Source organism: Lactiplantibacillus sp. 30.2.29 (genome assembly GCF_018991255.1).
Taxonomy (GTDB): Bacteria; Bacillota; Bacilli; order Lactobacillales; family Lactobacillaceae; genus Lactiplantibacillus; species Lactiplantibacillus pentosus.
On the sequence record NZ_JAGYGU010000014.1, the window covers coordinates 1 to 102,449 of the forward strand.

The following is a 102,449-nucleotide window of genomic DNA, read 5'->3' on the forward strand; positions in this document are numbered from 1 at the left end:
CTTACTAATATACCAACTGGAACTAAAAGTGTCAACACTTTTTCTGATTTTTTTGTAAGTCCGCGTAAGTCGTAGTCAAACCAACCGTTTTTATCTATACTATAACTATCAAAAGGAGCGAGGATAATATGCTAGCTTGGATACCTTTCATCATCATCTCATTGCTATTCATTGTACTACTATATGCCTGTGCTAAATCCGCAGGCTCTAACTTACAACGCGTTAAACAACTCAGTTTAATCGGTTTTCTCTGGGTACTGACCGCTTTCTGCTATACGCCCACTAGTTACAACTTTGGAACACAGCTAGTTCTCCATTATATTCAATGGGGACCGGTCAAGTTGAATATCATTCCATTTCAACAACTCAGTATCGAGTTTTGGCTCAACGTGTTACTCACGGTGCCGTTGGGTGGCCTAATCGCTTGGAACTTTATGGACTTGCCTTGGCGTCGATTTATCTGGCTCGGCTTTTTGACTGGATTAACGCTGGAACTCGGACAGTTCGTTCTCGACTGGCTCGTCAATATTGATCGGTGGGTCGACATTGACGACCTCATCACCAACTGGGTCGGTTTCATCATTGGTGCGATTGGTTATAAAATCGCCAAGCGGCTACCTGGACTTCAATGGTTACAAAGATGACCTATAAATGACGTATATATAGAAGCAACGATTCATCAGACAAAATATGAGGCCTAATCATCCGACCTCGTTCGTGACACGGATTCAACTCATTAACGCGCAAGCATCACATGAGCAGTCTAAAAAGCCGGCGCAAGAAAAAAATTCTTGCGCCGGCTTTTTAGACTCAGTTATTAATATCGTTGCACTAAATAGTCCCTACCGTTTATCACTGTCATAGGCAATACGCTTAGTTCCCTAGTCAGCTTCGAAGAATAAATCGAAGACGTGTTGCCGATCTTGGTTCCACACTTGGTTATCACTTGTTGGGTAAACGCGATTCGTCAAGACGACCAGGCCAACTTGCCGGTCTAAATCAAACGCAATCGCTGGTCCGGTAAAACCAGTATGGAAATATTGATGCTGACCGTTATGCCGTTCCCAACCGAGTGTCCGACCATGTTCATCATATTCGCCTAACCAGTCGAAGACATTTTCATCCAGCACCCGTTTGCCTTGATACTCACCGAAATTCAGCATCATTTCAACGAAGACCGATAAGTCCGTTAATGTCGAGAAGAGTCCGGCATGCCCGCTTTCACCATTGAGCAAGAAGGCTTTGTAATCGTGCACCTGCCCCTGAATCTGTCCCCGTAGTGAATCAAACTCAGTTGGGACGAACCGCACTTTAGGCCGATTCAAATTATAACCAGTGTTGGTCATTGCCAGTGGATACAACACGTGGTCTTGAATACTACGTGCTAATGAGCCATCGACCGCCCGAATGATCCAGCCTAGTAAAATGAATCCTAAGTCTGAATAAACGTAAGTCGTTCCCGGAGTGGCAATCAGTGGCGCATCATAGACCGCCTTAATGAGATCTTCACGTTGCATCTTGTCAAGGTGGTCAATGTCAGCCGGCAAGCCACTATTATGAAGCAACAGGTTTTGAATCGTAATCTCTGGGTGAGTGAACCCTGGGAGGAACCGGGCAACCGAATCCGTCAGATGAATCGTATGGTCTGACAACAGTTGAAAAATCCGCGTCGTCGTTCCCACGACCTTAGTCACCGACGCGAGATCGTAAATCATCGCTGGATCCAAGCCGATTGCAAACTCATCTCGGCCTTGAGTGCCGTGATAGTACTGATTGATTCCTTGAGGAGTGATCAGGCTAAATGAAGCACCATAGATATCGCCCGCTTCAATACACTTGTCGATATATTCTTCGATTTTTTTGAGCATCCGCATTACGCCCACCTTTCTTCACGCACATTGATTCATTTTATTTGTCTCCTTTATGATAACGGACTTCCCCATAAAATCAACGGCAAACGCTTTGTTCACACACAACATGCCATCTCACTTTTTATTAACTAACTAGTTAAAAGCTTGTTACATAATGGACAATATTCCACTTCTATATCAAAATACGGGCGGATATTCCAAAAAAATTAAATATAATTAAGTGAATTACCTTTGTGCACAATTCTTACAAAACGCTGTTATATCAGCACTTTTACCAGGATCAAAGCCAACGTGTTACAAAAAAATGACCGAAAAGTGAAATAAATCACCTGAAAACGGTTACAAATCTGCCAAAAAATGTTATGATTCAAATATAGAATTTTATCAATCATTTGATTGGATTCAAATTATGGAGGCGAGAAAATGATTACATCAGAAAAGACAACAAAGCCAGCAGCTTGGAAAGGTTTCAAAGGCGGCCACTGGCAGGAAGAAATCAACATTCGTGATTTTATTCAAAATAACTTCACCCAATACAATGGTGACGAAAGCTTCCTAGCCGGCCCAACTGCCGCTACTAAGACTTTGAATGACAAAGTTTTGGCATTAAAGAAAGAAGAACGGGCAGCTGGTGGTGTTCTTGACGCTGATACTAAAGTAGTTTCAACGATCACGTCACACGGCCCTGGTTATATTCAGAAAGATCTCGAAAAGATTGTTGGTCTCCAAACCGACAAACCTTTGAAGCGGGCCTTCATGCCATTTGGTGGTATTCGGATGGCTGACGATGCTTTGAAAGCATACGGTTACACGCCTGACAAGGAAAACGACAAGATCTTCAATGAATATCGTAAGACACATAACCAAGGGGTCTTCGATGTTTACACTCCTGACATGCGGAAAGCACGTCACTACAAGATTATCACTGGTTTACCAGATGCATATGCACGTGGCCGGATCATTCCTGACTTACCACGGGTTGCTGTCTATGGGATCGACCGTTTGATGGAAGACAAGGCCAATGACTTTGCTCACATCGGCGACGGTGAATTAACTGATGACGTTATCCGCCTCCGTGAAGAAGTTCAAGACCAATATCGGGCACTCGATGACATGAAGAAGATGGCTGCTAGCTACGGCTACGACATTAGCAAACCTGCCACCACTGCTCAAGAAGCCGTACAATGGATGTACTTCGCTTACTTAGCCGCAATCAAGACCCAAAACGGTGCCGCAATGTCCGTTGGTCGGATCGATACGACGATGGATATCTACATCCAACGTGACCTTGAAAATGGTGTCATTGACGAAAGCCAAGCCCAAGAAATCATCGACCAAGTTGTCATGAAATTACGGTTAGTTCGGTTCATTCGTACCGAAGATTACAACTCACTCTTCTCTGGTGACCCAATCTGGGCAACCTTATCAATGTGTGGGTTAGGTCTCGATGGTCAACACCACGTTACTAAGACCGCTTTCCGGATTTTAAAGACTTTGGACAACATGGGTGCTGCCCCAGAACCAAACATCACCATTCTCTGGTCAGAACGGTTACCTGAAGACTTCAAACGTTACGCTACTGAAGTATCTATCGACAGTTCGACCATTCAATACGAAAACGATGACTTAATGCGGGTACAATGGGGTACCGACTACTACGGCATTGCTTGCTGTGTTTCTGCACAACCAATTGCTGATGGGATTCAGTACTTCGGTGCTCGGGCTAACTTAGCCAAAGCAATCCTCTACGCCATCAATGGTGGCCGTGACGAAATTGCTGGTGACCAAGTTGGGCCTGCTTACGAACCAATCTCCTCAGAATACATCGACTACGATGAATTCATGAAGAAGTTCGACAAGCAAATGGACTGGTTAGCTGACACCTACGTTAACTCACTGAACGCTATTCACTACATGCATGACAAGTATTACTATGAAGCCGCAGAATTAGCATTGAAGAACACCGACCTTGATCGGACCTTCGCTACTGGGATTTCTGGTTTATCACATGCCGCTGACTCCATCTCAGCAATCAAGTATGGTCATGTTAAGGTTATCCGTGACGAACGTGGCATTGCCGTTGACTTCAAGGCCGACAATGATTACCCACGCTACGGGAACAATGATGACCGCGTAGATGACATCGCTAAGTGGTTAGTCAAGGAATTATACAGCAAGATGAACACCCATCATCTCTATCGTGGGGCCAAACTTTCAACTTCTGTCTTGACCATCACTTCAAACGTTGTTTATGGTAAGAACACGGGTACCACACCAAACGGCCGTCAAAAAGGCGAACCATTCTCACCAGGTGCTAACCCAGCATACGGCGCTGAAAAGAGCGGTGCTTTAGCTTCACTCCTCTCAACGGCCAAATTACCATACCGTTATGCAACTGACGGGATTTCTAACACGTTCGGCGTTACCCCTAACACGTTAGGCCACGACCTCGAATCACGGAAAGACACGTTAGTCAACATGTTAGACGGTTATATGAAGAACGATGGGATGCATTTGAACATCAATGTCTTCAATAAAGACACTTTAATTGATGCTCAGAAGCACCCAGAAGAATACCCAACATTGACGGTTCGGGTTTCTGGTTACTGTGTCTACTTCGCAGATTTGACCAAGGAACAACAAGATGACGTTATTTCACGGACATTCTTCGAATCAATGTAACATTTAATCTTTAATAGTTAAGAAGGCGAAAGGCTCATGGACAACAAACAAGTTTCAACAACGCAAGCGGCGGCAAAGGAGCCTTTGATAGGCTACGTTCACTCCATCGAAACATTTGGCTCCGTTGACGGACCTGGCATCCGTTACGTGGCGTTCCTACAAGGGTGCCATATGCGGTGTCAGTACTGTCACAACCCTGATACTTGGAAACTCAACGTCGGCGATCAAATGACGGCTGACGAAATTCTGGAAGACGCGGTCAAATACCGGGCTTTCTGGGGCAAGACTGGGGGAATCACGGTCAGCGGTGGTGAATCACTGGTACAAATCGACTTCATCTTAGACTTATTCGAAAAAGCCAAGGCGATGAATATCAGCACTTGTCTGGATACTTCCGGACAGCCTTTCACCCGAGAACAACCTTTCTTTGACAAGTTCGAACGCTTGATGAAAGTCACTGACATCTCATTGGTCGACATCAAACACATCGATTCTGCCAAACACAAGCAATTAACTCAGTACGGTAACGAGAACATTCTGGACATGATCCAGTACATGGCCCAACACCACGACGATATGTGGATTCGCCACGTGCTCGTCCCACAACGGACCGATTACGATGAAGATTTGAAGAAGCTCGGCGACTATATCGCAAAGATTCCAAACGACGTCGTTCAAAAAGTTGAAGTCCTCCCTTACCACACACTGGGGGTCAAAAAGTATCACGAAATGAAGATCAAGTACCGGCTAGAAGGTATCGAATCACCTACTCAAGACCGGGTCGCTAACGCTGAAAAGCTGTTACACACCGCGGACTACAATGGGTACAAGACTTGGATGCCACTACCTAAACTCTAGACCATCATTTCTACACCACGAAGAACGCCAGTGGCAATGCCGATTGATTCGGCACTGTCGCTGGCGTTTTTCGTGTGCTTCAGGGCGAATTGCGTAGTGGACTGCCCGGATTGGATGATTCAGCACGCATGGCGAGATCATAAGCCTCGCGACAATGAAATCGAGCGCTTCGTCAAGTGACATTGTCGGAATTCCCTGTATCTAAAGAGTCTAGGTGCCTGTAACCAAGGCGAGCTGTGGCCATTAGCACACGCTGCCACATTCAGAGCCTCCCCACAACTAACGACTTATCCCACCGGTTAAAATCACCTAAAACCGGTCTAGTATGCGTTGTCAGCCTCACTGCCTAGGACAAAGTAAACTTACCTAGCATCTGAATACTTGTGAGCCACGGGCGCTTTAGCGCATTTCTCAATAGCTGAAGATTGATACCATCTAAAAAAAACCGGGCATTCACGTAAGCAGGCCATCGACGAAAACGATGGACGACTCGGCTCGTGCAACCCGGTTTGGTTTCCTATTCTGAATTGTTTCGTATTTTAAAAGTGAGCAACCACTACTGATTGTTTCTCAACATCCGTGGCTTATGAATGAATTCCTAACTCCATACGAGCTGCTCGCGACATCATGCTCTCATTCCAGGCTGGTTCCCAGACGATTTCGATCTCAATACTTTTGACCTCAGGTAACTTGATCAATTCATCGTGAATATCCTTGGCCAGCCACTCCGTCAATGGCCATCCGGCAATCGTTAGCGTCATGGTAATCTCAGCAACGCCCTCATCCGTCAGCTGGGCATCATAAATCAAACCGAGGTTCACCAAATCAATTCCTAATTCAGGATCAATGACGTGTCCTAGCGCGTCAAAAGCCCGTTCTTTAAACGTTGTTGCCATTATTACTCGCTCCCCTTCGTCTGCTCGTGCAGTCGACTAATCACCTATCCGTGACTAGCCAATTCATTGTCTTAGAAAACGTTTCCATCCTCATCTTTATTGTACCTTACAGCCATTAAGAATCAATGAATAATCGCGATTTAACGCGGTTATTTTAGTTGTTGTCCAAACAGCCGGTAGCGGAACAGAATTCTTGATTCAGCGGATTGCTAGGCACCCCTCTGCCCCACCACTATCGTCAAATTACGGGTGATTTAGCCTCGTCAAATAAGCACCTTTATTTATCCCGACGACCAAGTTTGCGTTTGGCTAATTTAACAGTCTGAATTAGGCAATTATCGTCGATTGTTATAGTCGTCAAAGCCGCGCCATTACTGGGTTTATCCGACCATCAAAAATTATTTTAGAATTGGCGGTGGTTTTCGTTGCAAGCGCTTACAGTTCGTGTTAGTATACTAAGTGAGGAAAGGTATTAAGCCTCGATTAGCAAAGCTTCTCAAAAGAGTTTTGGCTGTCGTTGTAAAAGCTAGACAGCTAGTATCACAGTTTGGGTCGTTATCGAAACCGTTTTAAGCGTCGTCAAGCGTTATCGGTCTAACGAGTGTCGTGAGATTTGCGTTGGATGGCTGAACGTTGACCCTTAGATAAACGATAACCGTTAAAGAATTAATTGGCATTAGATCGACGATCAGATTTTAACTAGATTTAGTTGGAAACAGGTGTCTCCGATGACCAGTTGTTAGTTCCACTTTACCAGTTCCATTTGTAGACTCAGGTATCACAAACCTTAAACGGAGGTGCATGTCTGTTACGAAGACATTCCAAAGTTTTAAGCGCGAGTTTGACTTTCGTTAAAACCCGTTGATCGAGTCGCAATCAAGTAACAAACTTACTTTAGATCGACTACAGCAGATAGTTACAGTAAATACGGGTTAGTCCGTTAGAAGTTGGACACGCGTAAAATTGAATAGCATGAAGGTGTATCGTATTAACACTGAACAAATGATCATGTTAATCGAGATTATTCCTCATAAGTAGAACTCAAGTAGAGAAGCCTTGGGTTCTATTTTTTTGGCTCAAAACGCGCGATTCAGGGTTAGCCTGGCGTTAAGTGGCGATCCTCCACTTAGCATTCTGGCGCCGCTAACCAGGAGTCCCTGTCTGGTCTGAATACGTTTCGGCAATATCCCCTCGAACTGAACTGCCAATGATTCCTCATGTTGAGGCCAATTTTAAGCCCAAAAGACAAAACAAATGAGATAAGAAATCAAAATTCGGTCTCGTATCTCATTCGTTCATGTAGCGCTAATCATGTCACGGGCCTCTTCCTTCACCAAATGAAAAACAATCAATCTCCTTTTACCTAGCAATGACATCTTCTTCAGTTTTACTTTTTAGTATTCGAATAACCGCTACTAACGAAATCAACGCGAGCGTTATTCCACTCCCTAAGAAAATCCAGGTACCAGAAATAAGATCGAATAGGACACCATAAATGACAGTCCCGATTGGAATTAATAGTGAGGTAATTGTGGCTTGAATAGAAAACACTCGTCCTTGATAGTCTGCTGGAACTTCAGTCTGAAAATAGGCAATTAATGGTGTATTAATAAATATCACCAGGCACCCCAGCACGAGGTTTGCAAAACAATAAAAAATAGTTGTCGCAGATGATCCGATATTATAAAAGATAGGGACACCCAAAGAACTAAGAATAACGGCAAACATAATCATAAAGGAAAAGGCATTTGGCACTGAAAACTGTCTTTTAAACAGCTGGAAAATAATCCCACCAAGAACCATGCCAACGGCGACTGATGATTCCGTCAAACCATACTGCTGTGTAGAAAGTTTCAAAACATGAATTTGTAAGTAAGGCAGTCCGACGTTCATCGCTGCCATAAAGAAATTGAGACCTGCAATAAACAGTGATACAACGAGAATCATTGAATTCTTTCTCATGAATTGTAAGCCGCTGATGAATGATTCACCAATATGCCCAGAAACACCCCTACTCTGTTGCGTCCCAAATTTGACTAAAAGAATCAAGTACAACGTCACAATTTCTGAAATAACTTCAAAAAAAGCAAAATAGCCAAACGGAATAATTGAAAATAGTACCGCACCAACCAATGGACTCACTACAGTTGCTAAAGAATTAGAGGATTGCACCATTGAATTCAATTGTTGAAAATTTTCTTTTGGCACCAATTGTGTGACGCTTGACTGTAAAGTGTTTTGCAAAAAGCTATCTGCAATCTTCAAAAAGACTAACAGGACAATTAATTCAACGAAGTAATACTTAGCAAATTTGATTAATAGAAAGCCGAAGATAATCAATGCTACTATTGTGCCCAATTGCGAGAAAACAAGAATTTTCTTGTGATTGAATGAATCGACGACATAACCAATATATGGTGTCATTAATAAAGTAACAATCGGACTAATAATCAATGTAAACCCCATTCCTAATGCTGATCCGGTCCGCTGTAGGATGTATAAGCTCGTTGCAAAAGAAAAAACTGAACTTCCAAAGTTCCCAAAAAATATTGCTCCCATGATCTGAAATACTTGCTTTCTTACATTCATTATTCACACCACTTTTCCGCTGTCTTAATAAAAATCATCGCTTTAGGTCGTGTCATTTTTCCAACTTCTCTCGGCCTTCAACAATCAATTTCATGATAAAATAATAACAAAAAAATGAGTTAAAAATGAGAAAAATGTCATATAATAAAATTACCTGTAAAAAAAGGGGGTATCAGTATGAAAAATTTGGGTTCTGTAATACGAGAAGTACGTCAATCAAAAGCATTAACACTAAAACAAGTAGCCGGTTCAGAATTATCTGTTGCCTTCTTATCAAAAGTCGAAAGAGGTAACTCTGACATCTCCTTGAATAATTTTCTGATTGTTTTGAAAGCCCTAAATATTTCTTGGGATGAATTTTTTTATGTTGCACGCGGTTATCAGGTCGGTAACGGGTTAAAATTCATGGAAAAAATTAAAAAATATATGCTTGAAGATAATGTCTATGGACTTCAACGGTTACAATCTATAGAAGCGACAATGTGTAATGATGATAGTAACTATCATCATTTCAACGTTATTATTATTGATTTAATAATTTCACAAATACAACACACGCAATTCAAAAAGGAATCCGTTACCGAACTCCAAACTTATTTACTAAACGTGGAGAATTGGGGTATATATGAACTAACACTGTTTAACAACGTTATGTTTTGTTTTCCCACTCCAGTCTTGAGCCTCCTACTAGACAACGCAATGAAAAAAGCAATTGCTTACAGGCATCTACCTCAATATGAAGAATTGTTAATGATCATTATCTGCAATAACTTGGAGATTACACTGCAACAAAAGGATATCGTTCAAGCTGAAAAAATCGTAGCGCAATCTACAGAAATCTATCGAAATAAACGCATATCATTAAGTAACATGAAGTTTAAATTTCTACAAGGAATATTGATGATGTACACAGGCAATGTTGATTCAGGAAAAAAGTTAGTCGTTGGCGTTATTGATGCCTGTTATGTGTTGGGAGACGATGAGCAAGCCTATTCCTTCGAAAAATATCTTAATGAATCCACAAATTTCGAAATATGACAATTTCAACACACTCAATGATAAACACGTATCCCTTGTGTCGTAAGTTAATTGGGCGCGCAATTGATTTTTCATAATTCTATTAATATTGGAGGAACTCATTATGCAAATTTCTGAAAAGACGTGCCGAAGCCTCTGAAAAAACTGGTATCCCAGGGAGCGGCCCCAAGACACCAGCTTTTTAACGATGACTCATATTTTCATTGCCATATTTAACGGCCACGAAGCCAGTTGGCCATAACCAACCTGACAGACCACCTAAATCAGTTCACAACCGCCCTACTTATCTGTCACTTGATACTTAAAGACGAAGCGGTACAGCACAAAGTTGACCAAGCCTAATACCAGCACTAATCCAAACGCCAGCTGACTCCCCATCGCCGTTTCACGCGCAGCGGATAACTGTCCCGATTTGACCGAAGACATGAGTGCAGCCAAAATCGTGGTACCAAGGGATCCGGCGAACTGCTGGCCAGTATTATAAATGGCATTGGCATCCGCGCGCTCGGTCATCGTGACTTCTTTGAGTCCGTTAGTCATCGTATTACTGAACGCCATCGAACGACCAATACTGAAGACGATGTACAGCATTAAAATAACGATGATACTCAGATGCTGCCCTAAAACCGTGAATCCCAGTGCCGCCAAGACAAAGAGACCGTTTCCCATCAAAATCGGTAGCCGTGCGCCATGGGCATCTAGCAAGTGACCGAACCACGGCTGGCAGATTGCCGTAATCAAGCTTCCTGGTAGGAGCATCAGACCCCCAATCAGTGAACCGGCGCCAACCACGATTTGCGCGTAGTTTGGTAGCGCAAAGTTGATTCCAATATTACAAAATTGCAGGATAACGTAGGCAAAGAAGCTGAAGGCAAAAACGGGATTTTTGAAAATGGCTAAGTTAAGCAGTGGCGTCGCCGAATGTTTAGATAGCCGTAAATAACCTAAAATGGCTACAATTGCGAGGCCCAGGCCGCCGAGAAACTGCCAGCTGAGCCATCCAGCAGTACTCATGCTGTTGACACCCAGCGTACAGCTAATGAAGGCTACTGCTAATAACCCGAACTGGGACCAATCAAAGTGAATCCGTTTGACCTCACTGACCTGCCGAATCGCACCATAACCTAAGAGCAGAATGATAGCCTCTACTGGCAGCGTTGACCAGAAAATCCAGCGCCAACTTCCGAGGGCGACCATCACCCCACCAAACGTCGGGCCACTCGCGGGTGCAATCATTAAAATCAAACCGGCCAGTCCCATGTAAAATCCCAGTCGTGCACGCGGCACTGTCTCCAAAATGACATTAAACATCAGTGGAATCGCCAAACCGGCACAGCCTGCTTGGACGACCCGGCCAAATAAGAGCACCCAGAAATTTGGTGCCAGCGCACAGATCAAGTCACCAAGAATAAATAATGACGCGCCGACCGCGAATAGCTGCCGGTTTTTGAAACGTTGATGTAAGAATGCCGACGTCAGCATTAACAAGGCCACGGTCAGTAAATAGCCGGTGGTAATCCACTGAACTAAATCGAGTGAAACGTGCATCGTCTTCATTAGGGTCGGAAACGTCACGTTCATCGAAGTTTCCACTAGAATCCCCACGAAGGCCATCAAAGCCACGGCAAAAATCGCCACTAATTCTTGACGGGTCACTTTAGTTGAATCAGACAAAACAAGTCGCTTCCTTCTTCATTAATTTGGCACGACTGGTCCAGCACCGATTGACAACCAGGACCATGACCACCCGGTTCCAGCCGCAATCGACGCAAAATCGTGCACAGTGTTAGGCCATTCATCACGACCTAAAATCTGCGATGAATGACCTGCTATTAACTATTCTATCTATAGACTATCATACGCAAAATGACGGCCGCCGTCATGTCATTAGTTTAATGAAATCTGCGTGAACCAGCGTTTCCCTGGTGATTGGTCAGCACGATAAACTAGGCCGTTTCGTATCCGCAACCGTTTACACATTTTCTCTGAAACCGTATACTGAACATAACTTAGCAATCATCCTGAGGAGGGATTTTATTTTGAAAACAATCGATTTAGGTTACAGTCACCTACCCGTATCGAATGTCGCACTGGGCATCATGCGGATGGATGCACTGGATGTGGCACAAGCAACCAAGGTGCTCGACACCGCTGCTGATTTAGGTATCAATTATATTGATTCCGCGGACATCTATGGTGGGGGCCAATCATCCACCATTTTTGGTCAAGCACTCAAGCAGGCACACGTCTCACGTGACCAACTTTATATTCAATCCAAGGGCGGCATCGTTCCTGGCAAACGCTACGATTTCTCAAAAGCACATCTGATCGAAGCGGTCGACGGTGAACTTCAGCGCTTGGGGGTCGACTACCTGGACACCTTTCTACTCCACCGCCCCGACGCCTTGATGGAACCAGCGGAAGTCGCAGCTGCCTTTGATGAACTTCAAACGAGTGGCAAAGTCCGGCACTTTGGGGTCTCCAATTTCAATCCGATGCAAGTAGACCTGCTGCAAGCGGCGTTAAATCAACGACTGATCATTAATCAGTTACAATTCGGCATCATGCATACTGGTGCGATCGACTTTGGCCTACACACTAACATGCAAGACGAACGTAGCCTCAACCATGACGGCGAAATCATTGAATATTCTCGGCTGCATAAGATGACGATTCAAGCATGGTCTCCTTATCAGTACGGCAACTTCGCTGGTGTTTTCCTAGATAATCCAAAATTCCCAGAACTCAACAACGCGATGCAACAACTCGCAGACGACAAGCATGCCACTAAATCAGCAATCGCGACGGCTTGGATTCTCCGACACCCGGCTCATTTCCAAGTGATCTTAGGGACGATGAATCCTGAACACTTGACGCAAAATGCCGCTGGTGCGGATGTCGACCTGACTCGCCAAGAGTGGTACGACATCTACTTTGCAGCTGGTAACGATTTGCCATAATGCTGACTTGATTGGCATTGCCCAATCACCAAGATAGTCGCTGGCTGAGTCCTTTAATTGGGGGACGAGTTCAAGATCAACGCCGCATTTTAATAGACTGTCTAATAGACTGCTCAGTTGCCAGTTCAGCTTGAGCAGTCTATTTTGACATTCACTATCGGCCACGCCCATTCATCAATCTTAGGAGATGATTTTTTTGCCAACCCATTGCACGATTTATGAACGTATCAAATTGATTCAGCAGCATCAAAACCCCTACTTTGTACGCGAGCTGACCACTGGCTACGTTGTATTAGCAGATAGTCAGTATTTCGAAGGGTACACGCTTTTCTTAGCCAAATCACACGTCACTGAGTTACATCACTTAGCGGCTCACGACCAGTTACTATTCCTCGAAGAGATGAGTCTCGTTCAAGAAGCCTGCGCACAGGCCTTCCATGCCGACAAAATGAACATTGAGCTACTCGGCAACGGGGACGCGCATGTGCATTGGCACCTGTTTCCACGCCACACCGGCGATACTGCGCAACCGGGCCCCATCTGGTGGACCCCGCTTGAGACCATCTATGGTGACGATGTCCAACAAGACCAACTCCGGCTCACCCGCTTAAAACGCACGCTCAACACCGCCCTCGACTTGGTACTACAACGTCGGCAAGTCGAACATCACACCGTGCAGCATTTGACACTACCAGCAGCTGAAACTGATTAACCGCAATTCAGACAGCCTTAGCTATTTGCGCGCATTCAAAAAGCCGAGCCCCATATCTGGAACCCAGCTTTTCGCATACTAATCGGAACCTGTTTATTTATCTGGACGGCTGTCATAGGCGCGTTTGGATTTATAACCGGCACGAAAGACGGTCTTCATGACGTCAATGTGGCGCTGCTTGGTCGCTTCGGCCTTGGTGTCAAAAATGAACCGGGCCCACTCACGCTGGTAACCGGGTGTTAATGCGGTGAAGAACGCCGCCATATCGGCATCTTCTGCCAACAAGGCGGCAACTGCTGGAATGTCTTTTTCGAATGAACTAAGGGGTGCGGTACTCATGTGAAGTCCTCCATTGGGTTGATTGCTTTAAATTTCATGTAAGAAGGGGAAAATTACTTACAATTTAAGCTTTTATATTTCGATTTTTTATACAATTGCGCTATCATTATAGTATAAGTATTAACATTCGACCAATATAATTAACGATAACCAACCATACTGCTATCACCAAGGGGAGCCCTGCTATGCCAAAATTTGATATTACCCTCATCAGTCCTGAACGCGCCAAGGCCATGCTGACCGAGTATAAGGAGCAACGTAAGAATTCCGTTCCGCACCTCGAGCATCCTGGCCGCTACATCTTACCAGATTACAAATTAACGCGGCGGCGTGCTGCTTTTAAAATCGTTAAGCACACCTTCTTGACGCCCCATTACAAGTCATATGTCGCCATGGATTCCGACAACGGCCACACCCTCTGGTTTCACAACTTCGGCTCATTAACTGAAGCCCTATTCTGGCTGGAGACTGGTCTCAAAATGAGTGATACTGACTCACATTCCAACTACAAGGAATGGATGGTCAAGCACACGGCCGAAATTGAGACGTTCAAGGACTTGTTACGTGAACGTAAGCATAAGCCCGGCGCTAAGGCTAAGAAAAAAGCAAAGTAATTGAAAGTCGCTCGATTCTAAAGTGGAATCGAGCGACTTTTTTGCTGGCCCATAACGAATTGATGAATCGTCATACCTCATACGGCCTAAAAGTGGCTGTCTAAGAAGGCCTGAACCTTATGTGCGATCACCTGGTGCCCAGCGTTATTCGGATGCAGCGTATCGACGGAATAAATCGCGGCCTGGGCCGGAATGGCAAACGTGATGCCGGCATCATGATACAAGCTGAGATGCGGCACACTATAATCCGCAGTCACTTGTTCAATTGCGGCTTCATAATCAGCCTGCCGATAACCAAGGCCATTGGTCGTTGCACTAAAGCTACCACCAAAGTCAGAACCAATGTGAATCGCCGAAATAAACAGTTTGGGAACGGTCGGCCAAGTCGTCTGTAGCCCCGTCAATAATATGGTCAGCGCACCATAAAAAGTCGTGATGGTCGTATCCCCATACTGTCCTAACGGTTGATTGCGGCCGTAATCGTTGACGCCACCAAAGACCGCAATAAAATCAGCATCCGCCGGAATCGACTGATAGCGTGCAGCCATGGCATCGTAGCGACTTCCGACCGTCGATCCCGAGATTCCTAAATTGTCACTCCGTTCAGCGTGCCAATTAGCGGCTAAAATATCATGATAATGAACACTTGCCAGACCATTATTGGCCGTAATAGAATCACCAAGCCACGCTGGTCGTTGAAATGTCACGTGCTTGGTCAACTGCGTCTCATCGAGCATCGAATTCCTCCTCTTGCATACTAACTATCGATTAAACGTTGTACGCATTGTGTTAGTTGATTTGTCATGAATCATGCTTAAATCATACCAATTGTTTGGCTTACTGGTCGTCAGCCAGTGAGCGTCTTAGTCCGACTTCCGGGGCCGGCTGACAACGCTGGAACAGGGCGGACATCGATTTGAACTCACGCAGAAACCCACTGCGCAATTTCAAATACGAGTCTTCTTCTAGCCCGGGAAATTCACCCGGACAAGAAGAATTTCGCCCTTGAGCATTGTCAGCCAGTCCCTCCAGTCGGGAACCCGCTCGAATGGCGGATGAACGGCCACCTATCTAGGTACAATTGGCCATTGAATATTAGGAGACAGGTCCTTTGGGCAAACTTTTAAATCAGTATTGATGATGTTTTAGGGCATTTTAGTACTGAGAAGATTACTGAATATGATTCACTAATTTCAACGGTCAATAGTCTTGAACTTAGTCGATAAAATTACCTTCGTTTATAATCCAAGACTTGGTTATCTTAGACTACCAGAGAAGATTCTGACAGTCGAATGTCAAAATTACCGTGTGCTAAGAACCAACGACTAATCCAAAAAAAGTTGGGTCCGCACATGTCCGCCTTTCGAATACCATCCCGGCTGGAAGGTATTCTGGGCAAGGCCAAGTGGTGAAATTCCACTTAGCAAGCGTCCTTTGCTTGGTTAGTGGAAGACCAGTATTTAAGACGTGGGTTGTCGGCTTAAATCTGTGTCCACCACGTTCCGGCCATTGACCAGAATGCCTAGAAGTCGGTATAGGACGACCCTGCCACAGCAAGTTTACGGTAACTCGCACTGTTTCCAGCGGGTCTCAGCTGGCAGCTCTTGAACTTAGAAAATAGCATGATTTAATCATCTTTAATAACCAGCACAGCGCGTTTCATTGTCTTTATTTAACCGCGCATCCCAGCATAACTGCAACTAAAGTGCCCGGTTTGTGGATTTAATTAAGCTGATAGTGATTCGTCAGTCGGTACTGGTCAACGTCTACATTAAAAAGCTGCCAGCACCATTTTGCGTGCGGTTAAGCCAACACGCCTTCCCGTGGTGCTAAAACAGTGGCCTGCGATTGCAAGCTCCGAATACCCCACGCTAACCCTTAACAACCAAAAAGCAGTCACTTCAGAACTGGATCCGCAAATCCTAATTCTGAAGTGACTGCTTGATTTATTCAATGAACCTGTCACCAACTAGTGGCTGACAGACCTACATCTGATTTTTATTAACGCTAATTACCTTTAATCTGCTTCCGTCTCACGTTTCCGTGCTGCTCGCCGTTCACGCGCATAATCGGTATTCGTGGTAATCTCAACATCCCGCGCCAACCGTTTCCGCCGTGCCAATTCGGCTGCCTTGGCGTTGGCCTTGGCTGCTTCCTTGACGGGATCGGTCGTTAAATCGTGGTGAATCGAGTAGAGCAAGACTAAGGCGACAATCGTCAATGGGAAGCCTGACATCGCACAAATTGATTGAATCGATTCAAAGCCCCCGACCGTCACTAATCCTAACGAGAAGACTAGGAAGATAACGACCCAGCTCATCCGGTTGAACCGACTTGGTTGTTCACCCACGGCCAACTTTTTGCTGGTGAATGATGAGGTAATGAAGGCAAATGAGGAGACCGTCGTTGCCAAGAAAATGAAGCAAGATAGGCAGTACAGTGCTAACATGATCATCTTTAATGGCAAGGTCGATAAGACGGCTGCAATCACCGCGGCTTGGCCTTGCGTGTTTAAGATATGAACTAAGTTAACAATACCCATCCGTTGTAAGTACAAGGCGTACCCACCGAGGATGGCGTAAAAGCTGACACAGCCTAACGAGCCCCATAGCAACATGCCACCGAGTACCTGCCGAATCGTCCGACCACGTGAGATACGGGCGATGAACAAGCCCATGACTGGCATAAATGATAACCACCAGCCCCAGTAGAAGATCGTCTGACGCTGCATTGCCGTTGCGTGACCATTAGGGGCAGTGTTCGTACTCAAACTAATAAATTTATTGATAAATAGACCAATACTGTTGGTTTCTGAGTTCAAAATATACAAAGTTGGCCCAACGATCAAAACGACGATCAAAAAGCCAATCGCTAGCCACACATGGGCGGCACTTAACCGGCCAATCCCTTTCTTTAGACCATTGAAGACAGCCAAAGCAAAGATGACGAATAGTAAGGCGAACAAGCCTAACTTAAGGGTCATCGTATCGGCAATGCCCGTGACGGCACTTAAAACTTTAGAAATAACGGGGATTTCCATCCCGACCGAGGTCCCGACACCACCCATGATGCCAATAATGACAAGAAAGTCAATCGTGTTACGGGCAATCTGCTTACCCTTACCAGGGCCTTGCAAGACTGAAATGGCGGCACTGAGCCGTTGTACCTTGACGTGCTTAACATACATCGCATAGGCAATCGCAATCGTGGCCGGCGCAAACATCATCCACGCCATTGGTCCCCAGTTAAATTGTCCTAGCATGTGCGCATAATTATATGCAGAAGTTGAAAACGGCTTAACACCGAATGATGGGCTCTGTAGGTACCGCAATGGGTCGACCATACTCAACATTAAAATGCTGGCATCGATCCCAGTTGCGTAGACCATACTGCCCCAGTGATACGTTGAAAATTCTGGTTTATCATCAGGGTCACCAAGCTTGGTCTTCCCTAACTTACTAAACGCTAAGTAAATGAAAAAGATAAAAGTGATCACATATACCGACATGTAGAGCCAACTCATATTGTTCGTCAACCAATTAAGGATGCCGCTCAAACTCGTCTCAAGCGAATGACCCCCAATCAATAAAATAACCGAAGCCACCGCGAAGAGCCCAATCGTTGGTAAATAGACCCACCAATCAATATTCTTACTTTTTAAAATAATAAACCTGCTACTGAGCATATACTCTCTATATTTAGATCAAATTCGTGGTTCTTCCTACCGTTACAGGTAGTCCCCACGCGTAAATTTCCGACTAGCAATCGGTACACCCCTCCGAGTCAATTCTCGAAGCACTCAGTACCCTGACTTGATCAGGTTTGACCGGCTTTGTCATCCGCATTCTGTTTATGCTATCTCAAAATCAGTAGCAGAATTTCCTTCTTTCCGTTGGTTGAATCCGGACAACGCCATACTGACAAATGATTTTTAATTGCTTAATCGACGTTGGTGTTCATCTTGTTTAGCTAGTGTCTCAATACCATCGTGCTTAACGCACACGACCGTCGTCACACCACGTAACGATTAATGGTTACACTGCTCTTGCTAATAGATAACCCCCTTGAATCACCAGATAAGCCCATCACACAATTGCTTGATTAATTGCTGATGCACCAAAAAAGCGCTTAGTACCGGGTAACGAGTTACCACCTGCACAGCGCACGTCGGCTTATACAAATGCTGATTTCAGTATTTTCTGATATCTGATGTTCATGTATAAGTATACTAGTATTAAATCAGAAGTAAAATCAGCCGTTTGGCGGCCGTCAAGCCCGGCATTTTAAGGCTCACGGCTATTTTGCCGCGATAATTTTCTGAAACTAGTCAAAAGTTTTCGTAACAATTAGTTTCTAGTTTAGAATCGTTCTTATCTGTTTCAATTAATCCGGTTTCATGTTATTCTTGTAACAAGTAAATAATAGTTGAATATCAAAAGGAGGGGAACTGCATGCGACACTACTATAAACTGATTCTGACGGTTAGTATCGGCGTTGTTGCAGTTATTTTAGAATTTGGGTTGCACGCGCAACTGGCGGCTCAAATCATTATTACGTTAACGGGGGCGTTAATGGCACTCTCGATGCTGGTCGAGATGATCAAAACACTGCGTTCAGGGAAATACGGTGTTGACTTACTGGCCATCACGGCAATCGTCGCTACCTTAGCCGTGGGGGAATACTGGGCAAGTCTGGTCGTGCTCATCATGCTCACCGGGGGCGACTCCCTCGAAGACTACGCCGCCAAACGGGCCAATACGGAATTGAAAGCTTTGCTCGATAATTCACCACGAGTCGCTCACCGGTCCGTCGCCGGAAAATTGACCGACATTGACGTCGATGATGTTCAAATTGGGGACCAACTAGTGGTTAAGCCAGGTGAACTAGTCCCGGTTGACGGTCACCTCATTCAAGGAACCGCCCTCTTTGACGAATCGTCACTGACCGGTGAATCTAAGCCAGTTGACAAGCAGGTCGGCGACGATATCATGTCAGGGGCGGTCAATGGTGACAGCGCCGTTACCATGGCCGTTGACAAACTCGCCAGCGATAGTCAGTATCAACAATTGGTCAAGTTAGTCAAAGAATCTGAATCCCGACCAGCGAAGTTCGTGCGCCTGGCCGACCGGTACGCGGTGCCCTTTACACTCGTCGCCTACGTCATTGCTGGTATCGCCTGGGCCTTCAGTGGCGATCCACACCGGTTTGCAGAGGTGCTAGTCGTGGCCTCGCCTTGTCCCTTGATCCTGGCCGCTCCAGTCGCGCTGGTCTCAGGCATGAGTCGAACGAGCCGTAATGGGATCGTCGTCAAGACTGGCGATATGCTCGAAAAGTTATCCACGGCCAAAGCGGCCGCGTTTGATAAAACTGGGACGATTACCAGTGGCCAGCTGACGGTCAACCAAATCGTACCACAGCCTGGTTTTACTGCCGAACAGATTTGTCACCTGGCCGCCAGCGCTGAACAGACCTCCAGCCATATTCTGGCACGGTCACTGGTGAAATACGTCAGCGGCACGGAGTTAAGTCCGACTAGTCACCTCGAAGAAGTCACGGGTAACGGGGTGACCGCTACGATTGACGACCACCAAGTCAAGGTCGGCAAGCTCAAATTCGTCGCGCCGACCACGACTGAACAGCCCTTAGCCACGACCGCTATCTACGTCGCTATCGACGGCCAGTACGTCGGTTATATCACGTTCATCGATAACGTCCGGCCAGAAGCGGCCACAACGCTCAAGGCCCTCCACGCTGAAGGCGTTCGCAACGTCATGATGCTGACTGGCGACCAACAAGCGATCGCGGAACGTATCGCCACGGACGTTGGTATCGATACGGTGGCCGCCGACCTCCTTCCCGCAGATAAAATCTCCCATTTAAAAGCCGTCCCAGCAACTGAACGCCCCGTCATTATGGTCGGCGACGGGGTCAACGATGCCCCCTCACTAGCAGTTGCCGATGTCGGTATCGCCATGGGTGCACACGGATCAACCGCCGCTAGCGAATCCGCGGATGTCGTGATTTTAAAAGACGACCTGAGTCGCGTCGTTACCGCGATTCAGATTGCTAAGGATACGATGCAGGTTGCCAAACAAGCCGTGTGGATCGGTATCGCCATCTGTACGATTCTGATGCTGATTGCCAGCACCGGTACTATTCCCGCCCTATTTGGTGCCATGCTACAAGAAGTCGTCGACACCGTCTCAATTCTCTGGGCGCTACGGGCATTACGCGACCGTCCACAGTCAACGACAAAGGATGTGAATTAACCCATGCCAGAATGGCTCTTACGCTGGTCACAATCAGCGCTGACCTTCGTTATCGTCTTAACCGTCGTCTCGGCCGGCCTCCTTGGCGTTCCACTCAAGGAAGCGATTCTAGTCGACTTCGCCTACATGCTCATCACCTTCTTAATCGCTTGGCGTCGAAAAGACCGTCAGCAGCATTTTTAACCTACGAATGGCGAGTCGCGATGCGGCTTAAGCACTGAAATTTTACCATCTATATCAAGCCAGTTATTCTGAATTAAACAGGATAACTGGCTTTTTTGATCCCGCTTTGACGCCCTATCGTGTTCGTCAATTTGTTACGAATTGTGATTGAAACTCACCCAGTTGTTGGCTTACTGTTCGTCAGCTGGTCGGCGTCCTAATCCGACTTCCGGGGCTGGCTGCTTTTAAGCTTAGAAAACAACTCGTTTCAATCATCTTAAATACGATCACTAGCCCAACGCATCGGTATGATTAATACCGATCAAAGATTGAAAATGCTGGATCAAACCGTTATTATGAGATAAAGATTAGAATAATTATCTTTTTTTAACGATAAATCGTTTATCAACTCGTTTCACTCAATTTTCAGTACGTAATCTAAACCATTTCGACGCGTTCAATTCGAAATTTCAAGGGAGATAAGTTAATGACAAGTGAGAAGCACCTATATGCAATTCCCACCAATCGGGACGCTAGTAAGAGTATCAAAAGTTTGGCCAATGATATTGCAGTCGCAATCGACGAGCACGTCTTACTACCAGAGCAACTGATATTCGTCCTGCTAGATTCAAGCACGCAAGCAACTTTCGACCGTAACCATGCCCAACTGAAAGCTTCATTTAAAGCACTGAAGATTACCTGCCTGCATATTCCAGTATCGGCCTTTGATGCGCTATTGAATCAAGTCTTAGACCCCAAATTGGCAGCGTTAGTCGTCGGCAGTGGGTTTTCATACGGTAAAATGGTCAATAAAATTTCGATCATTGCTCATCTGCTAGGGGCCCACTATATTCATCGGCGAGATTCAGACGTTTATCTACAAGCCAACAATACACAGATAACACCCCTCATCGCGGAGATGCGCGCGTTTAACGAAAATGACCAGTTCTTGCTAGTTGGTAGTAGTTATTTGGGCGCCTGGGGCATCGATTATTCAGATGTTGCGGACGACCTACCAACACTGCGAAAATTATTCTCACTATCAAAGCCTACCTATAGTCCAAGCCAATTAGACGATTATATTAATAATAAGTACGTCCAGGGTTCGACCGAGACCTTCCCAGGTAACTTAGCCTTCTCAGAACAAAAATCAAACTACATCGATGCTGGTAATTTTGCTTTAAAAGAGGTCTTCTTGAAGATTCCAGTCTCCCCGGCCAACGTCACTTCGGGTACCGACTATCTTTACCACACTTTAGTCGGGAAATCAGGCTGGCGGATGGTCTACCATAATGACCGCGTTGTTCATCAATATAACGAAAATCGCTATGACCAAATCGATCACCTGACTTATGGTCATTCAAAGCTACTGTCCAGATTAATGACTACCGTGACGAATAACGCCCTCGCTGACGTCTCCCTTTCAGACGATTTTAATGACATGGCCCAACAGGTCGCAGCGGCCTATTTATCGACAGTCGATTCAGCCGAATTGTTAGCCAAATTAAAAACGACGATTCAAAGATTTGTCGCGGTCTATGCTTCGATTGACTTACCGCACTATCAAGCCATCGCAACCAATGTCGCACAGCAACCCGACGCTTATCTTGAGAAAACCATTACTGACGTCCATCACTTTATCGATTTGATTCAAAATTGGCCCGCTATCCTGAAAAACACGCAAGCACTTGAACTCGCGCCATTTTCAATCTCAGCAGATAACTCACGATAACGAGTACACAACTGACGCACGGTTTTTCCGCAAGCCTAGCCGATGATTCTGTTCTAAGCGGCCCCATTGTGGAACCTAACGTGATCGTCTTGAGCGTTTCTTGTCTAGATAGTTTCATGGCGTATCGGAACCTGCCGATACGCCTTTTTTAACTCAAAAAGCTGAGCAACGCGAACCAATTTTGATTCCCGCTACTCAGCTTTTCAGTTATCATCTATCGTTCATTATCCACTGGCCCATCCAGATATCGTTATCTGACGGCACAGCCTTTATCGCGAAGTTGCGAGCGATTCAGTGGTTGCGGCCGTCGCGACCGGAATAAAATCGAATGAATCGTAATCAAACAGGCCGCGCGCCGTCAGCTTCAGCGTTGGAATCACGGGTAGTGTCAAAAACGAAAGCGTGATGAACGGATCAAAGCTGAGGGGTTGCTCACTGATGACTTCGTACGCTTGCTTGAGACCATCCAGTTGAGCCGCCGCGACTTGATAAGCGCTCGTGGATAGTAGGCCGCCGATTGCTAAGGGCATCGTGGCTAAAACTTGGTGCTCATCACCGACTGCGATGCCGCCGTTATCCTGCGTAATCTGGGTGATGACACGCATGATAGCTTCATCCGAGGTCCCGACAGCAACGATATTATGCGCATCATGTGCCACAGTACCAGCAATCGCGCCGTGTTTCAGACCGAAGCCGTGCACCAAACCAACGCCGACTTTGCCAGTGTTATGATGGCGTTCGACAACTACCATCTTTAAGATATCCTGATCAATATCCGCTTCAAAGTTCTCAGTAGGTGCGACCGTCATCGTCAAATGGTCCGTTTCGATATGGTTCGGCTGAACGCCAATCACATTTGCGGCGCCAGTTGTTAATGGCAATTTAAAATCAGCGAGTTGGGCGTGCTGCTGAACGTGGGTCGCCGTAAAGGTTAACGGTTGGGTCGCCGTCGTTTCAGTGACCCACTGGCCATTCTTCATCGTCTTAGCCACTTTTACAGCAGTCACATCGTCTAATACGACTAGGTCAGCAAGCTGTCCCGCTGACAACCGGCCGCGGTCCGTTAAGCGGTGAGCAACAGTGCCGTTATAGCTGGCCAGCGTGTACGCCAGTGCTGGTCGCATCCCACTTTGAATCGCCAAACGCACGTTGTAGTCGATCGACCCTTCCGTCATCAAATCACTGATGGTCTTGTCATCCGTACAGAATGCAAAACGGCCAGCGTTTGCTTCCGTGACCGCACCAATCGTCGCTAATACATCGCGTTCGACGGTCCCTTCACGCAAAAAGACGGTCATGCCAGCTTTGACGCGGTCGCGGGCCTCTTCAACGGTCATACATTCGTGGTCGGTATCCAGTCCGGCGTTGCGCATCACATTCAGTTGATGGGCATCCAGACCAGCCGCGTGCCCATCTGCATGGTAGCCCCGCGCGTACGCATCATGGATTTTGGCCATTGTATCTTCACCACCGCGGGCCACCGCACCGTAATCCATGACTTCGGCCAAACCGCGGACTTCTGGCTCTTGATATAGCGGCCGTAAATCAGCTGCGTGTAAGGTCGCCCCATTATCATCAAAAGGAACGCATGGCACGGATGACGGCAACATGAAGCACACGTCTAAGGGCGTCTGGCGAGCATCCGCAATCAAATATTCGATACCAGCAGTTCCAGCCACGTTTGCGAGTTCATGCGGATCCGTCACAATCGTCGTTACCCCGTGTTGTAGCAGGACTTTGCCTAACTCACTCGGCGCGACCATCGCGCTCTCCATATGCACGTGAGCGTCAATCATTCCTGGCACGATCCATTTGCCCCGCGCATCCACGTGTTCTAAAGCTTCATAAGGTTCGTCTTGCAAATTACTAATAATGCGGCCGTGGTCAATCCACAAGCTCGTCGCTTCAAATTCGCGCGTCTCAACGTTTAAGACCTGCGCACCTGTAATTACCATCTCAACAGTCTTTGTCATCGTATTCCTTCTCCTTACTCGCCCGTCTACGGAGAAAGCAAACGGGCCCACACGGCAAATTAAGCAGTGTGGACCCGTCGACTCAATTCGCTTATAGTCCAGTATTTACGGTACTGGGTAGAAACTCGCCATCCATATCATGGCATTATATAGGCAATTTGTTGTTTTAATAAATTGTCCTTTACTTTACCAGCCTTTCCACGTGCATGCAAGCCCTAATTTCAGTCCGAGTAATCTGTGAAAACTAGTATAACCATTACGTTCCGGCAGTTGCTCAGAACAACTCTTCAAAAATTAGGTGACCTGTTGACCGGGTCCATTGATAAAGCAATGCCATGCTCAGTGGCTCCAAATAGCCTAGCCACGATTCGCGAGTCCAACGACCACAGCTGTCATCGTCCCAACCAGTTTAGCCGACAAATTCGCCAGTTTTTATGACATTTCTTGCTGACTATTGGTTCATTTACGTTTACAATAAAACTGACTTAACGGCCATCACTACTTTTGAGGAGCTGATAACTTTGATGATGATGAACAATCCGACGATGTTATCCTACATTCGTCGCGAACAACCCGTATTGGAACGACTATTGGCGAGTTATCCGAAGCAGATTACCGCGGCATTAGCGCACGCACCCAAGCACCCGCAACACTGGTTGATTTTGGCAACCGGGTCACGTTTGAATGCGGCCAATACCGCCCGACTTTACATGCAAAAAGTCGCAGGACTACAAGTCACGCTTGCGGCGGCAGACCTCTACGTGACTTATGAGGAAGCCGACCCCAGTGTTGACGTGGTAATTGGTGTCTCACTGACTGAAAATGACCCAACCATGCTGGAGGCCATCAACAAGGCCCGGGCAGCCAGCCACGCTCATACGATCATCATTACCGATCAGAAAGAATCAGCACTCACTGACATCGCCGACGCGACTTGTGATTTAATAACGGGCAAGGAGAGTGTGCCGTATATCACGTTGAGCTTCCAAGCCATCGTCTTGACCTTAATGTTACTCACGGTTCGAAGCGCCGCACTCCAAGAACGACTGACCGAACTAGCAGTCAATCAAGAGCTCGACGAATTCAGCTTTCTCATTGAAAACATGAATCAAACCGTCCAGCGTGCCAACGACTTCTACCGCAAATTCACGATTGACTTTACGAACGCGCCCCAATTCACCGCAATTGGCGCCAACGTCCTCGCGGGTACGTTAGCTGAAATGCAAGCCAAGTTTACTGAAATCCTGCGCGTTCCCGCCCACGGCTACTCACTCGCCTCATTTACCCACGGCGGTTTTATGGGCGTCCATGAAGACCATTGCCAATTCTATATTGAAATCAATACTGACCCAGCCGTCATGGAACAATTGCAAGCGGTTAAAACGTACAAATCTCGGTTGACGCCGCACATTTACACCATCAGCCTGACCGGCGAACAGCCCGCGGTCAACGATGACCAAACGCTCCTGCTCGACCCCGTCACCGACCCTTATAAAGCACCGCTGATGGCCATCATTCCATTCCAAGTACTCGCTTGGTTCATCGCCAAATCACGCGGCATCAACTTGAATCACTTAATGTATCAAGACTTTCAAAAAGCGATTAATTTACAGTAGACTCAGTTTAATCAAGTCTACGTCAAAAAACCAGCATCGATTGATTTCGATGCTGGTTTTTTGGTTGAAATAGTGTAACTTAGTTGGTCTACTGTTCGTCAGCCGATGTGCGCCCTAGTCCGACTTCCGGGGCCGGCTGACAACGCTGGAACAGGGCGGACAAGAAGAATTTCGCCCTTGAGCATTGTCAGCCAACCCCTCCAGTCGGGAAGCCGTTCGAATGGCGGATGAACGGCCACCTATTCTGGTACAATTGGCCACCGACCTATAGATACCTGGTCCTTCAGGCAAACTGTGAGTCAGGATCAGCAATTCCTAGGCATTGAGGTGATGGTTCATATTCAGTCTAACTCGAAAACTCAACTTGGCAGAGCTAGCAATTTGGCCACTCCTATAAAGACGAGCCCAACAATGGACAAATGAGTCATGAAGCAATGTCAACCAAAACAAATCTGACAGTTAGATTACAGACGTACTGCTTATTATGAATCAATGACTAGTCGTTCTAAAGTTGAGTCCGCACATGTCCGCCTTTCGAATACCATCCCGGCTGGAAGGTATTTCTGACAATGCTCAGTGGTGAAATTCCACTTAGCAAGCGTTTTGTGCTTGGTTAGTGGAAGACCAGTATTTAAGACGTGGTTTGTCGGCTTAAATCTGCGTCCACCACGTTCCAGCATTGTCAGAAATGCCTGGAAGCCGGTATAAGACGCGCCTTCCACTGCAAGTTTACGCTAACTCGCACTGTTCCCAGCGGGCTTAAGCTGGCAGCTCTTGAACTTAAGAATTGGCACGTTTTAACCATGATTCCTGACAACTCACCTAATGCATATTGGAAGCATTCAGCTCTTAGGCCTGTGCGGTCGTTGCATGCTCGGCTTTGACTGCTGAGCGTTGTTTCAAGTGTGCCATGCCAATGCCGGTGAACCCACTGATGACTGAAATGACTGGGCACAGTAAGCTGAAGAATACGAATGGTAGGTACTGAACCGTTGGTACGCCGAGAGTCGTCGTTAAGAAGACACCGCCGACACCCCAAGGTACTAAGTAGTTGATGACCGTACCGCCATCTTCAAGTACTCGGCCGAGCGCGTTTCCTGATAATCCACCGTCATTGAAGGCTTTACGGAAGGCCCGTCCTGGCAAGATAATGGAGAGAAATTGTTCGCCAACGAAGACGTTGACCCCGATGCAAGTCAACACGCCTGCCAAAACGAGTTTGCCATCGCTATTCAAGTGTTTAGCAACGGGTGTCATAATCTGATTGATCAGGCCAAATTTGACCAGCAGACCACCTAGTGACAGTGTGACGACAATCAGCGCCACCATGCTCATCATGCTGACAATACCGCCCCGTGAAAGTAAGGTGTCGACACTCGTATTCCCCGTTTTAGAAACGAAGCCGGTGTTGATAATGGCCGTCAACTTCTTCATCGACATGCCAGGTTGTTCAAATAAAATGAGTCCCGCTGAGACGAAAATGTTCAGTAGCATGGTTGGAATGGCTGGCATTTTGAAGCCTGCGCAGACAAACACTAAGACGATTGGTAATAGAGCTAAGGCTGAAATACTGAAATGGCCGTTTAACACGGCGACCGTTTGATTGATTTTGGCCAAACTCGTTCCGGTATTGCTATGGCCTAACATGGCAAACAACCCTAATGAAATCAAGCCTGCGGGTAACGTACTCCATAAAAGATGCTTGATGTGTGTGAACAAGTCGGTATCGACCACGGCTGAAGCCAGGTTATTCGTTTCTGATAACGGTGAGAGCTTATCGCCGAAGATACCGCCACTAATGATGGCCCCGGCAACTAAAGCCGGGTTCAAATTCATGGTCACGCCCATCCCGAAGAAGGCGATGCCGACCGTCGAAGTAACCGTAAACGCACTGCCGACCGCCGCGCCGACTAGGGTACAAACGATGAACACTGATGGCAGGAACCATTGAATATTAATAATCTTGAACCCAATCACCATCAACGTTGGAATCGTTCCCGCTGCGATCCAGGTGGAAATCATGACACCAATCAAAATAAAGATAAAAATTGGCACGATTCCTTTATCTATACCTTCCTTGATGCCGGCATTCACGGCTGACCAAGGAAAGCCCCGCAACATTGCCCAGGCCGTGACGACGCCCATCGCCAATAGGACTGGGACTTGGGGTGAAAGTCCCCAGCCAATCACTCCGGCGCTCATAATGCCGAGGACAACTAATAAGACAATCACAGCTTCTAAGGTGCTAATTTGTGGTTCTGTCGTTTTATTCATAATTCAAGACTCCTTTGATTGCAATTTCAGTGACAAGCGATGTTAGTCATCAAAATTTCAATATCGTGCAATCCCACCGCAGCGTTGATTAGTCATTATCCTCATCCTCTTCATTAAAAAAATCGTCCCCATTGTTCAATAGAACAACAGGGACGATTAGACTAGTCGCGGTACCACCCAGGTTGCGGATTACAAACACTTAATCCACCACTCACTAGAAGATAACGGTTCTAGTTATTATCCGTTCGTTCGAAACTCGGTTACCGTATTTCAAACATAGCTGTTGACCGGTTCGCAGCATCCACCGGCTTCCTGACACCCACAACTATGGCTACTTAATGTAACGTTTAACGTACTGTTATTAACTTACGGTTAACAATACCACCATTCATTTTAACCGTCAAGCAATCTTTTAATTTATTTTTAATCTGAATGGCCCACTTTTATCACCTATCACTCCCGAGCGACTGCCCGTAAGCGTGCTTGATGGACCGTCGTGACCGTTCCGAATAGCAACGTCCAAACGATCGCCCCGACTGCCCCGATAATGTCGGCCTGAATGAAGAATAGACTTGCAAAAATCAGGACGAAAAAGGCAATCGTCAGTGGGCTGGTAATCCGGTACGCCGGCATTTTGAAGCCATCTTCCAGGTAATCATTAGATAGTCGGTACTTCCGATGCGCGACCATCGCTAACGTGTAGACGATCAGGTACATGTCACTAGAAATCCCAGTAACGATCGTAAAGACGGCCGTGGTCGCCGCACTCAAACTCATCACCGGCGTGACTAAGACCAATACGGCGGATAAAACGATGGCTGCGGCTGGTACACCACTTTTTGAAATCGTCCCGAACCACTGCCGCATCCGGCTAGTCGCTGGCATTTCAGTGGCAAGCTGGTAGAAATGACGCCCGGCTGAAAATAGACAACTATTTAACGATGAGGCCGCCGAAGTCAACACAACAAAATTAATAATGGCCGCCGCAGCAGGATAACCAGCTGACTTGAAGACTTGGACAAATGGACTACTGTCTGGGGATAAAGAAGTCCATGGGATGATTCCCATGATGACGATCAATGCACCGATGTAAAATAATAAGATTCGCAATAACGTTTCATTGACCGCTTTTTTAATCACGCGATGCGGATTCTTGGCTTCACCAATCGTAATGCTGACAAATTCAATCCCTTGAAAGGCGAAGAAGACCATCGGAAAAGCTGAAATGAAATTAGCCATACCGTGTGGGAACAGCTGATAATTATGAAATAAATTGCCAATCGAGGCCTGACCTAATGGCGTTGGGTGATGGCCGACCATCATGAAGATCCCAGTGACGATCAACGCCACAATGGCAACGATTTTAATCATCGCAAACCAGAACTCCGCTTCCCCGAATAGCCGTGCCGCGGTCAAATTGACAGCTGCCAGAATAAGTAAAAAGCTGATTTCAATCAGCCACGCCGGAACGTTGGGCAACCAAAACTTGACGTAGGTCGCGGTCGCCGTCAACTCAGCCATACAAACGAAAATTAGGCCAATCCAGTAAGTCCACCCCGTAAAATGACCGACGCTCGGCCCCAAATAGCGTGAGATAAACGCGACAAATGTATGTTGTGAAGGGTCTGCATAAAACATCTCTCCAATCGCACGCATCATCAAAAAGAAGAAAAAGCCTAATACTAAGTACACCCACATGACTGACGGACCCGTCTTCGAAATGGTACTCCCTGATCCTAGAAATAATCCTGTCCCAATCGTGCCACCAATAGCAATCATCTGAATGTGCCGGTTACTAAGCGCCCGCACCGTTCCATCCGCATTAGTTGTTTTCATAAGATCCCTCCACAAATTCTAATGGCTTTGTTGTTAAATCTTAATGTTCCGTCATTATAGCACGGGCCTCACTTTGACTTAGTTTGGATTTTTAAGGACTCCGACGCGAATTCGACGGGATAATGGCAGATTAACTTAATTTTATTAAGTTCGTCATCATTCGAAAAGCGCTATCATCGTTGTTATTCAGCGCCTAATCACTAGTTTTCTCTCCTCCCCACTTTTGAATCATCAAATCACCCAAAAAGACGCCCTAATTAGAATAATCTTCTAATCAGAGCGCCTTATCGACAGGCTATTGCTTAAGTGATATTACGCCGACCACAAAAACCGAATCATGCGTTGAGCCACACTCGGATTCTGATTGAGTGCACAGTGGGCGGCATCCGCACCACTGTAAAAGGCTTCGCGATATTGCGTAAGTTTGCCACGTAACAGGTAGCGAACAGCCCGTGCCGACGCGACACCCACAAAGCCATCGTTGTTATAGCCAGTATTCGTATCACCGTACACGTTCAAGAGTTTGACGTGCTGTGGAAAATTTTTGCGATATTTCAGCATCGTCGCAAAGTGTTTGGTAAACCGCGTTGGCTTAATTGCCAGTTGGCGTGCCTGCGCCTCCGTTTGCGTATTCAGAAAACCCGTCAGGCCATCGAACGGTCCGGCGATCGTCACCACTTTATGTAACGTTGGCAGGCGTTTATCATGTCCATACTTCAACGCCTGGTTAATAATGTCATTGGCACCTAACGAATGACCGACCGCATTATACCCCGTAACCCCATACTTGGCTTTCAACTGGACCAGAACCTGGTGTAGCCAATAGATTTGTGCCTTTTGTGAGGCGTGATTATCTTGGAAAACGACTTGGACCATCGGATTCTTGATCGACCGCTGCCAGTACCCTTTGAACGCCATCACACCGTTCTTGTAAACGTGCACGACAAGCGCTTTTTGGGCTGCACCAGTCTGTTCAGCTTTATGAATTAAATAATTCGTTGAATACGCACCGCCATTATAGCCATGCAGAAAAATCGTCGCCGTCTTCGATTGTTGATATTGTTGCTTGATTCCCCGGACAGAACGCGACGTCAATTGACTCGTTACCTTCGTGATCTTCGTGTCACTGTTGCGCGCACCTAGCAAGACGACGGCCGCCACGATCACAAACGTCAGTAACAGCAACCGCGTCCCCGTTCGCATTTGCTTCACCAAATTTATCGTACCCTTCATTATGTTTAACATGTTTATTTTACGCGTTTGAACGCAAATGACAAACAATCGTTTCCAAACGGATCAACTATCGTACTTATTCATATTCTTTCAGCCCCAAGCTCGTTATAATGGAGGAAGTAGGTTAGCTGATTAACCTAATTAATCGCTTATCATTGACTGGAGGAAATCATGGAAAAACCAACATTTAAATATCCGGATAAGGCGGCGTATGAATTTGTCATCCACGCCTTAGATGCCAAGGACATCACGCCACTAGAAATCGCCAAGATCACGTATCGGTTACAATCCAAATACGTCCCAGACTTGACGGTGGCCGAATGTGAACAAGAAATCCACGAGGTTTTGCATAAACGGGAATTGCTCAACAACGCGATGGTCGCGCTCGAACTTGACCGCCTCGCTACAGAGGGACAACTCAACGAGCCACTACAATCAATCATCGTCAGTGACGCCGGCGTCTTCGGCGTTGACGAAGGCTTGGCACTCAACATGGCCAACATCTACGGCACAATTGGCGTGACCAATTATGGTTACGTTGATAAAGTCAAAGAAGGCGTAATCAAAAAGCTCGACACGGACAAATCTGGGGTCGTCAACACCTTCATCGACGATTTAGTCGGTTCAATTGCCGCCGCAGCCGCTGCCAAAATCGCCCACAAATACGCTTAACGCTTATTCGACATTTTACGCCCTAATTAAAGCCCCGTTACAAATCATGAATGACTTGTGGCAGGGCTTTTGAGTTAGATTTAGCCATGATTGAAATTGTTCAAGGCGTTTGGGTCAAAAAATGGCCAGCTGAGACCCTGAAGTCGGAGCAAGATGAGCACATGCAGACGAGTATCAGGCCAATCATCAGCGCGCTTCAAATACGACATGGCATATCACACAGCTGCCAAAAGTAATGATGCTGGCCTAACTTAATTCGTCAATATAGTCTCGAAGATAGGTGGTGATGTCGTGGGGTTGGCGCCCGAGAACCTCGGCAGCGGTGGTGGTGACTGCTTTGGCGTTACCGAGTTGTGTAATGAGGTAGAGCATGACCATGACGTTGACGTAATCCTTCTTCAGGCCACGTCTCAACATTACCCGCCGGAATTTCAGTAAGCTGGGGCGGCTATAAGTCACGGGATGGCCAAAAATCGTGGTCATTTGCGCGGCGATTTCTTGATAAGTCAGTGCCGCGGGACCGGTGACCGTCAATTTTTGTTGTAGATACTGGTCATTAAGCAAGACGACGCCGGCAATCTCGCCAATATCACGCGTATCGATGAAGCTAGTCTTAGCACGACCGGCTGGAATAAACAAGTCGTGATTCTGCTGAATGTCTTCACGATGCGTCGTGTTCAGGTTTTGCATGAAAAAGCTGGGCCGAATGAACGTGTATGGCAGTCCCAGCTCGACAATCATTTTTTCAATCTGATGGTGGGGTGTCATCGGATTGTGTTCGACGCCCATCAATGAGACGAACACGACCTGCTTAATATGCTGGTCCTTTAAACAGGTTAAAAATGGCAACATGTCTTCTTTCGGCTTAGCTAACTGTGGTGGTCGAACAAAGAAGACCTTCTCGACATCTTGTAAAGCAGGCCGAAACGTCTCCGCATTCAAAAAATCAAATGGTCGCAGCTCGACATCCGGATAGTCAGCTAATTGCCGTTGATCCTTGGCCACATTATGAGCACCTGCGACGACCGTGACCCCTGCTTGTTGATTCAAATATTGAATCAGCGGCAAGCCAATGTTGCCGGTACCACCAATCACTAGAATTTTCATTTGAACGTCTCCCCCTCTAATTTACGTAACAACTGTTGTAGCGTTTGTTGTTCGCTTGCTGTTAATGCCTGCAAACTTAGCGCTAACACCTCGTCACTCACCTGCTGACCTGCGTGTAACGCGACCGTCCCCTCAGACGTCAGTTGTAATAACTTCGCTCGCTGATCGTCTGGATTAGGATGCTGTTCAATAAATTGCTTAGCCGTCAACCGCCGCACGATGCCAGACATCGTCGGCTTATCCATGTCGAGCTGCTGGCAAAGCTGGTTAGCCGTTGGCGCAGTCTCCGTTCGTTGTTGCCACAAGTCGATTTGTTGCATGACTGCCCACTGCTGAACCGTCAACCCTTGTGCGAGCAAACGCTGATTCAACTGATACCGCATCTGCTTCGCTAATTGCATGATCAAATATCCCGTATTATTCATTCGTCAGCCGTACCTCCATTTAGTTAGTATACTAACTAAATGGCTAGCACTTGTCAAATTTATGCAAAACATAAGCGCTTACCTGTTCACATCAGTTTTTTATGACAGATAAGCGCTTATTAAATTTATGAACTTCCCCAAAACGACGGCTACTCTTATGCCATCTGGTGTTGTGCCATTGCTTGCATCTTCAATACGCGTTGATCGCGTGGAATAAACATGCGAATCTCATCCTGGTTAAAACCGCATAACAAACGGTGATCGTCAAAAATAATAGGTCGCCGTAACAGTTGCGGCGTTTGGCTCAGCACGCGGACCGCCTCACTCAACGACATGTCCTCGATCGGCGTCGTCTTACTGAGTTGATGGTATGCATTAGATTTAGTACTAATGAGATCATCAATGCCATTATACGTATACTGTAGCAAGTGCTTGATTTCAGCTTCCGTTAACGGCTGCGCGTTCATATTCCGTTCATGAAACGGGATTCGATGCTCTAGTAGCCAGCGGTGGGCCTTGCGACAACTTGCGGTACTTGGTAACACACATAAGTTAATCATAATATTATCCCCAATCTTGCTTGCCTAACAATGCAGCCCCCATTATTGTGCACTGTAATAGTTGACGTCATTAATTAACAACATAATCATAGCAAAATTCACAGCTAATTGCTAGCGTTTTCAAGAAATAATTAAAATAATTTGATGTCCGCAGTTTATTATAAAACTTATATTAAGTTTACCCATACCAATATTTTAATTTTTGGTCGTCGTTGCCGGTAGCTTACCACTAGCAAGTAGGTATTCTTGGAGGACCACTGCTTGGTTGTGAGTCTCGTCCTTAGCACCGAACAATAAAATCACTGGTTGTTTCGCCAATTGTTCAGCCACTTGCCGAATAAAGTCGGGCGTAATTGGGTTGGCGTCCAGCTCTGCTTGATACTTTTTGACAAATTCAGGATACTTTTCTGGATCATGATTAAACCACTTCCGCAATTCCGTTGACGGTCCGATTTCTTTGACCCAATCATCTAGTTGCGCGTTGACCTTCGAGATACCACGTGGCCATAGCCGGTCGACCAGCAGCCGATAACCATCCGTATCCACGGGCTTCGTATAGATTCGTTCTAACTTCAATTGCATCTTCATCCGCTCCTTTATAAGTCTCATCAACCACACTAATCTAAGCGTTTATCCGCCTTCATTATAACGCAGTTCGTTCGTTAATTAACCACCCAAAAATCCAACACTTACCAGCGTAGACATGTATGTATTGTGCTAGTTAGCTTGTCATGAATCATGATTAAAATGTACCAGTTGGTGGATTTCTGTTCGTCAGCCGATGCGCGCCTTATTCCGACTTCCGGGGCCGGCTGACAACGCTGGAACAGGGCGGACATCGATTTGAACTCACGCAGAAAAACACTGCGCAATTTCAAATACGAGTCTTCTTCTAGTCCGGGAAACCCACCCGGACAAGAAGAATTTCGCCCTTGAGCATTGTCAGCCAGCCCCTACAGTCGGGAAGCCGCCCGAATGGCAGATGAACGACCACCTATCCTGGTGCAATTGACCACTGAATGTTAAGAAACAGGACCTTCATGCGAACTTTCAATTGGAATCGATGATGCTTTATGGCATTTAAGTACTGATAAGATTGCTTGAATATTATCGACTTCATTTATAATTCGAGACTTTGCTATCTCAAACGATCAGAAAAAGTTCTGGCAAGTTCTGTGAAGCCGCTGATTAGAAAGGTTAAAACATGAGTGTGGCCGTTTAGCTACTATCAGGAACTGGTCTGGCAATCAAATGTCAAAATGACCCTGTACCAAGGAATCAACGACTAATTTACCGAAAAGTTGAGTCAGCACATGTCCGCCTTTCGAATACCATCCAGGCTGGAAGGTGTTTCTGACAATGCTAAGTGGTGAAATTTCACTTAGCAAGCGTTTTTTGCTTGGTTAGTGAAAGACCAGTATTTAAGACGTGGGCTGTCGGCTTAAATCTGTGTCCACCACGTTCCAGCGTTGTCAGAAATACCTAGAAGCCGGTATAAGACGCGCCTTCCACTGCAAGTTTACACTAACTCGCACTGTTCCCAGCGGGCTTAAGCTGGCAGCACTTGAACCTATAAAATCACGCAAAAAAATAGCGCTAAGAATTACCATGAATTCTTAGCGCAACTTTGTGGTGTTTCAGCTGTGGCTCTAGCCTTCACCAACGACAACTTCAACCTGCCCCCGTTTGGGAACAAAATTAATGTTATAAATCGGTTCACGAAGGACTTTCTCATATTCTTCCAAAACATCTTGTGGTAGTGGCGTGTGTGCGGCCAATGCCTGCATGAGGTCATCGACAGAGTAGATATTTTCCATATCAATAAAAATCCGCATGTTCCCCACCACATCATTGAGTAGTTCGGTTAAAATCGCATTGGGCTTGCCATTGCCGTCCGTGACAACGACTTGGTTACTGTCAACTTCTTTATGGTCTATCTTGGTTAGCTTAACAATATCGAATACATTCAGCATGCGCGACCCTCCGTCACAATATTAATTTGGCTATATTCTACCACAACCATAGCATATCTGAGGGCTGAAAGGTATTTAATGTTTACGGAATCAATCACTCAAATATCGCGTAAAAATCTTCTCCTGGACCTTAGGCATCGGTAATTGCTGCCGTTCTGCAGTTGTCACCGCCTTGCCCGCAAAGTATGCTAAGTCACCTAACATAACTTCGCCACCCACCCCTTGGATCGTCCATTTTTGGTGGGTAAACGTATGGGTCACGGGGCGTTTGTCCAGATAGTGCGCCGTCAAAGTTAAGCGATACTCTTGTTTAAAATAGGTCTCGACTGCCGCAACTAAATCAGCCGGCTGATAATCCTCATCCAAGTCCAGCTCTTCAATGGGGATCAAGGGAACCGTCCATAGATTTGCTAACATGCCGTTGCTGGGCCGCTGCGTCATCAACCAGTGGTCCTGCATTTGAGCGAGCACCGCGACGTAAGCGATTGGCTTGGGCCGGGGCTTCTTCGTCTTGACGGGATACGCCAACTCGTCACCATCCAAATACGCTTGATTGAATCGTTTGACGGGTGAATGCGCACTGTCTGGCTGGCGAGCCGTCATGTAACTGGACCCTAAATCCATGATTGCCTGGTTAAAATCGCCTGGCCGGTCATGCGGTATAATCCGACTAATCACTTGCTCAAATAACGCACGGGTCTGCGGTTTGGCAATATCCGCGTCGATTTTTAATAAGCGGCTAAAGACACGGTACGCATTACCATCGACGGCGGGTACCGGCTCATTAAAAGCGATACTGGCAATCGCGCCCGCCGTGTAGGGGCCAATCCCAATCAGGTCCGTCAACGCTGCCGCTGTACGTGGCCACTGCCCATCATAATCTGTCAGCAGCTGGTTGGCACACCGTTGCATGTTACGCACACGTGAGTAGTAACCGAGCCCTTCCCACGCTTTCAATAATTGGGATTCTGGGGCGGCTGCCAAATCGGCGATGGTCGGAAATAGGGCCATGAAACGCTGATAGTACGGGATCACCGTTTGAACTTGCGTCTGTTGTAGCATGATCTCCGATACCCAGACGTGATAGGGCTCATGGTCATGGCGCCACGGCAAGTCCCGGCCTTCTTCATCAAACCAAGCCAGTAGCGTTGTTTGAAAATCCTTAATGGTTGCTGCATCCCACTCAATCATTGCGTTCCTCCAAAAAAGGCCCGGTGCTTCGTCATCCGAAGTCCGCGGCCGTTATCGTTCTAAGTTATTAATCTAACGTATGTGCAAGGTCAACTAACGTCTTTTCATAATGGTCAGTGACACTTTCATCCTGAAAATCAGCGTTAAATACCGCTAATGTCAGATACTCTGGATATTTTAAAATCACGGTTGCTAATTGATTATTGATTTCTGGGTACTTGTCATCCTCGTTGTTCAAAATATCCAAACTAGCTTGGTAACAGACGTTCGCTAAAAATAAGTAATCAACAAAATAATTAAATCCCGGTTCGTTCTTTAATTCAAAATGCGCCTCAACATCCACCGTTTCCTTAATATTGGTTAAATACTTCGTTACGATTTCTTGATACTGACGCAACAACTCCGCCTTTGCTTCTGCATGTACCGCTGCCATAAGTTATCCCCACCTAATTTGATCTCTGTGAAGATTATAGCATACGACGTAATCCTTGCTGGATATTTGCAGCCAGTCCAGCTAATTGCTCATACTGCCATTGACGTTCAGCAGTAACTGCCGCTGCATTGTTCGGCTGTGTTAAATTAATCAACTTGATTGCTTGGTCGGAAGCTCGCAAGGCATTTTCATCCGCATCCGCAGATGCCACGGCCCACCGGACACAGTCCAATGCTGCCGCACCAATCGAGCTGGTCGTATTGGCAGCCAACTTCGAGAGACGGGCCAGTGCTTGCCGCACCTGATAGCCGCTCACTAAGTTCACTTGCCAGAGCTCATTGGCATCGATTGCCAACCGTAACTGCCGATCATATTTCTGTTGGTCATCAACATATTGCAAGGCCTTCTTGGCGATAATCAACGCCCATTTGGCCAATTGTTGTTGTGAGAGTTCACCAGTCAAAGCTTCGATTTGGGCCCGTATTCCAGGGTCATCGTCAATCTCAATCTTAGGGTGACTCGGTCTAAAACCTTCCGTCATCACGCATTCCTACTTTCTTACAAATCCGACAACAAAACTAAACAACTATCGAAAAATGGTGTCACTTAACTTTCGATAGGATTAAATTGTACCAGAAATCCGCCGAAGATGTGAGTATCTGATTCCAGATTTCACAAAAAATTTACAAACTTTTGTAACCGTTTCATTATCCCTTATAGCAACGAAAAGAACGACCTACCGATAACTACCGGTCAGCCGTTCTGTGAAACGAATTATTGAATTTCAATGTGGTGCGTATCAGCAGCCGCTTTCTTCGGCAAGGTCAATTGTAAAACACCATTTTCATAACGTGCTTCGACCTTATCAACATCGACGTCTGGTAATGAGTACTGCCGACCGAACCGTCCCGTTTGACGTTCACTGGCAATGATATTGCCGTCCTTGTCGCTCTCATCACTGATACTGTCGCGTTTTACGGCAATTGATAATGTCCCATCACGATACTTCAAGGCAATATCTTGCTTATCGATCCCAGGAACATCAACTTTCATCGTATATTGGTCATCAGTTTCCTTAATATCAGTCTTCAATACTGAACCGTGGGAACCAACATTTAAGAATGAGCGGCCTAAGCCATTAACTAAATCATCCATCTTAGTCCAGTCATTCAACCGATCGAATAAATCATTGTGCCAATTCATCATTTCATTAGCCATTATGCAATCACCCTTTCAACTTGTTTACAGTTTTAATCATAAGCAGTTTCATCAAAATTGCAACAATTTAGCACTCTAACGCATCGAGTGCTAATCAGTCGACTCGATACGCTTGCATATCGACTGGAATCACACGGACCATTTTGTGCGGTGTGATCGTCATTGCCTGCGTGGTCGTTTTGCGCGGCCAACGGGATTGCGGCCGATCAGCCAACTCGATTCCAACGAGCATCCGAATTCGGTCCAGAATATCCGCGACCCCAAACGCATTGTCACCCTGATTGAACGAAGTCTGCAACATATTAATTGCCACGTGTAGGTGCTGATCATGGAAACTAAAGGTCACTGGCACAAACACCAACTCAGCAGGCGCCAGCTGCTCTTGTGCTAATGCGGCGTCCAATTGTGCCATGAATGTTGTAAATTGATCCATACACGTCACCCCCATCATTGATTAGGGCTATTATACTGCATGGACCGGGGAACAGCCATTGTTATGAAATCTGGATTACCGCCAACAATGACCGCGTTTGCAAACCGTTATGACGCTGGCCGTTTTAACTCATGATTGTGGTACCAAGTTGCGCTTAACTGAGCGTAGGACTCTTCCCGAATCAGCACCGTAACTGATTTTACAGCAAATAAAAAGAGCAGGACCTAAGTCCCACTCTTCACTGAAGAATAACGCTAATAATTAACTGTTAGATAACTTTTTAGCATCTTCATCGATCGTTTCGAAACCGGAAACGCCACTCTTCTTCTTTGGATGCTTTGCACGTTCTTCTTCGGCTTTTTGAATCATAGCCTTTTTTTGTTCCTTGCTAAGCTTTTGTGCCATGATTATCGCCTCTTTTATCTTGGACGGCGAAGACTAATCTTCGCTACATGTTCATTATAGGTCTAAATTCAAAAAGTGGCACAATTTTTATCCAACTTTTTTGAAACTGCTTACTTGCATTCTGTAATTATAAAGTTTACAGTTAAGTTGTTCAGGAGGGGATTACATGTCAAAAGTACTAATCTTAGGGGCAGCGGGCCAAATTGCCCGGCTAGCCGAACAACAATTACTGGCCGAAACCGACAATGAACTGACACTTTACTTACGTCATAGCGAGCGGGTCGCGGCCTTAAAATCGGAGCGGGTCACGATTATTGATGGTGACACCACTGACGAGTCCAAATTGACACAGGCCATGGCTGGTCAGGATGTCGTTTACGCAAACTTAGCTGGTCAAAATATCAAGCAACAAGCTGAAACGATTTTAGCTGCGATGCATACGACCGGTCTCAAACGGCTCATTTGGATCTCAACCTTAGGGATTTACGATGAAGTGCCGGGCAAGTTCGGGGAATGGAACAACGCCACCTTGGGCGATTACCTCACCCGCTATTACGCGGCCGCCGAAGTCTTGGAAAATTCCGACCTCGACTACACCATCATTCGGCCAGCCTGGTTAACGAATAAAGACGAGATTGATTACGAAACGACCCAGCGTCACGACGCCTTCAAGGGGACCGAGGTTTCACGCAAGAGTATTGCAGCGCTCGTGGTCAAGTTGATTCAAGACCCAACTAACAGTGTTCGCGCTTCATTAGGCGTCAACAAGCCGAATACTGATGGGGATAAACCAGCTTGGTATTGAGCTTAATGACTATCCAATTCGACGTGTGCGATTAATCAAATTAGCGAACACCGATTCAAAAAACTAAAGGACCTGCGAAGCCGTCATCAACCGGTCGCAGGTCCTTTAGTTTTAAGCTGCGTGCCGCAAAGTTAGTTAGATAAGCCGCCGCGCCATCTCCAAATAGCTAGTTAGCTGGAGCTGGGACCATCCAAGTGAATGTCAAATCCACTGGCGCACTAAAAGTACTAGTATTTAGAAATTTGTAGCCACCACAAGCGAACCACTAACATTGTTTTTATGAGAAAAATTAGAATATCTCAATAACAAACTGACGTCCATCGCCAATTAACTGACTAATATCAAGTCATATCGGCATCCACTTTCTCACACGTATCTCATTAAAAAATCAGCCGCTAAAGCGCGTCAAATCACGGGTCTTTACGATTGACGCCTGCCAATACCCGTGTTAAATTGTAGACTCAATTTGAAAATAACCGGCGATTAATGCGTCAGTTTTCAAGGAGGGTTTCATCGTGAATTTAACATGGTACGTTAAGCAATTTACTGGTCTAACCACGACCCAACTACATGATATTTACCAACTACGCGCTAAAACATTTGTTAAGGAACAGTCGCGGTCTTATCAGGATCCCGACGACACTGACTTGACGGCGCGCCACGTCTTTGCCTACGATCATGGTCGCTTAGTGGCTTACGCGCGCATCTATGAGCATGCGGGCATCGTCTCGTTTGGCCGCATCACAACTGACAGCGACTACCGGGGAACCGGCCTTGGCAAGCAACTGATGAACCACGTCATGGCCATTCTAAAAGTCCATTATCGCGATGCGACTATCGAAATCGACGCTCAGACCCAGGTGCGCAAGTTTTATGAAAAATTCGGGCTGATTGCTGAAGGCCAGCCTTACACGGACTTGGGCGCTGAGGTCATCAAGATGCACGCCCCCGCCAAAAAGCTGGTGTTGGCGTAGCACCGCACCCTTAATACTAACAATCAAAATGGCGAACCAATGAGCACACTACTCAAGGTTCGCCATTTTTAGTTAATTCAGTTAGTTAAGCGGGTCACTGCGATATTGTTGCAAGATGTAGATAGCAACAATCACCAATAATGAACCGAGAATTTCAATCCAGCTCACCTGCAAGTTCAAGAAGATGATACTTAGCACAAAGGTGACAACTGGTTGGACCGCATCCACGATGCTGACGACTGCGGATGGCGCATACTGCAAACTGTGCAGTAATGATAAAAATGCAAAAATCGTCCCAATCAACACGATGGCTCCAATCGAAGTAACCAAGGTTGGCGTGATTTTAGGCGCCCCAACCCAGATTGGATGATATAGGTTGAACAGAATTCCGGCAATCAATGTTCCCCAACCAAGGATCACGACTGGTGAGTTTTCCGCAACGATTTTCCGTGGTAACACCACGTATAACGCGGCCGTCACCCCGGATAGAATCCCCCAGATGAGAGCATCCGTTGGAATTGCTAATTCATGAATGTTACCCTTTGTAATCGCTAAGAAGACCCCCAGTAGCGAGACGCCAAACGCGATCAGATCAGTTCGTAAGGGCAGTTCCTTTTTAAACACCAACGTCCCTAACACGATAAATAGTGGACTCAGGTATTGTAAAATCGTGGCAGCCGCCGCGGTCCCCTTCTCAATACTAATATAGAACGTGTACATGTTCGCCATTAGGCCTAACGTTGCGTACGCAACTAGTTGCCCAATCGAAGCCCAGGATTTAAACACCTTAAAAATCTGGGTTCCACGTTGCACGAAACCAATCGCTAACAAGATGATACCAGCGGATAACGTCCGCACTGAAAGAAACCAGTCAGCCGGAATCGCCTGATTTTGGGAAACAAATTGCATGACCGTTCCCGAGATTCCCCAAAGCGTAGATGCGAGCATCGCCCACATAATGCCTTTCATGTAACGGCTAGTTGTCGTATTCTTCAATTTAGCTCTACCTCAATTTAATTAATGGCAATATTATACCGGGACTAAATTAAAACTCACTGAAAATTACCGTTTGTTTATTAGCAAGATTCGGCCAGATTTATCATAATTACCGCAGTCAACCGTCTACAGCGGTCAATACCGAACATTTTAAGAAAAGTTAAAGTTAAACCAGTCTGTTTGCTTGCTTCAGACTGGTTCAACTCATCAGTAATATGTATTCGTGCTAGATACCTTTTTATGAATCGTGATTAAAACAGAGCGATTCTTAAGTTCAAAAACAGCCAGCTGAGGCCCGCTGAGAAATAAGTGCGAGTTAGCGTAAACTTGCTATTGTAGGTTTCTGCGTGAGTTCAAATCGATGTCCGCCCTGTTCCAGCGTTGTCAGCCGGCCCCGGAAGTCGGACTAAGGCGCGCATCGGCTGACGAACAATAATCCAACTCAGTAGCAAATCTTAATATCAAGAACCACACCCATGAACGCACAAAAAAAGACCATGGAGACCGACAGTTTTAGCACGAGGCTAAAATTTATAGAGGTATCTTCATGACCCAAATACATACTGCCACTACTCATTTTGACCGACAAGTGTTGGCAGGCAAAATGAGATGAGCAGTAATTTATTTTTTAAAATAACGTCCCAACATAGTAGTGAATAAACATCGTAATAATCCCGACAATCACGTTCCGGATAACGGCAGTTTTGACGTTACCCTTACCTAGCACGGCGGATAAGTATCCGGTTAAGGCAACCGCAACGGACACCGCAATAATCGTGGCGGGCCACTGTAGATGTGCTGGCGCAAATGTCATCGCAAATAGTGGGAAAATACCGCCGGCTGAAGCGGAAAACAATGAAGCAAAAGCTGCGTCCCACGGATTCATATAGTGTCCGAGTTCCATATCGTACTTAACGCGGACGACGGTTTCGAGTGGCTTTTTTGATAAAAGATCCTTGGCAATCTCTAACGACGTCGCTTCCGTAACGCCTAAGTTCATATAGTGGCGTTGAACTGCATGTAATTCACCCGCAAAGTCCGTCTTTAATAATTGCCGTTCTTTTTCAACGACTGCTTTTTCCGTATCTTTTTGCGTGCTGACAGAAGCGTATTCGCCAGATGCCATCGAAAACGCACAGGCTAGCAGGTCAGATAGTCCGGCGATAAAAATCGTAAATTGGTTGGTGGTCGCCGCCGCAACACTGAACAGCACCCCGACAACCGTCAAAATCCCATCATTGGAGCCGAGAACGCCGGCCCGTAGTGAGTTCAGCTTCTCATCCATCGTTTGTTTTGATTTTTTCGTTTTTGTATTCGTTAACTGCATATTCTCGCTCCCCTTGGCCCTACTCATCAGGCAAATAAGTGACCGATAAAGTAGGTCACGATCATCGTTAACAATCCGGCAACCACATTACGTAACATTCCCTGACGCCGATTGGCATTTCCGAGCACCGCCGCCACGTAACCCGTAATGGTTAACGCAATGGCGACCGCAATGACCGTGGCGAACACTTTGATATGTGGTGGGAAAAATGTGATTGAGACTAGTGGCAGAATCGAGCCAGTTGGAAAGGCAATCATCGAGGCAATCCCAGCTGCATACGGGCTGATAAATTGATTCGGATTGAAGCCATACCGTTCCCGAACCGTCGTCGACAAGGCATCTTCAGCCATCATTTCCTGAGTCGCTTGTCGGGCTAGTGGTTCGCTGATGCCCTGTTCGATATACTTTTGCGCGACCATATCTGCTTGCGCCTCATAGTCATCGGCTAATGCCGTCTTTTGCGTGGCGATCGCCATTTTTTGCGAATCCTTCTGCGTATTCACGGAGACGTACTCACCCATTGCCATCGAAATCGTTCCGGCAAGCATGCCTGCTAATCCGGAAATCAGAATCGAAAAGCTATTCGTCGTGGCCCCCGCGACCCCAACAACAATACCGGCAACGGAAAGAATTCCGTCGTTAGCCCCCATAACACTTGCACGTAGCACGTTAACTCGTTGTGCTAAGGACATTTTCTTCTTCATGTTTGCCGCCTCCGTACGTACTTTATAATCATTCTTACCTAGTAAATATTATATCTTTTTCCAGAGAATTGCAAGGCTTATTTGGAATCATTATCAAGTATAAGTTATGTATCCCTAAACCATAATCTAGTGTACCACCATTTTATTATTAAAGTTAATCAATCTATCGGTTACGGACCGCAAAACTGTCGCTAATGATCTTAATTGGACACAAAAAGCTACCACTCAAAAATCGCGATGATTTTTGAGTGGTAGCCCTTCTTCTTGATCAACAGCCGACTAAATTAGTTAGCTTCATTAAATTGTTGCGTGGTCTTAAGTTCAAATTCAGTTGGTTTAGCAGCCGTCATTAATTCTGGCGTCAATTCCACTCGCGTAATCGTCTGGTCAGCATAAGGTTGAATATAGAATGCTGGTTCGTTCATGCTCATGTAGGCGCGATACTGCGTGTAATCTGGCGTCCCGTTAGCTTGCATCTTCACGCCCTTAGGAATTTCTACCGAGTTCAGCATGTGCGAAAGCGCGTTGACGGCTTCAGCGTCCGTATCGACGGCATCCGTGTGTTGCCGCATGAAGACGGTCCGGACGAAGCGTGCAACCGAAGTATAATCGCCAGGCATACCCAGTGCACCGGTACCAGGTCCAAATGGATTGACTTCCAGTTCACCGTATTGACGGCTTGGGTGTGGTTCAGGCTGCAAGTTGACATAGTTGCTCAGGTTCTTTAAGTGCCAGTTGAAATCGGGAGTGTTAGTCATGACACCGACTGGGTTTTCCATGTAGTGCACACCGTCATTTCAAGTTCTAGCACGTACGTTGCGCCACTCTTATCACTGATGATCCAGTGTAATGGCACCACGATGTTGAGCAGCGGTGCCGCAGCTTCCATCACGTTTAAGCTTGCCAACCGGTCGCCTAGTTCTGCGGCGCTCTTGACATTCCCCAAAATCCACATCAAAACTTCGTGTGGGGCGAGGTTCAGCTTATCGGCTTTCGCCTGTTGTGCAAAGTGAGCCTGGCCTGAGAAATACAATGCGGCCGCACTTACGCCGTGTTCATTGACCCCGTCCACGAAGACGTAGCCGTTCAAATTACGGCCGGTCCCGACAAAGCTGTAGGGCGCGTCAAACCCATCGGCGTTCGTGACACTGCTAAAGTGGTGGTTGCGAGGAATGGCGACTGGCCGACCACCAAGTTCAAAAGCAAAGTCCATGGTGCGTGCTAAAAATTGATCACCCGCCGTGGTTTGAATCGTTAAACTAGTACACATAGGTTTCACATCCTTGATTTAAATACTATCATTTTAGCATCTTAAACCCAGCGAAACACGTATTTGCACGAATTAATTTACGGTCATCAGTTTATTTCAATCACGCAACCGCAACGTCATCGCATTGATGGCAACGATAATTGTACTTAAAGACATGACGACCGCGCCGACCATCGGGTTCAAAATGAAGCCGAGTGGTGCTAAGATTCCGGCTGCTAACGGGATAGTGATGACGTTGTATCCGGCACCCCACCATAGGTTTTGCGCCATTTTGCGGGTCGTTTGCCGGGCTAGTGCTAAGAAGTCGACGACATCATTCGGATTACTTTTGACTAACACCACGTCCGCCGAATCAATCGCAACGTCCGTCCCAGAACCAATCGCGACCCCAATATCCGCTCGCGCCAGGCTTGGTGCATCATTGACCCCATCACCAATCATCATCACGTGGCTGCCGTCAGCCTGATACTGTTGGACCAACTTAGCTTTATCTTCTGGCAAGAGACCTGCGTGGACCTCTTCAATCCCCAATTGATGCGCAACGACTTGGGCACTCTGCGGATTGTCCCCCGTTAACATGACGGGCGTGATCTGTTGGGCTTTCAAGCTCTTGATCAAATGCGCCGCTTCTGGTTTGATCTGGTCACCCTGTGCGACGTAGCCGAGGACCGCGGTATCTTGAATCAAGAAACTAACGGAGTTCCCGGCACTCGCTAAACGGTCAAAGGTTTGCTTATCGTAAGACAGATGTTGCTTGTCAAGGTAAGCGGCGGAGACGATTTGATAAGTGTGCCCGTCAATCGTCCCACTGAGTCCGACACCGGTAATCTGATGAACATCCGTGGCGGATTTAGGTGTGACTTGCTGTTCCTTAGCCGCCGCTAAGATGCCGACAGCGAGCGGATGACTGGAGCCATTTTCTAAACCGGCCATCATTGCTAAGACGGCGTCGTCAGTCAACTCATCCGTCTGACTCTGATACTCGGAAACTTTAAAATTACCGGCCGTCAGCGTCCCCGTCTTATCCATTAAGGCGTAGTTCAGCTTGTTGACTTGTTCCATTGCGTCCCGATTACGAATCAAGAGACCGTGACTCGCTGCAATCGCCGTACTACGGGCAACGACTAAGGGAATCGCCAACCCCAACGCATGCGGGCAGGCAATCACGAGGACGGTCACGGCAATCGACAAGGCTAAGGCCAGGTTGCCGACCAGTAGCCAAACGATAAAGGCCACGATGGCAACGGTCAGTGCCGCGTAGAAGAGCAGTCCCGCAACCTTATCCGCCATATTTTCTTGTGACGACTTGGCTGCTTGCGCGTCACTAACGAGCTTCATCACTTGAGCCAAATAACCGGATTCACCAGTCCCGGTGACCGTCATTTCAAACGTACCGTCACCATTGACGGAGCCACCGACAACTTGATCCTGACGCCGTTTTTCAACTAACTTTGCTTCACCAGTAACCATTGCTTCATTGACACTCGTCGCGCCACTCTCAACCGTCCCGTCTGCGGGAATCTGTTCACCCGCTCGAACTTGAACGCGGTCACCTTCGACTAAGTCCGCAATCGGCACGTCTTTTACTTGGCCATCCACCAACTTATGCGCGGTACTTGGAAGCAACTTCGCCAGTTTATCCACGGCCGAACCAGCGTTCATGACCGTGTTCATTTCGATCCAATGGCCCAACAACATAATGACGATCAACGTGGCGAGTTCCCAGAAGAAGTCCGTCACCATTGGCTTAGTGTGCAAAATATCATTCGCAATCACCGCGTAAATACTATAGATATAAGCCACGCTGATCCCCATCGTAATCAGGGTCATCATCGCTGGCTTCCGGTTTTTAAGTTCAGCTTTGGCGCCACTAAAGAACGGCTGCCCACCATAAATGAACAAAATCGTTCCTAAAATTGCGACCAGATAATCGGACCACGGTTGAAAGACGACTTGAAACGGCAACTGCATCCCCATCATCGGACTCATCACAACAATTGGAATCGTCAAAATCAGCGACACCCAAAACTTCAACTTTAAGTTGCCCATGTGCATCATCTCGCCATTGCCCATATCCATGTCACCCATATCATGGCTATCATGATGCTGCATGTGTTGCATATCCATATCCTTCATAAGTTTATCCTCCCCAATGTCGTACGTCTACATTTGTAATTTACAGTTTGAGTTTACAATTGTAGACGATAAAAGTCAAGGAAAACACTTTTTATGGTAATCAGCGGACTTAACGGAAAAAATGGGCATACTGGTGGCACAAAAAAACGGTAGCCCCCGCTGATTTAGGGACTACCGTTACTTTTTCATGATTAAAACTCGCGACTGATTGGCGTAAGAATTTTAGACTTGCCGTTGTTAGCACCGCGTCCCGGGAACGCAGTCACACTCGACCATTTCGGGCGCGTGCTCGGCTTTTTCGGCTAAGACTTTTTGTAGCGCGGCGATGTCTGTCTGGCTTAATTCAGTCTCACTGATCAAATCGGTCAACGTCTGACCGACCCGCATCTGACATAAATGGCCGAACAGTGTCTTGACGGCTTCATCCATGGATGGCTGTTCTTCAACCATCGGATAGTAAGTAAACGCCCGACCACTCTTTTCAGCCCGCAACGCGCCTTTTTTCACTAACCGGCCCAGCAATGTCTTGACCGTGGCTGTCTTCCAGCCCATCTTATCGGCCATGACTTCGGCGACTTGGCTACTGGTCACATTCCCCAATGTCCAAGCAACCCGCATGACTTCCCATTCAGCATCACTGATTTCGATTTTCGTCTGTGCTTCCAATGGTTTGACCACCTTTCTCTAATGAAGTTAATTACAGTTTACAAACGTAAACGAATAAAAGCAATTTTAAACTTCCGTCCTACTTATCATAACCCTTTTCGCACCCGATGAATAATGACCCCTATCAAATTTAAGCTTCAGGCGGTCAAAACCACCACACCATTATTATTGGGCCGCCACGAATTGGTCGAGTAGCGTCGCCAAGGTCGTCACACTCGTCGGATAATTGCCGGCGTGTTGCAACAGATAACTGGTCAGTTTACCGTGATACAGCACGGTCGTCGCCGTCTGTCCATTCGTATGTAATAAAGTTTGCCGAAACTCATTGAGTAGTTGTTGTAATCCCGCTTGTTCTGGATTGTGACTGTCCAACGTCAATGCGGCCCGACTGATTGCGTCGAGTACTTGTGCTTGTGTAATATGTGCTTGAATTGCCATGATCTTCCCTCGATATCATAATCTTCTCTGCGTTGTATCTGAAATATTGGTAGGCAAAAAGCAGTGAAACTCACCCGCCAGACACAACACATGATAATATGCATAAGTATACACCGTTATTCTAGTCAACTGGTACCATTAATCTGGTAAAAAATGTGTTATGCTACCTAATATTAACTATTTTAGTGACGGGGGTTCACGATTTGAAACCAAATTCTAAATTCTTACAACGCCTCCAATTATGGATGCGCGGTCGTTATGGGCAAAACGATACCTTGAATCGCTTTCTCAACTATTTAGCATTACTACTACTAATTATTAGCTTTTTCGTGCGCTTCAACTGGCTGGTCTTAATTGCCGTCCTGTTGATTGCGATCAGCTATTGGCGCCTGTTCTCCAAGCAAATCTATCGCCAAGTTGCCATCAACCGCGGCTTTCAGCGCATTTGGCTACCGCTGACACGTCCCTTCAGCCGCCTCAAGTATTCGCTCACCCAGCACTGGCAGTACCGGTTCTTTTACTGTTCGCAGTGCCATCAGCGAATTCGTATTCCACGCCACCACGGTCGGGTCCGCATTACTTGTCCGAAGTGCGGCCACCAGTTTGAGGCGAAGGTCTAAGTTAGACGCTGTGACTAGTTGTCCGTTTGAATACGGGCAGTCTGGAAAAATTGACATCCGACTTGGCTGAATGATAGTCAAGAACAAATGATACGCGAACGCTATGATTGTATAGCGTTCGCGTATCATTTGCGTTTATGGCGATTACTCGTGTGACTTTCAGCAATACCGGACATATCCAGCCGCTGAATGTAGAAACTTAGCGTCAATTAGATGTCAATGTTTAACGACGTCACGATGATTGACATGCGGCGCTTCAAATTTAAGCTGAAATAGCGTTATAATATGTTTAGTTTTTACTATAACGAATATTATCATCTAATTTTATCTGCGATATTCGCCCCACCTATTAGTAATAACCATAAATTGGAGGTCTCTTCATGGGATTTTGGATAATGATTTTAGCTTTTCTAGGATTTTTAGGCTTTGGCTATCTTGGCATCAAGCACTACAAAACGTCCAAGTTTGCGGCGGTGCTCGCACTAATCATCGCCCTCTGCCTGCTAGTCCTCTTCATCTATTTAGTTTGATTTGAAAAATAGTCATTAATTTTCTAGTCGCACCCAATATTTGCCCGTCCCAGCTCAACTGGTAACGGGCACAAGTATCGGGTGCGAACTGTTGTATCTTGCTACTCACTAAATTCCTAACACGGTCAATTAAAACGCTTACAAAAAAATAATTATACCTTTTCAGAAAAAATACTTACGAAAAAATTAATTATCTGGTATGCTAACCCATTGTTTAGGAAAGTGAGTGTGAAAAAGATAATGGATTCAGTTCAAAGTAACCCGCAAGCAAAACAACAAGCACGGGTTCCCGTTGCCCATCCAATGCTAGCCATGATGGGAATGTTAATTGGTGGCTTTGTTGGGATGTTCAGTGAAACGTCATTGAACATCGCCCTGCCTCAATTGATGGCTCAGCTTCATGTAACGACTGCTACTGTTCAGTGGTTAGTAACCGGATACATGCTCATGATTGGGATTGTTCTCCCACTATCTAGTTTAATTACAAAGTGGTTTACGACTCGTCAAGTGATTCTATTTGCGCTGATCGACTTTGCCGTTGGGGCAATTATTTCAGCGTCCGCACCTGGTTTTGGCGTGCTATTATTCGGTCGAATGATTCAAGGGATCGCAACTGGCTTGATTCTGCCACTAATGTTCACGGTTGCCATGCAAATCTTCCCGCCTTATAAGTTAGGTGCCGCCATGGGGATGGTCGGACTAGTTATCATGTTCGCCCCCGCGGTTGGTCCTACTTTAGCTGGGGTCGTCTTAGGGGTTGCTTCATGGCGTTGGATCTTCTGGATTTTTATTCCATTCTTGATCATCGCCTTCCTCTTTGCCGTAACGTCACTCAAAAACATCGCCCCTGTTACCCGGCCAAAGATTGATTTCTTATCGATCCTCTTATCCATGGTCGGTTTCGGGAGCCTAGTTGTTGGGGTCAGTCTGGCTAGTGATCAAGGTTGGGGCTCTGCAACTGTCTTAGGTGCGCTGGCCCTCGGGATCGTTATTCTCGCTTGGTATGCTCATCGTCAATTAACGATGGACAATCCAATTTTGAACCTTAAAACTTTCGCAATTCCTGGTTTCCGGGTTGGTGCCAGCTTAGTCATGATTGACTTTGGAATCATCCTATCTGCCATGTACTTGTTACCAATGTACATCCAAAAAGGGCTCTTGATTCCAGTTGCTTTGACTGGGGTCATCATGCTTCCTGGTGGCTTGGTAAACGCGATTGTTTCCGCCGTTTCTGGTCGGTTATATGACTCCGTCGGTGCTCGGACACCTGCAATGATCGGCTTCTTAATCTGCATGGTTGGGGCGCTGATGCTTGCGTTAACCAGCACACAAACGGCCACTTGGTACGTGATTTTAGCCCACGTCGTCTTAATGATTGGGGCACCACTTGCCATGTCACCATCGCAGACCCATGGGTTGAACTCATTGACTGGTCCAATCGCTGCGGATGGTAGTACCATCATGAACACCTTACAACAAGTCGTTGGTGCGATTTCAACTGCTCTTGCGACGAGTCTCTTAGGTATCGGCCAAGCCGCATACTACAGCAACGGCGGTCATCAAGCTGCCGGCGCGTTTGTTAACGGTGCCCACTATGGCTTCTACTTCACCTTAGTCTTAGCCTTCGTTGGTCTGTTGCTTGCAACCCGGCTCTCTAAGAAGACGGCTAAATAAGGCGCCATATTTTAAAACATGTGCTGAATGCAATGCTAAATTGCCCATTTGAAGGCACATTAAAAATAACTTCTAATCGTTTGACTAACAATTAGTAAAATCCCGTCGAATCAGCACAACACGGCTAGATTCGGCGGGATTTTTGTTCGTCATAACAATTAGGAGCTACTCCTGTTAATAAATTAATTTATCACAAAGGCCATTATTAGGAATTATAACTAGAAATAATCCTGATAAATAATTGCACTTTACTGACTTTTCCTGCACAATTAAATTGATAATGTGAGGAGTCGAATACTATTTATGGAACTTACAATTGGTTTGATTATTGGCACTAGCCTCATCTTGGCCGTTTTATGTGGCGTTCTCAGTGGACACTACTATCGTCAGCGGGCTAAAATCGCTGGGACGATTTGGGCACTGATCACACTCTTACTCGTCGGATTGGTCGCCTTCTTCGGTTGGGTCGTCTGGTTCGGCATGTAACCACCAAGTTTGTCGCTGACTGTCATATCACTAAAGGAGGAGCTATGAATCCAGAAGAAATGTTTCAACGCTATCTCAACAAATACCATGTGACTTACCAGCACCCCGAACACGGTTTAGTGATGCTGACGTCGCCAGTCTGGCCACAACACCCGGAACTTCAACGGTCCATTCAACAGGCGTTCCAAGGCTTAGATGGCGTGACCAGCATTACGATCAATAGCCCTGAACAATTAGTCATGCGCTACGATTCAGACCAACTACGCAAACTCAGTCCATTGACGTTACTCAGTTTGGAACGTCGATTGAGCAAACAATATCATCAAGCCGGCTATTAAACCGGGCTTGGCGCTGGTTTCAGCTAGTCAAAACTGATGCACCACGGTGTCTATGCGACCTTAGCCGGCACAACGAATTTTCAGGACACATGACTATGGCCGGAACTGGCACTGCAATTAAACCCGTACAAGCCCCGCAACTAATAAATACCGTCAAAAAAGGCAGTTTTCGTCTTCCCTTTCACTAGGGAATCACGAAAACTGCCTTTTAGTTCGCTTGCTTCAATTTAAAAGCTGACGGTTGCCATAATTTTGCCTTCTTTACCGGTAAAATTGATGACCTGACGTTTTAAGTTGGCCGTCCACGCCTGACACCCGGCACTCGCAAAATGCTTAACAGCGTCCGCTAGCGCCATTTCACCAGACACGTACTGCTTGGCAATTTTTTCAACGGCCGCAGCGTCTTCTTCAGGTTGAACAATACCTTCGATACCATTGGTCCGGCGTTCTACTAGGTAGCCGTTCTCACCAAAATAAGTCGTCGCACCAGTTTCAACATTGTATTGAAAATGTTGAACACCCAGGTCGGCTTCCTTCTTGGCAATCGTGGCAAAGTCAGCATGGTCACCCAAATTAGTTAACACGTCGTCAATTTCAGTTAATTTAAACATCATGACACCCCTCGTTCTAATTTCGTTTACTCCTCCATTGTAGTCCAATTAGCCTTGTTTGGCAGTCAACGGATAGCAAATTCGCATCAAACCCATGTAAATCACAGCGATGATGACCATGTCGATGAACGTGGCTCCCGTGAAAGTCGCAATCCAAGGCAGTTGTTTGAGCAACAGATAAATCACCACGCCTAAGACCCAGCAGAGGAGTGCAATCCAATTGATGCCATGATGATACCAATATTGGCCCTTAGAACTAGCTAGTTCGTTCACATCATAGTGTTGACGATGCCGCCAATAGAAGTCGACCAGCATCACACTGATCATCGGCCCGAGCACCATCCCGATGTAGTCCAAGAACGCCGTAAAAGCGTCCAAGAAACTCCCCATCACGAGTGGAATCAGCGTCACCAGCGTTGCAATGATCGTCACTGCCCATAACGCCGGTCGTAAGCGAATCCGTGGGAAAATGTTGGATAGCGCAGACCCTGCCGCCAACAGGTTGACCGCGTTGGCCGTCATACTCGTTAAGACGATGACCAGTAAGGCAAGTACGCCCAAGCCTAACCGACTCGCAATCGTGCTAGGGTCAGAGTTATTGGGATCATAAGCCCCCGAAGTAATGGCAATACTGATGGTTGCGGCGAGACCGATGAAGGCAAACCAGAACAAGCCTGTAAAAGCCCCCAAGAATGGCATACCAGTCGCGCCGCTCCGTTTGCGGGTAAACCGGGTAAAGTCAGCGCCCGCGGTGACCCATGATAAGTTAAAAGCTGCTAACGTGTCCATACCAGCGCCTGCCGTCATGTGCAAATGCGTTGGAGCGCGCCAAGTTAACAGGTCATGTATTGAGACCGTTTGAAAGACGACGACCGTCTCCCATAAGACAAACAAAATAACTAGAATAATGCCGATACGCTCAATCATTTGGACAGAGCGTTGGCCGACCGAGACACTGAGCAGGTGCAGGATACTCATGACGATAATGCCCAAAATCAAGCCTTTCGCCCCGCCAGGCTTCCCGTAAACGGGCCAACCTACTAGATCATGTAATAGGTAACTCACGGATGTTGCCGCGATAAACGTATTCACCGCGGTCCAGCCAATATACTGGGTGAGGTTCACGAATGACGGCACATAACTCCCCCGAACGCCAAAGGAACCCCGAATCAAACTCATTGTTGCCGCCCCGGTCTTGTACCCCATAAAACCGACCAACGACAAGCATAAATACGACAGCGCGGACGATGCCACAATCACTTTTAGAGCAGTCAATAACCCGCACGCGGCTAACACGCCACCAACGTACCACGTACCATTATTGGCATTAGCGCCAATCCAGGTTGCAAACATATCCCAATTGGACATGTGTCGGTGCTTAGGCGCCACCACTTCAATTTGATACTTCGACTCTTGTTGCACATCGTTCACCCTTTCTACAATGTTTTCCATTGTAGTTTTTTTAGGGACGGCTGGTCAAGTCTATTTGACCAATAATTCGTGTGCATCCTATCGTCCCATGGTGAGGGATTTTTTGGCGCAAGTTAACTCGTGTATTCTATGATTGCTGGCGCAAAAAGAGATTCAAATGAGTTTGGTACTCACTTGAATCTCCCCTCTTGATTGATAATGTGGCTAATACCCGGACACACTCAACTGCGCAGTGTGCTAGTTAGTTTATCATGAATCATGATTAAATCATGCTATTTTTCTAAGTTCAAGGGCTGCCAGCTGAGACCCGCTGGAAATAGTGCGAGTTACCGTAAACATGTAGCGGTATGCTCGTCCTAGCCGGCTTCCAGGCATTCTGGGCAATGGCCGGAACGTGGTGGACACAGATTTAAGCCGACAACCCACGTCTTAAATACTGGTCTTTCACTAACCAAGCAAAAGACGCTTGCTAAGTGAAATTTCACCACTGGGCCTTGCCCAGAATACCTTCCAGCCGGGATCCTATTCGAAAGGCGGACATTTACGGACCCAACTTTCGATGAACTGTTCGTTGATTCTTAGTGGACAGCTATTTTGATATTTAACGGTCAGACTAGTTTTTGGGAATATCGAAGTTGCCTATCCGTATTTTTAGTCCGCATCACTGAACATTGATAGAACTTTCTCTCGTTGACATAGCTGCTAAAGCCCTAGATTCACCAAAAATGGCTATTTTTATCAGCTCATCGTAAATCTGAGTTAAGCACTAATCTTCAAACGACCTTACCGGTAAATAAGCATCATCAATATTGATTCAAAAAGTTTGCTTGAAGGACCAGCCACCGAATATTCAGTGGTCAATTGCACCCAGATAAGTGGCCGTTCATCTGCCATTCGAGCGGGTTCCCGACTGTAGGGGCTGGCTGACAATGCTCAAGGGCGAAGTTCTTCTTGTCCGGGTGGTTTTCCCGGGCTAGAAGAAGACTCGTATTTGAAATTGCGCAGTGGGTTTCTGCGTGAGTTCAAATCGATGTCCGCCCTGTTCCAGCGTTGTCAGCCAGCCCCGGAGGTCGGAATAAGGCGCGCATCGGCTGACGAACAGGAATCCACCAACTGGCATGATTCATGACAGACCAAGATCATTAATTGCACAAAACCTAAAATGGCATTAAGATAATCTTAATCAACTTATTAAGGAAGTGACACTTGTGAAGGGAGCATTAACTGGTTGGCGGCGTAACCTAGCCGTACTCTGGCTTGGAACGTTTATCGCCGGCATGGGATTTTCCGAAGTTATGCCGTTCTTATCGCTATACGTCGGGCAAATGGGAGATTTTTCGAAAAATGAATTGACGATGTACAGTGGACTCACTTATGCGGTGACTTTTTTCGTAGTCGCCGTCGTTTCACCACTATGGGGCAAACTTGCTGACCGACGTGGCCGCAAAATCATGTTACTGCGCTCTTCACTTGGGATGGCGTTCGTTATTGGTGCTATGGGCTTCGTACATAATATCTGGCTACTGATCTTACTGCGCTTCCTGCAAGGGCTCTGCGCGGGCTACATTCCCAATGCCAGTGCCTTAATTGCGACAGAAACGCCCAAGGAAAACAGCGGGACGGCGATTGGGATCCTAACGACCGGCTATGTTTCTGGCAACCTGATTGGCCCGATTCTGGGTGGGGTGCTCGCGCAAGTCTTCTCGATCCGCCTGACCTTTATTATCACGGGGATTCTATTACTGATCGTCTTCGTGTTAAGCTTGACGCTCGTTCACGAGAACTTCAAGCCTAGCGATGTCACTGCTACTAAACGTGAAGACAGCCTCCTCAGTCAGTTTAAAAATCCAACCCTAATTATCACCTTACTTGTCTCAACGATGATTATTCAAATGGGTAACAACTCGATTACCCCGATTATTAGTCTGTATGTCAAAGAACTGATGCATAACGTTGGTCCAATCACGGTGGTGGCCGGTATCATCGCCGCGCTTCCCGGGATTTCAACGCTACTTTCCGCACCGCGACTCGGTCGGCTGGGTGATCACCGGGGTGCAGACCGGATTCTCGTCTTTGGCTTCGTGTTCGCCATCTTGATGTACTTCCCTCAAGGGTTCGTCTCAAGCGTCTGGACGTTGGGCCTACTGCGGTTCATGATTGGAATCTCTGATGGTGCGCTCTTCCCGACCGTTCAAACGCTCTTATCCAAGAATACGCCGCGTGAACTGACGGGAACGATCTTCAGCTGGAATCAGTCCTTCCAAGCAGCTGGCAGTATGCTGGGCTCCTTACTTGGTGGGGCCGTCTCGGGCTGGTTCGATTACAATGGCGTCTTCATCTTTACCGCCCTATCGTTACTGCTCAACTTCATCGGCGTCCTGATTTTCATTCCTAGCATGCGCCATCCGTTTGCGAAACGTTCAGTGAGTTAGTTTGTTTAAAAGCTGACACAAACTAGACGCACTGCTGGAATACCGTTTAATCGGCTAGTGGCGTCAGTTTGGGAAACTTCCGATTTAGCGATTCGACCTGATGATATTCGCTGAACTTAGCCAATTTATAATTAAAAAGCCTGGTTTCAAAATTCACCGCGTCATCACGGCATTTTGAAATCAGGCTTTATTTATCTTTTGTACCAATAATCACCGTCAAATCAGACCGGTCTTCGACTTAACGCTGTGGAACCAGCACCTAACTGAACAGCGCACCAGCTCGTCTAGAGTCAATACGCTTCTTAGGTTCGACGCCACTCAGGTTCAACGATACTAACGGCCAGGTGCCTTACAAACGATTACTTCAAGTACGTCGCCATAAACTGACTGACTTTTTGTTGATACAGCTTCGGGTGCAGCGTGTACGATTCTGCGTGACCCGCACCTGGAACGACCCATAATTGCTTATTTTTGACGGTCGTCGCACGATAGTTCTGGTAGACCATCTTGGTTGGCACAAAGGTATCCTTGGCCCCGTGAATGAAGAAAATCGGCAGCTTGTTCTTTTTCAATTGGTTGACCGAACTGGCCTTCATGAAGTTAAAATGTGCCTTGGCTTCAGCGACCCAGCTAGCCGTGTATAACAATGGGAATTTCGGCAAATGGTAGAGTTGTTTGAGTTCATAGCCCAGCTCATCGCCAACACTAGTATACCCACAGTCTTCAATGATGGCCTTCACTTGGGACGGCAGCTGCTCGCCACTCATCATCATGACCGTGGCACCACCCATCGATACCCCAAATAATCCGATACGGCTGTTCGTTCCAACACGGCGAATCACTTGTTTGGTCCATTTGACATAATCTAAGCGGTCCGGCCAGCCGAAACCATAGTAATCGCCCTGACTCTTCCCGTTACCCCGATCATCGGGGGCGAGCACGTTGTAGCCTTGGCGGTGCCATAGCCGAATATAGCTCGCCATCTGTTCCTTATTGCCCATGTAGCCGTGTGCGACCACGATGGTTTTGTTCGTTTTATGCGCAGCGGGAACGTAATCAGCGACCAGCTTCAAATTATCAGTCGCGGACGTTTCATGCCAGGTCTGCTTATTGACCCGTTTGAGCCACGCCTGATTCTGCTTCAAGGTATGCTTGCTCTTGCTTGAGCTGTGTGTCAAAACTTTGGGCGTGGGTTCAAAGGCAAAGTGGTATAAATAGAAACTCCCCCCTGCAATCCCAATCACTACCACGGTCAAAAACGCGACGAGTGCCAGCGTCCATTTTTTGCGCGTTGTCATTCTCAATTCTTCCTCTCTCATGCCATTGTTCTCTTATGCTTGTGCTAAATCTGTTAATACTTGATTCGTTAATAAATGTGACGCAACCGTCTGCGCTGCCAGTTGAATCGCGTGTGTCAGTGGGTCATTCGTCGCGATTGTCAGCGGTTGTTCCCGCAAGGCCTGTTCAAATGCTTGCCGGAACTGTTCATAACGCGGTTCAATTTGTCTAGAGTCACGTATTTGCAAGATTGCCTGACTGATAACCGGTAATGAAAAGTCCAGCTTCAAAATCGAAACGACGAGCACTGCCACCACGTGATTGCGGGTGTAACGGCGTCCCGTTGGCCGACTAAAAAAGTGTTGTTTCACATAACTATTGACCATCGTCTTCGTCACCGTCGACCCAAGTGGCGCTAGTGCGTCATTGACGAGTTCTAACAGCTGTTCCATATACACCGGAACGTCTGGCAGTTCATCCCACGCCATCAGATGGTACGTTGCTAATGCTGGTGTTGCCATTCAATATTCCTCCCTGTAACCTATTTTAATTTAGCCTATTTTAGAATTAGATTCAAGTAAACATCATCAATACATTATGTTATGTAGAATTATAATCTACTTAATATTAATATTTTATCTGACCGATGTCCATTTATTGATGACGCCGTATTGAACAAGTTATTAAGTTCAAGGGCAGCCAGCTGACGACCACCAGCTAAGCGGCGTATCCAACTAATTTTTATACCAGTTAGAACTAGCACCGACGACGACATTTGCCAAACGGGGGCTTGAAACCCGACCCGTTTTTCAGCTAAAATAGGCCTATCATTATTTCATTGTCCAGAAAGGAAATCATTATGAATAACGTTTACCTAGCTGCACCGTTTTTTGACGACGCCCAAAAGGAACGCATCCAACAGGTCAAGGCAGCCTTACTTGCCAACCCAACCATCAATCCAGATGGCATCTTCATTCCCGAAGAACACCAATTTGAGGAAGAACCTTTTGGTAGCCGCGCTTGGCAACAATACGTCTACGCTTCTGACATGCGCCAAGTTCACCGTGCAGACGTGGTCGTCGCCTTACTCGATTATGATATGACTAGTGACACGAACGAACCGGACTCTGGCACAATGTTTGAAATCGGCGCAGCGGTCGCTGACAAAGTACCCGTGCTGGTCGTCCAATTTGATGCCAAAAAAGAACTTAACCTAATGATTGCCCAAGGATTGACCGCTTATTTTGATGCTAGCAAGGATGGCTTAAAAGAACTCGCTGCTTATAATTGCGACGATTTACGCTCCAAGCCAGCACAACGGCCTGTCTTTTAGTCTTAATTAGTTGTACTTGATTCGCGCATCTAGCGCACTCAAAAAAGACATCCGTTCGAGCATTACTAGCTTGAACGGATGTCTTTTTCCATACCTAAATGCTGCCCCAAAATGGCCGTCATTCCCACAACTGGAATGACGGCCATTTCACGTTAATACGATCTGTCAGGACTTGTCAGCTAAACGGGCTATCAAGCGACCCAACCTAATGTTGCAAATATTTCTTTATTAGTTTACTCGTCTAACTCCGCCTATTCCGCAGGGTCAGCGACGAGTCGGTCCCGTTGCCGGGCTTGCCAGCGCTTGTTCAGCTCCAGAACGGCGGTTGGGATAAGGGTTGCGACGAGGACGATCAGCCACGCGCTAGCTGGTAAGGTGACCAAGCTGAAGAAGTTGCGGAACGGTGACACGATTGCGATGGCTAGAACAACTAGAATCCCAATCAGTAAGCCGCGATTAAGCATTGGGTTGCGGGTAAACGTGTCCCGGCTCAGTGGCCGGCGATCCTTGATGGCATAAATATCAATCATTGACCCGAGCGCTAACACTAGGAAGACCATCGTCATCCCGATGGACGCTTGGTCATTCGCCAGTCCAAAACGGCCAAGCGCATAAATGCCAAGTGTCAAGACGGTAAAGGTCGCTGCTCGAACGAATAACCGTTGGCCTAAGCCACGTGCTAGGATACTTTCGTCATTAGCCACTGGCGGTTGTTGCATCGCCTGTGGTTCGCCCGGCTCTTGACTGATGAAGAAGCCTGGAATCCCATCCGCTAAAACGTTGATAATCAGCAGTTGTTCGGCCAATAGTGGTGCGCCCCAACCGAACAGCACGGCACCGACCATCAGGAAGATTTGTGCAAAGTTGACACCAACCAAGAATTCAACGGCTTTAATAATGTTCTGGTACACCGTTCGGCCTTCCTTGACCGCCGCAATAATCGTCGCAAAGTTATCATCCGTTAAGACCATGTCGGCGGCTTCCTTAGACACTTCCGTCCCGGTAATTCCCATGGCGATTCCCACGTCCGCTGCCTTCAAAGCGGGTGCGTCGTTCACGCCATCACCGGTCATCGCGACGGTTTTATTCAACCGTTGCCAAGCCTGCACGATGCGGATCTTATCACTCGGCGAGACCCGCGCGTACACGGCAATTTGGTCGATTTGTGCTTGTAATTCATCGTCACTTAACGCGCGTAATTCCTCACCACTCAGCGCCTTGAGACCGGGTGTTAAAATGCCAATCTCCGTCGCAATGGCCTTGGCCGTCATCAAGTGGTCTCCAGTAATCATGACTGGGAAGATCCCGGCATCTTTAGCGGCTTGAATGGCTGGAATCACTTCTGGACGAGGTGGGTCGATCAGTCCAATCAGCCCCGCCAGTTTCAAGTCAGTAGTTAATTCATCCCAGTCGGTCGTCGTCACTTCAGCGGGAATGACGCGATACCCAACGGCCAGGACACGTAAGGCGGCTTGGCCAAACGTATCATGGGCGGTTTGCCCCGCTGCCAGAGCCGCTTGGTCGTTCGCAAATGGCAGTCGGTCCCACGCCCCTTTCACGATCACGAGGCGTTGCCCATCGTCTAACTGGTGCACGGTCGTCATCATCTTCTTGGTCGAATCAAACGGGTCTTCTGCCAACCGGGGCATCGTCGTTTCTAGCTCCGGCCGTTCTAAATCATGTTGGGCCAACCAGCGGACAACTGCTAATTCAGTGGCATCCCCAATCGCTTGTTCTTCGCCATCGACCATGTTGATTTCTGCGTTAGTTGCTAATCCTAAATAGCGCATCAGCTTCTGGCCCGCTGACGTTAGGGATTCTTCAGTTGTCTGGATACCAGAATTTGGTGTCCAATACTTAGTGATCGTCATTCGATTCTGCGTCAATGTTCCGGTCTTGTCCGACGCAATCACGTCGACGCTCCCAATCGTTTCAACGGCACTCACGCGGCGCATGATAGCATTGCGTTCCGCCATCCGTCGTACCCCGTGCGAGAGGCTGATCGTGACAATAATTGGTAAGGTTTCGGGCACCGCCGCGACCGCTAGTGAGACCCCAATCATGAGGCTGTCCGCTAGACCTTGGTTCTGGACCCAGACGCTCAGGGCAAAAATGGTAATCCCACCTAAGACTGCAAATGTCGTGAGCCAACTCGAAAGGCGGTTCAACCGGCCTTGTAACGGGGTCGCCCGTTGCTTAGTCTTATTTAACAAGCCAGCGATTTGGCCCAGTTCGGTCGCCATCCCAGTCGTTAACACTTGAATCGTGCCCGTTCCAGCTGTCACCGCTGTTCCGGCAAAGACTTGACTGTCGTCCGTCAGTTCGGCGCCGTCTTGATAGGCGCTTTTTTCAACTGCTTCACTCTCACCCGTCAATACGGCCTCGTCAACCGCGAGATTAGTCGCCGTTAGCACGACCGCATCCGCGGGAACTTGGTCACCAGCTTTTAAAATCACTAGGTCGCCCGGAACAATTTCCGGTGCCGGGATCGTCTGCGTATCGCCATTGCGGCGCACCGTTGCAGTCGGCAGACTCATCGACTTCAACGCGGCCAGTGATTTTTCAGCTGAGGCTTCCTGGTATAACCCAATACAGACGTTGATCACTAAAATCGCGCCAATCACGATTGTCTTCGTCCAGCCCCCGTTCTGGGCTAACGCTAAGTAGGTCGCTAGGCCAACCGCAAATAAGAGCACGAGCGACGAGACGTCACTCATATGTTGCCAAATTTTCCGCCACAGCGGTACGGGACGCGCGGCCACTAATTCGTTTTTACCGAATTTAGTCGTCTGGGCCGTCACTACTGTGGTCGTTAAACCGGACTCGGGGGTAGGCTTAAATGGTGCATTCTGATAATTTTGCATCGTCTTGTCCTCCGTAATTCGATTATCGTTAACATTCGTCAACTTTAATGATAGCGGAAACATTTTGTCGTTTTACGCCCAAATTATGAAGAAGGTTTGAAGATTGGAACATGTGTGAACGAGCAGTCGGTTGGGTCCCACTAATTTCTCATCATTTACCCGTTGCTTACGTCCCCAACGGTTGTATCCATTAGCGCTACGACGTACTAAATCGTCACCGGCTTCAACATTAACGACCGGCAATCATCAAAAAAGATGAAGATTTATGTTCAAAATCAAGTTACCTGCCATGAATATTGTTATAATAGAACACAAATATTCCTTGGAGGCACGCTGTAATGAAAATCAAATTAATCTCAACAAGTGATGTGCATGGCTACCTAGCGCCGACAGACTACAGCAGTCGCGATAACGTCGCACCATTTAGCCTCAGCCGTGTCGCCACCGTTATTCAAGACTTGACCCGCGAAGACTCAAACGAGGTGTGGCCGATCGTTATCGATAACGGCGATTACGTGCAGGGCTCCCCGTTGACCTACTTCATTGCACGCCACCACCAGGAAGCGGCGCCGCTCTATTCCCGGCTAGCCAACTGCAACCACGTGCAGGCCGGTATTTTTGGCAATCATGAATTCAATTACGGGCTCGACTACCTCGACCTGTGTGAATCTAGCCGGCAATATCCGATGCTGGCAGCCAACATTCGCGATGACCACCACCGCACGCTTTTTTCCAAACCCTATACGATCCTCGAACGGGCCGGCGTCAAAGTGGCGATTCTCGGTTTAACGACTCAATTCGTCGCCCACTGGGAACAGCCGCACCACATCGCGGGGCTGCATTTCGATGACGTGGTCGCCACGGCCAAACGGTGGGTGCCCAAACTACGGCAACTGGCCGATGTGGTCGTGGTCGCTTACCATGGTGGACTGGAACGTGATCCACTCACGGACCACCCGACTGAACGAATGAATGGTGAAAATCGCGGCTCGGCCTTGTTAGCGGAAGTGCCCGGCATCGACGCGCTCATCACGGGTCATCAACACCGCCAATTAGCCGTTAAAGTGCACGGGGTTCCCGTCACTCAGCCCGGTATGAAGGGCGTGGCAGTCGGCATGATTACCCTGGACTTGACGTCCGAACATCAAGTTGCGACCAGTCACCCCGAAGTGATTCCAGTTGACGCGGCAGCACCCAATCCTCAAGCGATGGCGCTGATCGACCCCATCAATACCCAAATGGAAGATTGGCTCGACACGCCCTTGGGTCAAATCAACGGCGATATGCTAGTCCACGACCACTTAGACGCCCGTTTGCATAACCATCCGTACATCGACTTTATCAATCGCGTCGAAATGGCCGCAACTGGGACGGATATTGCTGCCACGGCCCTGTTTAACGACGACGTCCCGGGCCTTAAGCAACATGTGACGATGCGCGAAGTGATGAACAGCTACGTTTACCCGAACAAGTTGGCGGTCGAAGCGATTACTGGTGCAGACTTACGCGCCGCTCTCGAACGCTGTGCCAGTTATTTCATTTTGGAAGCTGGCCAAGTCCGCGTTAATCCGGAGTTCATGCACCCGAAGCTGCGCCACTATGTCTACGATGTGTACAGCGGCATCGATTACACCTTCGATTTGACTCGGCCCTTTGGTCAACGGGTCGTTCAACTCGATTATCACGGCACCCCGGTCACACACGACCAGCAATTGACCGTAACGCTGAACCATTACCGTGCGGGCGGTGGCGGCAACTATCCCATGTATCGCGGCGATAAAATCATTCGCCGGTTACCAACCGATATGACGGTGCTGATTGCGGATTACTTTGCCCAACACCCAGTCGTAACCGCGAAACAACCGACTAACTTTCAGGTCCGCTATTAGTTGAAGATATAAATACCACTAACTGCTACGGTTATCCCGGTGGCGCTCATTTGACAGCTGGCTGTTAACTAGCCGTAATCGCCTCACTGGCGGTTAAACCACTGATTCTTGTTTTAGCATTTTGACAGTAAACACCAACGACACCTAAACGTGATATCAGGCACGCTAAGCAGTTTTTTGGGAGGAATTGGTTTAATGGACGACTTAATCAAGGAAGGTAGATAGTGAGGACTGGTTTAATGAAAATCGATGACTTCATCAAGGAAGAATGTCAGAATTCCGATTTTAAAAAGAGTTTTGACATTGAACGCGGCAAACTTAAAGTTGCAGTTGCTGTCTATAACGCAAGAACCGATGCTGGACTAACCCAAGCAGCGTTATCCCAACTCGCAGGACTATCGCCAAAAACAATCGCAGCTATCGAACAAGGCGATAACGTCTCTTTTGATGACTTCTTTGCAATTATGAGCGTTTTAGGTAAAGAAGTTGAAATTAAGGTCCTTTAACACGCCAACCAGCAGCTGTGATCGTCGTCTCTAAACGTAAAATTTGGCAACGTAAAAAAATACTAAGCTTAACGGGCATATCAGTGATCCAGCCGGATGCTTTTATACCGTTAAGCTTAGTATTTTTAGTTTGTCTATTTCAGCTCATCCACACGTTACCGTCCTCAAACTAACTGCAGCGCCCACATAAACGCCCCCATTGTAATCGGGGCGATGATCGTGCTCAACATCTGTGTCGCCACGTATTCATCCGGCACGACTCGATTTTGGACCGCGAGCATCGTCGCAATCGTGGCCGTCGGAATTGCTAGGGTCACAATGACTAACTGTTGCGTCGGTAATGCAACGTGTCCGAGTACCATCAAGCCCCAGACAACTAGCGGTAAGCCGATGTTTTTCATGACCACGTTACCGACGACCGTCCGTGTCAAATGCCATGGCCGCGTCGTCAACAGTAATCCCAGGGCAAACAAGGCTACTCCGCCTGCCGCTTGCCCAAGTTCTGTAAAACTAGTCAGCCACGCACTCGGCAGTCGTAAGCCTAGTAAGTTCAAGCAGAACGCGCTAATTGGCGCCCAAACGACCGGCTGACGGCAGGCACTGCGTAACTTCTGCCAACTAGCTTGCCACCGCTGTTCGGCCGGTAAACCGCTCGCAAGCGTCAATAACAAGACGCTCAAGGGAACTTGTATCAAGTTCATGTACAGCCCACCCAGCGCAACTAGTAAGACGCTGATTTTGCCAAAGAGCACTAGCAATACTGAGACGCCCATGAACGGGATCGAAGGACTGGCAATCACCAGGCCGCGTAACGTCGCTACGTCTAGCGTTTGGTGCCGTAGCACTTGAAACGCAATCACCAGTGCCATGCCACCTAACATCCCCACGGCAAGCCATACCGCCACCGCGCGATTTTGTAGAATCGTCGCTCGTTTCAATGACAAGATTCCGCCAAACAGGCTCAGGGGCAAGGCATAGTGCATGACTAGCTGAATCAAAATATCGCTGGTACTTGGTGCGAATTGATGGCGCAGGCCCGCACCCACCCCCAGTCCGACCGTCACAATAATTGGTAAAATTGCTAAAATAAGCAGCATTTCACAGGCCCCCAATTTGAAGTAGTTAACTGAGTGTAACACAGCTGGCAGTGGCACTTGCCGCCACACTAGGCTTAAATGCCAGTCTGAACTAAACTTTCATAAGTTGTGGGCCGATCGCCGTTGTGATTATTAAGGACAGTCAAAACTCGGCTTCGGATTCCACGTAATTTGCTGGATTACGGGTGCCGGTTGAAAAATGAGTCGGTGACTCGTAATTTCTAATCAAACAAATCTGCAGCAATTCAAAAAGGACCTGCTTAAAAACAGGTCCAACTTAGACTACGGGCCGCTTACTTATCCTGTCGACGTTGATAGTCGTCAACATTAACCTCAACCAGCATTACGTTCTGATCATCTTGCGTTTTATTTGGCAACGCCCCGGATGCGGCAAAGCTTTGCCATCCTCCCGTAAATCCATGGCACTCAGTCCGATGAAGTCACGGGCCATCAAGATTGCGTTCGCCATGTTACGCCCTTGCGTGTATCCCTCAAAAGCCGGAATATAAACCTCGTATGGATAGTCTACATCTGTGTTATCATGCGTGATAACCACCGGGTAACTGACCGTCAAATCTTTTGCCATTATCGTTACGCCCTCGAATTCTAAATTTTCAAGAAACACTATTAGGCAATCTCTCTGTACATCCTTTTGAAGCCTGCGAACAGTCCAATTGTATTCGCGTTCACTACCGATAGCGACTGGTTGCGCACGCCTAAATGAGTTCCCATCAAAAAAGTGTCACCCCATCATCAGACATCCCGTCTAACAATGGTACGACACTTTCAATAAATTCTAATTAGAAGTTGACCTTATCAGGGTCGTTAGCAAGTCCAGCGACGCCGTGGAAGCCATCGATGACCTTCATATCTTCATCACTGATTTCAAAATCAAATAGTTCGGTGTTTTGTTGAATCCGATCAGCATGCACTGACTTTGGTAATGGTAAGAAGTCGTGTTGTAATGACCACCGTAACACAACTTGAGCAACGCTCTTACCATACTTGTCAGCCAAATCCTTTAATTCAGGAATACTGAAGATCTTACCAGTACCTAATGGACTGTAGGCTTCTGACAAAATGCCATGTTCGCGGTTGTAAGCCACGACTTCATCCTGCATGTCACTTGGGTTCAAGAAAATTTGGTTAACGGCAGGAACGACTTTGGCAGTCTTAAGCAGTGCATCTAAGTGCTTAGGACGGAAGTTAGAAACCCCAATTGCCCGGGCTTTCCGTGCCGTGTAAGCTTCTTCCATTGCACGCCAAGTGTCCGCGTCTAATTGTTCCCAATTGTCACGCATTGCAGCTGGGTTTGGCCAGTGAATCAAATATAAGTCCACGTAGTCTAACCCTAACTTTTCAAGCGACGTATCGAGTGCTTGCTTAGCGGCCTCATAGCCGTGGTCCGCATTCCATAACTTAGTCGTCACGAAGAGGTCTTCACGGGCAACGCCGCTATCAGCGATTGCCTTGCCAACACTTTCCTCGTTGCCATAAGCCGCGGCCGTATCAATGTGCCGGTAGCCGGCCTTTAATGCGGCTAATACGGAATCATAAGCGACCTGACCATCTGGTGTCTGCCAAGTCCCAAAACCAACGATCGGAATCTTAGTCCCATTGTTCAAGGTGTACGTATCGGTAAGTTTGGTCAATGCTGTCATCAAAAATGCCTCCATAATTTTATTTGCTGTTATAATTTTACCCATAATCAACCATTTCCGGCAAACATTCTGTTTCAAACTAATGACGATACGCAAAATTCGTGAGAAAATATAAACATTCTGATGTGGGGGGATTTTGATGCGCGATACGGCAGTCATGTTAAAAGCTACGTTACTAGCTGGCGCCATTTTGTTAGAAAATGGCGCTGAAATCAAACGAGTTGAAGATACGATGCAGCGGATCGCCACTAATGCCGGCCATCCGGATGCGCAGGTCTTCGTATTATTAACCGGCATCACCGTTTCCTTGCCAGATGATGCGACGAGTGAAGTCCGTGCCATTCATAATCGCGGCATGGATCTTGAAAAAGTGGATCAGGTCAACACCCTATCTCGACAATTCGCTAATCATGAGATTGATTTAGCCGAATTTTTTGCGGCATTGGAACGCGTCAATCAAGCTGTACCGACCTTCCCATTCAGCTGGCTGTGTCTGGCTGCCGTTGTCGTCAGCGTGCCGTTGATGGTGGCCTTCACTGGACAAACGGCCCCGGCCGACTTGATCACTTGTGGCTTGGCCGGGCTAGCAGGCTTTGCGGCCTTCTACTGGATCAATCGAGTGGGTTCGATTCGCTTCCTCAGTGAATTTGTCGGCGCGTTCATTATTGGCCTGATTACCTTAGTTGGTTTTTATCTCACTAACGGCCACTATCATCCGGATGCCATCATTATCGGCGCCGTGATGCCGCTAGTCCCGGGAGTCGCCATCACGAATGCCGTGCGCGACACGATGACGGGGAACTTACTGAGTGGCCCCGCCCGCGCTGTCGAAGCCGTCTTGTCGGCCTGCGCAATTGGGGTCGGTATCGCACTGACTTCATTTTTCTACTAAACGACGAGGAGGCGTCTTATGGCACACTGGCTTTTCACAACTGGATTGTTACAAATTATCTTAGCGTATCTCGCCACGGCCGGCTTTGGCGTGCTGCTCAACATTCCGCGGCGCGCCGTCAACCTCAGTGGTTGGGTCGGCGCTGCTGGCTGGTTCACGTATGAAGTACTCTATCACGTGCTGCCACTGGGTGTTGATGCCAAACTGGCCATCGGGAACCTCGTCGCAGCCATCGTGATTGGGGTCGCCAGCGGGATGGCTGCCCGCTATAAGCGAATGCCGATGATCATCTTTAACATTCCTAGTCTGGTACCACTGGTTCCTGGTGGTCAGTCTTACCGGGTCGTCCGCAACCTCGTGACGGGCCATTCGGACTTAGCTTACCAGTACTTCGTTCAAGTCGTCATTATCGCGGGCGTAATTGCGATCGGCTTTCTGGTCGCCGAATTCATCAATCGCCTGGCCTTACATTTCGCTTAATTTAAACTTAGATGTTACAGCAATCGGACGAAACCCCAGTTGGCGTTTCGTCCGATTTTGTTGTGTCGAGAGACATGACTGTCATCAAATGATAGCCACACTGCTTGATATGCTTAATTGCGGGGTGTCATTTAGTTATGTATAAAAATTCCGTTAGTTGCTAGTCGTAAAAAAGTGGCATGCCCTTACCAAACACCGACATGGAATGTAAGTTAATCAGTCGAATTTAGCTGGAATTTTTGGATTACTAACTGGTCCCATTTACAATAATAATCGTATTAAGCCAATGCTTTTGGACGTAACAAAAACATTAAAATGTAAGCGCTTATAAATACATTCAAAAAATCACTCAGGAAGATAGACGCGCTGCCATGACGAACCTTCACAACATCGCACATCGCTAAAAATCCGTCCACGAGGAGGCCTCAAAATGAACCCTAAATCGTATCACTTTATCGAATGGTGCTTAGCCGCATTGCTAACCATGATGATTCTCATCAATATTGGTTGGGGGATTTTTCGCTACGGCGGGACTTACTACTACATGAAAATAACGCGTCCCACTGGCACTTATCCCATCACGCTCCCGGTCAACGTCTCAGCTACTGGGTACCAGTATCAAGGATTGGCAACTAATTCCAAGGGTGAAAAAAGAACGATTCGTTTCCAGACGGTCGCTGCAGATCCAGCACCGTTCAAACGCGGGCAAATCGTCAGAATCACCTACAATCAGAGATATGGCGTCACCAACTATAAATTAGTGCACGCACGGCCTTAGTTTGTCATCATCTCAAATAGCTGTCGCAAATGACGGACATGCTAATTTATGTAATCCCTAGTGAACACAAAAATATGAGCAGATGACGTTATATCAGTGTCATCTGCTCATAGTCATTTCAATTGATATTGATTGTAGTTTGTTATTTTTGAAGCATCTCAGGCCAATACTTGCGGCTTATAATCGCTCTTTTCCCACTGGATCGCCCCAATCATCTTCGACTTGATGAGAATTATCAAAATAGTCGTCTAAATCAAAGCCAGCAAAGCGTTGCATCAATCTTGACGTTTCCGCTTGTGGCGAAATGACAATTTTACCATCCGCTACAGAAACTTGAACTAGCGTATTAATTGGGTTAACGATTCCAATTTCTTTGAGGAGTGACTTTGGCAGTCGAATGCCCTGCGAGTTGCCTAATTTGACAATTTTCGTGGATAATACCATTTCAATCAGCCTCACTTTCGATGACTATCTGCTTGCTATTTCACGTTGTGCCCCATTTTTAATGACTACGGATTCTGCCTGCGAAAAAATCCTTTCACTGGCGGCCACCCGCGCATTCAGTATACACCCTCCTGTACGTGCGACGTGAAAAGATGTATTCGCTATCAGCTTGGGCAATCACTTCGCTTAAGTTGGCTGAAGCTAAAAAAGCCAGCGACTGTTTGGAACCAGTCACCGGCCTTCATTTATTCATAATATGATGTCACTTCAAGCTGAGGCTTGCCGTGCTGACTTCCATCAAGCTGGCGGACAAACCCGGGCTTGCGTTTGCTTGCAAAGTACTAGTGGATCAACGTGAAGTAGCCAATCACGAGCACCCCTAGGACGATTCGGTACCAACCGAACGCCTTGAAGTCGTTTTTCTTGATGTAATCCAACAAGAAGCGAATCGATAAGTAGGCAACGACGAAGGAAACGATCACCCCAACGGCTAAGACAGCCCCTTGTAGACCGGCCAATGAACCACCGTGGGCGAAATATTTCACGAGCTTCAGTAGTGAGGCCCCAAACATGGTTGGAATCGCCATGAAGAACGAGAATTCAGTCGCCACGTAACGCGACGTTCCGATTAAAATCGCCCCTAAAATCGTTGCACCAGAACGCGATGTCCCAGGAATCAATGAAAGCAGTTGGAAACACCCGATGAACAGCGCCGTCGTATAAGGCAAGGTCCGGAGGTTCGCGAACCGTGGCGTTAACTGCTTGTTGTGGTTTTCAATCACAATGAACAGGATCCCATAAATAATCAGCGTGGCGGAAACGACCGCCCAGTTCATCAGATGTTCATCCATCCAATCGTTCAGCGGTAGGCCGACGATCACTGACGGAATCACGGCCAGTAAGACTTTGCTCCAGAGCACCCAAGTATCACGCTTTTCAGTTGTATTCTTGCGTGGTGACAACGGGTTGAGTTTGTGGAAATACAACACAACGACCGCCATGATGGCCCCTAACTGAATCACGACGTTGAACATATCCGTAAACTGCGTGGATTGTTGCATCTTAATGAATTCGTCAACTAGGACTAAGTGTCCCGTCGAACTAATAGGTAAGAACTCGGTGATTCCTTCTACGATCCCCAAGATTACCGCTTTAAAAATATCTAACACAATGGATTCCTTTCTTGTTGGCAAGGCTCATCAATTGATTGCCCGCTGCATAAAAAATTCCGACCATCCCCGATGGTTGGTATATCAACATTATAGCAAGCGTTCCCTCAAGATAGTAGCGTCCATGTGTAATTTTTTTGTAAAGGTCACCTCGACAGCGCTGCCAATGCCGTCTCAAAAGCGCTCTGAGTTTGGTCATCAAAACAAACAATCGTAATAGTCGTGACAGACTGTGCAGTCGTTTGCGCCGCCGTTTGTAGCGTTTTCAGTGCTAACGGCGCCGCTAATGAGAGCGGAAAATGATAAACACCCGTGCTGATCGACGGAAACGCGACCGTATGGCAGCCATTTTCCGCCGCTAAATTCAAACTATTGCGATAACTATTCGCTAATAATCGCAACTCGTCACGCTGGCCACCTTGCCAGACTGGCCCCGGTGTGTGAATGATGAATTTCGCTGGCAACCGAAAACCCGGGGTAATTTTGGCCTCACCAGTGTCACAACCGTGTAACGGCCGACACGCCGCTAGTAATTCCGGGCCCGCTGCGCGATGAATCGCCCCATCGACCCCGCCACCACCGAGCAAGCTAGTATTAGCGGCGTTCACGATCGCATCAACCGCCATTTTCGTAATATCGCCGTGAATCACTTTAATTACAGCCATTCTAATGCGCCCCCATAATCAAATTCACACTCGTCTGTGCCTGTTGCTTCAACTGAGCCCCACCAACGGCTTGTTTAGCCAACAACTGTAACCCACTGCGAACTTGCATCAGACTCGCAGCCGCTTCAGCCACCGTGGTCGGTAACGTTTGCGCTTGTGGCGCCAGTAAACTGACGAACCGTGTCTGCAGGTTGGCATAAATCGTTTGTAACTGGGCGCTCAAGGCTGCGTCCTGTGTTCCCAGCTCAGCCATCAAGTTGACCATCAAACAGCCCGCTGGCCACTGGTCACTTTGAAATGGCAGAAGGGCACAAGCCGCAATCAGTGCAGGTAAAGGTGTTTGGCGCGCTCGTTCCCGTTCAATCAACCGGTCGAGTTGTTCGTCCAATGTGGCTTGGTAACAGACTAGACTCCGCCTTAACGCGACGCGCTTACTGTGGTATTGCCGATAAAATTGCGTGCGGGACAACCCGGCAGCCCCAATCAAATCGTCCACCGTCGTCTGTCCATAGCCCACTTGCCAAAATTGAATCATCATTGCCTGATCTGCTTCTGATGAACCGTTAACACCCATGTGAAGACCTCCCTGAACTGCATTGTAACTCACTTAGTCAGCGACTAAATATTGAATACCGCGAATAATTGACCACAAATAGCTCGCAACGGCAACCAAGCCAAAGACCGCTAGTAACACGATGGCGAGCCAGCCACTGTTAGCCAAATTATCCATGTAAATTCCACTCACACCAAGAATGACCAGCATGGCGATGCCCAGAATCGTCGGCAGCAAGTGTAACCAGAACGCCCGTCCCGCGGCTCGATGGGCTTCCGGATTGGTACTCGTTAATAACCAGACAATTAATGGAAATAATACTGGTAGGAATAAAATACTTAAATAACTTAATGCATTGATTACGCGATTTTGGGTCATAATAATGGCCTCCCCCCTGTTTTACCCCGAGTATAGCGGAAGCTGGGGACTTCGGCAAATAATAAACAAATTATAAAGATAGTTAGAACTCTGCCAAGGTTGGCGTTTGACCGGCCTCGAATGATAGGGGTCTGCTATAATGATGATACGTACTAATGACGACCTGATGCTTGTTGCACGTACAACCCGGGAGCGAACGGTTCACATTAGTACAAGGTGCATTAGTTAAGATGCGGAGGAAAATAAAATGACGAAACGAACAAGTTTCAAATTTAGATGGGTCGCCCTGGTTGCCACCCTGATATTCGGGATTGGTGGCTGGCGACTCCTTGCGCACGCTGACAGTAGCAGCGACGAACCAATCGTCACGTTAGGTAGCAGCCTGACTAGTAGTCAGAAGACCGGTACTATCAACACCCTCACGGCCAGCTTGAACGGCGCGGACTACCAGACATTGACCGTCAACGGTGACACGCTGGTTAAATATCTCAATCCAGCGGGCGAAAGCTTCACCAGTAGCTCAGGTGTCTGGTCGAGTGCCATGATTCAAAAGACGAGTTCTGGTTCCGGTATTAATGTTAAAATTCTCGACTATAACGGCAGTAATAACATTACAACTATTACCGCCAATCAATATAAAAATGCGGCCTTGACCGCTGGGATCACTGACGCTAATATTTACGTCACGTCTGCGACCCCAATCGACGGCTCAGGCGCCTTAGCTGGGGTATACGCCGCTTACGCCAAGACCGGTAATAGCTTGAACACCAAGCAAGTTACAGCGGCTCAGGACGAATTAAGCACCCTGAGCGGTATCACCCAAGCTAATAAAAATAAAGATGGTTATACTGACTCTCAACTCAATAATGCCATTGCGGGTGCCAAGAAAGAAATGGCTCAAAAAGGGAGTAGCGTGACCAAAAACGAAATTACGACCATCGTTAACCAACAAATTACCAATAATAACTTAACTAATGTCATTACAAATAACCAAAAAACTGAAATTATTAACTTGTTGGTCAAGATTCGTGATTCCGGTGCCCTAGATTCATCCAGTTTTAAGACCCAAGCCAATTCATTGATGAAAAACATTCAGTCCAATGCCAAAAACGTCTTCAGTAAGCTCAACACTAAAGAAAATCAGAACTTACTGCAAAAAATCTGGACAGCCATCGTCAACTTCTTCAATTCAATCTTCAAGTCGATCTTTGGCTAGATCAGGGACGCTTGGATAATAGCGATTCGCATAGTAGGTGGGATTCAAAATCATTTTGAACCCCACCTACTTTTTTGTCATGAATCATGATTAAAGCATGCCGGTTAGTGGATTCCTGTTCGTCAGCCGATGCGCGCCTTAGTCCGACTTCTGGGGCCGGCTGACAACGCTGGAACAGGGCGGACATCGATTTGAACTCACGCAGAAAACCACTGTCAGAGCCGATGTCGACGATTACCGGTAGTCGTTTATCAACGGCTAACTGAAACAGCCAACAGTTACCAACGATGTACATTTTGCAAGCGTTTTAAATGTACAATTGTAACCGTAAACACCCCATTTTCTAGTACAAACACGGATTATGCCTGATGGTCGCAGTTTATTGTTAAAAACTGCTCAGTAGACAAAAATCGCTTCGAAAAGGCTAGCTTTCCGAAGCGATTTTGTCATAAGTTGATTCAAGCGTTAGGCTTCTGCCCGCTTCAAATCAGCATACGTTGTCTTTTTAGTTTGCTTACTTGCATCTTCGTTAACGAATTTATCCATAAATTCTTCAACTAAGTTCAGCGTTTGATATTGCTTAGCTAAGCTAAAGCTTTGACGCCATTCGCGGTTGCGTTGGATCAATTCAGTGAAGACTTCATGTTCAACACGGGCACCCTCTGGCGTTAACTTCAAAACTTTGTTACGGCGATCATGATCTTCAGCTTCTTGGTATAAGTAGTCCTTACGTAATAAGCGACCAATTAACCGTGAAATAGCTGAACGCGTTACGCCGTGACTTTCAGCGATGTCCATCAGGCGGATCTTGCCCTTAGCTTCAGCGATATCGTACAGAATGTAAAATTCATCTAACGTAATACCATGTTCCGTCGCTGGTTCCGCAAACATATCTGATAAGTTCTTGAAGCCATGTAAGTACATATGGCTAAAGCGATTAAAAAATTCCATATCTTCGTTCATGTTTAAGTCTCCCTTTCACTAGTCGAATTATCATTAAATTCCCAATCATAATTCGCCCCATGCTTTTTTAATTAGTAAGCGTCGTTTATCATTTCCCCGCTTTAAAGTGTACTAGTATATTTTACGAAATACAAGCAATTTAGATTACTTTAATATTAAATTTTTATTTCAGTACTTAAATCAATCGTTGCGTGTTTGTGCAGATAACTGACAAACTCTTGATAATAGGCATCAGTATTGTACTTGGCGGTGCTTAAATAGATTTGATCAATTTTCTCAGCATTCTCGCCTAATAGCAAATAGAACGCTTGGTCGATATTCTCTGAAATCATGCCGACACTAGCTCTTAGAATCTTGCGCTTGAAAAAGACTGCCATCCCGCCAGATAACGCGAAGTTCAAGGCGTATCTAATCATCGCCGCCTCGCCTTCGACCCCGATAGCTTCTAGCCAATCTAGGGTCACTAATACAAGCTCGGTGGTCAACTCCGGGCTTTCAAATATATCCTGAATGAAGTGTTCCATCGTCGGATTCTCATCAAGCAATCTCAGGACGAAACTCATTTGAATCATCGTCCGCTGATGCGCCGATAAAAAGGTCAATTGTTCATTACTATAGATGAACGCGCTAAGCGTCAACTCATTCAGCATCGTACTCAACAAAACGATTTTCTTGGGGAAGTAATGCTGAAGCAGCGACTTACTAATATCGCATGCAATCGCAATATCCTTCATCTGTACGTTGGCGTAGCCCTGTTCTGCAAACAAGCGGAACGCCGTATTGACGATTTCCATTCGTCGCTGCGTGTTTCTTTTACGTGGCACCGGTATGCCTCCCATCACTGACATTTGAATTATTCTCTTTAAATAAACTATACTAATATAGCTTTAAACGCAAGTAAGATTGCTTCTAATTCATTAATAAATAACGTCATTAACTATCTCGATAGTCCGCATAAACTGTCGACGCTTTAATCACTATTTCACATATCGCTTAAAATCCATTAACTGCGTACGAATAACAAAGCAGTATACATTTCGTTAAAGAAAGCGCTTTCCAAAATAAACATTTGTGCTAAAATTAACTTATTAACTTTGTAGGGAGGCACATCATATGAGTACTAAAAATTCTTATCAATTAGCCGATATCGGTCGGCATAATCCAATCTTCTCACAGATCCGTTCCACCGTGGAAACGGCCTTTTACGGTAACAACATGCATCAAGTTGCTGACGTTGCCGATGCTTACCACCGCGCCACTAAGGGTCCTGGAACTGTCATTACGGACCTCCCCATCTATCGCGCCACTGATTTAGGCTTACCAGCAGATGCCAAGATGCTGATTGCCAATACCGGTAAAGTTGTCGGGCGGACCGCACAAGCACGGCGCATTTTAGGCAACCCTGGCGTTAGTGAAGCTGATATGGCTGGTCGTCTGCGCCGAGCTATTTTTGCCAGCGCACACCAAGATTTCATCAAAACGGATGTCCTAGTCGGCCTCGATGAAGACTTCATCGTCCGCGCCCACCTGGCCATTCCAGACGGATTCGCCAACAACCTACTCTCTTACATGCTCAACTTCCAGCCGATTACTGCGGCTTACCAAGCCATGTTCGAGCGTTCGGTGGCTTACCCTGAAGGTGATATTTACATTTACGCCGATCCAACTTATCATGACCCAGATTACCCTGATGGGCTGGCGATTTTTGACCCGCAACACAACACCGCCGCAATTCTGGGCATGCCGTATTTCGGCGAACTCAAAAAGTCGACTTTGACCTTAGCATGGTCAATCGCGCACCGGCATGGCTTCGTCGCTTTTCACGGTGGCCTCAAAGCGTTCCATTTTAAAGACAAACAAGATCAAGTCTTTGCCATGTTTGGTCTCTCAGGTTCCGGTAAGTCGACGCTGACGCACGCTAAACACGGCTATAAGTACGACATTACCGTTCTGCATGACGATGCGTTCGTCATCAATCGTCAAAACGGGAGTTCAGTCGCCTTAGAACCGTCCTACTTTGACAAAACGAACGACTATCCGATGACTTCGGATGAAACGAAATACTTCATGACGATTCAAAATGTCGGTGTCACTTTAGACGACCAAGGACGTAAGGTGCTAGTCACTGAAGATTTGCGCAATGGGAATGGGCGGACGATCAAGTCACGTTATGCTTCGACGAATCGGGTCGATAAGGAAGACGCACCGATCAACGCCATTTTTTGGATTATGAAAGATGATAGTTTGCCACCAGTCATCAAAGTTGACGACCCGGTCCTAGCTGCGACGTTCGGGGCAACATTAGCGACTAAACGGAGCTCCGCTGAAAATATCATTGGTGACGTCGACCGGAACGCCCTAGTCATCGAACCATTTGCGAACCCATTCCGGGTCTACCCACTATCCGAAGACTACCATGACTTCAAGGCCCTCTTTGAAGAACGCCACTTGGATTGCTACCTGCTCAATACCGGCTACTTTGGTGACAAGAAGATCCCTAAAGAAATTACGTTAGGCGCCCTAGAAGCCATCGTCAATAACACGACTGAGTGGGAATCCTTCGCCGGTCTCGACCACATGCAGAATTTGAAACTCGCAGACTTCCCTGTCGACGGGGAAAACGCGGACTATCGCCAATTAGTTGCGACCCGTCTGGGCATTCGGGCAAACTTTGTGGACCAATATCAACACAACAATAACGACCGTTTGCCACACGAAGTCACGGACAGCTTGGTTCACTTACAGCAACAATTAAAGCAACCTCTTGCAAAATAAGGATGGTATTCGTTCCCCGTTTCAAACCAATTAAGGTTATAATAAAAGTAGCAGGTATATGGCACTGAACTTTTACGAATTCTAAAAATCGGGGTGAGGAGCATGGAACTACCATTAAGTCAATTATCAGAAAAGCTCATTGGTTTTGAACGCGAGCATCATCTTACAGATAACGATCTAGCGTTCGGCAGTCAACTATCCGTTGAGCGGATTCACAACATCAAGTCTGGTGAAGCAACGCCAACTCAAGAAGAACTGCAACTATTGAAGAAATTCATGAACAGCAAGACTAAAGCCTAGACGCTGGTTCAGTGATAAAAACCAATTGGGGCACCTGTCCTCACTAAAACTGGTCGCACGATGCGACCAGTTTTTTGTTACTCAAAATTTGTTGCGTACGTGTTGGGTTAGTTAATATGTCATAAATCATGATTAAAAAGTGCCGGTTGGTGGATTCCTGTTCGTCTGCCGGTGAGGCGTCCTAGTCCGACTTCCGGGGCCGGCTGACAATTGCTGGAACGTAAGCCGACATCGATTTGAACTCACGCAGAAACCCACTGCGCAATTTCAAATACGAGTCTTATTCTAAGCCGGAAGCAACCCACTTCCGACTAAGAATAATTTGGCTACTGAGCATTGTCAGCCGGCCCCTCCAGTTGGGAAGCCGCTCGAATGTCGGATGAACGACCACCTATCTGGGTACAATTGACCACTGAATATTGGGTAATTGGTCCTTCAGGCAAACTTTTAATCAGCAGCGGTGATGATTTATGGTGCGCAATACCGAGTAGTTAGCCTGAAGATTATTCACTAATTACAATGGCAACTTGTCTTGAAGTTGGACGACAGAATTGCTTTTGTTTAAAGCTTGATGCTTTGCAATCTCAGACGGCTAGAGAAAGTTCGATGAAGCTATTGGTTTATAAATGTTAAATATGAGTAATGCTGCTCAGCTATCGTTAGAAACTATCCTCACAGTTAGTTTCTAATCGACTGTTTACTAAGAACCAACGACTAGCTCATCAAAGGTTGGGTCTGCACGTGTCTGCCTTTCGAATACCATCCCCGGCTGGAAGGTTTTTCTGACAATGCTCAGCGATGAAATTCCACTTAGCAAGCGTTGTGTGCTTGGTTAGTGGAAGACCAGTATTTAAGACGTGGGCTTTCGGCTTAAATCTGTGTCCATCGCGTTCCAGCGTTGTCAGAAATGCCTGGAAGCCGGCATAGGCCGCGTCTATCCATCACCTTTACGCTAACTCGCACTATTTCCAGCGGTTCTAAGCTGGTTGCCTTTGACTTTGAACTAATCAGCACGATTTAATCATCTTTAATGCCCACGAATAACTAGCCCTAGCGTATTGAGCATATTAGTGTACGTGTGCCGATTCAGGTGGGATAATGCGATAAAACATTAAGTTAAGTCCAGGCATGCATTATCCGGCGCTAGCGTTACTGCTGATTTTCCCTGCCCATCAAGCGCGCCTACGACAGCTCATATGCAGGCGGCTAACCTGACTTGCCAGCACAATTCGACTAGCACAGGCGACGAATTTTTGGTCAAAAAAATCGCCACCCAACCTGAATTGGATAGCGACTTTGTTTGTTAAATAATCGTTTTAGAACATGTGGATAGCAAAACTTGGTGTGTAGTAAGTGGTGCTCTTGATTGAAACAGTTTCGCCTTCAGTTGGTGAGGCAATGTATTTACCGTTGCCTAAGTAAATCCCAACGTGGTAAGGTGCTGAGTCAGAACCCCAGAAAATCAAGTCGCCAGCTTGTGCTGAGCTAAATGATACGTGAGTACCAAGAGTAGCTTGGACATAAGTAGTCCGGCCAATGGTACGACCAATCTTAGCAAAGGCAGCTTGCGTAAATGCAGAGCAGTCCATTTGTTCGTATGGTGTGCCTAAGTAAGTCTCAGCAGCGGCGATCAAAGCACTTGCTGAACCAGTCGTTGATGAACTAGTGGTTGAAGTGGATGATGACGTAGCTGATGCACTGTAGGCAGTTGCACTTGTAGTCGTTGATGATGAACTAGTCGTGCTTGCAGATGAACTTGCTTGTGAGCTAGTTGAAGTTGCAGCAGCTGATTGAGTGCTGGTTGCAGTCGTGCTAGTTGAAGCCGAACTTGCTTGTGAAGCTGAGCTTTGACTTGCAGAACTTTGGCTAGCAGAACTCGTTGAAGTTGCTGAGCTTGAGCTTGCTTGTGAAGCAACTGAGCTTGATGAAGCACTTGAAGTTACGCTGCTTGCACTAGCAGTTGAAGTGCTACTTGATTGAGCTGCAGTTGAGCTGCTTGATACTGCTTGGCTCGTACTACTTGCACTAGTAGTTGATGAGCTGGTAGCAGCTGCACTAGTCGTTGAGCTAGCAGCTTGTGAAGTTGAAGTTGCGGCACTAGTTGACTTAGCACTGCTTGCACTAGCAGTGGTCGTCTTAGTCGTAACCTTTTCACCAGTCTTAACGCCAGGAATGTTGATGGTCTTACCGGCGATGATTAAATCTGGGTTGCTTAAGCCGTTAGCTTCGGCAATCTTGTTAACTGAAACATGGTACTTTTGTGAGTATGCCCAAACAGTGTCCCCTGCTTTGATAGTCATTGAATCGGCATTGGCAACTGCTTGACTAGTAACTAACATACCAGCTAAAGCAGCAGTTCCTAACATCACTTGTTTAATATTTACTTTCACTTTAATAATGATCACTCCAAAAAGAATGTCACGTATGTACTTCAAGCCAACGTCTATACTACTCATTTTGTGTTACATACCAATACCAACAAAATAACAATATGTTACGAAAGTTACAAAACAGTAACAATAATTGGCCATCGTAACATTTCCAGCTTGAAACGCTATCATACCGGCATCTTTTTATTACTAAAATTTACTTTTTTCAAAACTTTTTTGAAAAAAACTTGCCGATTAATCAAAAAAGCCGAATTTCAATAGTCAACGACTAGAAATTCGGATAATTGTTATGGTAAAAACGACCAAACGTTCGGTTACTGCCGGTTTATTTTGAGCCGCGTTGGCGATGATGGGTCCGCGGCAGTCCTAACAGCCAACGAATATCATTGCCCGTAAAATTCAGTTTCAAAAATTCGCCTTCCTGCCCTTTTTGGTACATGGTCGGCAAAACTTGTGCGTCTAGTTTGATGACTTGCTGCGCGATCTCGTCGTCAAATAAATACTGGCGAGTGGCCGCTTCAATTTCTTTCATCGCAAATATCTGATTAGCATTCTCGAATAGCTGCGATTTATCAAGGGTTAACTGCTCACTTTTGAACTTAGCATATGACTGATCCAAAGCCTGTTCTACTTGGGTGGTCAGTGCGGTGGTTGTCGTCATGATGGGCACCTCCTAAATTTACCCCTTATTGTAACCGCTGCCGTCTAGTTTGGCTACGCTGAACCATGCTTTTTAACTAAAATTTGCTATACTGAATGGGCAAGGGAGGAAATTAACTTGACGAAATCAAACGAACGCTATTATCAACCAACCGACATTAAGGACGCCCTCCAGACGATTCAAAAACTATTTAACACGTATACGGACGCCCCACTGACTCCCGAATTAATGGCCTATCATCAAAAATTAGTAAATCAATTATCAACAAATTTATTGCCATTGGCTCAACAACAGGACGATCAATTACGCGTCAGCCAAATCAATTCGATGACTGCAGTGATGCAAGACTGGCTCAAGCTGCGGTTAAACGGCCAAGTCTTCGGCGGTAAAATGCAACATTTCAAGTTTGTCAGCAACCAAAAGGCCCAATATAAGCGGCGCGTCCACAAAATTCGGGGCAACCAAAATCACCGCGCCAGTCGCCATTAATCGTTAACCTGGACTTGCACCCGACTTATTTTGCGGTATACTAAAAAGTGTATTGGGCCCTTAGCTCAGTTGGGAGAGCGCCTGCTTCGCATGCAGGAGGTCGTCGGTTCAAATCCGGTAGGGTCCATTTTAATCTTGTCAAAACGCCATTCAGTCCTTTGAACAAAGGTGCTGAATGGCGTTTTTTCGAGTCTGATTTTATGCTAAAAATATGATGTAACGTTCTGTTGCTTTACGATTTCAGCCGCTAAATTACAGGCTCGTCTCGTCCGATATCTATCGTGACCATCACTGTTATCACTGTTGGTTCATCTCAGAAACGACTACTCTGGCGGAATTCATAAAATTTGAAATACGTCAGGTGACAGTTTGAATATCGATTTAGAGATTTTATACAGTCCAAAACCAATCAAATATCCTACTATATTCAAAATCAGGTCATTGACGTCAAACGTGCGGTTACCTAGATAGAAGAAACTCATCAGTAATTGGAGCGTCTCGATACCCAGAGTCGTTAGTCCGCCAAGGATAATATTGGGTCTAACCTGGCTAAATTGGTTGGGCCACAAGTACGCCACCAGTATTGACAACGGTAATAACAGTGCTAGATTTCCAATGATTTGGCTGGGTGCATACTGAAACAGCTCCAAAACGTTGAAGTTAGCAAGGTACTGTTTGCCGAATCCATATTGATAGGCTTTAGCACCCCACTTAAAGACCATTATTGGAAAGAATGTCACACTCAGGAGCGCATAAACATACAGAAAAAATGCAATTAAGCCACTCACTTTAACAATCGTCACATGGCCATTGAAAAATTGCCGAATCAAAATATAAAAGAATAGCGGTATTAATATAATCAGCGTTGCCCCGGCATCTATCAGATAATCCGGCCCAAATCCATGTCCATTGATCATCATGTTGCTTATCACCCCCTTCAAGTGTTTGAACTCAGCTCTCCACCTTATATGAATCATTAACCCTATTAATATTATCCGTCAAAAATGTGACTATTTTGCGACGTCTCAATTTGATTTTGAAATACACCGCACCCGCACTCCCATATCAACACGAAAAAATGCCCCTTATCTCAAAAGCATTCCGAGATAACAGGCATTACAAACACATCAGTTCAAGCAACGATACCCAGTCCAACCATTAACGATCGCCAGCCGACATTTCACGGCGGTCGATCACCGCACTATTCAAAAACCAGTGCCGGTGCCAGTCGCCACTCAACGCGGTAAAGGGCACAGGGGTCTTGCCGGCCGCTTCCACCTGGTCAATCAAATAGTTGCGTAAGATCCACGGGTCCTCCAAGGACTGTTGGGTCAAATCAAATAAACGGTCGAGTTTAGTGACGCTGATGTTCAAATCAGTTGCGACCTGCGTCTTCGTTAGTCCAGTCAACGCAAAGTTTGCTTGTAATTCTTCACGCGTGGCGCGCATTTGTTGTGGATTTAGTGACATTGTTCAATTCCTCCTATAAAAGGGTCCTTTTAATTGGTCATCATACAGGGGCAACCCTCGTCGGCCCAATCACGATTGTAAGTGACACCAATTCTCAACCGGGTCCTACTAACAGGGCACCCTGCTGCGGTTAACAAACCGTAACAGCTATTATAGCCGCCTGACACAATTAAGGAAGTGACGTTTTGAGACAAATATGATATTGATGTATCATAAATACATGACAAAAATTATAATGAACAATCAAATGCAGATTGACCAGCGAACCCATCAAACTCACCGCAAGTTAATGACCGCGCTGCAAGCTCACTTTGCGGCGCAAATACCCTTCAATAAATTGACCGTCAAACAGCTTTGCCACGATGCCCATGTTGGTCGTGCGACCTTTTATCGACATCACCAAGATATTGCAGATATTATCGTTGTCGAATACCTGATTACCCTGCAGGAACTCGGCCACGCACTTAATAACTTGGAAAGCCCAACCTATGTTACGATTGCAGGGGCCGTTATCACCACCATGCGCGCACACTTGAATTTGCCCCAACTGGCCGCTTGGGCGCATTGTGCTGACCGAGTCCTTCCACTAGAAACTGGCTTCGCCCAGCAACTACTCACCGCATTGGCGATTCAAGCGCCACACCAGCACTTCATCGCAACTTTTCTGGGCCACAGTTGCCATCAATTCGCTTGGCAACTCGCAACAACTCAGCCGGCGCTCAATCGAATCGAGACGTATCGCCTCTTCATTCAGCTCATCCCGAATGTCTTGCAAGCGCCAACGATTCCTACCAATACCAGTTTGGACTGAGACTGACCGGTCGAAATAATGACTGACAACAAACTCATCGAGCCCAAAAACGCGCAGACTAACCTTTTGGCGTCACCACGAGTGTCCTAAAACTTCGTGCCCAGTTTTGAGACTACTTGACACGACTCTAGCTGACTCATAATTATATTTATTTACTAACCCCAAAGTGGGCGCCTTTATTTGACGCTTCTCGACTAGCCAGTTACGCTAGACTTATCAAAGCTACGGAGGGGATTACATGCCAATCAATCCAAGTCACGCCCAAGATGTCTGGAAAGACGTCGGAGAACACGTTCAATTTACAGTTCTTCAGTTAAACCGCCAGGATCCGCAACATGACCGTGAAGTGTTCCAAGAATTTGCTGACCGGTCACAAGCCATTATTCGTTCCTTACGCATCCGCGACGCCAAGCCTGAGACCGGTACCCAACTGAAAGTTAGCATCGGTATTAGTAGTAGCGCTTGGGATTACCTCTTCCCGGACGCTCCCAAACCGCGCGAACTCGAGACCTATACGACATTACACGGTCCCAAGTACAGTATGCCCGCGACTGACGGGGACCTCTTCTTCCACATTCGTGCTAGTAACGAAGCGGTCGTTTACGAGTGCCAGACCCAATTTCAGCGGGTACTCGCACCCATCACATCCGTTCTCGACGAAACTAAGGGCTTTCGCTACTTTGAAGGCCGCGCCATCATTGGCTTCATCGACGGGACCGAAGCGCCTGCCATCGAAGACGCCGCTGATTACGCCTTAGTTGGCGAGGAGGATCCGCAATTCATCAACGGTTCCTACGCCTTCGCTCAAAAATGGCAACATGACATGCCGATTTGGGAACACATGACCACCGGCGACCAAGAAAAGGCAGTCGGACGCGAAAAATTCAGCGATTTTGAATTGGACGACGACGATAAATTCAAGAACGCCCACAACGTTGCTTCCAAGTATGAAGTCGATGGTGTCGAACAAAAAATCGTTCGGATGAACGTCCCATACGCGCAACCCGCTGTTGGTAATATTGGCACCTATTTCATCGGCTACGCACGTCACTGGACCGTCACTAAGGGCATGTTACAAAACATGGTCGACCAAGGCGACTTCCTATTGACCTTCTCCAAACTGCTGTCCGGCCAAGTCTTCTTCATTCCATCACGAGACTTGCTGGCGCAAATTGCGGATGATGACTTTTAATTTCGCTTAATAACCAGACCTGTATGACGCAAAAACGGCTCTGAAACCAACCTCCGAATCGGAAGCTGGCTCAGAACCGTTTTTTTAATCATTTGATGATTTCCGTGCAATATTCATAGCTGCTAGCGTTGAGATCAGCATTAATCCTGTCATAATCATGACAGCTGTATTGTACGAAACGACTGGACTAGCAATGCCGGCCGTCATTAACGTGATGATTGACAGCCCAACTGAGCTCCCAATCTGATGCACCATATTGACCACGCCCGATGCCGATCCCGCAATCGCCGCATCCGTATTTGCGACCCCCGCGACCGTCAGCGGACTCAAAGAAAAGCCTTGGCCGATCCCGATAATCACCATTGGAATCGCAATCGCCGTCACGTAGCCTGCGCGTACGCCGACCAGCGCGGCCATCAATAAGCCGACTAACGTAATCAGTTGCCCCGCAATCAAGATTTGATTGTTCGTGAATCGGTTATTCAAACGTGACACCAGGGTGGCGAAGATGAATTGAGGCACCGTTTCAGGCAAAAAGCCTAGCGCAGCCATTAATGGCGTAAAATGATAAACATTTTGCATCGCCTGTGGTGTTAAGAAGAAGTACGAAATCATCGCACCGAGAAAGAAGAACCGCGCCACATAGGCACTACTGCGTTCACGGTCAGCGAATAATTTCAATGGCATGATTGGATGGTTTGAGCGGTGTTCTTGCCATACAAACGCTGCCAGAACAATAATCGCAATGATAATCGTTAACACCGGATTTTTAGCGCCATTAATCCCGTAGACCAGCGCAATGATCCCAATCACTGATAATAATGAGCCCAACCAATCCAGCTTGCCAGTACTGCGTTGACTAATTGGAACAAATTTCAAAGTCAATAAGAGCATCACAATGCCAATCGGCACGTTCAATAGGAAGCCCAGTCGCCAAGTCGTGTAGCTGGAGATCAAGCCACCAATCACGAGACCAAAGCTCGCGCCCAGACCACCAGTAGCGCCATAATACACAATCGCGCGTGTCCGCATGTTATCTTGATACGTATCCATTAGTAACGCGAGCGTCGTCGGCGCCAGAATAGCGGAACCAATCCCTTGCAGTGCCCGCATGCTAATAATCATCCCCGCACTCGTCGAAAGTCCGACCAGTAACGAGCCAATGCTAAAAATCACCAGGCCAATCAAGAAAATCTTGCGCCGTCCAAAAATATCCCCGGCACGACCACCAAGCATTAACAAGCCACCAAACGTCAGCGCGTAGGCGTTCGTCACCCACGAGAGCGCTTGGGCTGACAAATTCAAGTCAGCGGCGATTTTGACCGTACTGGTAAAAACAATCGAATTATCCAGCAGAATCATAAAATAACTAATCAGAATAATTGGCAAAATGATGCCAAACCGTTGTTGTGTTCTATTCATGTTTGCTTACCTCAATCTTTAATTAATAGCCACAGTCTATAACCTTAAAGTAACTTCAAGGCAAGCTTTTTTCTGAAAATAATTTGTTTTTTTGCAAAAAGGCCCTGTAAGCACGGCGTAATCATCCAACTCAGTTAAGTTAGAATGGTTGTGCCGACTCACAAGGGCCTTTTCATGATTGTCCCTAGCCACTGTTTAAGATTGCAGCTAGTCACTAGTCCTGATTATGTTGTCGTTCCAAGGCACGTAGCTCTTCTTCCGCTTCCTGCATGTGGTCATAATAATGATCCAACTTGTAATGCAAGTGGTCGATTGCCGCCTGAATGTCATCACGTCTTTCTTCCATTTCTTCGAGCTGCGTCTTCAATAAATCAATCTGCTCACTCGTATTATCTTCCTGAGCATCAAATAACTGAATATAGCGCCGCAAATTCACAATGCTCATCCCAGCGGCTCGCATCTGGCGGACAAACACGATTCGCCGAATAATCCGGTCATCGATTTCCCGATTTCCCGTCTCACTGCGGTCGATAGCTGGAATCAGCCCTTCCTTTTCATAATACCGAATCGCCGCCGAAGATACGCCCGTCTGCTCACTTGCTTGTTTGATATTCATTAGAAGACCTCCATATTACTAATTTGAATTGACCCATTCATGGCCCTATTATCTAACCTTCAAGTTACTTCAAGGCAAGCCCTAAAGTGACTTTTTCATTAATTTCGATTTTACGTCATGCAAACTAGCCGACTTGGCGACTCAAATCCAAGCTACTGATCCAGACTAATCCTGACTAAATCACCGGCATTCGCGGCTAGTCGTTCAACCGCAGTCCCAATCAAATCACCGTGTTTTAGAATGAACGCGCTCACCGGCTCTAATAGGCGCACCTAATTTATTGTCGTTTTTCCCATGCAAGCGGCCTGACATCTGCTATAGTTAAGTCATAAAGATAGTAATTTACAGGAGGCTCTCAACATGGCAAATCGGTACTTACATAACGTTCAAGGCTTATTTGACACCATTGCACCTAATTATGACCGTATGAATAATATTATTAGTCTCGGAACGCATCGACACTGGCGCAAGCAAACGATGGCCCAGATCCATCTCGCACCTGATGCTCACGTCCTCGATTTGTGTTGTGGCACGGGAGATTGGACCATTGCGCTCGCACGGGAATTACAACCGACTGGCGAAGTGATTGGACTGGATTTTTCCGCGCCCATGCTCAAGCTAGCGCAACAAAAAGTCGCCCAACAACACGTCGCGGACCGGGTCTGGTTGCGCCGTGGTAATGCGATGCACCTTCCATTTAAAGATAACACATTCGACTTGGTCACCATTGGCTTCGGCCTTCGCAATCTTCCAGACAAAGCCCAAGCATTAGCTGAAATCTACCGCGTCCTCAAGCCTGGCGCACGACTAGTCTGCCTAGAGACCTCCCAGCCCGATCAACCGCTCATCAAACCGGTCTGGCAGTGGTATTTCACTAAAGTTGTCCCATTATTTGGCCGCTTATTCGCACATCAATACCAAGAATATTCTTACTTACAAGAAACGACCCGCCACTTTGCCAGTTATCAGCAGCTGGCTCAGATGTTCAGGACGGCTGGCTTCCAAAACGTCCACTATCAACGTTTTAACTTTGGCGCTGCCGCTGCGCATTTTGGGACCAAGGAGGCCGATTAAATGGACGAACTGACTGCCTTTAATCGGTGCCTCGACTGGCTCACCCAAGCCGTTGCGCAGCCTACTCGAGTGGACGGCCTCGTCCTGTGCGGCAACAGTTTGCCAGCGACCGCGATTGCGGCGGGTCAACTCGCCCAGCAGTATCAGCTGCCGACCGTCATCATTGCGGGCGGCGTTGGTCACGCAACGAAGTACTTACGCCACAACCTTGACCAGCCAGCATCGCACGCTAGCGAAGCGGCCCTGATGGCGACACTCATCCGCCAAACCGGCTATACCGGTGAGCTCCGACTAGACGAAACTTCGACGAATACCGGGAGCAACGCCACCCACGCGCGGGATTTAGCCCCAGCCAATTGGCGCCACGTCCTGCTGATTCAAGACCCGTTGCTTGCTCGACGGACTGAATTAACGTTTGCCGCTAACTGGGATGGTGTTGACTTTACTCGCTATCTACCAGCAACACTCCAGCTGAGTCAACTGGAACCACTCCGATTCAAGGGAGATACCACGCTGACGGGCTGGCAACCAGCCTACTTTGCCGAACTATTGCTCGGCGAATTTCAGCGGCTAGCGGATACCCCCACTGGCTACGGTCCCCGCGGGCAAGGCTTCATTGCGCATGTTGATATTCCTGAGGACGTTCTGGCAGCGGTTGCTGATTTGCAGTCCAGAGCGCTGCATCGGCAACGTTGAGAATGCGTTCAACTGCACACGTTTGGTTCTAAAATCGAAACCAAACGGACTGAAACGAACTCAATAAATGACTGACTAAAAGGCGTCTGGATCGAAGTGTTACATTCGGTCCGGACGCCATTTTTAACATTCATCAGTTGCACAAAACGGTCCCGCCGAACGGCATTCCATTAACTTCACCGTTCCACTTAGCGCTGCGGTTCGCCACTAAACAGGGTAGCATAGCGCGTTGTCAGTTCCTGTGCGAGCATCTCACCGGCTAGCTGGGACCCTGCCAAATCTAAATGTACGTCATCCGTTGTACTTGGGTGCCACGTGGCCGTTTCAATCAATTCAATTTGCATAAATTCCGCCGTAACCGCGCGAATTACCGTCGCAAAGGCCTGATTGAACGGGACCAGCACGGCCAAGCGACTATTTGGATACAGACGCTGCACTTGATTCAAGAAGCGTCGGAACACGATCGTAAAGGCCGTCTCATCAAGTTTGCGGTCATTCGTACCAACATTGATAACGACTAAATCTGTTGAGATTGGTTGCCACGGCGTTGTCGAATCAATCGCTGTCAGTGCATCTGGCAACACGGGGACCCCGCCCGTTCCAGGTTTTTGGAGACCGACCGCACTATAGGCGATTCGAACGTTGCGGCTATTCAGCAAGTCACTTGCCACCGCCGCGTAATTGGCTTCACCACGATAATCTTCACCGGGATTTCTCCCAGCCACCCAACAGCCAGCAGTCAACGAATCGCCAATCCAAGTCAGACTATGGCGTCCTAATTGAACGGGCTGCAACGTTCCATCGCTCGTCAAGGCACTGATTGCAAACCCTTGATTGCCATCCCAGACACGGTCTTCATCAGTATTACCACTCAGCACCAAGCGAATCACGTGGGGCCGACCATCCAAAGTCAGCCAGATTGGCTCACTCGTCACGGCTTGGCGCTGAAACGGCAACCCGTCGATTTGAATCGCAATCCAACTCGGTAACTCACGCGCTAAATCCAGCATGGTAATGCGGATAAAACTCGCCGCCGTGGCCTGAAACCACATTTCAGCGCCCAAATTAGTACTGTACATCACGGGTTGCTGCTCAATTTCTTTGATTGCCCATCGCCCCTGAAAATAAGCTGGCATCAGGGGTTGATTAGCTTGTGTTACTTGGTAATCCACGGTATTTCCTCCATCTCTATCTCTGTTGTAATCCACACCAGCAGTGTTCAGTTAAGTGAACACTGGTAGCTGGCGTGTTTGTTGAAACCCAATCAGATACGCATTGTCAGCCAGCTCCGGAGGTCGGACTAAGGCGCGCACCGGCTGACGAACAATAAGCCAATCTAAGAATCCTCATTAACGCAAGAAAACACCAAGCATAACGGTAAATCTGATTTATTTTGATAAATTGATCAAAACTTGATGGCTATCAAGTTGCCATCAAGAATCAGCGGCTATACTAGGGTCATCAAATCAAATAAGGAGTTGCAAATTATGAAAATTCAGGGGTTTCTAACTAAACATACGAATCAAATCACATTAATCACTGGTATTCTGATCGTCCTCGGCATGCTCAGCAAATACTTGTTCCAATTCACACTGGGCTACCAAGTCATTCTGGCTGTCGCATCCGTGATTGCGGTCATTCCGATCGCGATTCGGGCTTGGAGTGCGCTGCGCAACAAGGTCTTCAGTATTGAACTGTTAGTCAGCATTGCCGTTATCGGGGCCTTCATCATTGGCGAATTCAACGAATCAGCCATCGTGACGTTCCTATTCCTGTTCGGGTCCTACCTCGAAAGCAAAACGTTACAAAAGACACGGACGGCCATCAAAGGTTTGACTGACATGTCACCAACGACCGCGACCCTCGTAACCGCTGATGGTACGGAAGAAGTCGACGTCGATGATGTTGACGAAGGCGACGTTGTCTTAGTCAAAACGGGGAGCCAAGTCCCTGTCGACGGGGTCGTCGTTGAAGGTAATGGTTACCTCAACGAAGCTTCTATCACCGGTGAAGCCCGTCAGATCAACAAACAACTCAATGATTCCGTTTATTCTGGTACGATGGTCGAAAACGGCTATCTTAAAATCAAAGCGACTCAAGTGGGTGATGACACGACGTTTGCTAAAATCATCGAACTCGTCGAAGAAGCCCAAGACACGAAGTCCAAAGCTGAAAAGTTCATCGACCGCTTTGCTCAATATTATACGCCTGCCGTTCTCGTTTTAGCAGTCTTAGTCTTCGCCTTCTCGCGTGACTTCCGATTAGCGATCACCGTCTTAGTTCTAGGATGCCCAGGGGCCCTCGTTATCGGTGCACCCGTCTCAAACGTTGCCGGAATCGGTAATGGTGCCAAACGTGGCATCTTAATCAAGGGTGGCGAAGTCGTCGATACCTTTGCCAAAGTCGATACGCTGGTCTTCGATAAAACGGGGACTTTGACGGAAGGTAATACTGCCGTTACCACGATGCACACTTACACGACTAACGCCGACAATCAACTCGCTTTAGCCGCTGCTATCGAAGGCGTTTCTGACCATCCACTCGGTCAAGCTATCGTAACCTACGCAGCTCAAAAGTCCGCTGGTGTCGCACCCGTCCTCGATGATACTGAAACCGTCAAAGGCCAAGGCATCTGCGCTAAAGTCGGTGACCAATCCGTCGTCATTGGGAACCAAAAGATGTTAACCGCGCATCAAATCGAACTTAACTCAGCTCAACTCAAAGACCTGAACGATTTACAAGCAGGTGGTCAATCCACAGTCATCATGGCCGTTAATGGCCAAGTTCAACTGATCTTCGGGATTGCCGATACCATCCGTCCAGGCGTCAAGGATTCACTCGCCGCACTCAAAGCTCAGGGCATCAAGAAATTAGTCATGTTGACTGGTGACAATCAGTTAACCGCCCAAGCAGTCGCAGATGAATTGAACTTAGACGAAGTTCACGCCAACTTATTGCCAGAAGAAAAGGTCGAATACGTTAAAAAGCTCAAAGCTGATGGGAACACGGTCGCCTTTATCGGTGATGGCATCAACGACAGTCCGTCCATCGCTAACGCGGATATCGGTATTGCCATGGGTAGCGGGACCGATGTCGCTATCGACACCTCCGACGTTGTCCTGATGCAATCCAGCTTCCCAGCACTGGTCCACGCCCATGGCCTCGCTAAGAAGACGGTGCTCAACACGCGGGAAAACATCTTCATCGCCATCGCGACGGTGGCCTTCCTCCTGATTGGCTTAGTCTTCGGTTACATTTACATGGCCAGTGGGATGTTCGTCCACGAAGCCAGCATCCTGGTCGTTATTTTCAACGCGATGCGCCTGATCAACTTCCAGACCAAGTTCGACAAACAACAACCTGCCAAAACGATCCAAGCCGCAACGGCCTAACCACGTTACGGAGATCCACCCCCAGCCCATAAAAAATGGCACCCAGACTAGTCTTCCCCAACTAGTCAGGGTGCTATTTTTAGCTAATAATAACTAAAATGATAACGCCATAATAATTTCATAAGTACGCTCGGTTGATTAATTGCAATTATAAACTAAAAAAGATCTTGTAAAGCCAAATCCCAATCACGGCGCCAACAATCGGTGCCACGACCGGAACCCAGCTGTATTCCCAATGTGAAGATCCCTTATTGGGAACCGGTAATAGTGCGTGAACGAGCCGCGGCCCTAAATCCCGGGCAGGGTTCAGAGCTGGCCCAGTCGGCCCACCTAGTGAGATGACCATTGCCGCAATCAGTAATCCGACCCCGATGTTAGCAATATCAATATTTTGATGGAAGAACATCCCACGATACAGGCCCATCGCCCCAAAAATTAGGACGGCGGTCCCGACCATTTCGGTAATGAACCCGTTCAGCTGACTGTGAGCGGCGTCACTAGTGGCAAACGTCCCTAATACTGCACCAGCATCAGTCGTTTGTCGGTAGTGTGGCCAGTATAGTGCGAGAATCAAGCATTGTCCTACGATGGCACCGAGAAATTGCCAGATTAAGTACTGCGCAACGTGTGACCAGGGGAAGAGACCAACCGTTGCTTGACCAATCGTAATCGCAGGGTTCAAGTGGTTACCAGAGATTGACCCGAACATCATTGCTGGCAGCATAACCCCCAGCCCGTACCCCGACGCCACCAGTAACCAACCCCCGTTGGCGAGTCCTGGATCGTCGTTTCCGGTCGTGTTCTTTAGGAATGCATTAGCGACAGCACCGTTGCCTAGTAGCACTAGGATCAGGGTGCCAAAGAATTCTGCAGCGTAGCGTGCTTCCCATGAACCTGTCATCTTGTATCCTCCTCGTATGGTACCGAGCATCTATGATACTTTGAAGGATAGCAGATAAAGCCATTTATGTAAACGCTTCATTTTGCTGTAATAAGCCATTTCTAATCATCCGAGCCGGCCTCCTAATTATACCCCCGCGCGTATTAAAGTCGAGCTAGCGACGTTTGGCAAGCGCGATATCAGAATTCAAACTGGCGAATCAGATTCTCACCCTGGTTCATAATTGACGTAACTCAATAATTGCAGGACTTAATTTACCGTCAGCATCGCTATCCACCCCTTGATTTCAGAAAGACTTGTGTACTGGAGTTCAGTCATTAAAGCTAACGTTTCAATTGCTGAACATCTAGAACTTGGCATGCAAAAAAGTCCCTTATGGCAGGTCAGCTGACAACCATAAAGGAATCATAACAAGCGGAGATCGGCGCAAGCGAACCGCACCCCCTTATCCGTATTATTGGCTAGGCCACGTATTGGTCGTTCCTAGCATGTTAAACTCGCCCCACCCTTTTTGAGAATGCGCCAATTCATTGATCGCTGTTAACACTTTGTTCTCGTCGGCAGTGAAGTGTAACTTATCGACAAACACTTGACTGGCAATCTGGTCATAGACGACGCGGGCTTGGCGTTCAGGCGTCTGTTGATTATGTTTGACTTTACTGATACCAGTCTCAAGAATATTTAGCACATATTGGTAACGTTCGGGCGTAGCATGTTGCTGTAGTGAAAGCTGTAACCGAGTAAATAAGTCCAAAGCGTGGTTTTTAGCATGGTCCGACTTCGTGTTAGTCACAAAATCCCCTCCTGACATTAAGGTAAAAAAGCCTTTTCCCCGTGGTCATCGTAAGGCTTCCCCACATAACTGTCAAACCCAGGAAACCGTTTGCACGTCAGCCATTTGAAAGTTAACTTGATGAATTGGTCATTTGGGCAAAAAAGTTGCATCTACATACCTACGGGGGTATATTGTTAATTGTTAATAATGCACATCTGGAGGGGTTAACATGATTAAAGAAATTCATGATCAAGATTTTGCCAAAGAAACGGATACTGGGATTGCCGTCGTTGATTTCCGCGCTGACTGGTGCCCGCCATGTCGGATGATGGACCCAATTTTGAAGTCATTGTCCGAAGATGCCAACTACAAAGACAAGGTCAACTTTGTCTCATTGAATGTCGACAACGATAAAGAAATTGCGAGCCAATTCCAAGTTCAAGGGATCCCAACCTTCCTAATCAAGAAGGATGGCCAAGTCGTCAGTCATCTCGTGGGCGCGCGGCCAAAGCCAGCCTTTGAATCCGAACTACAAAAAGCACTCGATTAAGTCGATAGGAGGTCTCCATGGCAACGACCGAAGAATATGTCACCAGTAAACAAATTCAGACCCGTTTGAAGCGCTCCGCTGGTCAACTGGACGGCGTCTTGCGGATGATGGATGAGGGCCGCCCTTGCGACGACGTTCTCGTTCAACTTTCCGCGGTCAAGTCCAGCATCGACAAGGCAATGAAACTGGTCATTGCCCGCAATATCAATAATTGCGTCGATAATATGACAAGTGCCGATGTTCAGAACCTCGAGCACTCATTAGACTTGTTGTTAAAAACGAAATAACATAAGCAGTAAATAATCGACCGTATCTCCTGCGGTCGCCATATGGATTCTGATTACCTCATTAAATAAATTGATGAGGTGCTTTTGAAGGAAAAGAGTGTTCTGAGCTTCTCTCAAAAACCAAGAAGTTCAGAACACTCTTTTTTACTGGAAATAATTTGTAAACCAATTTGGGAAAACAATACGGTTAATTATTTACTGCTTACTCAGAAAAACACATAAAGTATTGCTCATTTGGCCTGTTTATCGACTCAATTATAGGGCCTCACAATCATTTTCCGCCTTCTCAATTATTCATTCAATAAATCGTAATACTTGGGTTCGTCAACGGGAAGAGTTTTTGCACTGATTTCGATGCTTTCGGCTAACAGTTGATAAAAGTCAGTTATCATAATCGATTTATGTTTCAAACGAAACTGAGAAATCGTCTTCCAGTGATTACCGTCATCCTCGCTAATCTTGCCATTCAAGTGTGTTGCTAGATATGCAACTAAATTGTAAAATCCTTTTTGATTGAAAGGTAACTCAGTTTCATACTCAGTAAACACCGCAATTTCTTTAGAATTATCTTTAACTGGCTGTATAAGTAATCCGTCTGCCTTCCATTCCAAGGGAACATTCTTCCATTCTGGATTTAAGTCACTTGGAAATAGAGAAAAAGATAGTCGAAATTCATCTTTCAAAGTTTGTGTGGTACCAGCATGGTTAATCCACAGTCCGTTCTTGTCTATTCCCCAAATCAATTCAGCTAAATCATCTAACTCAATATTAATCTTGTTTTGATTGACTTCAACTAAAGCACGCATTTTTGTCATCCTCACTTTAATGATTGTGCAGCTTTATAAATTGCTTTCCCGATTTTCTGTAAATTACCAGATGTGAACTGGTTTCTCGTTTGTTTTCTGAGGGCTCTTATTGCATCTTGGACACTGTTAATATCAGAATAATCAAGACGTGAAACAAGTTATTAACTTTTCTTGCATACGGCGCATTCGATGTTCCAAAACCGCCTCTAAAATATCGTCGCAGATTCCTTCTGACACAGCATCCGTACAAATGTCCTCTATTACCATAATGGAGCTTTTTTTATATCATCCACTTTTTTGACCGGTCGCATTGGTTTTGATAGCCTATTTTACTTCTGTTGCACAGTTTTTGCGTGATAGCCATCCAAATCATAATCTGATAATGAAGCTTTTGCTAAATTTAGGGCATATGACTACTGCGGGCCCGCTACTGCAACACTTTTACTGAACGTGTACGTATTAACTTATTGGAAGGCCTGTAAGAGATATACCGGTTTTGGCCGGTAACCTGGCATTGTAGTTGCCTCACCTTGCTTGTATTTTTGCTTATAATTATAAACCTCATATAGCTTAGCAGTGCTTCGTTGAAGTGCGTCATCAGATAACTGATCAAGTGTGTGTTAAAAAAATTGACAATCAGCACCCTGATAAGTCTTCAACATTAGTTGTTCATAGCGCTTGTTAGCGGGCTTACGAAACAACACTCAATCGATTCAAAAAAACGTGCATGATTGCAGCATCAAGTTAACTTGATAGCCGCAATCACGCACGTTTTTTATTAATCATTAATACTAACTAAAGTTTGTCGTTTCTTAATATTCAGCGCTCAATTGTACCAAGTAAAGTGGTCATTCATCCGTCAATCGAGCAGCTACCCGACTATCAGGCTGAGCGAGCACGCACTGCCGAACAGTAAGCCACCTCAACTACTAACAGCGGCGGTTATTTTCCAATTGGCGCCAGCTAACGCCACTAATCTTTCCAGTCGCCCTTTTTCCAATCATCATGGTTCCAATCATCTTTTTTCCAGTCATCGTCGTCATCACTGTGGGACTGCTCGGTATCCTTGGGCGCTCGTTTTGCTCGCTTCAACAGTACTGTCGTTGAAACAACCGTCACGAATCCAGTCGCGATAATAAAGACAAACGTCCACATGATAATATCACTAATCGACATCTTGGGGTCCCTCCCTTAATTAATGTCGCTAGTATAGCGCAGCCCAGTCACAATAGCAAAAGTACCCGGAATCGCCTGCCCACACAATGGCGATCCCGAGCACTTCCTTTGAACTGACCTGACTAATTAGTCATCATCATCTTCGTCTTCTTCATCTAGTCCGGTGCGTGCGTCATTGCCCAAGTAGGCTTGCAGTTCCCGGATGTTGCGATTATTGCTGCCGCGGTAAGCGACTAACCATGCGGCTAATGCTGGCCGGGTCTCTTTTTCAGCTAACTTGATAGCCCGGTCAACGAATAGGTTTTCCGTATCAAAATCCTTGATGGTTGCGGCCACGAGTTCATCAGCGGATTGGTACTTGAAAGCCCCGTTTTCTTCCAACATTGAATACTTGGTTAATTCAGCCGTTGTGGAAGATGGCTTTTGGTTTTCATCTAAGAGTAAGTCACCGAGTTCAGCAAACTGACGGACATTTTGGTCGATCAGTTGTTGATATTCCGTCCGCAATGCCAATGATTGCGGGCCTTTGACGTACCATTTGACCTGACTTAACTTAACATAGGCGACCATTAGATTCGACAGGATGTGATTCGTCATCGCACCGGCAGTCGGGACGTGGTGGTCAATATCACTTTGTTTTAATTCAGCGGCGTATTGTTCATCGATTGTTAATTCACTCATGAATGCGTCCTCCTATTTAACCTTAACGTTTTCTACTTCATAGCCCAAACCGGTAACGACTTGTGCCAAATCATCGGCCGACGTTACTTCTGGATCAAAGTTGGCCTTGACCTTGCTAGCATTGAATAACACTTTGACATTTTCGACACCCTCGTGGTTCGACACAGCCTTTTCAATCTTGGTCATGCATGATGGGCAGGTCAACGTTCCTAATTGCATAATAATTTTCATTTCAATTACCTCCGTATCAACTCATTTGATGGTTCTATCATAACCGGATTTTATTGATAAGAACTTGACCGCCGTCAAGAAATAATAAAAAGTTTTCGGTTACAATAAAATTGTTAAAAATCAAGCCATAGATGAAACGCGAACGCCTACGCCATAGCAGAAATCTGGTATAGTAAAGGTGAATCTAATTAGGGGGTGTTCTCATGGCAGAGCATGAATGCGTTCAGTTAGTGCCGATTTTCAAGGAACTCGCTGATGAACAGTTAGATACAATTGAAACGATCGTTCAGCATCATCACTTTCCAGCCGGCAGCACCATTTTCAGCGCTGACGACCCACTCGATTCGTTGATGATTCTCGCCAACGGCCAAGTCAAAGTCTATCAATTAGCTGCAAATGGCCGGGAACAGTTACTGTACTTATTACAAACTGGTGATATTGATGGCGAAGCTGCCTTATTCGAGAACCAACGCCGCACGTCCTTTGGCGAAGCGCTGGTTCCGACCGATGTCTGCAGCATCCGCCGCGCCGACTTTCAAGCGTTGATGCAACAATATCCTAGCATCAGCATCAACGTCTTAAACGTCTTCGGCAGACGGCTCACCCAGCTGGAACGCCAAACGACGAGCACGGCGACCGAGTCCGTCGAAGCGCGCCTAGCCAACTACCTCACGGAAACGGCGGCTGCACTCAAGACGGACGCGTTTAAATTACCATTAAAGAAGAAGGACTTGGCGACCTTCTTGGGAACCACCCCTGAAAGCATTAGCCGCAAGCTCGCCTTATTTGAACGCCAAGGCCTGATTACCCAAAAGACAGGCAAAATTATCAAAATCAACGATGCAGACCAACTGTTATTAACTGAATAAGATAATCAAACCAACCGGATGGCGATTCACAACCTGTGAGCGTTCATCCGGTTGGTTTGTTCACCCGCCTATTTTTGCGCTACTTGCGCCCGTAATCTTGGCCCAACCAATCGTATATAAGGGCCCCAATTAACGCGATTGCCGTGACTGAAGCGCGCCGTTTGGCCACTACATCCACTCGGTTTAATTTTGCCGACAGCTTTCACTGTCCAAAATCATTTTAATTTTCAGCGGTTCTCGACGATACCACTTGGATTAATCTAAGGTATAATTAAACTAGTATTAGAAAATTTATTAGGGAGTGGATTTAATGGCAACCATTAATCAAGCAGCAGTAAAACAAGATCTCTACGATGCCGTCAATGGCGAGTGGCTCAAAACCGCCGTCATTCCGGATGACCATTCTTCAACTGGTGGCTTCATGGACTTAGTCGATGCCATCGAAAAAACGTTAATGCATGATTTTGATGCCATGGCTGCGGGTTCAGTTGAACCTGATAATCCCCAGCTAGCTGAATTTATCAAGTTTTACCGCTTAGCCAAAGATTTTAAGCAACGCGACGCTAACGGGGCTGAACCACTATTACCATGCCTCAAGCAAGTCGATAGTCTAAGTGATTTTGCTGACTTACAACAACGGATGCCCGATTGGATCTACGACGGCCTCCCATTGCCATTCAGCCTGGACGTCGACGCTGACATGAAGAATACCAAGGTCAACGCCCTCTTCGCCCAAGCACCCGGCACCATTTTGCCCGACAAGACTTACTACGACGAAGGCAACCAGGCCGGCCCTAAGTTACTCGCCATCTACGCCCAAATGATGACTGAACTGCTTCAAAAGACCGGCTACGACGAAGCGGAAGCCAAACAAATCGTCGACGACACCTTGAAGTTTGACCGTTTGATCGTGCCGTGGGTCAAATCCGCTGAAGAATCCGCTGATTACAGCAAGATGTATAACCCTCGTAAATTCAACGATTTCGTCAACACGAGTCGGTACTTAGACTTGGCTGCCATCACGTATTCGGTCATCGATGGTAATCCTGAACAAGTCATCCTGCCAGAGCCAGCCTTCTTTGACTATTTCAATGAGGTGGTCAATCCGGACAACTTCGGCTTGATGAAGAACTGGATGAAAGCGAAGTTAGTTCAACGCTACAGTGGCTACTTAAGTGACGACATGCGGGTCTTAGCGACGACCTACTCCCGGGCCCTCTCTGGACAAAAGGAACCACGTAACCAGGCGAAGAGCGCCTACTACCTCGCAACCGGCACGTTTGACCAAGTCGTTGGCCTCTACTATGGTCACAAATACTTCGGTGAAGCTGCCAAAGCTGACGTGCATCAGATGGTCGAGAAAATGATTGGCGTCTACAAGCGCCGTCTGCAAGCCAACACTTGGCTCAGTGCCGATACCCGTGCCAAGGCCGTCACCAAGCTTGATAAATTAGGCATTCAAGTCGGTTACCCTGATAAATTGGAAGCCATCTACACGAAGTTCAAGACGCACACCCCTGAACAAGGCGGCAACGTGTTGAGTAACGTGCTCCACTTCAACCGACTTGCTCGGCAAGACATGTTCTCAAAATGGGGTAAGGCCACGGACCGGACGCGCTGGGAAATGAGTGCGGACACAGTCAACGCTTACTACCACCCATTCATGAATATCATCGTCTTCCCTGCAGCAATCTTGCAAGCACCGTTCTATAGTCTCGAGCAGTCTTCTAGCGCGAACTACGGTGGTATCGGTGCCGTGATTGCCCATGAAATCTCACACGCCTTCGATAACAACGGCGCACTGTTCGACGAATTTGGGAACTTGCATAACTGGTGGACAGACGAAGATTCCGCACACTTCAAGGAACTCGCCAAGTCGATGATCAGTGAATTTGACGGTCTCGACTTCGCTGGCGCTAAGGTCAACGGGACGCTGACGGTATCTGAAAACATTGCCGATGCCGGTGGTCTGAGTTGTGCTGAAGAAGCAGCCAAGGGTGAAGACGACGTCGACCTGAACGCCTTCTTCACCAACTGGGCCATGATCTGGCGGATGAAAGCAACAACGGAATACATGCAACTGTTACTTTCAATCGACGTCCACGCCCCAGCTAAGTTGCGGGCCAATGTGCAACCAAAGAATCTGGATGACTTCTACACGACCTTCGATATCCAACCTGAAGACGCGATGTACTTGGCACCAGACAAACGGGTCAAGATTTGGTAATTTGATTCTTATTGTTTAAACTAAAATAAATAACTAAAATAAATCGGTTCTTCGAGCTTGTGACTCGGAGGACCGATTTTTAGGTTGATGGGGTTGTTGGTGCTGATAGCAGACTAAAAGTAAGCCTTTATTATAACATCGAGTAAAATCATTAGTATTTTTTGAAATGTAATGATTTTTCACATGAGATATAATTGTGCTTACTTTTTTAGAAGACTAAGTGCTTTATGGTGGAATATTCAAAACAGTTACTAGTCCAAATCATCCATACCCAGCCCACCCCCAGACCCGTGGTACAATAGACTTATCGTTTCACATCGAAATAACTCATTTAAAGGAGCACGCGCTTGATGTCACAATTTGAAAAATACCATCCTATTTTGACGCCGCACTATGCATTTGATTGGCTCACAAAAGTCCGCGTGGTCGACGTCTTCAATCTCTACCAAACGACCGATACGACCGTGACCATGGCAGCGACGGCCGACCGTATCAATCAAGTGATGCGCGAGATTTTTAACGATCGTCAGCTGATTTGGGGCGTTACTGATCGGACTACGAATGATTTCTGCGGACAGGTCGGGTTTGCGCCAATTGATATGGCTGCCCACCAAGCAACGTTGACAGTCCAGCTGACGGACGCTAATCATGATGTCGCCCCCTTAACGGAAATTCTGGAACGACTCGTGGCATTCGGCACCGTCGAATTAAAACTCCAGCAGCTCAAATTAGCTTTATCTCAACCAGATTCACTTATGGGACAAGTGCTGACAACTTTGAGCTTTACGACTACCGACAACTTAAACTTTGACTACCAAGCGGCCTAGGCACCCGCACCTTTAATAGTAGGGTCAATCTTCTCAACACAAGCGTGTGGGGTTCCAGCAACGACTGACCGTTAACCGTCGTGCCCCAACAAAAAAAAGATGCACCGCCGATCCGAAACATGTCTTGTTCGGATCAGCGGTGCATCTTTTTCGAGT

General features: G+C 46.9%; 96 protein-coding genes, 1 tRNA gene, 2 pseudogenes and 1 riboswitch. Of the genes and pseudogenes, 41 read left to right on the plus strand and 58 right to left on the minus strand.

Translation table 11 applies throughout. The features are described from left to right. Positions 1 to 128 precede the first annotated feature (128 nt). Positions 129 to 644, plus strand: a complete 516-nt coding sequence (locus KGF65_RS09080) for a VanZ family protein (protein ID WP_088770549.1) — start codon at positions 129 to 131, stop codon at positions 642 to 644. A gap of 237 nt (positions 645 to 881) precedes the next feature. On the opposite strand, the gene KGF65_RS09085 is transcribed toward KGF65_RS09080, so the two are convergent. Then, a complete protein-coding gene (locus KGF65_RS09085) occupies positions 882 to 1,874 on the minus strand; it encodes a serine hydrolase (RefSeq protein ID WP_088770548.1) in 993 nt (330 codons plus the stop codon). Positions 1,875 to 2,294: 420 nt separating this feature from the next. Between KGF65_RS09085 and pflB the strand changes: the two genes are divergently transcribed. After that, positions 2,295 to 4,553: a formate C-acetyltransferase gene (gene pflB, locus KGF65_RS09090; RefSeq protein WP_216748098.1), complete on the plus strand. Its 2,259-nt coding sequence runs from the start codon at positions 2,295 to 2,297 to the stop codon at positions 4,551 to 4,553. Between the two features lie 36 nt (positions 4,554 to 4,589). Further along, positions 4,590 to 5,411, plus strand: coding sequence for a pyruvate formate-lyase-activating protein (gene pflA, locus KGF65_RS09095; protein WP_021337809.1), 822 nt, complete (start codon positions 4,590 to 4,592; stop codon positions 5,409 to 5,411). A gap of 584 nt (positions 5,412 to 5,995) precedes the next feature. On the opposite strand, the gene KGF65_RS09100 is transcribed toward pflA, so the two are convergent. Then, a complete protein-coding gene (locus tag KGF65_RS09100) occupies positions 5,996 to 6,307 on the minus strand; it encodes a metal-sulfur cluster assembly factor (RefSeq protein WP_216748097.1) in 312 nt (103 codons plus the stop codon). 1,359 nt (positions 6,308 to 7,666) lie between these two features. Next, positions 7,667 to 8,896 (minus strand): MFS transporter, encoded by a 1,230-nt coding sequence (locus tag KGF65_RS09105; protein ID WP_101874151.1) that lies wholly within the window; start codon positions 8,894 to 8,896, stop codon positions 7,667 to 7,669. A gap of 177 nt (positions 8,897 to 9,073) precedes the next feature. Here KGF65_RS09105 and KGF65_RS09110 point away from each other — a divergent pair, with 177 nt between their 5' ends. Beyond that, positions 9,074 to 9,934, plus strand: coding sequence for a helix-turn-helix domain-containing protein (locus KGF65_RS09110; RefSeq protein ID WP_105923731.1), 861 nt, complete (start codon positions 9,074 to 9,076; stop codon positions 9,932 to 9,934). A 279-nt stretch (positions 9,935 to 10,213) separates the two neighbouring features. Here KGF65_RS09110 and KGF65_RS09115 read toward each other — a convergent pair whose 3' ends face one another. Continuing rightward, positions 10,214 to 11,548, minus strand: coding sequence for an MFS transporter (locus tag KGF65_RS09115; RefSeq protein ID WP_225083783.1), 1,335 nt, complete (start codon positions 11,546 to 11,548; stop codon positions 10,214 to 10,216). 425 nt (positions 11,549 to 11,973) lie between these two features. Here KGF65_RS09115 and KGF65_RS09120 point away from each other — a divergent pair, with 425 nt between their 5' ends. Together KGF65_RS09120 and KGF65_RS09125 are read left to right on the plus strand one after the other, a co-directional pair. Then, the gene (locus tag KGF65_RS09120) at positions 11,974 to 12,894 is read left to right on the plus strand and encodes an aldo/keto reductase family oxidoreductase (RefSeq protein ID WP_216748096.1); all 921 of its coding nucleotides are present in this window, start codon (positions 11,974 to 11,976) and stop codon (positions 12,892 to 12,894) included. A gap of 196 nt (positions 12,895 to 13,090) precedes the next feature. After that, positions 13,091 to 13,606, plus strand: coding sequence for an HIT family protein (locus KGF65_RS09125; RefSeq protein WP_216748095.1), 516 nt, complete (start codon positions 13,091 to 13,093; stop codon positions 13,604 to 13,606). A 93-nt stretch (positions 13,607 to 13,699) separates the two neighbouring features. Here the strand turns inward: KGF65_RS09125 and KGF65_RS09130 are convergent, their stop codons facing one another. Next, a complete protein-coding gene (locus KGF65_RS09130; protein ID WP_216748094.1) occupies positions 13,700 to 13,945 on the minus strand; it encodes a YdeI/OmpD-associated family protein in 246 nt (81 codons plus the stop codon). 185 nt (positions 13,946 to 14,130) lie between these two features. On the opposite strand from KGF65_RS09130, the gene KGF65_RS09135 reads away from it, so the two are divergent. Next, the gene (locus KGF65_RS09135; RefSeq protein WP_003639925.1) at positions 14,131 to 14,559 is read left to right on the plus strand and encodes a hypothetical protein; all 429 of its coding nucleotides are present in this window, start codon (positions 14,131 to 14,133) and stop codon (positions 14,557 to 14,559) included. 86 nt (positions 14,560 to 14,645) lie between these two features. Here the strand turns inward: KGF65_RS09135 and KGF65_RS09140 are convergent, their stop codons facing one another. Further along, positions 14,646 to 15,296 carry an SGNH/GDSL hydrolase family protein gene (locus KGF65_RS09140; protein ID WP_101874156.1) on the minus strand — a complete coding sequence of 217 codons (651 nt, stop codon included), beginning with the start codon at positions 15,294 to 15,296 and terminating at the stop codon, positions 14,646 to 14,648. A gap of 1,280 nt (positions 15,297 to 16,576) precedes the next feature. Further along, positions 16,577 to 18,244, minus strand: a complete 1,668-nt coding sequence (locus KGF65_RS09145; protein ID WP_003639927.1) for a BCCT family transporter — start codon at positions 18,242 to 18,244, stop codon at positions 16,577 to 16,579. A 766-nt stretch (positions 18,245 to 19,010) separates the two neighbouring features. Between KGF65_RS09145 and KGF65_RS09150 the strand changes: the two genes are divergently transcribed. The 3 genes from KGF65_RS09150 to KGF65_RS09160 all read left to right on the plus strand — a co-directional run bounded on the left by KGF65_RS09150 (position 19,011) and on the right by KGF65_RS09160 (position 22,722). Beyond that, positions 19,011 to 20,828, plus strand: coding sequence for a heavy metal translocating P-type ATPase (locus tag KGF65_RS09150; protein ID WP_101874157.1), 1,818 nt, complete (start codon positions 19,011 to 19,013; stop codon positions 20,826 to 20,828). Positions 20,829 to 20,831: 3 nt separating this feature from the next. Beyond that, positions 20,832 to 21,011, plus strand: a complete 180-nt coding sequence (locus KGF65_RS09155; RefSeq protein ID WP_021336970.1) for a hypothetical protein — start codon at positions 20,832 to 20,834, stop codon at positions 21,009 to 21,011. Between the two features lie 466 nt (positions 21,012 to 21,477). Continuing rightward, complete coding sequence (locus KGF65_RS09160) at positions 21,478 to 22,722, plus strand: DUF6271 family protein (RefSeq protein ID WP_101874158.1); 1,245 nt, start codon at positions 21,478 to 21,480, stop codon at positions 22,720 to 22,722. 269 nt (positions 22,723 to 22,991) lie between these two features. On the opposite strand, the gene ade is transcribed toward KGF65_RS09160, so the two are convergent. Next, complete coding sequence (gene ade / locus KGF65_RS09165; RefSeq protein WP_105923783.1) at positions 22,992 to 24,695, minus strand: adenine deaminase; 1,704 nt, start codon at positions 24,693 to 24,695, stop codon at positions 22,992 to 22,994. A gap of 74 nt (positions 24,696 to 24,769) precedes the next feature. Then, a riboswitch (purine riboswitch) is annotated at positions 24,770 to 24,868 on the minus strand. A 342-nt stretch (positions 24,869 to 25,210) separates the two neighbouring features. Between ade and KGF65_RS09170 the strand changes: the two genes are divergently transcribed. Further along, on the plus strand, positions 25,211 to 26,311 hold the full coding sequence (locus KGF65_RS09170; protein ID WP_216748100.1) for an SIS domain-containing protein: 1,101 nt from the start codon (positions 25,211 to 25,213) through the stop codon (positions 26,309 to 26,311). An 849-nt stretch (positions 26,312 to 27,160) separates the two neighbouring features. Here the strand turns inward: KGF65_RS09170 and nhaC are convergent. From nhaC to KGF65_RS09185, 3 genes are all read right to left on the minus strand, one after another. Beyond that, positions 27,161 to 28,585 carry a Na+/H+ antiporter NhaC gene (gene nhaC / locus KGF65_RS09175; protein WP_216748093.1) on the minus strand — a complete coding sequence of 475 codons (1,425 nt, stop codon included), beginning with the start codon at positions 28,583 to 28,585 and terminating at the stop codon, positions 27,161 to 27,163. A 453-nt stretch (positions 28,586 to 29,038) separates the two neighbouring features. Continuing rightward, the gene (locus KGF65_RS09180) at positions 29,039 to 30,421 is read right to left on the minus strand and encodes an amino acid permease (protein ID WP_216748092.1); all 1,383 of its coding nucleotides are present in this window, start codon (positions 30,419 to 30,421) and stop codon (positions 29,039 to 29,041) included. 312 nt (positions 30,422 to 30,733) lie between these two features. Then, positions 30,734 to 31,636, minus strand: coding sequence for an alpha/beta hydrolase (locus KGF65_RS09185; protein WP_101874162.1), 903 nt, complete (start codon positions 31,634 to 31,636; stop codon positions 30,734 to 30,736). A gap of 189 nt (positions 31,637 to 31,825) precedes the next feature. Here KGF65_RS09185 and KGF65_RS09190 point away from each other — a divergent pair, with 189 nt between their 5' ends. Next, positions 31,826 to 32,326, plus strand: coding sequence for a phosphatidylglycerophosphatase A (locus KGF65_RS09190; protein WP_216748091.1), 501 nt, complete (start codon positions 31,826 to 31,828; stop codon positions 32,324 to 32,326). Between the two features lie 246 nt (positions 32,327 to 32,572). Here KGF65_RS09190 and KGF65_RS09195 read toward each other — a convergent pair whose 3' ends face one another. From KGF65_RS09195 to KGF65_RS09245, 11 genes are all read right to left on the minus strand, one after another. Further along, positions 32,573 to 33,433: an SDR family oxidoreductase gene (locus KGF65_RS09195; protein WP_101874163.1), complete on the minus strand. Its 861-nt coding sequence runs from the start codon at positions 33,431 to 33,433 to the stop codon at positions 32,573 to 32,575. Further along, complete coding sequence (locus KGF65_RS09200) at positions 33,430 to 33,858, minus strand: MarR family winged helix-turn-helix transcriptional regulator (protein WP_050338313.1); 429 nt, start codon at positions 33,856 to 33,858, stop codon at positions 33,430 to 33,432. Before KGF65_RS09200 ends, KGF65_RS09195 begins: the two co-directional genes overlap by 4 nt. 155 nt (positions 33,859 to 34,013) lie before the next feature. Then, a complete protein-coding gene (locus KGF65_RS09205; protein ID WP_003639938.1) occupies positions 34,014 to 34,418 on the minus strand; it encodes a Spx/MgsR family RNA polymerase-binding regulatory protein in 405 nt (134 codons plus the stop codon). 195 nt (positions 34,419 to 34,613) lie between these two features. After that, positions 34,614 to 35,000 (minus strand): DUF488 domain-containing protein, encoded by a 387-nt coding sequence (locus KGF65_RS09210; RefSeq protein WP_050338312.1) that lies wholly within the window; start codon positions 34,998 to 35,000, stop codon positions 34,614 to 34,616. A 1,067-nt stretch (positions 35,001 to 36,067) separates the two neighbouring features. Further along, a complete protein-coding gene (locus KGF65_RS09215; protein WP_003639940.1) occupies positions 36,068 to 36,391 on the minus strand; it encodes a hypothetical protein in 324 nt (107 codons plus the stop codon). Between the two features lie 90 nt (positions 36,392 to 36,481). After that, positions 36,482 to 37,582 (minus strand): A/G-specific adenine glycosylase, encoded by a 1,101-nt coding sequence (gene mutY, locus KGF65_RS09220; RefSeq protein ID WP_105923948.1) that lies wholly within the window; start codon positions 37,580 to 37,582, stop codon positions 36,482 to 36,484. Positions 37,583 to 37,649: 67 nt separating this feature from the next. Then, complete coding sequence (locus tag KGF65_RS09225) at positions 37,650 to 38,015, minus strand: hypothetical protein (RefSeq protein ID WP_003639942.1); 366 nt, start codon at positions 38,013 to 38,015, stop codon at positions 37,650 to 37,652. Positions 38,016 to 38,049: 34 nt separating this feature from the next. Continuing rightward, positions 38,050 to 38,556: a putative immunity protein gene (locus KGF65_RS09230; RefSeq protein WP_003639943.1), complete on the minus strand. Its 507-nt coding sequence runs from the start codon at positions 38,554 to 38,556 to the stop codon at positions 38,050 to 38,052. Positions 38,557 to 38,789: 233 nt separating this feature from the next. Beyond that, positions 38,790 to 39,233, minus strand: coding sequence for an Hsp20/alpha crystallin family protein (locus KGF65_RS09235; protein WP_003639944.1), 444 nt, complete (start codon positions 39,231 to 39,233; stop codon positions 38,790 to 38,792). A 94-nt stretch (positions 39,234 to 39,327) separates the two neighbouring features. Next, on the minus strand, positions 39,328 to 39,666 hold the full coding sequence (locus KGF65_RS09240; RefSeq protein WP_225083458.1) for a hypothetical protein: 339 nt from the start codon (positions 39,664 to 39,666) through the stop codon (positions 39,328 to 39,330). A gap of 261 nt (positions 39,667 to 39,927) precedes the next feature. Next, positions 39,928 to 40,071: a hypothetical protein gene (locus KGF65_RS09245; protein WP_003639947.1), complete on the minus strand. Its 144-nt coding sequence runs from the start codon at positions 40,069 to 40,071 to the stop codon at positions 39,928 to 39,930. 166 nt (positions 40,072 to 40,237) lie between these two features. Between KGF65_RS09245 and KGF65_RS09250 the strand changes: the two genes are divergently transcribed. Next, complete coding sequence (locus KGF65_RS09250) at positions 40,238 to 40,876, plus strand: SDR family oxidoreductase (RefSeq protein ID WP_050338308.1); 639 nt, start codon at positions 40,238 to 40,240, stop codon at positions 40,874 to 40,876. A 515-nt stretch (positions 40,877 to 41,391) separates the two neighbouring features. Beyond that, positions 41,392 to 41,850 (plus strand): GNAT family N-acetyltransferase, encoded by a 459-nt coding sequence (locus KGF65_RS09255; protein WP_050338307.1) that lies wholly within the window; start codon positions 41,392 to 41,394, stop codon positions 41,848 to 41,850. Between the two features lie 81 nt (positions 41,851 to 41,931). Here the strand turns inward: KGF65_RS09255 and KGF65_RS09260 are convergent, their stop codons facing one another. The 7 genes and pseudogenes from KGF65_RS09260 to KGF65_RS09290 form a co-directional block, all read right to left on the minus strand. After that, complete coding sequence (locus KGF65_RS09260) at positions 41,932 to 42,819, minus strand: DMT family transporter (RefSeq protein ID WP_050338367.1); 888 nt, start codon at positions 42,817 to 42,819, stop codon at positions 41,932 to 41,934. A gap of 655 nt (positions 42,820 to 43,474) precedes the next feature. After that, on the minus strand, positions 43,475 to 44,173 hold the full coding sequence (locus KGF65_RS09265) for a VIT family protein (RefSeq protein ID WP_088770531.1): 699 nt from the start codon (positions 44,171 to 44,173) through the stop codon (positions 43,475 to 43,477). A gap of 26 nt (positions 44,174 to 44,199) precedes the next feature. Then, positions 44,200 to 44,877 (minus strand): VIT family protein, encoded by a 678-nt coding sequence (locus KGF65_RS09270; protein ID WP_088770530.1) that lies wholly within the window; start codon positions 44,875 to 44,877, stop codon positions 44,200 to 44,202. Positions 44,878 to 45,161: 284 nt separating this feature from the next. After that, positions 45,162 to 46,147 (minus strand): annotated as a pseudogene (locus KGF65_RS17420) (choloylglycine hydrolase family protein). 96 nt (positions 46,148 to 46,243) lie between these two features. Further along, entirely contained in the window at positions 46,244 to 48,283 is a 2,040-nt protein-coding gene (locus KGF65_RS09280; RefSeq protein ID WP_105923360.1) for a heavy metal translocating P-type ATPase, read from the minus strand. 237 nt (positions 48,284 to 48,520) lie between these two features. Beyond that, positions 48,521 to 48,949, minus strand: coding sequence for a CopY/TcrY family copper transport repressor (locus tag KGF65_RS09285; RefSeq protein ID WP_082230207.1), 429 nt, complete (start codon positions 48,947 to 48,949; stop codon positions 48,521 to 48,523). Between the two features lie 165 nt (positions 48,950 to 49,114). Next, on the minus strand, positions 49,115 to 49,387 hold the full coding sequence (locus tag KGF65_RS09290; RefSeq protein WP_088770527.1) for a hypothetical protein: 273 nt from the start codon (positions 49,385 to 49,387) through the stop codon (positions 49,115 to 49,117). Between the two features lie 203 nt (positions 49,388 to 49,590). Between KGF65_RS09290 and KGF65_RS09295 the strand changes: the two genes are divergently transcribed. The 5 genes from KGF65_RS09295 to KGF65_RS09315 all read left to right on the plus strand — a co-directional run bounded on the left by KGF65_RS09295 (position 49,591) and on the right by KGF65_RS09315 (position 53,035). Beyond that, positions 49,591 to 50,007 (plus strand): zinc ribbon domain-containing protein, encoded by a 417-nt coding sequence (locus tag KGF65_RS09295; RefSeq protein ID WP_101874166.1) that lies wholly within the window; start codon positions 49,591 to 49,593, stop codon positions 50,005 to 50,007. Between the two features lie 380 nt (positions 50,008 to 50,387). Continuing rightward, positions 50,388 to 50,537: a hypothetical protein gene (locus KGF65_RS09300; RefSeq protein WP_157685985.1), complete on the plus strand. Its 150-nt coding sequence runs from the start codon at positions 50,388 to 50,390 to the stop codon at positions 50,535 to 50,537. Positions 50,538 to 50,777: 240 nt separating this feature from the next. Continuing rightward, complete coding sequence (locus KGF65_RS09305; protein WP_088770526.1) at positions 50,778 to 52,211, plus strand: DHA2 family efflux MFS transporter permease subunit; 1,434 nt, start codon at positions 50,778 to 50,780, stop codon at positions 52,209 to 52,211. A 303-nt stretch (positions 52,212 to 52,514) separates the two neighbouring features. Next, positions 52,515 to 52,697, plus strand: a complete 183-nt coding sequence (locus KGF65_RS09310; protein WP_216748089.1) for a hypothetical protein — start codon at positions 52,515 to 52,517, stop codon at positions 52,695 to 52,697. A 44-nt stretch (positions 52,698 to 52,741) separates the two neighbouring features. Continuing rightward, positions 52,742 to 53,035, plus strand: a complete 294-nt coding sequence (locus KGF65_RS09315; RefSeq protein ID WP_101874167.1) for a hypothetical protein — start codon at positions 52,742 to 52,744, stop codon at positions 53,033 to 53,035. A gap of 227 nt (positions 53,036 to 53,262) precedes the next feature. Here the strand turns inward: KGF65_RS09315 and KGF65_RS09320 are convergent, their stop codons facing one another. Both KGF65_RS09320 and KGF65_RS09325 read right to left on the minus strand, forming a co-directional pair. Then, positions 53,263 to 53,649, minus strand: a complete 387-nt coding sequence (locus KGF65_RS09320; RefSeq protein ID WP_225083454.1) for a DUF1398 family protein — start codon at positions 53,647 to 53,649, stop codon at positions 53,263 to 53,265. Between the two features lie 45 nt (positions 53,650 to 53,694). Further along, complete coding sequence (locus KGF65_RS09325) at positions 53,695 to 55,068, minus strand: cytosine permease (protein ID WP_216748088.1); 1,374 nt, start codon at positions 55,066 to 55,068, stop codon at positions 53,695 to 53,697. Positions 55,069 to 56,285: 1,217 nt separating this feature from the next. On the opposite strand from KGF65_RS09325, the gene KGF65_RS09330 reads away from it, so the two are divergent. Further along, positions 56,286 to 57,509 (plus strand): MFS transporter, encoded by a 1,224-nt coding sequence (locus tag KGF65_RS09330; protein WP_216748087.1) that lies wholly within the window; start codon positions 56,286 to 56,288, stop codon positions 57,507 to 57,509. Positions 57,510 to 57,868: 359 nt separating this feature from the next. Here KGF65_RS09330 and KGF65_RS09335 read toward each other — a convergent pair whose 3' ends face one another. Continuing rightward, a complete protein-coding gene (locus tag KGF65_RS09335; RefSeq protein WP_050338295.1) occupies positions 57,869 to 58,807 on the minus strand; it encodes an alpha/beta hydrolase in 939 nt (312 codons plus the stop codon). A 33-nt stretch (positions 58,808 to 58,840) separates the two neighbouring features. Then, positions 58,841 to 59,308, minus strand: coding sequence for a DUF1836 domain-containing protein (locus KGF65_RS09340; RefSeq protein ID WP_216748086.1), 468 nt, complete (start codon positions 59,306 to 59,308; stop codon positions 58,841 to 58,843). Between the two features lie 338 nt (positions 59,309 to 59,646). Here KGF65_RS09340 and KGF65_RS09345 point away from each other — a divergent pair, with 338 nt between their 5' ends. Beyond that, positions 59,647 to 60,120 (plus strand): nucleoside 2-deoxyribosyltransferase, encoded by a 474-nt coding sequence (locus KGF65_RS09345; protein ID WP_003639967.1) that lies wholly within the window; start codon positions 59,647 to 59,649, stop codon positions 60,118 to 60,120. A 251-nt stretch (positions 60,121 to 60,371) separates the two neighbouring features. Here KGF65_RS09345 and KGF65_RS09350 read toward each other — a convergent pair whose 3' ends face one another. Then, positions 60,372 to 62,984: a cation-translocating P-type ATPase gene (locus KGF65_RS09350; protein ID WP_216748085.1), complete on the minus strand. Its 2,613-nt coding sequence runs from the start codon at positions 62,982 to 62,984 to the stop codon at positions 60,372 to 60,374. Positions 62,985 to 63,322: 338 nt separating this feature from the next. On the opposite strand from KGF65_RS09350, the gene KGF65_RS09355 reads away from it, so the two are divergent. Next, a complete protein-coding gene (locus KGF65_RS09355; protein WP_101874172.1) occupies positions 63,323 to 64,873 on the plus strand; it encodes a bifunctional UDP-sugar hydrolase/5'-nucleotidase in 1,551 nt (516 codons plus the stop codon). A gap of 239 nt (positions 64,874 to 65,112) precedes the next feature. After that, positions 65,113 to 65,379 (plus strand): helix-turn-helix transcriptional regulator, encoded by a 267-nt coding sequence (locus KGF65_RS09360; RefSeq protein WP_101874173.1) that lies wholly within the window; start codon positions 65,113 to 65,115, stop codon positions 65,377 to 65,379. A gap of 164 nt (positions 65,380 to 65,543) precedes the next feature. Here KGF65_RS09360 and KGF65_RS09365 read toward each other — a convergent pair whose 3' ends face one another. From KGF65_RS09365 to KGF65_RS09375, 3 genes are all read right to left on the minus strand, one after another. Further along, a complete protein-coding gene (locus KGF65_RS09365; RefSeq protein ID WP_088770518.1) occupies positions 65,544 to 66,476 on the minus strand; it encodes an AEC family transporter in 933 nt (310 codons plus the stop codon). A 343-nt stretch (positions 66,477 to 66,819) separates the two neighbouring features. Then, positions 66,820 to 67,062, minus strand: a complete 243-nt coding sequence (locus tag KGF65_RS09370) for a type II toxin-antitoxin system HicB family antitoxin (protein ID WP_101874174.1) — start codon at positions 67,060 to 67,062, stop codon at positions 66,820 to 66,822. 214 nt (positions 67,063 to 67,276) lie between these two features. Then, positions 67,277 to 68,137: an aldo/keto reductase gene (locus KGF65_RS09375; RefSeq protein ID WP_216748084.1), complete on the minus strand. Its 861-nt coding sequence runs from the start codon at positions 68,135 to 68,137 to the stop codon at positions 67,277 to 67,279. Between the two features lie 139 nt (positions 68,138 to 68,276). Between KGF65_RS09375 and KGF65_RS09380 the strand changes: the two genes are divergently transcribed. The 3 genes from KGF65_RS09380 (at position 68,277) to KGF65_RS09390 (ending at position 70,287) form a co-directional block, all read left to right on the plus strand. Next, positions 68,277 to 69,029: a threonine/serine exporter family protein gene (locus tag KGF65_RS09380; RefSeq protein WP_050338288.1), complete on the plus strand. Its 753-nt coding sequence runs from the start codon at positions 68,277 to 68,279 to the stop codon at positions 69,027 to 69,029. Positions 69,030 to 69,047: 18 nt separating this feature from the next. Continuing rightward, a complete protein-coding gene (locus KGF65_RS09385) occupies positions 69,048 to 69,509 on the plus strand; it encodes a threonine/serine exporter family protein (RefSeq protein WP_216748083.1) in 462 nt (153 codons plus the stop codon). 430 nt (positions 69,510 to 69,939) lie between these two features. Next, positions 69,940 to 70,287 (plus strand): YxeA family protein, encoded by a 348-nt coding sequence (locus KGF65_RS09390; RefSeq protein WP_050338286.1) that lies wholly within the window; start codon positions 69,940 to 69,942, stop codon positions 70,285 to 70,287. A gap of 177 nt (positions 70,288 to 70,464) precedes the next feature. Here the strand turns inward: KGF65_RS09390 and KGF65_RS09395 are convergent, their stop codons facing one another. From KGF65_RS09395 to KGF65_RS09415, 5 genes are all read right to left on the minus strand, one after another. Next, positions 70,465 to 70,731 carry an AbrB/MazE/SpoVT family DNA-binding domain-containing protein gene (locus KGF65_RS09395; RefSeq protein ID WP_101874175.1) on the minus strand — a complete coding sequence of 89 codons (267 nt, stop codon included), beginning with the start codon at positions 70,729 to 70,731 and terminating at the stop codon, positions 70,465 to 70,467. 341 nt (positions 70,732 to 71,072) lie between these two features. Next, positions 71,073 to 71,900, minus strand: coding sequence for an undecaprenyl-diphosphate phosphatase (locus tag KGF65_RS09400; RefSeq protein ID WP_101874176.1), 828 nt, complete (start codon positions 71,898 to 71,900; stop codon positions 71,073 to 71,075). Between the two features lie 146 nt (positions 71,901 to 72,046). Beyond that, the gene (locus KGF65_RS09405) at positions 72,047 to 72,565 is read right to left on the minus strand and encodes an O-acetyl-ADP-ribose deacetylase (protein WP_101874177.1); all 519 of its coding nucleotides are present in this window, start codon (positions 72,563 to 72,565) and stop codon (positions 72,047 to 72,049) included. A gap of 1 nt (position 72,566) precedes the next feature. Continuing rightward, complete coding sequence (locus KGF65_RS09410) at positions 72,567 to 73,139, minus strand: TetR/AcrR family transcriptional regulator (RefSeq protein WP_216748082.1); 573 nt, start codon at positions 73,137 to 73,139, stop codon at positions 72,567 to 72,569. Positions 73,140 to 73,172: 33 nt separating this feature from the next. Further along, the gene (locus KGF65_RS09415; RefSeq protein ID WP_003639981.1) at positions 73,173 to 73,496 is read right to left on the minus strand and encodes a hypothetical protein; all 324 of its coding nucleotides are present in this window, start codon (positions 73,494 to 73,496) and stop codon (positions 73,173 to 73,175) included. Between the two features lie 247 nt (positions 73,497 to 73,743). Between KGF65_RS09415 and KGF65_RS09420 the strand changes: the two genes are divergently transcribed. Next, entirely contained in the window at positions 73,744 to 74,712 is a 969-nt protein-coding gene (locus KGF65_RS09420) for a DUF1002 domain-containing protein (protein WP_101874178.1), read from the plus strand. A gap of 465 nt (positions 74,713 to 75,177) precedes the next feature. On the opposite strand, the gene KGF65_RS09425 is transcribed toward KGF65_RS09420, so the two are convergent. Together KGF65_RS09425 and KGF65_RS09430 are read right to left on the minus strand one after the other, a co-directional pair. Next, on the minus strand, positions 75,178 to 75,675 hold the full coding sequence (locus tag KGF65_RS09425) for a MarR family winged helix-turn-helix transcriptional regulator (protein WP_003639983.1): 498 nt from the start codon (positions 75,673 to 75,675) through the stop codon (positions 75,178 to 75,180). 155 nt (positions 75,676 to 75,830) lie between these two features. Next, positions 75,831 to 76,469 carry a TetR/AcrR family transcriptional regulator gene (locus KGF65_RS09430; protein ID WP_033618663.1) on the minus strand — a complete coding sequence of 213 codons (639 nt, stop codon included), beginning with the start codon at positions 76,467 to 76,469 and terminating at the stop codon, positions 75,831 to 75,833. A gap of 319 nt (positions 76,470 to 76,788) precedes the next feature. Between KGF65_RS09430 and KGF65_RS09435 the strand changes: the two genes are divergently transcribed. Both KGF65_RS09435 and KGF65_RS09440 read left to right on the plus strand, forming a co-directional pair. After that, positions 76,789 to 78,450 (plus strand): phosphoenolpyruvate carboxykinase (ATP), encoded by a 1,662-nt coding sequence (locus KGF65_RS09435; RefSeq protein ID WP_216748081.1) that lies wholly within the window; start codon positions 76,789 to 76,791, stop codon positions 78,448 to 78,450. Positions 78,451 to 78,552: 102 nt separating this feature from the next. After that, positions 78,553 to 78,750 carry an LBP_cg2779 family protein gene (locus KGF65_RS09440; RefSeq protein WP_003639986.1) on the plus strand — a complete coding sequence of 66 codons (198 nt, stop codon included), beginning with the start codon at positions 78,553 to 78,555 and terminating at the stop codon, positions 78,748 to 78,750. A 1,316-nt stretch (positions 78,751 to 80,066) separates the two neighbouring features. On the opposite strand, the gene KGF65_RS09445 is transcribed toward KGF65_RS09440, so the two are convergent. Together KGF65_RS09445 and KGF65_RS09450 are read right to left on the minus strand one after the other, a co-directional pair. Next, positions 80,067 to 81,140, minus strand: coding sequence for a LysM peptidoglycan-binding domain-containing C40 family peptidase (locus KGF65_RS09445; protein ID WP_313819532.1), 1,074 nt, complete (start codon positions 81,138 to 81,140; stop codon positions 80,067 to 80,069). A 325-nt stretch (positions 81,141 to 81,465) separates the two neighbouring features. Then, complete coding sequence (locus tag KGF65_RS09450; protein WP_216748080.1) at positions 81,466 to 81,801, minus strand: hypothetical protein; 336 nt, start codon at positions 81,799 to 81,801, stop codon at positions 81,466 to 81,468. Positions 81,802 to 81,918: 117 nt separating this feature from the next. Here KGF65_RS09450 and KGF65_RS09455 point away from each other — a divergent pair, with 117 nt between their 5' ends. Beyond that, positions 81,919 to 82,290 carry a hypothetical protein gene (locus KGF65_RS09455; RefSeq protein WP_050338277.1) on the plus strand — a complete coding sequence of 124 codons (372 nt, stop codon included), beginning with the start codon at positions 81,919 to 81,921 and terminating at the stop codon, positions 82,288 to 82,290. A 54-nt stretch (positions 82,291 to 82,344) separates the two neighbouring features. Beyond that, positions 82,345 to 82,417 (plus strand) — tRNA-Ala (locus KGF65_RS09460). A gap of 211 nt (positions 82,418 to 82,628) precedes the next feature. Here KGF65_RS09460 and KGF65_RS09465 read toward each other — a convergent pair. Next, positions 82,629 to 83,210, minus strand: a complete 582-nt coding sequence (locus tag KGF65_RS09465) for a VanZ family protein (protein WP_101874183.1) — start codon at positions 83,208 to 83,210, stop codon at positions 82,629 to 82,631. Positions 83,211 to 83,448: 238 nt separating this feature from the next. Next, positions 83,449 to 83,760, minus strand: a complete 312-nt coding sequence (locus tag KGF65_RS09470; RefSeq protein ID WP_101874184.1) for a DUF2316 family protein — start codon at positions 83,758 to 83,760, stop codon at positions 83,449 to 83,451. A gap of 220 nt (positions 83,761 to 83,980) precedes the next feature. On the opposite strand from KGF65_RS09470, the gene KGF65_RS09475 reads away from it, so the two are divergent. Then, entirely contained in the window at positions 83,981 to 84,571 is a 591-nt protein-coding gene (locus KGF65_RS09475; RefSeq protein WP_101874335.1) for a TetR/AcrR family transcriptional regulator, read from the plus strand. A gap of 238 nt (positions 84,572 to 84,809) precedes the next feature. Continuing rightward, entirely contained in the window at positions 84,810 to 85,763 is a 954-nt protein-coding gene (locus KGF65_RS09480) for a Dyp-type peroxidase (RefSeq protein WP_101874185.1), read from the plus strand. Positions 85,764 to 85,847: 84 nt separating this feature from the next. Here KGF65_RS09480 and KGF65_RS09485 read toward each other — a convergent pair whose 3' ends face one another. Together KGF65_RS09485 and KGF65_RS09490 are read right to left on the minus strand one after the other, a co-directional pair. After that, complete coding sequence (locus KGF65_RS09485; protein WP_101874186.1) at positions 85,848 to 87,185, minus strand: MFS transporter; 1,338 nt, start codon at positions 87,183 to 87,185, stop codon at positions 85,848 to 85,850. Positions 87,186 to 87,399: 214 nt separating this feature from the next. Further along, a complete protein-coding gene (locus KGF65_RS09490) occupies positions 87,400 to 87,801 on the minus strand; it encodes a MerR family transcriptional regulator (protein ID WP_050338272.1) in 402 nt (133 codons plus the stop codon). A gap of 360 nt (positions 87,802 to 88,161) precedes the next feature. Here KGF65_RS09490 and KGF65_RS09495 point away from each other — a divergent pair, with 360 nt between their 5' ends. Together KGF65_RS09495 and KGF65_RS09500 are read left to right on the plus strand one after the other, a co-directional pair. Next, positions 88,162 to 88,875: a demethylmenaquinone methyltransferase gene (locus tag KGF65_RS09495; protein WP_101874187.1), complete on the plus strand. Its 714-nt coding sequence runs from the start codon at positions 88,162 to 88,164 to the stop codon at positions 88,873 to 88,875. Continuing rightward, entirely contained in the window at positions 88,876 to 89,571 is a 696-nt protein-coding gene (locus KGF65_RS09500; protein ID WP_105923552.1) for a YdcF family protein, read from the plus strand. It abuts the gene before it with no gap. 188 nt (positions 89,572 to 89,759) lie between these two features. Here the strand turns inward: KGF65_RS09500 and KGF65_RS09505 are convergent, their stop codons facing one another. Further along, positions 89,760 to 90,743, minus strand: coding sequence for an SGNH/GDSL hydrolase family protein (locus tag KGF65_RS09505; RefSeq protein ID WP_101874189.1), 984 nt, complete (start codon positions 90,741 to 90,743; stop codon positions 89,760 to 89,762). Between the two features lie 315 nt (positions 90,744 to 91,058). Between KGF65_RS09505 and KGF65_RS09510 the strand changes: the two genes are divergently transcribed. Beyond that, the gene (locus KGF65_RS09510; RefSeq protein ID WP_216748079.1) at positions 91,059 to 92,963 is read left to right on the plus strand and encodes a heavy metal translocating P-type ATPase; all 1,905 of its coding nucleotides are present in this window, start codon (positions 91,059 to 91,061) and stop codon (positions 92,961 to 92,963) included. A gap of 148 nt (positions 92,964 to 93,111) precedes the next feature. Here the strand turns inward: KGF65_RS09510 and KGF65_RS09515 are convergent, their stop codons facing one another. Continuing rightward, a complete protein-coding gene (locus KGF65_RS09515; protein WP_101874191.1) occupies positions 93,112 to 93,864 on the minus strand; it encodes an MIP/aquaporin family protein in 753 nt (250 codons plus the stop codon). Between the two features lie 454 nt (positions 93,865 to 94,318). Continuing rightward, positions 94,319 to 94,657 carry a PbsX family transcriptional regulator gene (locus KGF65_RS09520; protein ID WP_101874192.1) on the minus strand — a complete coding sequence of 113 codons (339 nt, stop codon included), beginning with the start codon at positions 94,655 to 94,657 and terminating at the stop codon, positions 94,319 to 94,321. 211 nt (positions 94,658 to 94,868) lie between these two features. Here KGF65_RS09520 and KGF65_RS09525 point away from each other — a divergent pair, with 211 nt between their 5' ends. After that, on the plus strand, positions 94,869 to 95,189 hold the full coding sequence (locus tag KGF65_RS09525; protein WP_088770496.1) for a co-chaperone YbbN: 321 nt from the start codon (positions 94,869 to 94,871) through the stop codon (positions 95,187 to 95,189). A gap of 17 nt (positions 95,190 to 95,206) precedes the next feature. After that, on the plus strand, positions 95,207 to 95,476 hold the full coding sequence (locus KGF65_RS09530) for a metal-sensitive transcriptional regulator (RefSeq protein WP_046811166.1): 270 nt from the start codon (positions 95,207 to 95,209) through the stop codon (positions 95,474 to 95,476). A 290-nt stretch (positions 95,477 to 95,766) separates the two neighbouring features. Here KGF65_RS09530 and KGF65_RS09535 read toward each other — a convergent pair whose 3' ends face one another. From KGF65_RS09535 to KGF65_RS09555, 5 genes and pseudogenes are all read right to left on the minus strand, one after another. Further along, positions 95,767 to 96,282, minus strand: a complete 516-nt coding sequence (locus KGF65_RS09535) for a hypothetical protein (RefSeq protein ID WP_088770495.1) — start codon at positions 96,280 to 96,282, stop codon at positions 95,767 to 95,769. A gap of 464 nt (positions 96,283 to 96,746) precedes the next feature. After that, positions 96,747 to 96,881 (minus strand): annotated as a pseudogene (locus KGF65_RS17425) (hypothetical protein); the annotation flags it as partial. Positions 96,882 to 97,254: 373 nt separating this feature from the next. Next, positions 97,255 to 97,458, minus strand: coding sequence for a hypothetical protein (locus tag KGF65_RS09545; RefSeq protein ID WP_050338263.1), 204 nt, complete (start codon positions 97,456 to 97,458; stop codon positions 97,255 to 97,257). A 126-nt stretch (positions 97,459 to 97,584) separates the two neighbouring features. Beyond that, complete coding sequence (locus KGF65_RS09550; protein WP_021338046.1) at positions 97,585 to 98,139, minus strand: DNA starvation/stationary phase protection protein; 555 nt, start codon at positions 98,137 to 98,139, stop codon at positions 97,585 to 97,587. A gap of 12 nt (positions 98,140 to 98,151) precedes the next feature. Then, entirely contained in the window at positions 98,152 to 98,370 is a 219-nt protein-coding gene (locus KGF65_RS09555) for a heavy-metal-associated domain-containing protein (RefSeq protein ID WP_014571628.1), read from the minus strand. Positions 98,371 to 98,573: 203 nt separating this feature from the next. On the opposite strand from KGF65_RS09555, the gene KGF65_RS09560 reads away from it, so the two are divergent. From KGF65_RS09560 to KGF65_RS09570, 3 genes are all read left to right on the plus strand, one after another. After that, on the plus strand, positions 98,574 to 99,239 hold the full coding sequence (locus KGF65_RS09560; RefSeq protein ID WP_050338262.1) for a Crp/Fnr family transcriptional regulator: 666 nt from the start codon (positions 98,574 to 98,576) through the stop codon (positions 99,237 to 99,239). Between the two features lie 310 nt (positions 99,240 to 99,549). Then, positions 99,550 to 101,466: a M13 family metallopeptidase gene (locus KGF65_RS09565; protein WP_216748078.1), complete on the plus strand. Its 1,917-nt coding sequence runs from the start codon at positions 99,550 to 99,552 to the stop codon at positions 101,464 to 101,466. Between the two features lie 350 nt (positions 101,467 to 101,816). Continuing rightward, complete coding sequence (locus tag KGF65_RS09570; RefSeq protein ID WP_101874195.1) at positions 101,817 to 102,293, plus strand: GNAT family N-acetyltransferase; 477 nt, start codon at positions 101,817 to 101,819, stop codon at positions 102,291 to 102,293. The last annotated feature ends 156 nt before the right edge of the window (positions 102,294 to 102,449 follow it).

Excerpts from the sequence above, each read along its gene's own strand:
- nhaC (WP_216748093.1), bottom strand. The coding sequence starts at position 28,585 with ATGAATAAAACGACAGAACCACAAATTAGCACCTTAGAAGCTGTGATT.
- KGF65_RS09525 (WP_088770496.1), top strand. The coding sequence starts at position 94,869 with ATGATTAAAGAAATTCATGATCAAGATTTTGCCAAAGAAACGGATACT.
- KGF65_RS09305 (WP_088770526.1), top strand. The coding sequence starts at position 50,778 with ATGGATTCAGTTCAAAGTAACCCGCAAGCAAAACAACAAGCACGGGTT.
- KGF65_RS09310 (WP_216748089.1), top strand. The coding sequence starts at position 52,515 with ATGGAACTTACAATTGGTTTGATTATTGGCACTAGCCTCATCTTGGCC.
- KGF65_RS09160 (WP_101874158.1), top strand. The coding sequence starts at position 21,478 with ATGACAAGTGAGAAGCACCTATATGCAATTCCCACCAATCGGGACGCT.
- KGF65_RS09240 (WP_225083458.1), bottom strand. The coding sequence starts at position 39,666 with ATGGATCAATTTACAACATTCATGGCACAATTGGACGCCGCATTAGCA.
- KGF65_RS09480 (WP_101874185.1), top strand. The coding sequence starts at position 84,810 with ATGCCAATCAATCCAAGTCACGCCCAAGATGTCTGGAAAGACGTCGGA.
- KGF65_RS09370 (WP_101874174.1), bottom strand. The coding sequence starts at position 67,062 with ATGGCAAAAGATTTGACGGTCAGTTACCCGGTGGTTATCACGCATGAT.
- KGF65_RS09495 (WP_101874187.1), top strand. The coding sequence starts at position 88,162 with ATGGCAAATCGGTACTTACATAACGTTCAAGGCTTATTTGACACCATT.
- KGF65_RS09335 (WP_050338295.1), bottom strand. The coding sequence starts at position 58,807 with ATGACAACGCGCAAAAAATGGACGCTGGCACTCGTCGCGTTTTTGACC.
- KGF65_RS09195 (WP_101874163.1), bottom strand. The coding sequence starts at position 33,433 with ATGAAAATTCTAGTGATTGGTGGTACCGGCAACATTGGCTTGCCGCTG.
- KGF65_RS09290 (WP_088770527.1), bottom strand. The coding sequence starts at position 49,387 with ATGGCAATTCAAGCACATATTACACAAGCACAAGTACTCGACGCAATC.
- KGF65_RS09465 (WP_101874183.1), bottom strand. The coding sequence starts at position 83,210 with ATGATGATCAATGGACATGGATTTGGGCCGGATTATCTGATAGATGCC.
- KGF65_RS09280 (WP_105923360.1), bottom strand. The coding sequence starts at position 48,283 with ATGAAGGATATGGATATGCAACACATGCAGCATCATGATAGCCATGAT.
- KGF65_RS09145 (WP_003639927.1), bottom strand. The coding sequence starts at position 18,244 with ATGCTCAGTAGCAGGTTTATTATTTTAAAAAGTAAGAATATTGATTGG.
- KGF65_RS09555 (WP_014571628.1), bottom strand. The coding sequence starts at position 98,370 with ATGAAAATTATTATGCAATTAGGAACGTTGACCTGCCCATCATGCATG.
- KGF65_RS09405 (WP_101874177.1), bottom strand. The coding sequence starts at position 72,565 with ATGGCTGTAATTAAAGTGATTCACGGCGATATTACGAAAATGGCGGTT.
- KGF65_RS09390 (WP_050338286.1), top strand. The coding sequence starts at position 69,940 with ATGAACCCTAAATCGTATCACTTTATCGAATGGTGCTTAGCCGCATTG.
- KGF65_RS09205 (WP_003639938.1), bottom strand. The coding sequence starts at position 34,418 with ATGATTAACTTATGTGTGTTACCAAGTACCGCAAGTTGTCGCAAGGCC.
- KGF65_RS09375 (WP_216748084.1), bottom strand. The coding sequence starts at position 68,137 with ATGACAGCATTGACCAAACTTACCGATACGTACACCTTGAACAATGGG.
- KGF65_RS09180 (WP_216748092.1), bottom strand. The coding sequence starts at position 30,421 with ATGAAAACAACTAATGCGGATGGAACGGTGCGGGCGCTTAGTAACCGG.
- KGF65_RS09235 (WP_003639944.1), bottom strand. The coding sequence starts at position 39,233 with ATGGCTAATGAAATGATGAATTGGCACAATGATTTATTCGATCGGTTG.
- KGF65_RS09430 (WP_033618663.1), bottom strand. The coding sequence starts at position 76,469 with ATGGAAATCGTCAATACGGCGTTCCGCTTGTTTGCAGAACAGGGCTAC.
- KGF65_RS09130 (WP_216748094.1), bottom strand. The coding sequence starts at position 13,945 with ATGAGTACCGCACCCCTTAGTTCATTCGAAAAAGACATTCCAGCAGTT.
- KGF65_RS09380 (WP_050338288.1), top strand. The coding sequence starts at position 68,277 with ATGCGCGATACGGCAGTCATGTTAAAAGCTACGTTACTAGCTGGCGCC.
- KGF65_RS09230 (WP_003639943.1), bottom strand. The coding sequence starts at position 38,556 with ATGACGGAAGGTTTTAGACCGAGTCACCCTAAGATTGAGATTGACGAT.
- KGF65_RS09200 (WP_050338313.1), bottom strand. The coding sequence starts at position 33,858 with ATGAATAATACGGGATATTTGATCATGCAATTAGCGAAGCAGATGCGG.
- KGF65_RS09470 (WP_101874184.1), bottom strand. The coding sequence starts at position 83,760 with ATGTCACTAAATCCACAACAAATGCGCGCCACGCGTGAAGAATTACAA.
- KGF65_RS09085 (WP_088770548.1), bottom strand. The coding sequence starts at position 1,874 with ATGCGGATGCTCAAAAAAATCGAAGAATATATCGACAAGTGTATTGAA.
- KGF65_RS09490 (WP_050338272.1), bottom strand. The coding sequence starts at position 87,801 with ATGAATATCAAACAAGCAAGTGAGCAGACGGGCGTATCTTCGGCGGCG.
- KGF65_RS09140 (WP_101874156.1), bottom strand. The coding sequence starts at position 15,296 with ATGCTCGATGAGACGCAGTTGACCAAGCACGTGACATTTCAACGACCA.
- KGF65_RS09565 (WP_216748078.1), top strand. The coding sequence starts at position 99,550 with ATGGCAACCATTAATCAAGCAGCAGTAAAACAAGATCTCTACGATGCC.
- KGF65_RS09560 (WP_050338262.1), top strand. The coding sequence starts at position 98,574 with ATGGCAGAGCATGAATGCGTTCAGTTAGTGCCGATTTTCAAGGAACTC.
- KGF65_RS09315 (WP_101874167.1), top strand. The coding sequence starts at position 52,742 with ATGAATCCAGAAGAAATGTTTCAACGCTATCTCAACAAATACCATGTG.
- KGF65_RS09485 (WP_101874186.1), bottom strand. The coding sequence starts at position 87,185 with ATGAATAGAACACAACAACGGTTTGGCATCATTTTGCCAATTATTCTG.
- KGF65_RS09110 (WP_105923731.1), top strand. The coding sequence starts at position 9,074 with ATGAAAAATTTGGGTTCTGTAATACGAGAAGTACGTCAATCAAAAGCA.
- KGF65_RS09340 (WP_216748086.1), bottom strand. The coding sequence starts at position 59,308 with ATGGCAACACCAGCATTAGCAACGTACCATCTGATGGCGTGGGATGAA.
- KGF65_RS09265 (WP_088770531.1), bottom strand. The coding sequence starts at position 44,173 with ATGCAGTTAACGAATACAAAAACGAAAAAATCAAAACAAACGATGGAT.
- KGF65_RS09080 (WP_088770549.1), top strand. The coding sequence starts at position 129 with ATGCTAGCTTGGATACCTTTCATCATCATCTCATTGCTATTCATTGTA.
- KGF65_RS09530 (WP_046811166.1), top strand. The coding sequence starts at position 95,207 with ATGGCAACGACCGAAGAATATGTCACCAGTAAACAAATTCAGACCCGT.
- KGF65_RS09260 (WP_050338367.1), bottom strand. The coding sequence starts at position 42,819 with ATGAAAGGCATTATGTGGGCGATGCTCGCATCTACGCTTTGGGGAATC.
- KGF65_RS09115 (WP_225083783.1), bottom strand. The coding sequence starts at position 11,548 with ATGGCCTTCGTGGGGATTCTAGTGGAAACTTCGATGAACGTGACGTTT.
- KGF65_RS09250 (WP_050338308.1), top strand. The coding sequence starts at position 40,238 with ATGTCAAAAGTACTAATCTTAGGGGCAGCGGGCCAAATTGCCCGGCTA.
- KGF65_RS09435 (WP_216748081.1), top strand. The coding sequence starts at position 76,789 with ATGAGTACTAAAAATTCTTATCAATTAGCCGATATCGGTCGGCATAAT.
- KGF65_RS09570 (WP_101874195.1), top strand. The coding sequence starts at position 101,817 with ATGTCACAATTTGAAAAATACCATCCTATTTTGACGCCGCACTATGCA.
- KGF65_RS09355 (WP_101874172.1), top strand. The coding sequence starts at position 63,323 with ATGAAAATCAAATTAATCTCAACAAGTGATGTGCATGGCTACCTAGCG.
- KGF65_RS09245 (WP_003639947.1), bottom strand. The coding sequence starts at position 40,071 with ATGGCACAAAAGCTTAGCAAGGAACAAAAAAAGGCTATGATTCAAAAA.
- KGF65_RS09320 (WP_225083454.1), bottom strand. The coding sequence starts at position 53,649 with ATGATGTTTAAATTAACTGAAATTGACGACGTGTTAACTAATTTGGGT.
- KGF65_RS09365 (WP_088770518.1), bottom strand. The coding sequence starts at position 66,476 with ATGCTGCTTATTTTAGCAATTTTACCAATTATTGTGACGGTCGGACTG.
- KGF65_RS09535 (WP_088770495.1), bottom strand. The coding sequence starts at position 96,282 with ATGCGTGCTTTAGTTGAAGTCAATCAAAACAAGATTAATATTGAGTTA.
- KGF65_RS09100 (WP_216748097.1), bottom strand. The coding sequence starts at position 6,307 with ATGGCAACAACGTTTAAAGAACGGGCTTTTGACGCGCTAGGACACGTC.
- KGF65_RS09415 (WP_003639981.1), bottom strand. The coding sequence starts at position 73,496 with ATGACCCAAAATCGCGTAATCAATGCATTAAGTTATTTAAGTATTTTA.
- pflA (WP_021337809.1), top strand. The coding sequence starts at position 4,590 with ATGGACAACAAACAAGTTTCAACAACGCAAGCGGCGGCAAAGGAGCCT.
- KGF65_RS09545 (WP_050338263.1), bottom strand. The coding sequence starts at position 97,458 with ATGTCGATTAGTGATATTATCATGTGGACGTTTGTCTTTATTATCGCG.
- KGF65_RS09440 (WP_003639986.1), top strand. The coding sequence starts at position 78,553 with ATGGAACTACCATTAAGTCAATTATCAGAAAAGCTCATTGGTTTTGAA.
- pflB (WP_216748098.1), top strand. The coding sequence starts at position 2,295 with ATGATTACATCAGAAAAGACAACAAAGCCAGCAGCTTGGAAAGGTTTC.
- KGF65_RS09500 (WP_105923552.1), top strand. The coding sequence starts at position 88,876 with ATGGACGAACTGACTGCCTTTAATCGGTGCCTCGACTGGCTCACCCAA.
- KGF65_RS09345 (WP_003639967.1), top strand. The coding sequence starts at position 59,647 with ATGAATAACGTTTACCTAGCTGCACCGTTTTTTGACGACGCCCAAAAG.
- KGF65_RS09450 (WP_216748080.1), bottom strand. The coding sequence starts at position 81,801 with ATGACGACAACCACCGCACTGACCACCCAAGTAGAACAGGCTTTGGAT.
- KGF65_RS09150 (WP_101874157.1), top strand. The coding sequence starts at position 19,011 with ATGCGACACTACTATAAACTGATTCTGACGGTTAGTATCGGCGTTGTT.
- mutY (WP_105923948.1), bottom strand. The coding sequence starts at position 37,582 with ATGATTGAGTGGGATGCAGCAACCATTAAGGATTTTCAAACAACGCTA.
- KGF65_RS09210 (WP_050338312.1), bottom strand. The coding sequence starts at position 35,000 with ATGCAATTGAAGTTAGAACGAATCTATACGAAGCCCGTGGATACGGAT.
- KGF65_RS09515 (WP_101874191.1), bottom strand. The coding sequence starts at position 93,864 with ATGACAGGTTCATGGGAAGCACGCTACGCTGCAGAATTCTTTGGCACC.
- KGF65_RS09360 (WP_101874173.1), top strand. The coding sequence starts at position 65,113 with ATGAAAATCGATGACTTCATCAAGGAAGAATGTCAGAATTCCGATTTT.
- KGF65_RS09395 (WP_101874175.1), bottom strand. The coding sequence starts at position 70,731 with ATGGTATTATCCACGAAAATTGTCAAATTAGGCAACTCGCAGGGCATT.
- KGF65_RS09225 (WP_003639942.1), bottom strand. The coding sequence starts at position 38,015 with ATGGCAGCGGTACATGCAGAAGCAAAGGCGGAGTTGTTGCGTCAGTAT.
- KGF65_RS09155 (WP_021336970.1), top strand. The coding sequence starts at position 20,832 with ATGCCAGAATGGCTCTTACGCTGGTCACAATCAGCGCTGACCTTCGTT.
- KGF65_RS09410 (WP_216748082.1), bottom strand. The coding sequence starts at position 73,139 with ATGGGTGTTAACGGTTCATCAGAAGCAGATCAGGCAATGATGATTCAA.
- KGF65_RS09105 (WP_101874151.1), bottom strand. The coding sequence starts at position 8,896 with ATGAATGTAAGAAAGCAAGTATTTCAGATCATGGGAGCAATATTTTTT.
- KGF65_RS09550 (WP_021338046.1), bottom strand. The coding sequence starts at position 98,139 with ATGAGTGAATTAACAATCGATGAACAATACGCCGCTGAATTAAAACAA.
- KGF65_RS09510 (WP_216748079.1), top strand. The coding sequence starts at position 91,059 with ATGAAAATTCAGGGGTTTCTAACTAAACATACGAATCAAATCACATTA.
- KGF65_RS09300 (WP_157685985.1), top strand. The coding sequence starts at position 50,388 with ATGGGATTTTGGATAATGATTTTAGCTTTTCTAGGATTTTTAGGCTTT.
- KGF65_RS09425 (WP_003639983.1), bottom strand. The coding sequence starts at position 75,675 with ATGAACGAAGATATGGAATTTTTTAATCGCTTTAGCCATATGTACTTA.
- KGF65_RS09215 (WP_003639940.1), bottom strand. The coding sequence starts at position 36,391 with ATGCTGAATGTATTCGATATTGTTAAGCTAACCAAGATAGACCATAAA.
- KGF65_RS09475 (WP_101874335.1), top strand. The coding sequence starts at position 83,981 with ATGACAAAAATTATAATGAACAATCAAATGCAGATTGACCAGCGAACC.
- KGF65_RS09270 (WP_088770530.1), bottom strand. The coding sequence starts at position 44,877 with ATGAAGAAGAAAATGTCCTTAGCACAACGAGTTAACGTGCTACGTGCA.
- KGF65_RS09190 (WP_216748091.1), top strand. The coding sequence starts at position 31,826 with ATGGAAAAACCAACATTTAAATATCCGGATAAGGCGGCGTATGAATTT.
- KGF65_RS09135 (WP_003639925.1), top strand. The coding sequence starts at position 14,131 with ATGCCAAAATTTGATATTACCCTCATCAGTCCTGAACGCGCCAAGGCC.
- KGF65_RS09420 (WP_101874178.1), top strand. The coding sequence starts at position 73,744 with ATGACGAAACGAACAAGTTTCAAATTTAGATGGGTCGCCCTGGTTGCC.
- ade (WP_105923783.1), bottom strand. The coding sequence starts at position 24,695 with ATGACAAAGACTGTTGAGATGGTAATTACAGGTGCGCAGGTCTTAAAC.
- KGF65_RS09350 (WP_216748085.1), bottom strand. The coding sequence starts at position 62,984 with ATGCAAAATTATCAGAATGCACCATTTAAGCCTACCCCCGAGTCCGGT.
- KGF65_RS09385 (WP_216748083.1), top strand. The coding sequence starts at position 69,048 with ATGGCACACTGGCTTTTCACAACTGGATTGTTACAAATTATCTTAGCG.